Raw genomic sequence first — 113,932 nt, forward strand, 5'->3', positions numbered from 1 at the left:
CTTTCTGGCAGGCGCTCAATCGGCTCGATCATTTGCGCTACCTGATCATCGAGTGCGCTTTCTCCAATCAGGAGCAGGGCCTGGCCGAGATGTCCAAGCACTATTGCCCTGACTTGCTGGCCAGGGAACTCCGCAAGCTGAATCATCGTTGCGAGATTCACATCACCCACCTGAAGCCAGGGCAGGTTGAGACGACCATGGCGGAAATCGAAACCTGTCTGGGTGAATTTTCCCCGGTCATGTTGCAGAACAATCAGGTTTTCGACTTCTGACATGCTGCTCACCGCCAAGCTCATCGCTTGCTAGAACCGACCATGGAAACCCTGGACGATCTCTTTCGTCGCCTGGATCAGCTTAACGACATCGGCACCTCGCTCTCCAACGAGCGTGATCTCAACTTGCTGCTTGAGAAAATAGTCCTTGCCGCCAAGCAGATCACCCGGGCCGATGGCGGGACGCTCTATCTGCTCTCCGAAGACCGGTGCTCGCTTCATTTCGAGATTGTCCGGACTGATTCGCTGAATATCGCTTTTGGTGGCTCAAGCGAACAGGCGATACCGGGCAATTTCCCCGATCTGCCGCTCTATCGCGCCAATGGCCAGCCGAATGACTGCATGGTGGCGGCCTACGCGGCCATTACCGGGAAAACGGTCAATATCGCCGACGCCTACGCCGCAGAAGGCTTCGATTTCTCCGGGACGCGTGGCTTCGATCAGCGCACCGGCTACCGCTCACAGTCCTTCCTGACTGTGCCGATGAAGAACCACGAAGGCGAAGTGATCGGGGTGCTGCAACTGATCAATGCCATCGACGAGGCAGGCAAGGTCGTTGAATTCTCGCCGGGGGATCAGCGCCTGGCTGAGTCGCTGGCCTCGCAGGCCGCGGTGGCGCTGAGCAATCGCCAACTGGTGCAGCAGCTCGAAGCGCTGTTCGAGTCCTTCATCAAGCTGATCAACACGGCCATCGACGAAAAGTCACCCTATACCGGCGGCCACTGCCAGCGGGTGCCGGAACTGACCATGATGCTGGCCGAGGCCGCGGACCGCTGCACGGAAGGCGCCTTGGCCGATTTCAGGCTGACCGACAAGGATCGCTACGAACTGCGCATCGCCGCGCTGCTGCACGATTGCGGCAAAGTCACGACGCCGGTGCATGTCGTCGACAAGGCTACCAAGCTGCAAACACTCTACGATCGCATCCATTTGCTCGACACCCGTTTTGAAGTTGTCCGCCGTGATGCCGAAGTGCGTAAATGGCAAGCCATCGCTGCCGGCGGCGACCCGGTCGAGGCTGAGCGGAGCTATGCTGCCGATTGCCAGCGCATCGAACTCGACCGCGCCTTTTTGCGTCAGGCCAACATTGGCTGCGAAAAAATGTCGGACGACGACATCGCGCGCGTCAGGCAGATTGCCGGGCGTTACCGCTGGCGCAACGTGAATGGCGAAGAAGCACCGTTCCTCAGTGACGATGAGCTGGAAAACCTGAGCATCCGTTCCGGCACCCTGACGCACGCCGAGCGAGAGGTCATCAATCACCACATCGTTACCACCATCCGCATGCTCGAACAACTGCCGTGGCCCAAGCACCTGAAGAACGTGCCGGAATACGCCGGTGGCCACCACGAGCGCATGGATGGCAAAGGCTACCCGAAAGGCCTGAAGCGCGAAGCAATGAGCTGGCAGGCCCGGATGATGGGTATCGCCGATATCTTCGAAGCACTGACCGCCAAAGACCGACCCTACAAGGACGGCATGACGCTATCCCAGGCCCTGGCCATCCTCGAAAACTTCAGCCGGAATGGTCACATTGACGCCGATCTGCATGAGCTTTTCGTCAAGAGCGCGGTTTTCCGCCGCTATGCCAAGGCTTTCCTGAAACCGCAGCAGGTGGATTGCTGATTTCTCGTCCGGCCTGAAGTTGGTGGTGATGAATTTGCCATATTTATAGCGGCAAAATGATATGTCTGCCGCAATGTGTCAAACGATAGTGACGTAAATTGTCATCTTGTTGGATCTGTTTGGCGGCTACGTTTATTTACATTGAACTACAAAACTGGCCAAGCCCATGAATGACATGGGTTTACGTGATTGTTGCCGATTTTGACGGTGGTTTCCAAAAAGCTGGCACGGAAACTGTTATAAGTAGCTCAGTAGTTTCCCGTATTCATTTCTCAAGGAGATTCAAATGAAGAATATGCAAAAAGGTTTTACCCTGATCGAACTGATGATTGTTGTCGCCATTATCGGTATTCTGGCTGCAGTTGCGTTGCCGGCGTATCAGGACTACACGGTGCGTGCAAAGGTTAGCGAACTGATTCTTGCCTCTTCAGCCCCGAAGGTTTCAATTGCCGAGTGGTTCCAAACCAAAGGCTCGATGCCTCCCTCCGCCACTTCTGCCGGCTTTGATGTTACTGGGTCAAAATACGTTTCTGGCATAACCTACGCCGTGGCTGGCAATGTCGCTACCATTACGGTAGCTGCGCAAGCTATTGGCGGTAGCACGCCGACTGGTACGATTCTGATGACGGGAACCGGTGACACGACAACAGGAAAGGTCGCTTGGGCATGTACCGTAGGCACGATGGCTGCCAAGTACGTACCTTCAAGCTGCAAGTAATTCGGCTGAGATTCAAAAGAGAGGCGCCTCATGAAAATGAGGCGCCTCTCTTGATTTATGGCTTCTCTTCTAAAAAGGATTGCGTTGGTCGTCTACCTGATGCGTTTTTCCATCGCGGCGTTGCTGACTATCCTGCTTGTGGTCATGGTCTATTGGGCTGGACTCAATGGCGGATTTTTCTTCGATGATGAAGCAAGCATTCTTCATGTCGAAGGCGTGCGTCTAAGCACTCTGTCGCTTGATGCTATCCATCTGGCTTGGGTGAGTGGTAGTTCTGGCCCATCGGGGCGACCTGTTGCCCAGTTAAGTTTCGCACTCAACCACTATTTCAGCGGCTTTGACCCCTTTGCATTCAAGGCGACCAATCTCGCGATTCACCTGGCCTGTGGTTTCCTTGTGTTTGGCTTGGCATCCCGCTTGTTGAGTGCGGTAAAACCGCCTGCCATGCAGCGCAACATCCTTTTTGTAACGGGTGTGCTGACTACCATCTGGCTACTGCACCCTATCCAGCTTCTCCCGGTTTTGCACGTCGTTCAGCGTATGACCAGCCTGGCGGCTCTTTTTCTTCTTGCCGCTTTGTTGCTTCATATCATCGGACGAGAACGAGGCGGACGCTCAGGTTGGGTATTGATGATATTGGCGTGGACGGTGGGCTGGCCACTGTCTTTTTTCAGTAAAGAGAGTGGCGTGCTGTTCCCCGTCTTCGCGCTAGCCTGGGAGTTGCTCGTACGGCGAAGTTCATGTGGCAGGCTTGACTGCTTTGCCCGCCTGTTTGCCGCCTTGGCTATTGGCGTCATACTAGCCGGGGGGGCTTACGCAATTTCCTCGCGAGCCCAATGGTTGTGGTCCGGCTATGATTTTCGCCCATTCTCTCTCGGCGAACGCTTGCTGACCGAGGGGAGAGTGCTCTGGTTCTATCTCGGCCTGATTGTTGCTCCGAGTATGGAGGAGTTTGGTCTCTATCATGACGATATTGCTATTTCTACCAGCTTGTTCTCGCCATGGGTGACGCTGCCCGCCGTGATCGGGTTGGTCAGCCTTGCCTGGTTGGCTTGGCGGGTTCGCTCTCGCGCGCCCCTCGTATCGTTCGGGATTGCGTGGTTCCTGATCGGGCACGCCCTGGAGTCCACTGTTCTGCCTCTGGAAATTGCTCATGAACATCGGAATTATCTTCCGATCTTTGGGGTGCTGCTCGTTGGCGCCTGGGCTTTGCTCCAGCTTCTGGAGAGCAAACGAGGACTTGGAACGATTGGCGTTGCGCTGACCGCTGCTGCCTTGTCCTATTTCACCTTTATTACGGCATTGCGCGCCCACCAATTCGGGGAAGAGGGACGACGCACCCAAATCGAATCCCAGCATCATCGGACTTCCCCTCGTACCCAGTACCAAGCGGGGCTTGCATTGGCAGGCTTGCCGGACGCGAATTTGCCGACCACGCCAATCCACGTCTTCGCCCGGAGACACTATGAATTGGCCGGCGAACTCGATCCGAATTTCAAATTGGGTCTGCTCGGCCTGATCCACTTGAACTGTAGGGCTGGGATGCAGGCAGACAAGGTCGAGATTGACGAACTGTCACGCCGCCTTCGGGAGACACCTTTTGCGCCTGGGGACAGAAACCTGCTTTATAGCCTGAAGGGAATGTCCATTGCTGGCTCGTTATGCTTACCGCGAACCGATGTCGATGGGTTGTTTGCAGCTGCGCTCGCAAATCCAGACGTATCGCCGGGTGTTCAGGCAATGCTCCACTCGTGGCATGCAGACTATCTGTGGTTGAGAGAACACGATCTGGTAGCTGCACGTGCTGCCTTGGGGGCGGCAATGGCCTTGGTGCCAACAAATGCGAGTAATCGCTTGAAATGGGCTCAACTTCTGTATCTTGCTGGAGAGCATCAACAGGCTCAAAAACTGTTGTTTGTGCTGCGTGAGGAGCGTTTTTCCATAGATGAGCGAAAGACGCTAGATGAATTATTGGGGCAATTAAGTATGCTTGATAGTCAAGCCCATCCAAGATGAGTAGAGCAGTGATGCCTAGCAACAGTGTTTCCATTGTCATTCCTGCCAGAAATGAAGCCAGCGGTTTGCGTGAGTTGCTACCAAGGCTTGTCGGAACGATCAGCGACGCCGAGATACTGGTTGTCGACGACGGTTCTACTGATGACACTGCTGAAGTTTGTGCCGAGTTTCAGGTCAGACGGTTGCGCCATCATTACTCTTTAGGGAATGGGGCGTCCATAAAGTCAGGCTCCCGGGCTGCCAAAGGAGATGTCTTGATCTTCATGGATGCGGATGGACAGCATCAGCCGGAGGATATTTCTGCGTTGCTAGAAAAGTTTGCTCAGGGTTATGACATGGTGGTTGGGTCGCGTCAATCAGGTTCGCATGCTGGGGCGCATCGCGCGGTAGCCAACGATCTGTTTAGTCGATTGGCCAGTTGGATGGTCATGCAAACTGTAGAGGATCTTACTTCCGGGTTTCGTATTGTTCGCGCTGATAAGTTCCGCAAATTTCTGTACCTACTGCCCAATGGCTTTTCCTACCCGACGACCATTACGATGAGTTTCTTTCGAGCAGGGTTCAGCGTTGGCTATGTGCCGATCCATACGCCACGGCGTATCGGAAAGAGCCATATTCGTCCATTAAGGGATGGGGTCCGGTTTTTACTGATCATCATTAAAATTGGCACCCTCTACTCTCCGCAGAAGCTCTTCCTGCCGATTAGCGCAGGTTTTTTCCTGACCGGGGTGTCTTACTACATCTATACCTTTCTCGGAACTGGCCGTTTTACGAACATGAGTGCGCTCCTGTTCATATCGGCAATCCTGACCTTTCTGATCGGTATTGTTTCAGAGCAGATTTCGGCCTTGCATTACAAGGGTATGGACGACTCAGTTGAGGGCAGGGAGCACAAGCCTTAACAGGTACTGCGGTATGCTCTTCAATACTTTTTCGTTTGTCGTCTTCTTGGTTGTGGTGCTGGCAGCCTATTGGCTGACGCCGGGATGGAATAGACGAAAACTTGTGTTGCTGGTGGCGAGTTACCTGTTTTATGCCGCCTGGAGCCCTCCATTCGTATTTTTGCTTTTCTTTGTTTCGTGGCTCAACTGGGTGCTGGCGCGACACATGGCGGCCACTCAGGAGGCATATCTGCGCCATGGCTTCCTGCTTGCAAGTTTGCTGTCCAGCCTCGGATTGCTCAGCTATTTCAAGTATGGCACCTTCCTCTTCGCTTCATTTTCCGATCTGGTGAATGCGCTCGGCGGTAGCTTCTCGCCACCGGAATTGGATATCGTTCTGCCGATTGGCATTTCTTTTTATACATTTCATGCCCTCTCCTACACGATCGATTGCTACCGTGGCCGATTGGTGCCGAATCAGTCGTTTTCAGATTTCGCGTTGTATGTCGGTTTTTTCCCCCAGTTGGTGGCCGGACCGATCGTCCGTGCCAGCAATTTCATGCCCCAGTTGTTGAGGCAGCCGCTGGTCAGCCGCGATCATTGGGGGTGGGGGGGCGTTTTGCTGTTGCTCGGTTTGTTTCACAAGGTCGTACTTGCCGATGCGATATTTGCTCCAGTCGCCGATCAACTTTATTCAGCACCGGGAGACGCTTCTTTCGGGGATGCCTGGTTAGGTGTATTGGCTTTCTCTTGCCAGATTTACTGCGACTTTGCCGGTTACTCGACCTGTGCAATCGGTCTCTCCATGCTGTTTGGCTTCGCTCTCCCCGAGAACTTCCAGGCGCCTTTCGCCGCCGTTGGGTTTTCCGATTTCTGGCAGCGCTGGCATATTTCGCTCTCTTCCTGGCTACGTGATTATCTTTATATCTCAATGGGTGGGAGTCACGCCGGTCACTGGTCGACTGCCCGCAACCTGATGCTGACAATGGCGATTGGCGGGCTATGGCATGGTGCTTCATGGATGTTTGTCATCTGGGGTGTGCTCCATGGTTTCTATCTCGTCGTCGAACGTTTTGTGGTGTCCCAACTGGCTTTCGCGGGGCGATATTTCTCGACTGTAGGCCTGGCATTGGGGACGTTTACGATTGTCACGCTGACCTGGATTCCATTTCGTTCATCAGACCTTGCACAAGCGACCGCTGTGATCGAAGCCCTGTTCCGCCCTGGCAACCTGCAAATTCTGCCTGATCAGTTGCTGCTATTGATATCGGCAGTTGGGGCATTGGTTTTTTTCCAGATACGTAACCGGGAGCGCTCCTTTTCGCAGGTCTTTCAGGCTTGGCCTCTTGCAGCACAGTCAATCTGGCTGAGTGGCGCGGCACTTGGTCTATTCTTGTTTTCTGGCGGGGATAGTCGTGGCTTCATCTATTTCCAGTTCTAGGCTGGCACCTCCACGCTTGCGCTGGGGAGTTTTGCTGCTTTCGGTGTTATTGCCGATGCTTGCTTATGTCACTGCGAGTGAATATATCTTGAAGTCCAAGGGCTTCCCGGCGACATGGCGAGATTCGATGGAAAACTGGGTGTTTCATCGTGCCCGGGCGAGCGCACTCGGGGAGCGGGCATTGATCCTCGTCGGTGCCTCTCGTATTCAACTCGGAATGGATTTGCCAAGCTTGCGGCGGATGACAGGCCTGGAACCGGTCATGCTGGCAATCGATGGCAGTTCTGTCGGGCCAATTTTGGCCGGCCTGGCCAAGGATCCGGATATTCGTGGAACTGTGATCATCGATGTCATGCCGGCTCCCATCGTTTCACTTGGGGCAGAGGGGGGGGTAAGCCAGCAATATCAGTCAGCCTATGAACGGCGAGAGTCGGACGCTGGTCTCGCCTCGCCATCTGAAGCGCTTGAAGCACGCTTGACGCAGGCGTTCAGAAGTCAATTGGCGAACTATTCCGACGCAGCTCGCCCGTGGGATGCACTACGCACGCGGTTGCTTGATTCCGATGCTACCCCCCAATATCTGCAGACCCTGCCGGATCGTTCCAGGGTTGCCGATTATGGCGTTGTCGAGATGCCGAAGTTTTATCTGCGTCGGGTGATGCGTCATCTCGGTGAGCCTTTAATGTTCGACGAGCGATTGTCCGATCTTGAACTGGAACGTTTACTTACCGGGTATATCCGCCAGTTGGGCCCGGTTGATGATGATGGGCTGTCGTTAAAGGGGCTGCGTGATTTTGAGGCGGCGGTTACAGCAATACAATCGCGTGGTGGAAAAGTATTGTTGCTTACGATGCCGACCAGTGGATTGGTGTCTGAAATTGACGAAAGGCGCTATCCCCGCCACTTGTACTGGGATCGTCTGGTTGCAGCCACGTCAGCTCAAACATTGCATTGGCTGGATCACCCGGAACTCTCCGGTTTTGATTGTCCGGACGGCTCTCACCTTGATCGACGGGATCGCGTGCGATTTACCGAAGCTGTCCTCAGAGTTGCTAGACTGGAGCGTCGATGAGACAAGTGTTGTTGACTGCTACATCTTATCCGGCGGATTCAGACGATTGGCGCGGTCGTTTTATCTATGACATGGCGCAGTCGGTAGCCAGGCAGGACGGGGTTAATCTCGCCCTGTGGGCGCCTCCCGGCGAAATGCCAGAAGGCGTGCGGGCAGTTCTCCAGGATGGCGATGCGAATTGGCTGTCGGGGTTGCTCGAGCGAGGAGGGATTGCTCACTTGCTGCGTAATAAACCCCTGCATGGGATGCGTGATGCATTCACACTCTGTTTGCGGCTACGTCATGCCTATCAGCAGTTTGGTAGATTGCCTGGAGAGCGCGTGGCCCACGTGAACTGGTTGCAAAATGCCCTGCCGCTCAAGGGGCTCGATATTCCCGCCCTGATCACCGTGCTTGGCAGTGACCTGGCCCTCCTTCGCCTTCCGGGCATGGTGCCGATGTTGCGCTCGGTTCTGCGTGACAGACCCGCGATCCTGGCACCCAATGCGGGGTGGATGCAGTCTCCGCTAAAGGCGCATTTTGGTGACCTAGCCGAAATTCGCCCAATTCCATTCGGTGTGCATTCTCGCTGGTTCGACATTACACGTGCCGGGCCGGCAACGTGCAGCGGTGACTGGCTGGTTGTTTCTCGGGTGACTCGGGCAAAACTGGGGCATCTGCTCGACTGGGGGAAGGGTCTCTTCGGGACACATCGAAACCTTCATCTGCTTGGGCCTATGCAGGAGGCCATTGAATTGCCGTCATGGATCCGCTATCACGGTGCGACCAACCCTGGTGCGTTGGCAACCGACTGGTTTCCCAGAGTGCAAGGGCTATTGACTTTAAGTACTCACGACGAGGGGCGGCCGCAGGTGATGATCGAGGCGATGGCCGCAGGCATGCCGGTAATTGCCTCCGATCTGCCTGCCCACAGAGATCTGGTGCAGCATGGTGAAAATGGACTTTTGGTGGCTGACCGGGAGAGCTTCCGTTTGGCCTTGGAGCATCTGGACAATCCCGAGACGAGCGGCGCCATGGGGCGGGCTGGTCGGAACTGGGTGGCCGCATGCATCGGGACATGGGATGATTGTGCCCGGCGCTATATTGGTGCCTATGACGATTTGTTGGGGCGCGCGTGAAATCAACAGGGGCGATTCTACTGGTCGGTGGGACTGGGTTTATCGGGCGCTCATTAGCTGCCCGCTTGGTCAAGCACGGGAAAGAGGTTCATGTGCTGTCGCGGAGTCTGGTTGGCGAATTACCTGCAGGCGTAGTTGCCCACCAGGGAGATCAGGGTGACCTTGATGTCGTGCTACCACTACTAGCTCGCTGCAAGGAAGTCTTTCATCTGGCGACGGCGACTACGCCAGCCGATACAGTTTGGCAACCCGTCATGGAGGCAGAAGCCAGCCTGCTGCCGGCTCTGCGCTTCCTTGAGTATGCCCAACAGTTTCCGGAAAACCGGTACGTGTATGTTTCGACTGGAGGGGCACTCTATGGCGATGCCGAATTTGCTGCCGAGCAAATTCCGTTGGCCCCTATTTCCTACCATGGTGCTGGAAAACTTGCACTGGAAAGCTTTTTTGGAGTCTTCGGCCAGCGCTATCCGGGGCGTTTGAGCATCCTGCGGCCATCCAACGTCTATGGCCCGGGACAGGGGCTGCGTCCTGGCTTTGGAGCGGTTCGAACCTTGTTGGAGCGGGCGAGGGATGATGATGCCGTTGTTGTGTATGGCGATGGTGCAGCGGTGCGCGATTACTTGTATATCGACGATCTGGTGTCGGCCTGCCTATGCGCGTTGTCGGGGCCGGCTGGCACCTACAACATTGGGGCGGGGCGGGGAACTTCGCTGAGCAGCTTGTTGGCAGTGGTTGAGCGGGTGACTGGACGACATCTGAAAATTGAGCGTCAGCCCGCCCGTGCTTCGGATGTAAAGCGTATTGTCCTCGACATCAGATGTGCTGGCGAGCGCCTTGGCTGGGCGCCGGAGGTTGGTCTTGAAGGGGGCGTGCAACGGACTTGGGAGAGTCTCAGGTGACTGATGCTCCGCTGATTTCGGTCTGCATTGCGAACTACAACGGTGCAGAAATAATTTCTGCTTGTATCGAGTCGGTCTTGGTGCAGGAGGGCAATTTCCCGGTCGAGATTCTGGTCCACGACGATGCCTCGACGGACGACTCAGCTGATATCGTTGCGCGCGACTATCCTGGCGTGCGTCTGATACGCAGCAAGACCAATGTCGGATTTTGCATCGCTAATAACCGGATGGTGGCCGAGGCACAAGGCGAGTTCATCCTTTTGCTCAACAATGATGCCGAACTTTTCCCCGACGCTTTGCGGATGCTATTGAGCGAGGCGAGATCGCAGGGTAAGCCGGCGATCCTGAGCCTACCTCAATATGATTACCACGGCGGCGAATTGATTGACCGCGGTTGTCTGCTTGACCCATTCTTCAACCCAGTGCCGAATCTCGACCCGAAGCGGCAAGACGTGGCCATGGTCATAGGTGCGTGCCTCTGGATACCCAAAAAACTTTGGGATGAATTGGACGGCTTTCCAGAGTGGTTCGGTTCGATTGCTGAGGATATGTATTTGTGTTGCAGGGCAAGACTGGCTAATTATGCAGTATGTGCGTTGAACGAGTCAGGATACAGGCATCGAGTAGGGCAGAGTTTTGGAGGAGGGAAAGCTTGTGGTTCTAAACTCTCAACTACGTTCAGGCGACGGGCTTTGTCGGAACGCAATAAGACCTTCGTGTTGGCAATGACTTATCCTGCACCATTCATGCAGATCATATTGCCTGTGCATTTGTTCCTGTTATGCTTGGAAGGTGTTTGCCTATCCATGCTTAAATTCCGTATGGATTTCTTGAGAAAGATATATCTACCAGTATTTGCTGATGTTTGGTCAAAACGAAAGACTCTACTGGTGACTCGTGCCGAAATGATTAATGAGCGTCGTGCGGTCCCCGATGACTTTTTTGAATGCTTCGATCTGATTCCATACAAATTAACCATGCTCATGCGCCATGGATTTCCTGAAGTAAAGTGAATTAAACCAGTTTTCAGTAATTGCTACGCTTTATATCCAGAAGAGAATTTTCTTCAGAAAGCGTTTCAATCTGGGGGCTCGTTTGAGTGCGCTAGCTGTTTTTTCAATAATACGTTGCTGCAGCAGAAGAAGATGCCGTAAGGTAAGTGCGTGTAATTCGTTAAAAAACGGCATGTGATCTCGTTTTGCGGTTTCTGGGATAGAGGTATCCACAAATCCATTCTGCGTTGTCAGGCCATTTTTTGCCCTTAACGTAGCTTCTAGAAATTGTCGCCCGTATTTACGATCGGGCTCCAGATGACAACCCTCTGCCCATTCGTTCCAAGCGTTGATGAAAATCAATCGCTCACCTTCTGGGTGGTCTTCTTGCGTGCGCTTTATGGCAGATGCAAGCCAGTATTCGTAATTGGAAGGTGTGCCATTTAAAACCATGGTGGCTCTGTTTGAAGTGCGAGCCGTATTATCCCAAGAGGGAAAGACACCCCGAAAGACGTTTGGTGCTTCGTATTTACGTTCCAGATAAGTTTTTGCTACTTCATGATAATGAAAAATGCGCCCGCTAAATGGCTTATGAAGTCTTATCTGTTCATGCACGCTTTTTACCGGCACATTATGAGGAGGAAATTCGACCCCACTGTCGAAACCCAGATCACGGTAGTTTTGATTGCCGTGAGTTAGTGCCGCGCAGAGATGTATTTTACCTATTCCTGATTTTTCGCAGTATTCGCGCCATCTGCGGGTGGTTTCTGTAGGCCTTGGCAATTGCTGCGGAAAATAGACAATGAGCAGGGGGGCGCCATCGACCCGAATATATCTATGGTCGGCAAGGTAAGGAGAAATCTCGTGGATGAAGTTAATGTCGTCATCTGGAAGATAGCGCTGGGACATCAGGATTTGATGTTCAGCACCATCCCAACGACGAGTCCAGTTTTCGTTAGCCCAGCAGAGGCAAAATGGAAAATCGCTTTCAGGGTCGGCTAACATATCGTCTAGTGGCTGGCTCAACAGGCGGGTGCCAGAGAACCAATAATAATGATAGCAAAAGCCATCAATTCCATATTCTTTGGCTAGACGAATCTGTTCACTGCGGGTCTCTCGCACCCGCAGATCGTAGAAACCTAGATCGGTTGGAAGATGCGGTTGATAGTGACCGTCAAAGAGAGGGGAGGCTTTAGTGACATTCGTCCATTCAGTAAAACCTTTACCCCACCATAGATCATTTTCGGCTATTGGATGGAATTGGGGTAAGAAGAATGCAACTAGGCGTGGTGGAGCACCCATTAAAAGGCAACCTCAATAATAGTACTCATGTATTGGATGTGTCTGCTGAGTAATTTCAACTTGGAACGCAAAACCCTTGGCGGCGGGTGGCTTCATGCGGAATAAATCGCTCTTCTCTGATAACGAAAAACTCTCGCTTCAGTCTAATTTTTGCATACAAACGCAACATGCCGTGTATCTGGCCACGGGTTGAATTGCTCAGGGTAATGAATGATCTTGACATCACTGAAAACTCTATTCAGTCGTTGGCCTTGTTGCTCCAACCCAGGGTATCTCCCGCAGTAATCCTGCTTTAGGCTGGGCGAATAGCCGCTAACTGTTTTTTCTTCTCCGCTGGATACTTGGTTCTTAACTATTAATGTGCCATTGCGACTGAGAAGTTTCACAGCTTTTTGGTAAGTCTGGGTTTCCTCTTTTTCGGTCAGGTGAGTTACGACACCGAATATGAGAATAAGGTCATACCGCTCAGTATCATCAAATTCAAGCACGTCGCAGCATAATTTCCGGATATTCGGAGCAATAGGCGCGAGCTTCAGAAAATCCGGATATTTGTCGACGAGAGTCAACTTGCCATTGGTAGGTAGCAGGCTGCAGGAAAGTTCACCGGGGCCACTGCCTAGATCCAATATTTGGGCGTTAGGGGGGGCGTGCTCAGAAATCCAGCTGAGTTCGTAGCCTAGCAAATTTTCGTCGGTCCAACGGCCTTTGCCCTCAGCGGAGCGTTTTTTCCAGAAAATATCTATGATGTTCTTATCCATGCAAGTCTCCTTCCTTTATAAGAGTGGCGATCCATTTCTCCATTTGAGGTAATTCGTCCGGAAAGTCGATTTCGCTACAGCGTACGTGGAGAGTTTGACACGGCAATAGAGGGGTAATCATTTGGAATACATGCCCTTCGGAATCAAGGGCTAGTGCCGCCGGATCGAAGAGGACAAGCCCCGTCCACTCGTAGCATCGTGTTGGATCAGTTGCCTGTTTTTGGTAAAGAAATTGAATGGCGTTTTCTTTTCCACTGCTTGGGTCACGTTCGACCTCAACCAACACAGGGGCATTGCTTTGGATAGGACTGAGTCCGATGCAGGGGCGTGGAGCCGACAAGAGGCATGCGAGGTCATCGGGATGTACCAGCATGTCGCCATCGAGAGATAGCACTGGTCCGGTAGAACTTCGGGCGGCAAGGCACAGGCTTGAGGCGGTTCCTGTAGATGCGTATTTTTCGTTGAAGATAAACTTTGCATCGGGGCGGCGGGATACTACTGCCCGCTTAACCTCTTCGGCTTGAAAGCCGATGACGACCACGAGGTTGTCAACCTGTTCCAATGTTTGCAATTGCCAATGGATTAGCGGTTGACCAAGGAAATGTACTAGGCATTTTGGGCAAGAATGCCCAAGGCGGGTTCCGCGCCCTGCTGCGTTAATGACGACGGTAGGTTTTGACTTCATGGTCGGTTAGAACGATCAAGATGGCTTCGAATGGCTTGGATCAATAGTTTGATATCGAAAGGCTTCTTTCGCCTGCCTCTGGGAGGTCGAGGAGGAAGGGTCGAGGCGTACGGTGCAACGATGTGTGCGGGTATGCCAAGATAGGCGGCTTCTGAGAGTACTGACCCGGGGGCATTCGAAAATACTTGCGCCGCATGGTCAATAACCTGTGTTGATGGGGTGTTTGCAGGTATTACCTTTGCCCCAGCCTGCTCAAGAGTTATTTCGATATCGCTAACACCGGGCCAGCTAGGCAGTTTGAATGGCACTTCGTGCTTGAGTGCCACTGCATATTTTTCTAGCAAATAAGGCACTCCTCCGCGATGCATCAGGTCGATCACTTGATTTACGAAAAATACGCCATTTGCAGCGACGGTATTTTTGTGGACGAATTCATCTGAGTTGCCGTCGATATACTTGGCCCAGCCGGTATATAGAGGCTGACACAAAAGAGAAAGGCCAGGATTGAACTCATATGGAGAGCAATAGAAATCGAAAAGCTGCAAATAACCGATCTCGTCCGCAATAATAGGCTGTTCGAGGTCGTGTGGAACAAAGACGGAGCAGCAGACATTCAACAAACGCAGGCACTCCATAGGGGATAGATAGCTGTTGCCTGAGGGGCTTTGCCCAAGGCCTTGTCTGAATATCCTGCCAGTTCGTGCTGGATGCTGAGAAGTGATCAAGACAATCTTCGTGTCACCCAGGTTTGGCATCGCTGTAACACTAAAGTCGACTTCGACGACGTTCTCCCCCGCATCACGCAAAAATCGAGCAATACCGCCTAGAGAATATTCACTGGCGAAGCCGAGCAATAGGAATACAGGGCGTGACATATTCATTGCTGTGTTGGGTAGCGGTTGGCAACTAGCCATCGGGTAGCCATATCCGGTTCCACCACTGGATTGAGCATTATGGGAAGCGAACTTACAGGCATCGGGTTAGATACGCCGCTTATGGAAGCACTCTCTGACAGTCTTTCATAGGTCAACATCAATACTTCCGGAAAACCAAGTTGATGCAAGATCTGGCGAATGCGCCCTTCGGGCAAATAATCTCCCCGGAACGGGAGGACGACGGAGCTGTGCACAGGAACCAATAGCGTAGGTAGTTCTCGTATCAATCTGATGAAGTGGTATTCATCGAGAAAGGTAAGGCAGTTGCTGGCCAATTCGGATTCACTTTTGATTGGAGGGAGGAGGCAGCGAGATCCATCAATAATTCCCGATAATTCGCTGCTGCAATAACCAACGAAAACAAGTTGTTTCTGTTCTCGGAGAAAAGCCAGCGGCAGTTGCTGCATATGTTCGATTTCGTTCTTCAGCACCAATGGCAGGATGGCGGATTCTGAAGCGCGCCTCATCTCGGCTAACTCTTGCCTGATATGTGGGAGTAATTCGGCACCGATACGGCGCACTAAAGGCCGGCATAGCGTATTCATCAGCTTGCTGATCCAAAGAGCCATGGCTACATTTTCTCGAAAGAGCAGGGAAGGTAGGTTTCAGTATTCGAGCAGCGGATGCCGGAAAAGTTGGCATCCTGATGCCCGACCTTTTTTTCGTCATATATCTCGATCGCAAGTGCGGCGTCAAAGCGATCATCTGAGGGAACCCCTTTTGAGTGCTGTACCCAGGCTCCTATGTGATATCGGCCAGGATAGGCCATGATGGGGCTGGTAGTAATGCGAAAGCGGTTGCGCCCGATGGGTAGTCCGACGATTCCCGAAAAGCCAGATGCAAAATCATGCAGAACTACACCCGACAAGTTTCTGAGGGTCACGCCAAATCGACCGGCAGGCAAGTTTTCTCTGCATTCGAATGCAAGGTCAATGACAATCCTCTCTCCCATTGCAACGCGTGTTGTTGGTTCGAGTTGTGCGTTCATGACAGAAATGTTCTGCAATGTTGCAAAGCGTTGAGGTCCTTGCCGCAGAGGGTGGCCAAGAGGAAAGGTTGCCTTGGAGGGCTGGGTAGGCTCTGTAAGGTAGCGGTCGATAGAATGCCCAGGTTCCGCATCACTCAGAAGATGGCTATCACCCAAGGTCAGCACGCGGGTGCATAGGTTCTGGACGGCTATCAGGTCATGGCTGACAAACAGTATGACCGAGTTGCCTTTTTCCTGAAGGGATTTGAGATAAATCATGCACTTGGCCTGGAAGGCGCTGTCCCCTACAGCAAGAGCTTCATCGATTACCATGATGTCTGGAGATACATGCACCCCTACTGCGAACGCAAGTCGTACGAACATACCGCTTGAGTAAGTTCGAACCGGCTGCTCTATGAACTCGCCGATGTCGGCAAAGGCTGCAATGTCCTCGAACCTTTCGTCCATCTGCTCCTTACTGAAGCCCATTAGCGTGCCATGGAAGTAAACATTCTCTCGTCCCGTAAACTCTGGGTTGAAGCCTGCACCAAGCTCAAGTAGGGCAGAGGTGCGGCCGTTGACCCTTACAGATCCGCTGGTCGGTTTGAGAATCCCGCAGATCAGCTGCAACAGTGTGCTTTTGCCGGAGCCATTGCGGCCGATAATGCCAACGGTTTCTCCTTTCCTGATGTCGAACGAAACCTCTTCAATCGCCGTGAATTTCCGGTGGTATTGCTTGAATCCCAGCAACAGGAACTGTTTGACTCGGTCGCCAGGATGATTGAAAAGGCGATAGGTTTTCGTTAGATTTCGAACCGAAATTGCGATGTCGTCGGCCATCGGGTGCTGCAGATCAGAGGACATCGGCGAATTCCTCTTGACTGTGGCGGAAGAAGGTATTACCAAGCCATGCGGTAGCCAGCCCTAGTGTCAAGGCAATACCCCAGCCTTCCCAGGCTACCGGATGGCCGAGCGCTACGTTGCGACAGGTTTCGATGACGATACCCAGCGGATTGTATTGATAGAAGGGGTGCAGGATCTCCGGCACTGCGCTGGCAGGATAAAGAACAGGCGAGAGGAACATCAGCATCTGTACGAAGGGTGGGACGATCTGGCTCATGTCTTTGATGAATACTCCCCAGGCCGCAAGAAACCAGGCGAAACCTAGAGTTATCAGGAGCAGCGGGGCGAGGGCCAACGGATAGAGTGCGGCCATCGGTGTTAGGTAGCCGGTCCAGGCGAGTGCAGCCAGCAGAATCAGGTAGTTGAATAAGCAGTGCACCAAGGCGGCCCCCAAGGGAACGAGGGGAAGGATCTCAACTGGGAAGATGATTTTCTTCACATAGCTCGGGTAGCTGCGCACGGCAGTGGGCGCGCGAGATATGGCTTCGGCAAAGATATTGAAAGCAATCAGTCCGCTGTAGAGAACGAGCCAGAACGGTGCGCCACCTTCCTGCTGCGGCCAGCGTGCCTGGAAAATATGGCCGAAGACGAAGGCAAAGATGGCTAGCATGATCAACGGATTGAGAAATATCCAGGCGACGCCGAACATTGCACCACGGTAGCGGAGTAACACATCGCGTTTGATGAGTTGTCCAAGTAAGTAGCGATGGGAAGTCAGGAGTTTCATGATCGGCATTTATGGGCATTGCTACGCTTGTATGGTTTTGAAGCTATCACCACGGTGTTTGTTGTGCTAGCCATATTTCAAGGTTGTCCGGCAAATTAGTGAGCAGAAGTTGGTGTCTTCCTTTAACCCAGCCGTGAATTGGCCCGGTGGGGTGCCCGGCAAGTTCCTCGGCAACTAGTGTTTCGGCCGTGACATAGTCATTGACCAAGCCGAGTTCTTCTTGTAGCTGAGAAAGGACGCTTAGATAGAGTTTGAGGCGTCTTTGCGGCAGCAGGGGCGCGAAAAATTCCAGGGTGTAGCGCAGCTTCTTGAAGGCGATGCGCATTTTGTGGCGCTCGGCGGGGCTGAGGTCGGCGTGCCGGGTGGCTAGTTTTCTGGCTTTTCTGGCTCGGCTGGCGATCTGTTGCCGGGCGAAATCCTTGAGCGGTGTGTCCAGCGTATCGCTCAGCGTGTAGACGGCCGCGGTGAATTCAAGCAACAGGCGCGGGTATTCGCTGACGGCGAGCAGGCCGATGACTGATTTGCGGGCGCTGCTGGCTCGCAACTGGGCGGCCTTGCGCAGGCGCTTGATGTCCTTGTGCTCAGGAAAGGCGGCGGCAATGGGGGGCAGGGTTTCTTCCAGGAAGACGTCCCAGTTGCGGGTGTCGCCTAGGGCGCCGGCCAGGGTTTGCCAGGTTTGGCCGTAGGCGGTGACGAATTCAGGCGGCAGCGCCGGGGCGAACAGTTTGATCGCGGAGCGCAGGCGGCGCAGGGCAACGCGGGCTTGATGAATGAATTCGGCGTCGCTGCCGGCCTGCAGCCCTTTTTCATTGCGCTGGAAATGTTCCAGGCAACAGAGGGCGATGCTGCGGAAGGCTTCGACCGGTGTCTGCGCTTCATTGATCGGGGTCGGCCTGGCCTTGAAAGGGCGGAGCGGTGTGTCGAGGAAGAGGTTGTAGCCGCGCTCGGCCTTGCTGGCGATGGCCGGGTGCAGGTCGAGGTCGGTCTGCAGTTCGCGGGTTAGCCCGAAAATGTCATCGACTTTGCCGGAGAGCAGTTCCAGTTCGATTTCGCAAATGGGCGTCGATCGGCCTTGGCTTTCGATGTGGCCGCGATCGATGGCCAGTTCGATCTGTGAATCGCCAAAGGGCACATGCCAGATCTGGCGATGGAAATCGGTGGTGAAAATAGCCTCGAACTGGTCGCTGCGCTGTTCGAGAAATTTACGGAAGTCGGCGGCATCGACATGGCTGAAATCGAAGATGCCCGGTGTGGCCGGGGTTTCCCATTCGCTGCGCATGGCCAGCCCGCCACTGGCTGGTTCGGCCGATTTGACCGTGCATAGCCACTGCCAGCCCTTCTTGCGGAAGCGGACGGCAATGCGCCGGGCGTGCAGTTCCAGTTTTGGCGTGTCGTAATAAGTGTTGAGCAGATGTTGGCGTTGTGTCGGAATGCCTTCGAGCAGCGGGTGGCTGGCCAGCTTGCGGGCGGCTTTCGGGCTGAGTTGCAGCTTCAGTTCGATTTCGGTGCTCATCTTGATCAGTTCCTTGGTACGGCCGGGCCGGTGGCACCGTCGAAGCCGAGTTCGGGCAGGATGGCCAGTTCTTCGGCGGTCTGGACGCCTTCGGCAATAACGGTCAGGCCGATGTTGTGCGCGATGCTGCACAGGCCCTTGAGGAAGGCCTGGTTGCCCGGCTGGCTGTCGATGGCGCGAATGAAGCTGCCGTCGACCTTCAGGTAGTCGAGGCCGATGCGGTGCAGGCGGCCGATTTCGCTGAACTGGCGGCCGAAGTGCTCGATGCCGAGGCGGCAGCCGAGCGGCCGCAAGGCGTCGCAGAAGGCGTGGAATTCCTCGAAGTGCTGGAAGGCGCCGATTTCCGAGACCTCCATCCACAGGCGCGGGGCCAGGTCGCGGCGGGCGGCGATCTGGGCGTAGAGGCGGGCGCGGAACGAGGCGTCGAGAATCGATTCGCCGGACAGGTTGACCGCGACGGCGGGAAGGCCGGCGGCAATGCGGTCCAGGGCGAGACGCACAACGCTTAGATCGAGTTCGGTGGTCATCGACAGGCGCGAGGCCATCGGCATGAAAGCGCCGGCGGTCAGCCATTCGCCGTCTTCGGTAGCCTGCAGGCGGAGCGGACATTCGAGGTGGAGCAATTGGCCGCCACTGCCGGCCACCGGGAACTCGATCAGGCGCAGGCGCTGGGTGTCGATCGCCCCGTCGAGCAGCTTCTTCCAGTCGGCATTCGAGGTGGCTTGCTGATCTGAGCTGCTTTCGGCCCGGCACCAGGCGAGGCCGCTTTGCGTTTCGGCCGAGGCCAGCGCCGCATCGACGCGAGAGAGCAGGCTGCCGATGGCCTGGCCGTGCAGGTAGGTACCGCTGGCCACGTAGCCGATGCGTTCGCCTTCGATCAGGCCGGCGGCGGCGAGGTCGCTCAGCGCGTGCAGCAGTTTCTCGGCCTGCAGCGCGGGGTCCTGGACGCCGGGCAGCAGTAGCGCGAAGTCGGCACCGTTCAGGCGGGCGGCAGCGGCATTTGGCTTGTTGGCGGCCAGCGCTTTGAGCGTGGCGCCGATCCGGCGCAGCACTTCGTCGGCGGTTTCGCGGCCGGCCCGGCGGTTGATGCCGGCCAGGTCGCCCAGGCGCAGCATGAGCAGGGTGCCGGAGGCGCTGGCGTCATCGTCGCTGAGCGCGGCGGCCAGCTCATTCATGAAGAAGTCGCGGTTGGCCAGGCCGGTCAGGCTGTCCAGCGTGGCTTCGCGGCGCACCTGTTCAAGGCGGGCCGCTTCTTCGGCAAACATCGCCTTCAGGCGGTCGACCATGGCGTTCATCGCGCTGGCCAGACTTTTCAGTTCCGGGGTTTTCGGTTCGGGGATGCTGATGAAACGGCGTTCGCTGATCGCCTGGGCCTGGCCGACCACGGCGTCGAGCGGGCGGCGGATGCGGCGCAGCACCTGCATGCCGAGCAGGCCCATGATGCCGCCGCCGACGGCAAACCAGGCGAGCAGCTTGAGCGCGCCATCCCACAGTTCCTTGTAGGCGAACTGGCTGTGGCTGATCAGTTCGATGGTGCCGAACTGGTTCCAGCCGGCCGAAACCTGGGCGTGGCCGGGCTGCGAGGCGATCGGAAAGACGCGCACGAACCACTCGGGTTGATTGCCGGTGGCAGGCGGGCTGGTCTTTTCGATCATCGTCTTGCCGTTCGGGTCGATCAGGCGGACGGCGGCGTACTGGCCACTGTCGAAGACGGCGGCGACCTGCAGTTCGACAGTGACCGGGTCCTTGTCCAGTTGCGACATCGACAGCGCCAGCGAGGCGGCGTTGTCGTTGTTCTTGATGGCCAGTTGCTGTTCCAGATAGTGGCGAGCCGTCAGCATGCTGGCGACGAAGCTGCCGGCAAAGGCGATCAGGGTGCTTGCGATTACCGCAAGCCAGAGTTGTCGGAATAGGGACATGTCGATTACCTCACTGGAAGCCTTCGGCGCGCGCTCGGGCCAGCAGATCCTGCCAGCGGGAGAGATTGCTCTGGCTGGACTGGTTGCCGGTGCCCTGCCAAAGGCCTGCACTGTTGAAACTGAAAATCGGAGAAAGGTCGCTGCGTCGCGAGGCAGGCAGGATCTGGGGATTCAGGTTGTCGAGGACCAGCGGGTCGGCGTTGGGGGTCGCATAGTAGGCGAGCACCATGTGGGCGACCAGGAAGGTGCCGGATGGGCCGGTCTGCGCCGCTTTGACATAGACCAGACGCAGTTTGTTGATCGGTATGCCGAGCTCGATCAGCGAGTAGTACTTGGCAATCGAGAAGTCTTCGCAGTCGCCCCGCCCCTGGCCGATGATCTCGGTCGGCGTCGCCCAGTAGTCGTTCTGGCTCCAGACCGACATGTCGTCGTCGAAGGCGATACGGCGATTGAAAAAGTCGTTGATCCGCTTCAGCTTGTCGGTTTCCGGGGTGCTGCGCCCATCGGCCAGTGTGCGCTGCCAGTCGAGTAGCAAGGGCACCTGGCTGGCGCCGAAACGGCTGCTGACCAATTGCTGCAGGCGCTCGAAATCCCAACCCAGGGCCAGCGGCAGGCCGTTCAGGCACAGCACGACGAGTGTGGCCACGATGGTCAGCAGGCGAAGCGGGGAGGCTCGGTTACTCAAGTCGTTGAATGTTGGCTCAAAAGGGACGGAGAACGACAGCGGGACGGCGAGACTTCGCGATTATCCCCCATGAAAATGAAAAAGCATCGTTGTCGGGCGGGGATGGGCGATTTCTCTGCCATTGCCGGGACGAACAAAAGCCACGCTCGCGAGCGTGGCCCTGGCCTGGCAGGCCGCGCCGATCAGTTCGAGGCTTCGACCTGGGCGATGAAGACGTAACCCTGCGAGCGCAAGGTCTTGATAAAGCTGCTGCCATCGGCCTGCTTGCCGAGAATGCGCCGGATCTGGCTGACGTGGACATCGATGATCCGGTCGTAGGGCACGTATTCGCGTTTCAGCATGCGCGACAGGTGTTCGCGGGACAGCGGCTCGAACGGCTGCTCAAGAAAAGCGACAAGTAGCGCATAACCAGACACCCCGAGCGGCGTTGCCGGACTGCCGGCGCGCGAGAGTTCGCGCGAGGCGGTGTCCAGCGTCCAGTCGCCGAAGTGCAGGCGGCGCATTTCGCCGCGGGGTGCGCTGCTGCGCTGGCAGCGACGGAGCAGGCCGCGGGTGCGGGCCAGCAGTTCGCGCATGTTGCAGGGCTTGGGCAGGAAGTCGTCGGCGCCGATCTCGATACCGATGATGCGCTCGATCTCGTCGGAACGAGTCGAGTGGATGAGGACCGGAATTTCGGAGGTTTGGCGTAGCTGGCGAAGCAGCTCCAGGCCGTCGACATCCGGCAGGCTGAGATCAAGGATGATGACATCCGGTTTTTCGTTGAGTTGCTGCCACATGGCCGCCCCGTTTTCGGCGTAGATGCTGTCGATCCCGGCGGTAGCCAGGGTCGTGCTCAATACGTGGCGGGTGCCCGGGTCGTCTTCAACTATCAGCGCAGTCTGGCGCATGCTGTTTTCATTTCTGGTGCGTGGTAAAGAAGCGATTGTAATGCAATGTAATTCAAAGGAAATGCTTTACGATTCTTTAACAATGAGACAGCTTATCGGGGCAAAATTGGCCCCTTGATGATCGATTTGAATTTGCCCAACAAATGTCTGTTCCTCACTCCCTGGATGGCTTTGATGTGATGGCTGCGGTCGAGCGCATGCTCGGCCAGCCTTTGCTATGGTGGCAGGCCGTCGGCCTGTTCGTTGAGCATTATGCCGATTGGGAACAGGCGTGGCGCGGCGCGATTGGCGACGATGCCGAGGAACGCAAGCGGGTGCATGCCATTCGCAGTGCGGCGGCCAATGTCGGGGCGGGGCGCCTGGCGGAGACGGCCGGCGCACTCGAAGACCTGCTGCTGGCGCGCCTCGCGGGTAGCCAGTCGGCGGTGCCGGACGATTTGCGACAGCGACTCGGCGATGATTTTCGCGAGTCGTGGCTGGCTGCCGCCAATGCCTGGAAGGAAAATCGTCCGGGGCCGGGAGGCTCGGCATGAGTTTGCCGCTGTCGACGACCCCGCTGCCTTCCCGGCTGGCGCGCATCAATTTTTATGTGCTGGCTTCTGCCATCATTTTTGCCACTGTCTTCATTGTCTTTACCTTTGCCTGGATGACGATGCAGGCGCATGTCGAGGCGGGCGACCGGCACCTTGATCGGCTCAGGGATAAGGCGCAGCCGGTGTTGACGATCAATGACCGGGCGGCGGCCGAGAGCAAGTTTGCAGCCCTGCAGACCATGCCTTATCTGCACTCGGTCGCCGTGTTTCGCGAAGATCTTTCACCGTTCGTCGCCTTTGACCGCGATGGCGCCGAGTTGGCTGCGCCGGCCCCGCTAAGCAGTGCCGTGGCCGGGCATGCTTATTCCTGGCAGCGCATCGACTTCCTGGTCCCCGCCCAGGTGGCTGGGCAACCCGCCGGCTGGCTGCGCCTGAGCACCGACCTGGGCGAGGCGTTTCAGCATCTGCTTGGTTATCTCGGTCTGATTCTGATCGAAATGGCCGCGGCGCTGGCCATTGCCCTGCATTTGCAGTCCCGGCAGGTGGGGCGGCTGATCGAACCCTTGCAGGACTTGACCCGGCATATGGCCGATGTGTCGGTCGGACGACTTGATATCCGCGCGGCCGACAGTCGGGTCACCGAAATCGACCAGCTGGTCAGCGGCTTCAACCAGATGGTCGAGCAAATTCGCGAGCGCGATCACTGGTTGTCGACGCATCTGGGCAATCTGGAGCAGATCGTCGAGCAGCGGACGCGCGAATTGCGCCAGGCCAAGGAGGCGGCGGAGGCCGGCAGTCGGGCCAAGAGCGAGTTTCTGGCGACGATGAGCCATGAAATCCGAACGCCGATGAACGGGGTGCTCGGCATGACGGAGTTGCTGCTGGGGACAACGCTGGAGCCGACTCAGCGCCAGTTTGTCGAAGCAGTCGAGCGTTCCGGCAAGCACTTGCTGCACATCATCAACGACATTCTCGATTTCTCGAAAATCGAAGCCGGCAAGCTGGAACTCGATGTGGTCGATTTCGACCTGCGCAACCTGCTGGAAGAGTCGCTGGAACTGTTCTCGCAAGCGGCGCGGCGCAAGGGGCTGGAACTGGTGGCGGACTTGCCGCCGGACGCAAAGCTGGTCGTGCGCGGCGACCCGTTGCGCCTGCGCCAGATCGTGACCAACCTGCTGGGCAATGCGATCAAATTCACCGAGACCGGGGAAATTCTGCTGCGCCTGCTCGTTGTCGAGCCAGGTCAAAATGACCTGAAGCTGGCCCTGGTCGTCAGCGATACGGGGATAGGCATCCCGCTCGATGCTCAGGAAAAGATATTCGAACATTTCCTGCAGGCCGATGGTTCGACCACCCGGAAATATGGCGGCACCGGCCTCGGGCTGGCCATTTGCCGGCATCTGGTCGAGATGATGGGGGGGCGGATTGGCGTTGAGAGCACGCCCGGAAAAGGGGCTGCTTTTACCGTTGAACTAGCGCTGCCGCTCGGCCAGTTGCCGGTGACCTTGCCGGAAAAGCAGGCCCTGGCTGCGACCGGGGCGCGTGTGCTGGTGGTCGATGACAGCACGACCCAGCGCGAGGTGCTGCTTGGCCTGCTGCGTGGCCGGGGGTACGTCGCCGAAGGCGCGGCCTCAAGCCTGGCCGGGCTTTCCATGCTCAAAACAGCGGTTGAGGCAGGCGAGCCCTACGCCTTGCTGCTGATCGACCTGCAGATGCCGGATCTGCCGGGCCGCGATGTGGTGCGAGCCTTGCGCGCCGACCAGCGTCTGGCGCCGACACGGGTGATCATCCTTTCGCTGCAGGCGGATGCGCTGAGCCAGGCGGAGAGGGCGAGTCTGCAGATTGCCGCCTGCCTGCCCAAGCCCGTCCGTCAGGCCGATTTGCTGCGGGCCATCGATTCGACCCTGCAGCGGCGTGGTACGACCGAGGCAGCGGTGGCCGACAGCCCGGTCAAGAAATTGCGCGGCCGTGTCCTGGTCGTCGAAGACAATGAAAGCAACCTTGTGGTGGCGCGCGCCCAGCTTGAACGCATGGGGCTGGAGGTCATCGCGGCCGGCGATGGTCAGCAGGCGCTCGATTTGCTGGCAGAAGAAACGGTCGATCTGGTCCTGATGGATTGCCAGATGCCGGTGCTCGATGGTTTTGCGGCGACCATGGCGTTGCGCCAGCGCGAGGCCGCATCCGGCCTGCATTTGCCGGTCATCGCGCTGACGGCCAATGCCATGAAGGGTGACCGCGAGCGTTGCAAGGAGGCCGGGATGGACGAGTATCTGGCCAAGCCCTACAGCGGCGAAGAGTTGCTGACGCTGCTGGCCCGCTGGTTGCCGGCCGAGCGGCGCAAGTCGGCGGCCCCGGCCGCCCCTGCCGTTGCTAACGCCGCGCCGGTGCTCGGTGCGAGCTTGCCGGCGCCCGTCGCGCCGCTGGAGCTGAAGGCTTTTGACAAGATTCGCGCGTTGTCGCCCGAGGGGGGCGATGCCTTGGTGCGCCAGGTGGTCGTCGCCTACCTGAAAGGCGCCGAGCGGGAATGGGGGCGTTTCGATCAGGGGCTGGCCGATGCCGATGCGCCGGCGATGGCGGGCGCTGTCCATGCGCTCAAGTCGAGCAGTTTCAATGTCGGTGCCACTGTTTTTGCAGAGCGCTGCCGGGAAGTCGAGCAACTGGCGCGGGAGGTCAGGATGCGCGAATTGCTGGCCCGGGTCGATGGTTTGCGCAGCGAATGGCAGCGGGTCGATGCGGCCCTCAAGGCTGTGTTGGCGGAGCTGGCAGCATGAACCGGGGGGCCTGGCGGGTTCTGGTTGCCGACGATGATCCGACGGTTGGTCTGTTGTCGCGGGCGGCACTGGCCGGCGGGGATTTCGCGCCGACCATCGTCGACAATGGCAACGATGCGCTGGCCGAATTCCGGCGGCAGCCTTTTGACATCGTGCTGCTCGATGTCGAGATGCCGGGGCTGGACGGTTTCGAGGTCGCGGCGGCGATCCGGGCCAGCCATGGCGCGGGCTTTCCGGTCGTGCTGGTCACCGGGCGCAGCGATCCGGCTTTCATCGCCCAGGCGCAGGCACTTTCGGCCGACTACATCGCCAAGCCGGTCAACTGGCCGTCGCTGGCCGGCCTGTTGCGAGCCATGCTCGGCGCCGTGCACTGCTAGGGCGTCTTCACACCCTAGGCCCCGTCGCTCGGCTTTTCCCTCGTTGCCCCGGCTGGTGATGCTTGTGGCAGAATCGGATCAAACGGTCTGGGGCGACGTACTGAAGGTACGAACAAGGGGGAGGATATGGGACAGCGGGGACATCGAGGACATCGGAAATTTTCCTGGGCATTTTTGGGCGCCCTGATTTTGGCCATTTTCGGGGCATCGAGCGTGGCGCTGGCGCAGGAGGCTCGGCCGCTGGTCAAGGGGCAGACGCTGTACCTACCGATTTATTCCCACATGCTGTACGGCAATCTGGGCAAGAGCGGCAAGGCATCAAATGTGCTGCTCTCGGCCCTGGTCAGTATTCGTAATACCGACGGCAAACGGCCGCTGCGGATTGTCTCGGCCAGGTATTTCGATACGCATGGCAAGCTGCTGGGCGAACGGGTGCCGGCGCCTGTGCTCCTGGCACCCTATGGCACCCTCGAATTGTTCGTCGAACTGAATGATGCTTCCGGCGGCTCGGGCGCCAATTTCATCATCAAGTGGGATGCTGATCAGCCGATCAATCCGCCGCTGGTCGAATCGCTGCATGCCAACATGGATGGTGGCAAGGCCGTCATCTTCATGACGCAATCGGTGCCGCTGGTCGAATGAGCGTCGATTCCGGCGTCTCCCCGATCAAGACCCTGCAGACCGGCTATATCGTCCGGCTGCTCTATGTTGCGGTCGGCATGCTGATTGCCGTGCATGTGTTCGGCACGGTTGGCTACATGGTGCTGACCGAGAGCAAGTATTCGTGGTTTGACGCGTTCTACATGACCTTCATCACCGTTGCCACCATCGGCTTCGGTGAAATCATCGACATGTCGAGCAACCAGCCGGCCCGGATTCTCACCGTGGTCATCGGCATTCTCGGCGCCGGCAACCTGTCGCTGCTGTTTTCGGTCGTTACCGTGGCGCTGCTCGAAACCGACCTCAATGGAACCCTGCGGAGAAAACGCATGGAAAAAGCAATCAAGAAACTCAAAGGTCATTACATCCTCTGCGGCTTCGGCCGCGTCGGACGCAACATTGCGCACGAGCTGGAGGCGACCAACCGCCATTTCGTCGGTATCGATGAAGAGCTTCACCGGCTGGAGGATTACAAGGAGCGGAATCCCGGCTTCCTTTACCTGCATGGCGATGCCAGCGATGACGATATTCTGGTGGCAGCCGATCTTGAGGATGCCAAGGGCTTGTTCGCGGTGACCGGTGACGATTCGCGCAACCTGATGATCGTCATTACCGCCAAGCAGTTGAAGCCTGAATTGCGCGTCGTGGCGCGCTGCACCGAGCAGCGCAATATCGAGAAAATGCGCAAGGCGGGGGCGGATGCCATCGTTTCGCCGGATTTTACCGGCGGCATGCGCATCGCTTCGGCCATGATCCGCCCGCACGTGGTTTCCTTCCTCGACGAAATGTTGAAGTCGGAAAAAAACCTGCGGGTCGAGGAGGTGCCGGTGCCGGCCGGATTCATTCCCAAGCCGCTGGGGATGCTGAAGCTGCGTAGTGCCAATTACGTTTTTCTCGCCGTGCGCGAGCGCAATGGCAGCTGGCAGTTCAATCCGGACCAGGATTTCCTGCTCAAACCGGGTTACATGCTGATCGCCATGGCCAGCCCGGTCGGACGGACGGAAATCGAAACCCTGTTGATCGATATGGCGGCCTGATTCTGCCGCCAGGGTTCTCCCACCTTGGCGGGCGGCTTCCTATTCCCGCCTGACTGAAAAGCCGCTCTCGAGACAAGCCATGAAATCCCTGACCCCGGAACAGATGCGCCGTCGCTGGTTTGCCCTCGGCATCGTGGCGCTGGCTTACATCCTGTCCTTCTTCCTGCGTTTCGCGCCGGCCGGGATCGCTCAGGATCTGGCGGCCTCTTTCGAGACTTCAGCGGCCTCGCTCGGCATCCTGGCCGCGACCTATTTTTACGTTTATACGCTGATGCAGGTGCCGACCGGCATCCTGGTCGACACCCTCGGGCCGCGGCGTATCCTGGCCTTGGGCGGATTGATCGGCGGTGCCGGCAGCTTCCTGTTCGGATTCGCGCCCAGCCTTGAGCTGGCGCTGGTCGGCCGCACGCTGATCGGGCTGGGCGTGTCGGTCACCTTCATTGCCATGCTCAAGCTGGTGGCCGTCTGGTTCGAGGAAAGCCGCTTCGCCACCATGGTTGGCATTTGCATGCTGATCGGCAATCTCGGTTCAGTGCTGGCCGGTGCACCGCTCTCGGCGCTGGCCCAGGCGACCGGCTGGCGCGGGGTATTCATCGGTGTCGGTTTTGCTTCGCTGGTTCTGGGCGCCTTGTGCTGGCTGATTGTCCGTGACGCGCCGGAAGCCGGGACGGCAGCCCCCAAGCCGCGCTTCGACCGGACGGTGGTGCTCTCCGGCTTGTGGTCCGTGATCAAGAACCGGAATACCTGGCCGGCCGTGGCAGTCAATACCGGCATGTCCGGCGCCTTTTTTACCTTCGCCGGCTTGTGGGCGATGCCTTACCTGATGCAGGTGCATGGCCTGGCGCGTTCTGTCGCGGCAACGCATTTGTCGCTGTGGTTTGGCGGCTTTGCCATCGGCTGCCTGTTCATCGGCGGTTTGTCCGATCGTCTGGGCCGGCGCAAACCGGTGCTGATCGTCGCCTCGCACCTCTATGGCGCAATCTGGCTGATCTGGCTGTCCTGCGCGACGATGCCGCTCATGCTGTCGTATGTGCTTTTTGCCCTGATGGGGCTGACGACCGCAGGATTCAGTCTGACCTGGGCCTGCTCCAAGGAAGTGAATCCGCCCATGCTGTCCGGCATGTCGACCAGCGTCGCCAACATGGGGGGCTTTTTGGCCAGCGCGCTGTTGCAACCCCTGGTCGGCTGGATCATGGATCTTGGCTGGAAGGGGGAGATGGTCAGCGGCGCCCGTTTCTACGATGTGGAAACCTGGCGTTACGGCGTCCTGGTGGTCACCGTCTGCGCAATTCTTGGCGCCGCATCCTGCTGGTGGATCAGGGAAACGCGCTGCCGGAATATCTGGCAGGCCAGCCCGGGTGGCTGATCGTTGCTAATAAAGTCTAATTAAATCAATGGGTGAGCCGCAAACGACTTGTCTTTTTCAGGTAAATTAGCTTATTCTTATATTTATGAGTGCAAACATTCTTCGTCCTTTGGTTCTCGGCCTGTTTTTCGCGTCGACCGCAGCTTTTGCCGTCGATCCGCTGCCGGTCGTCGTTGTCCAGCCGCATGCGGTCGATCTGACCTTTCCTGCCGAGTCCTTGGTTGAAGCTGTCCAGCAGGCGACGGTGGGCGCCCAGGTAGCTGGTCGGGTGCTGGAAGTGAAGGCCGACGCTGGAAAATCCGTGAAGAAAGGCGATGTGCTGATGCGCATCGATGCCCGCGAAGCGGCCGAGGCAGCGCGGGCGGCCGAGGCGCAGTATGCCAACGCCAAAGTCAATTACGAGCGGACGAAAAGCCTGGTTGCCCAGAAATTCATGAGTGGCTCCGCCCTCGACAAGGCCAGGGCGGATTTCGATGCCGCTGCGGCCAATCGTTCGGCCGCCGGTGCCAGCCAGAGCCACGCCACCATCGTCGCGCCGATCACCGGCATCGTCGCCCGCCGCCATGCCGAACTGGGCGATATGGCGATGCCTGGCGTGCCGCTGTTCACCATCTACCAACCGGGCAGTCTGCGGGTGACGGCGAGCATTCCACAGCATCGCCTGAAGGAAATGCGCGGGGTGAAAACGGCGCGGGTCGAATTCCCAGAGCTGGGTAAATGGGTCGATTCGAACACCGTTCAGTTGCTGCCGACCGCCGATGCGGCCACTCATGTTTCGCAGGTGCGCGTCAGCCTGCCGGAGATGCCGGATGCGATGCCGGGCATGTTCGCACGCGTCCATTTTGTGACCGGACAAGCTGAAAAGCTGACCGTGCCGGTAACGGCCGTTTTGCGGCGTGGTGAAGTGGCGGCCGTCTATGTGCAGATGGCCGATAATCGCCTGAGCCTGCGTCAGTTGCGTCTGGGCGATGCCGTCGGGCGCGGCGAGGTCGAGGTGCTGGCCGGGCTGGCCAATGGCGACAAGGTGGTCACCGATCCGGTCAAGGCCGCCATTCAGCTCAAGTCGGGCAAGTAGGCGATGAGCCACGATAACGCTCGCCTCGGTATTTCCGGGCGCATTGCTGCCGTATTCCAGTCGTCGCGGATGACGCCCTTGCTGGCGCTGGTCGCCTTCCTGATGGGGCTGTTTGCGACGCTGGTCACGCCGCGCGAGGAAGAACCGCAGATCGACGTGACGATGGCCGATGTGCTGGTCGCCTTTCCGGGTGCTTCGGCCAAGGATGTCGAGAACCTGGTGGCGCGGCCGGGTGAGCAGGTCTTGTCGCGCCTGCATGGTGTCGAGCACGTCTATTCGATGTCGCGTCCCGGCATGGCCGTGATCACCGTGCAGTTCGAGGTGGGCGTCAAATACAACGATGCCGTGCTGCGGCTTTACGACACCGTCCATTCGCATCGCGACTGGCTGGCGCCCAATCTCGGCGTGCAGGAGCCGGTGATCAAGCCGCGCGGCATCGATGACGTGCCGATTGTTTCGCTGACTTTCTGGACCCCGGACCCGACTCGTTCGGCCTTCGACCTGCAACAGGTGGCGCGGGCGGTCGAAATCGAGTTGAAGCGCATCAAGGGGACGCGTGATGTTTCAACCCTCGGTGGTCCCGATCACGCCATCCGCGTCCTGATGGACGCCGAGCGGATGAACGCCTTTGGCGTCACGCCGCAGGATATTGCCGGTGCGCTGAAAGTTTCGAATGCGCTCCAATCTTCGGGCAGCCTGACTGCCGGCAATCGTGAAGTGCTGGTGCAGACCGGAACTTACCTCGAATCCGCGGCCGATGTGAAACGGCTGGTGGTGGCCGTTCGCGAGCGCAAACCAATCTACCTGAGCGATGTGGCGACCGTCGAAGATGGCCCCGACCAGCCGAAACGCTACGCCTGGTTCGGCAACAAGGATGGCGAATTCCCGGCGGTGACCATCCAGCTTTCCAAACAGCCCGGCGTCAATGCGGCCGATGTGGCCAGTTCGGCGATCGAGCGGATCAACAGCCTGAAGAACACGGTCATCCCGGAGGGCGTTGAAGTGACCGTGACTCGCAATTACGGTGAGACGGCCACTGAAAAGGCACAGAAGCTGATCGGCAAGCTGATCTTCGCCACCGCTTTCGTCGTGGCGCTGGTCTTCTTCGCCCTCGGCCGGCGCGAGGCGGTGATCGTCGGCGTGGCCGTGACATTAACCCTCGCCGCGACGCTGTTCGCCTCATGGGCCTGGGGCTTCACGCTGAACCGCGTCTCGCTGTTCGCGCTGATTTTTTCGATCGGCATTCTGGTCGACGACGCCATCGTGGTTGTGGAAAATATTCACCGCTGGCAAGGGCTGCATCCTGACAAAACCCTGCTCGAAATCATACCCGGCGCGGTCGACGAAGTCGGCGGCCCGACCATCCTGGCGACCCTGACCGTCATTGCGGCGCTGTTGCCGATGGCCTTCGTCAGCGGCCTGATGGGGCCGTACATGAGCCCGATTCCGATCAACTCATCGATGGGCATGGCGATTTCGCTGGCCGTCGCCTTCGTGGTGACGCCCTGGCTGGCCGCCAGACTGATGAAGTCGCACTCCTCCTCCTTCAAGGGGGAGGTTGGGAGGGGGATGGGGGCGAGTGGTGGGCTAGTTGCAGGCCAACCCATCCCCACCCCAGCCCTCCCCTTGAAAGGGAGGGAGCAACATGCATCGAAGCTCGATGCCCGACTGGACAGCACTTTCCGCAAGCTGTTGACCCCCTTCCTCGATCCGCTGAAAGGCGGCGCCGCCCGCGTCAAGCTGGCCATCGCCGTCGTGCTGCTGATCCTCGGTTCGGTCTCGCTGGCTTATTTCCAGCTCGTCGTGCTGAAGATGCTGCCCTTCGACAACAAGAGCGAATTCCAGATCATCGTCGATATGCCGGTCGGCACGCCGCTGGAGGAGACGGCGCGGGTGCTGCATGAAATTGGTGCCGAATTGGCCAGCGTGCCGGATGTCGTCAATTATCAGGCCTATGCCGGCACCGCCAGTCCGATCAACTTCAACGGTCTGGTCCGCCAGTACTACCTGCGGGCCGTGCCGGAAAAGGGTGACCTGCAGGTCAATCTGGCTGACAAGCATCATCGGTCGCGGCAGAGTCACGAAATCGCCGTTTCGGTGCGCGAGCGCATCGAGGCCATCGGCAAGCGCAATGGTGGCGTTGCCAAGCTGGTCGAAGTGCCGCCGGGGCCGCCGGTGATGTCGCCCATCGTGGCCGAGGTCTATGGTCCGGATTACGCCGGCCAGATGGCCGTCGGCAAGCAGGTGCGTGCCGCCTTTGAAAAGACGGCCGACATCGTTGCGGTCGACGACTATATCGAGGCGGATTCCCGCAAGTTCGTGCTGCATGTGCTGCAGAGCAAGGCCGCACAGATGGGCGTTGCGCAGAGCGACATCGTCGAGGTGGTCGGTATGGGGCTGGCCGGGCAGGATGTGACGCCGGCGCGCAATACCGAATCGAAGTTCGAAATTCCGGTCCGGGTAACCCTGCCGGCCGAGAAGCAGTCCACGCTCGATGCCTTGCTCAAGCTGCGTGTCCGTTCGCGCGATGGCCAGCTGGTGCCAGTTTCGGAGCTGGTCGAGGTGCGTGATGTGGCGCGTGAGAAAGCGATCTATCACAAGGATCTGCTGCCGGTCGTCTACGTCGTTGGCGACATGGGCGGCAAGCTGGATTCACCGCTCTACGGCATGTTCGACATTCGTTCCAAGATCAATGGCGTGGCGCTCAAGGAAGGTGGAACGCTGGGCGAATGGTTCATCCGCCAGCCGGGTGATCCCTATGCCGGCTACAGCGTCAAGTGGGATGGCGAGTGGCAGGTCACCTACGAAACCTTCCGTGACATGGGTATCGCCTACGCGGTCGGCCTGATCTTGATCTATCTGCTAGTGGTCGCTCACTTCGGCAGCTATCTGGTGCCGCTGATCATCATGGCGCCGATTCCGCTGACCATCATCGGCGTCATGCCCGGCCATGCGCTGTTCGGCTCGCAATTCACGGCGACCTCGATGATCGGCATGATTGCCCTGGCCGGCATCATCGTTCGCAACTCCATCCTGCTGGTTGATTTCATTAAGCAGCAGGTCGCGGCAGGCATGGACTTTCACGATGCCGTGATCCAGTCGGCGGCAGTACGGGCCAAGCCCATCGCGCTGACCGCGCTGGCTGCCATGCTCGGCGCCCTGTTCATTCTCGATGACCCGATCTTCAACGGTCTGGCCCTGAGCATGATCTTCGGCATTCTGGTGTCCACCCTGCTGACGCTGGTGGTTATCCCGGTTCTTTATTTCTCGGCTTTTCGCAAGGAGCATCAATAATGACTATCGAACGCATCATCCGCATCATGGCGGGCGCTTTCATCCTTTTGTCGCTGGCGCTGGGTATCGAGGGTAGCCCGATCTTCGTCTCGAAGTGGTTCCTCGCCTTTACCGCCTTCGTCGGCTTCAATCTGCTGCAGAGCGGCTTCACCGGCTTCTGCCCGCCGGAAAAACTGCTCGCCAAGATGGGCGTCAAGCGCAGTGAGGGCGGTTCCTGTTGCGGATAAGTGACAGCCACGAAAAGCGCTTTAAGATCAAGGATTAATAAAGTCTCATAAGCGCTTGTTGTATATGCATATTGTCTTTTTTTGTGGTGCGTCAAAAATTCCGCTGAAACATTGATTCGTCTCGGCTAAACTCCGGGCAACGCGTGTATCCGGAAAGTAATACTTTGACGCAAAGTCCGGCCGTAGCCGGCCGAAAATTCGTGTTGTTCGCCATGGGGGCGGTCGTTCTGGCCTGGGGCCTGATCGGCCTTGACCTGTGGATCGCCAGCCGCCATGCGGACGCCGGAATTGCCCTTTTGCCGGGCCTCCCGAATCCGCAGGGCTTGCCGACGTGGACGCTTCTGCTCCTCGTTCTGGGCGTGTTTCTCACTTTCCTTGTTGCCCAGGCTTATCGGCAGTTGCTCTCGGCAAAGCGCCAGACGGAAGCCAAGTTGGCCCTGCAGTGCCTGATCGTCGATCACGTCTCCGAAGCGATGATCGTCACCGACAGCGCCCAGCGAATTCTCTCGGTCAACGCCGCGTTCGAACAGATTACCGGCTATGCCGGCAACGATGTCCTGGGCAAGACGCCGACCATGCTCAGTGCCGGACATCACGGCCTGGGTTCTCATCGCAATATCTGGGATTTCGTTGCCGAGAACGGTTACTGGGAAGGCGAGCTCTGGGATCGCCGCAAGGATGGCGCGATCTATCCCAAGCAGATGCGGATTACGGCCATCTGCGAAGATGGCGTGCACGTCTCGCATTTCGTCAGCGTATTTACCGATACCAGCGAAAACAAGGCACAGGCGGAGCGTCTTGAATTTCTGGCTCGCCATGATCCGCTGACCAATCTGCCGAATCGGCTGGCGCTCGATGCCCATCTCGACGCCATCCTCGATGGTGCCGTGCCCGGCATCAACCGCATGGCGCTGCTGATCATCGACCTGGATAATTTCAAGACCATCAACGACTCGCTCGGCCATCATGCCGGCGACCGCCTGCTGAGCGAATTGGCGCGCCGACTGGGCGGCCAGATGGACAAGACGAAGCGTCTTTTCCGCTTGGGGGGGGACGAATTCGTGGTTGTCATCGATCGCCTGTTCAGTGAAGAGACGGTCATCGAACTGGTCAATCGGCTGGTCGGGGTGATCGGTGAGTCATGCAATATCGACGGCCATGTGCTGCACAGCACGCCATCAATCGGCATCAGTCTCTATCCGGAAGATGGTCGGGATGCCCAGGCCTTGATCCGCAATGCCGATACGGCCATGTATTACGCCAAGGCCAACGGTCGCAACAACTATAAATTCTTCACCGAGCCGATGAATGCGGCCGCCAACAAGCGCCTGCATCTCGAAAGCGAACTGTGGTCTGCCCTGGCTGAGAACCAGCTGATCCTGCATTACCAGCCGCAGATCGATCTGCTCAGTGGCAAGATCGTCGGCGTCGAGGCACTGGTGCGCTGGCGGCATCCACAGCGCGGCCTGATTCCGCCGGTCGAATTCATTCCGGTGGCCGAAGAGTGCGGCCTGATCCTGCCGCTTGGTCATTGGGTGCTGCTCACCGCCTGCCGGCAGGTCAAGTCCTGGCTCGATGCCGGGATCGACATGGGGGAAATGGCCGTCAACATCTCGGCGCACCAGTTCCGGCAGCCTGAGTTCATCGCATCGGTGCAGGCGATTCTGGCTGAAACCGGCTTGCCCGCCGGGCGCCTGGAACTGGAAATCACCGAAAGCACGATCATGCACGGTGTCGATGAGGCGATCCAGACCTTCGCCCAGCTCAAGGCCATGGGCGTCAAACTGGCCATCGATGACTTTGGCACCGGCTATTCGTCGCTGGCTTACCTGCGTCGCTTCCCGCTGGATCGCCTGAAGATCGATCGCTCCTTCCTGGCCGATGTCGAAACCGATCCGGATGCTGCCTCGCTGGTCACCTCCATCGTCCTGCTCGGCCGCTCGCTGGGGCTGCAACTGGTGGCCGAGGGCGTCGAAAACTTCGCCCAGGCCGAATTCCTCCGCACGCTCGAATGCGAACGCGTGCAGGGCTTCCACTTTTATCAGCCGGTTTGTGCGGAAGAAGTGGTCGGCGTCGGCCGCTTTCAGGAATTTGCTGCCCTGCAGGCCTGATGGGCTTTGCGCTGGGGGCGTTGGCGCCTAAAATTCCGGTCTTGTCGACACGGAGTTCAGCATGAAAATCGGATTTATCGGTTTGGGCATCATGGGGCGTCCGATGGCGCTCAACCTGATCAAGGGCGGCCATCAGGTGACCGTCTGGGCGCGCCGCGCCGAATCCATGCAAGCCTTGCTCGACGCCGGTGCCAAAGGTGCAGCCAACCCGACCGAAGCCGCCCGTGGCAACGAACTGGTAATTTCCATGGTGGCCGATGCCCCCGATGTCGCCGAAGTCATGCGCGGTGTTGCCGCGGCGGGGGAATCCGGCCTGGTGGCGGTCGACATGAGCACCATCGCGCCGGCGGCTGCCCGCCAGATTGGTGCCGACCTGGCGGCGGCCGGCATCGATTTTGTCGATGCGCCAGTCTCCGGTGGTGAAGTCGGGGCCATTGCCGGTACCTTGTCGATCATGGCCGGCGGTGCCGAAGCCGCCTTTGCCCGGGCGAAACCGGCCTTTGAGTGCATGGGCAAGAACATTGTCCACGTCGGTGCCTCCGGTGCCGGGCAGGTGGCCAAGGCCGCCAACCAGATTGTCACCGGCATGGGTGTGCTTGCCGTCGCCGAGGCCTTCGCCTTCGCCGCCAAGAATGGCGTCGACGCCGGCAAGGTGCGCGAGGCGCTGCTCGGCGGTTTTGCCTATTCGAAGATTCTCGAAAACCACGGCCAGCGCATGCTCGACCGTAATTTCAAGCCGGGCTTCAAGAGCTGGATGCATGAGAAGGATTTGAATATCGTCATGCAGACCGCGCATGAGCTTGGCCTCTGTCTGCCGGGTTCGGCCGCCACGGCGCAGATGTTCAATGCCATGGTTGGCAGCGGTCTGGGTGAGGAAGATTCCATCGCCGTGCTGAAATTGCTGGAAAGGCTGTCAGGACAGGCATGAGAGTCGGTTTCATCGGCCTGGGGGTCATGGGGCGCCCGATGGCGCTGCATTTGCAGCGCGCCGGTCACGAACTGGCGGTCTGGGCTCGCCGGCCGGAAAGTATCGGCGAACTGCCGGCCAAGGTCTGCGCGACCCCGGCTGAACTCGGACGCTGCTGTGAGGTGGTGTTCACGGTCATTACCTCCAGTGCCGATGTCGAAGGCGTGGCGCTCGGCAAGGATGGCCTGCGCGAGGGGATGGCCGCCGGTTCGGTGCTGATCGACTGCTCGACCATTGCGCCCGATACGGCACGCCATGTTGCGGCACGGCTGGCCGAAAAAGGTATCCACATGCTCGATGCGCCGGTCTCCGGCGGTGTTCAAGGCGCCATCGATGCCTCGCTGGCGATCATGGCCGGCGGCGACGCCGAAGTGCTGGAACGCGTGCGGCCGCTGCTGGCCTGTCTGGGCAAGCTGATTGTTCATGTCGGGCCGAATGGGGCCGGGCAGGTGGCCAAGGCCTGCAACCAGATGATCATGGTCGCCGCCATCGAGGCAGCGGCCGAGGCGATGCGCCTTGCTACGGCTTCCGGTGTCGATTGCGCCAAGGTGCGGCAGGCGCTGGCCGGCGGTTCGGCCGCTTCGCGTGTGCTTGATGTGATGGGGGAGCGCATGGTGCGCCGTGATTTTTCGGCCGGCATCGAAGCGCGCCTGCATCACAAGGATTTCGGTCTGGTGCTCGAAGCGGCCCGCTGTAGCGGTGTGCCGGTGCCGCTCACCGCGGTCGTCGATCAACAATTGAATGCGCTGATGGCGCAAGGCTGGGGGCGTGACGATACGTCCTCGCTGTTACGCGTGTTGGAATTGTCATGACCCAGATTGCCCAGTTGTCCGAAGCCGAAATCGAAGCGCGTTTCCGCGTTACCGGAGTAAAGCCGGTTGCCTTCCTGCTCGGGGGCTATGCCAAGGAACGTGAGCCGTTTTCCGTCCAGTTCGGAGGGGCTGCCGAGATGTTCCTGACCACTCCGCTGGCCGCGCAGGTGGAGAAGGGGCAGCTGATTTTCGATTGCAGCGGCAGCGTCGAGACCAATCAGCGCCTGCTGCGCAGCGAGCGCAATATTTTCATCGGGCGGCCGGGCGGGGTTCATGTTCAATTCACCACCGGTGCGGCCCGCGAAGTGGTTTACGAGGGCAGCAAGGCGTTTGCGGTTACCTTGCCGCAGTACGTTGTGCGGCTGCAGCGCCGGGAATATTTCCGTATCGAAACGCCGCGGATCAATCCGCTGGAGTTTTTCGGCCGCCTGGCGGACGGTACGCTGCTCAAACTACCGGTGCACGATATTTCGGTATCCGGTATCGGGGTCAATGCGGCTGTCGTGCCTGAAGGCATTGTGCCCGGTGTAGTGCTCGCCAACTGCCATTTTTCCCTGCCCGGTGATGGCAAGGACCTGTTCTTCAGCGCCACGATCCGCAATGTGCTGGAGCAGGAAAGCCGCGGCGGCAACCGTCACTGGCGCATCGGGATGCAGTTCAACGACTTGTCGAGTGGCGACGAGGTGCGTATCCAGCGCTACATCGCCAAGATCGAGCGCGAGCGGCACGAGCTTTCCTGAGCGTCGGCTGATTGACCCCGCGTTGCCGTAGCAGCGGGGATTCAGCGTCTTGATTTACCGGCGCGTGGGCGCGCCGAAACCGCTTTAATCGGCGGTTCCCTGACAGACATCGCAGCGGTGGATTTCCACCGTGGCGTGCACGATTTCCTCATGGATCCCCAATGCGCTGCGGACTTGCAGCGGCGTCAGCGCCTGATCGTGGGTGAGCAGGCTGAGCGCGCAGGCATAGGCGCCGTTGCCGACGCGCCAGACGTGCAGGTCAGTCAGTTGCGTGTTGCCGGCTTGCGGCAATTGTCCGATGACTTCGCGGATTTCGGCGACCACCGGGTGGTCCATTTCGCGGTCGAGCAGCACATGGCTACTTTGCACGATCAGGTTCTTGGCCCAGAGGGCGACCAGCACGGCGCCGACCAGCCCCGTCGCGGGATCCAGCCAGGCCCAGCCATAGAACCAGCCACCAGCCAGCGCGGCGATCGCAAGTACCGAGGTCATCGCATCGGTGATGACATGGATGTAGGCCGCCTTGAGATTCAGGTCGTGGTGATGGTGGTGGGCGTGGTCATCGCCGTGATGATGGTGGTGATGCCCGTGATCGTGGGCTTTGCCGAGGATCAGCGCGCAGACCAGATTGACCGCCAGGCCGAGGATGGCAACGCCCATCGCTTCCGGATAATGGATGGTCTGCGGCGACCACAGGCGTTCGAGCGAACCGAAGACCATGGCCGCGGCAACACCGAGCAGGAAGATGGCGCTGGTGTAGCTGGCCAGCACCTCGATTTTCCAGGTGCCGAAGGCGAAGCTGGGGTCGGCCGCGTACTTGCGGGCGGCGGCATAGGCAAAGGCCGAGAGGCCGATGGCCAGCGCGTGCGAACTCATGTGCCAGCCATCGGCCAGCACGGCCATCGAGTTGAACCACCAGCCGGCAAGGATTTCGACCAGCATCGTGGCGATGGTGATCCACATGACCAGCCGGGTGCCGCGTTCGGCGGCTGCGTTGCCTGTGCTGTACTGGTGTTGGTGGGCCCAGCGCGAGATGTCGTGTTGAGGCTGGCTCATTGCTGTCCGTAGCCCTTGAACTTGTTGAGCACCTCGGCCATTTCGTCGGTCGAAAGCAAAACCGGGCTGCCGAGCTGGCTGGCCCGCCAGTATTGTTCGCACAATTCTTCCAGCTCGATGGCCAAGGCCAGTGCCTCGGCGAGGTCGCGGCCGGCGACCAGCATGCCGTGGTTGGCCAGCAGGCAGCCCTTGCGGCCATCCATCGCGGCCATGGCGGCAGTCGAAAGCGCTTCCGATCCGAAAATGGCGTAGCGGGCGCAACGAATGCTGTCGCCGCCAAAGCGGGCGATCATGTAATGGAAGGCCGGAATGCCCTGGCGCAGGCAGGCCAGGCTGACGGCGAAGGGCGAATGGGCGTGCAGTACGGCGCCGATTTCCGGGCGGCTGGCGTAGAGGTCGCGGTGGAAGCGCCACTCGGATGAGGGCTTGCGGCTACCGACATGCGAACCGTCGAGCCCCATCAGCGGAATATCGTCGTCGCGCAGGGCCTCGTAGGCCATGCCGGTCGGTGTGATGTAGAAGCCCTCGCCACTGCGCACGCTGACGTTGCCGGCGGTGCTGCGGTTGAGGCCGGCCGGCTGCATGGCGCGGGCGGTGCTGATCAGTTGGGTGCGCAGGTCAGCCATGGGCTTCCTCCGGATAGAGGGCCAGCAGGCCTTCGCGGCTGGCCGGGCAGATGCCGCGTTCGGTGATGATGGCCTTGACCAGCCAGTTCGGTGTCACGTCGAAGGCCGGGTTGGCAACATCCTCGCCAGCCGGCAACTGGCGCAGCGCGGATGGCACGCCGCGGCTGTCGAGGCCGTGCACCAGGCGGAATTCGTCGCCGTCACGTTCCTCGATCGGGATGCTGGCCCCCTCGGGACAGGCGAAATCAAGGGTCGAGCGCGGCGCGGCGACGTAGAAGGGAATGCCGTTGTCGGCGCAGGCCAGCGCCTTCAGGTAGGTACCGACCTTGTTGGCGACGTCGCCGTTGGCGGCAATGCGGTCGGCGCCGACGATCACCGCGTCGACCTTGCCGTTGCGCATCAGCAGGCCGGCAGCGTTGTCGGCGATCAGGGTGTGCGGCACGCCGTGCTGTTCCAGTTCCCAGGCGGTGAGCAGCCCCTGGTTGCGGGGGCGGGTTTCCGAAACCCAGACATGCACCGGCACGCCGGCATCGTGCGCCGCATAGATCGGCGACAGTGCCGTGCCCCAGTCAACCGTGGCCAGCCAGCCGGCGTTGCAGTGGGTCATGATGTTCAGGGTCTGGCCGTCGGCGACGATCAGGTCATTCCAGAGCTTGAGTCCGTGCTGGCCGATGGCGGCGTTCTGCGCCACGTCTTCCTCGGCGATGGCGGCAGCCTCGGTCCAGGCAGCTTCGCAGCGTGCTTCCGGCGCCAGCGGGCGGAGGACTTTTTCCATCCGGGCCAGCGCCCAGTGCAGATTGACGGCCGTCGGGCGCGTTGAGCCGAGCACGGCCAGAGCTTCATCCAGCCGGTGGTCGGAAGCCTCGAAATCGAGCGCAATGGCCAGGCCGTAAGCGGCGGTGGCGCCGATCAGCGGCGCGCCCCGGACCTGCATGGCGCGGATGGCGTGGGCCGCCTCTTCCAGCGTGGCGACGCGCACCCAGTGCAGCGCATGCGGCAGCCGGGTCTGGTCGATGATGTCGATGGCGCGCCGCTCAGGATGGGCGCGCAGGGTGCGAGTGGGGATACCGTCGATGTTCATGGGTCAGAGTGGTGCTGTGTGGGTGCGCAGCCAAGCGGCGTAATCGCTCTCGCCAATTTCTCCGGCGGCGAGGGCGAGCATGGTTAGCGTAGCGTCCTGTTGGGTGGCGGTCAGGCGGTAGCCATTCAGACGCAGGAACATACCGGCGCCAAGAAAGCCGGCTCGCTTGTTACCGTCAATGAAGGGATGGTTTTTGGCCAGTCCGAAGGCATAGGCGGCAGCGCAGTCAAAAAGGTCTGGGTTGCCATAGTGGAGGAGGTTTTCCGGTCGTGCCAGCGCCGAGTCGAGCAAGCCTTCATCGCGGATGCCCTGGGCGCCGCCGTGCAGCACCAGACTCTCACCGTGCAGGAGCAATAAAGCCCGCCGGTTGATCCAGATGAACATGCTACTTGGCGAGTTCGTGGAAAGTGTCGCGGAATTCGCGCATGAACTCGCGGCCGGCTTCAACCTGTCGCGCAACTTCGGGGTCGTAAGGCGTCATCGAAAAGCCTTCGGGTGATTCGACGAGATAAACCGTGTCGCCCTTGTCGACATGCAGCATGGCCAGGGCTTCCTTGGGCAGCACAACGCCCACCGAATTGCCGATCTGGGTCAGTTTGAGTGCGAACATGGACGTCTCCGAATCTTGTTATAACGGATGTAATACTAAACCTTTTTTGAAGCCGATGCTTGTTCGTGCGCCAGCCTTGCCGCATGATTTCAGCCACTTTTTGCCGTTGAGCGCAGGAACCATGCAAACCAGTATTCAGATCGACTCCCGCTTCCCGAACATGGGAACGACCATCTTCACCGTGATGAGCCGGCTAGCCGCCGAGTGCGGGGCGGTGAACCTGTCGCAGGGCTTTCCCGATTTTCAGGCCGAGCCGGCGCTGTTCGACGCCGTGCACCGCCACATGCTGGCCGGGCGCAATCAGTACGCGCCGATGGCCGGCTTGCCTGAGTTGCGCCAGGCCATCGTGGACAAGGTGGCGGCCTTGTACGGCCCGCGTTTCGATGTCGAGTCCGAAGTGACGGTCACGGCCGGGGCGACGCAGGCGATCTTTACCGCCATCGCCGCCTTCGTCCGGCCGGGCGACGAGGTGATCGTCTTCGAGCCGGTGTACGACAGCTACGTGCCAGCCATCGAGACGGTCGGCGGCACGGCGGTCTACGCCCAGCTCAAATTCCCGGATTACGCCCCGGACTGGGCGCAGGTCGCCGGGCTGATCTCGCCGAAGACGCGGATGATCATCGTCAACTCGCCGCACAACCCGACTGGCAGCCTGCTGACGGCGGCCGATCTCGACAAGCTGGCGGAGTTGGTCCGTGGCACGGATATCGTGATTCTGTCCGATGAGGTGTACGAACATATCCTGTTCGACGGCGAGCAGCACGCCAGCCTGTGCGGTCATGCCGAGCTGGCAGCGCGCAGCATCGTTGTTTCCAGCTTCGGCAAGACCTATCACATCACCGGCTGGAAGATCGGCTACGTGGTCGGGCCGGCCGCCCTGATGGCCGAGTTCCGCAAGGTGCATCAGTTCAACGTCTTTACCGTGCATGCCCCGTCGCAACTGGCGATTGCCGAATACATGCAGGATGCCTCGCGCCATCTCGGGCTGGCGGCCTTCTATCAGGAAAAGCGGGACTTTTTCCGTGGCTTGATGGCGGGGACGCCCTTTGAACTGCTGCCTTGCCGCGGCACCTATTTCCAGCTGGCGCGCTACGACCGGATTTCCGATTTGCCCGACCGCTCCTTTGCCGAATGGATGGCGCGGGAAGTGGGTGTCGCGGTCATTCCGGTTTCGGTTTTCAATGCGGATGGGCGCGATGACAAGGTTGTCCGCTTCTGCTTTGCCAAGCGCGAGGAAACTTTGCGGGCTGCCGCCGATCGGCTGTGTAAAGCACTGTAATGAAACCTGAAAATATGAAAAATGCTTGACCTTGTTCCTTGCTGAAGAGAATAATCAAACGGTCAATAAACCAATATCCACGGAGAAAACAGTATGGGAATGATTCAGGAATTCAAGGAATTTGCGGTCAAGGGCAATGCCATGGATCTGGCCGTTGGCGTGATCATCGGCGGCGCTTTCGGCAAGATCGTCGACTCCATCGTCGGCGACCTGATCATGCCGCTGGTCAGCCGTATCGTTGGCAAGCTCGATTTTTCCAACCTGTTTGTCGTGCTCGGTGACAACCCGAACAACCTGGCAACGCTGGCCGATCTGAAGAAAGCCGGTATCGCCGTCTTTGCCTACGGCTCTTTCCTGACCATTCTGGTCAATTTCGTCATCCTCGCCTTCATCATCTTCATGATGGTCAAGCAGATGAACCGCCTGCGCAAGGAAGAACCGGCGGCGCCGGCCGAAGCCCCGCCGCCCCCGGAAGATGTGCTGCTGCTGCGCCAGATTCGCGATTCGCTGCAGAAGTAAGCTGCTCCAATCCCCGAAAGCCGCCGTCAGGCGGCTTTTTTGTTTGTGGCCTGGCTGCTCAGATGCAACACTTCGTAACACCGGCTGTGAGCGGTCTGTCCAAAGCCAGGCGGCAGCGTTAATCTGATAACGACACTAAACCCCGAGGGGAAAAGCCATGAAAAAAAGACTGCTTATCGCCGCATTGACTGCCGCCATGCTGCTCGGCGGCTGCGTGGTGGCCCCGTACGACACTTACCCGGTCTATGGCGACCCTGTTTATGTCGAGCCGCCGCCGCAGCGTATCGAGCATCCCGGCTATGCGCCGGCCGTTGGTTACCTGTGGATAGGGGGCTACTGGAACTGGAGCGGCCATCAGCACGTCTGGATTCCCGGGCGATGGGAGGCGCCGCGCCCGGGGTATCGCTGGATTGAGCCGCGCTGGGAGCGGGATGGCCGCAACTGGCGCCAGCAGCGCGGTGGTTGGCAGCCTGAGCACCACCCGCAGGCGGCGCCACGCTACGAGCGTCGCGAGGCGCCGCGTCCGGAGCCGGTGCCGCAGTACCGTCAGGAGCGTGGCCATCAGGCGCCCGTGCAGCAGGCGCCGGCGCCTATGCCGCCCTCGGTCCAGTCGCCAGCGCCGCGTCGTGAAATGGAAAGCCGCCAGCCGCCCGCCCAGGAGATGGGCCGGCGAGGCCAGCCCGAAATACGGACCGCCCCGGAACAGCGTGGGCCTGGCGCCCAACGTGATGAGCGCGGTCGTGGCGAGCAGCGCGATGAGCGTCGTTCAAAACGCCGGGATGAGGATGACCGCCGCTGATTTAGCGGGTGCCGAAGACGCCCATCCAGAGGGCTTCTACGGCCGCAATGTGGTTCTCGATGGCGTCGCGCGGAATCGGTGCCTTGGGCGTGGCCGATAGTCGCTTGGCGTGCTGCAGGCGCCGGTATTCGCGATAGGCGTTGCCGGCGGCCTTGGCTTGCTGCGGATCGATCAGGCCCAGTTCGCCGGCCATGCGCAACAGGGCGATGTTGCCCAGGTTGCCGGTCAGGCTGGCGTGCTGATGGGCATAGCCAAGCACCAGATACTGGACGATGAACTCGACATCGACGATGCCGCCGATGTCGTGCTTGAGCCCGAATTCGGTTTCGCTCTTCGAGGCATGCGCGTCGAGCATCTTGCGGCGCATGGCGATGACCTCTTCCTTCAGCTTGGCGAGGTCGCGCGGCTGGCGCAGGATTTCGCAGCGGATTTCCTCGAAACGCTGGCCGACGGCCGGATCGCCGGCGCAGAAGCGGGCGCGGGTCAGGGCCTGGTGTTCCCAGACCCAGGCGTTGTTCAGCTCGTAATCGCGGAAAGCATCGACGGAGACGGCGAGCAGGCCGGAGTCGCCATTCGGGCGTAGCCGCAGGTCGGTCTCGAACAGGATGCCGGCCGAGGTCTGGCTCGATAGCCAGGAATTCAGCCGTTGGCCGAGGCGAGTGTAGTTTTCCGGGGCGTCCTGATCGTCGTCTTCGTAGAGGTAAACGAGGTCGAGGTCGGAGGCGTAGCCCAGTTCCTTGCCGCCCATCTTGCCGTAGCCGATGATGGCGAATTTCGGCGTTTCACAATGCCGCTTCTTGATCGTCTGCCAGCACAGCGGCAGGGTTTCCTGGACGATGGTGTCGGCCAGTTCGGTCAGATGGTCGGACAGATGCTCGATGGTCTGCAGGCCGGCCAGATCCTGCGCCAGCAGCCGGAAGACCTGGCCGTGGTGCATTTCACGCAGGATGTCCATCTCCCGCTCGGTATCGCCGGCATGCTGGGCCAGGTTGTCGCGCAGATTTTCACGGAAACCGGCCCAGTTGGTGGCGATCTCGTAAAGGCGAGGGTCGAGCAGCTCGTCGAGCAGCAGCGGGTGGCGGTTCAGGTACTCAGCCGCCCAGTTGGAGGCGCAGATCATGTCGGCGACACGGCGTAGCGCCATCGGGTATTGCTGCAACAGGGCCAGATACGACCCTCGGCGGGCGATGCCTTCGAGGAAGCTGATGCCGCGGGCCAGTGTCGTGTCGGGGGCGCCGGTGGCGCCGGCGGCTTCGATCAGGCGCGGGCCGACGGCGTCGAGGCGGGAGCGGTTGGTGGCCGGCAGTTGCTGGTAACGACTGGAAGCACGCAGTTCGGCCAGGCGGGCGATCGCCTCCCGGGGGTGCCGGAAGCCGAGGTTGCCGAAGGCTTCGATGGCCGTTTCTTCGTCCATCTGGCCTTGCCACAGGCCGATCAGCGGATGTTCCCCGGCTTCAGGATCGGAGAAGACGGCTTCGAAGTGCCGGCTGACCTTGGTGCGGTGGTCGTCGAGCACCGCGAGCATCGACGCCCAGTCCGGGAAGTCCATGCTGCGGGCAATCCTGGCTTTTTCGCCGTCTTCGACCGGCAGCATGTGCGTCTGCTTGTCTTCGACGTACTGCAGGCGATGCTCGAGGCGGCGCAGGAAGATGTAGGCTTCGCGCAGTTCCTGCTCGGTTTCGGCCGGGATCAGCTTCCGGTCGACCAGTAGGGCAAGCACCGACAGCGTCGGGCGGATCTGCAGCGCCATGTCGCGGCCGCCGCGAATCAGCTGGAAAACCTGGGCCATGAATTCGATTTCACGGATGCCGCCCGGGCCGAGCTTGACATGGTCGGCCATGTCCTTGCGCGCCACTTCGCGGCGGATTTGCGCGTGCAGGTCGCGCATGGCGTTGATGGCGCCGAAATCGAGATACTTGCGGAAGACGAAGGGGCGGGCAATTTTCTGCATTGCCGTCACCCAGTCCGGCTGCAGGTTGGCGCCGGCGTTCATGGTCCGACCCTTGATCCAGGCGTAGCGCTCCCACTCGCGGCCCTGGGTGATGAAGTAGTTTTCCAGCGCATCGAGCGAACAGACCAGCGGGCCGGAATCGCCGTTTGGGCGCAGGCGCATGTCGACGCGGAAGACCTGGCCGTCGGCGGTCAGGTCACCGAGGGCGCCGATGATGCGCTTGCCGAGGCGGGTGAAAAAGTCGAAATTCTCGATGCTCTTCGGGCCGGCGGTGTCGCCGTCTTCCGGGTAGATGAAGATGTAATCGACGTCGGAGGAGACATTCAGCTCACGCCCGCCGAGCTTGCCCATGCCGATGATCATCAGGCGTTGCGGGCGGCCCTGCTTGTCCAGCGGCTCGCCGTAGGTGGCGACCAGTTGGCGGTGGTAATAATCGAGCGCAAAGTTGGTCGTCACATCGGCGAGCAGGGTCATGCTCTCGACAATTTCGGCCAGCGGCGCCAGGCCGCCCAGATCGCGCAGGACCAGGTGGGCCATGGCACGATGGCGCAGGCGGCGCAGCACGGAGCGGACCGTATCGTCGTCGGCGAATTCCCGCTGCAACGGCGCCAGCAGCAGTTCCTCGGAGAGGGGCTGGTGCCAGGTGGCGGCCAGTTCCGGAATCAGGTCCGGGTGGGCATTGAGCTGGTTGGCCAGGTAGCGGCTGTGGTCGACAGCGGCTTGCCAGCGGGGATCGAGGGTGGTGTCCATGATGGTCGGTCGGCGGTTTAGCCGAAAAGGATAGAATGTTGGTTTTCGCTATCTGCTGATTGTAGTGACCTATTACCTTCCATGGCAAAGCGGCTTGACGCGTGAATGACCCGCTGAGCCGGAATTCCGGCGTGATTTCGCAGGATGTTCGTATCGGGCTGTATCACCGCCTGCATTGGCTGTGGCCTATCCTGGCCAAGCCGGCCGTTGGCCGCGCCCTGCGCCTGCTGGGCTGGGGTGTTCTGGCCGCCTGGCTGGCCTTTGCCATTTTGCTGCTCGCCTTGCGCTATGCCGTGTTGCCCAAGATTTCGGACTACCGGGTGCAGATCGAGCAGGCGGCGACGAAAGCGGTCGGCCAGCCGGTCTCCATCGGCCGGATTGAGGCGCGCTGGCAGGGGCTGAACCCGGATCTGGTGCTCGACGATGTCGTGGTCGCCGATCGCCAGGGCGCGCCGGCCTTTTCGCTGGCCCGGGTCGAAGGCGTGCTGTCCTGGCAAAGCCTGTTGCGACTGCGCCCGACCCTGGCCTTGCTGGCTTTCGACGGCCCGGTGCTGCATGTGCGCCGGGAAACCAGCGGCAAGCTCACCATCGCCGGCATGGATACCGAGGGCGAGAGCGACCCGGCCTTTGCCGAATGGGTACTCGAACAAAAGCGCATCCGTATCCGCGACGCCACCATCGTCTGGGACGACCGGCTGCGCAAGGCGCCGCCGCTGGTGCTGGAAGATCTGCAGTTCGCCCTGGACAACAGTGGGCGCCGCCATCGCTTCGGGTTGTCGGCGGTGCCGCCGGAGTCTCTGGCCGCGCGCATCGACATTCGAGGCGAGGTCAAGGGCGATCTCGGCGAGGCGCTGGACAACCTGTCCGGCAAGGTTTTTGTCGAGCTCGATTACGCCGATCTCGCCGGTTGGCAGCCGTGGGTCGATTACCCCGTGCACCTGCCGCAGGGCCGAGGCGCCTTGCGCATCTGGGGCGATATCGACGATGGCGCCGGCAAGGTGACGGCCGACGTGGCACTGGAGGAATTGCGCATCCGCCTCGGACGCAAACTGCCGGAACTCGACCTGGCCAGCATGCGCGGCCGTCTGGAAGGGCGTTACAAGGCGGATGCGTGGGCGCTGGTCGGCCACAAGGTCGAACTATTGACGCAGGACGGCATTCGTATCGCACCGACCGATTTCAAGGTCGAATGGCGGCAGGACCCGAAGAGCGCCGCGCTGAGCGGCAATGCCAGCGCCAGCTTCCTCGATTTGTCGGTGCTGGCACGACTGGCGGCTTACATGCCGCTGGACGCCCATAGCCGGGATTTGCTGATCCGTCATCGTCCGCAGGGCCAGATTTCCGAATTGAAGACGAGCTGGTCGCTGGATGGCGAGACCCTCAAGCGCTACAGCCTGAAGACGAACTTCCGCCAGTTGGGCATCGAGGCCGATCGCTATTTCCCCGGGGCCTCGGGCCTCTCCGGCAATATCGACCTGACCGAAAAAGGCGGTGAATTGACGCTGAATTCCACGACTTCAGGCCTGTCGCTGCCGGCCATTTTCCCCGAGCCGGATATTGCGCTGGATACCCTGAAAGCGCGGGCCAGCTGGAAAAACTCAGCAGAGGCCGTCGATATCAAGCTGGAAAAGTTGGAGTTTGCCGGCCCGGATGCGGCCGGTTCGGCTCTCGGCTCTTACCGTTATACCGGCCAAGGTCCCGGTGAAATCGACCTGACGGCCAGTGTCGACCGGGCCGATGGACGCGCCGTCTGGCGTTACATGCCGCATGTGGTCAATGCCGAAGCGCGGAACTGGTTGAAGCGCGGCATCGTCGCCGGCCGTGGCTACGATGGCCGGCTGGTGCTCAAGGGCAATCTCAAGGATTTCCCGTTCCGCGACGGCAAGAGCGGCAAGTTCATCGTCACCGCCAAGGCGACGGAAGCCAAGATCGACTACGCCGCCGGCTGGCCGACCATCGAACATATCGATGCCGACATGAGCTTCGGCACCGGCATGAAGATCCTTGCCAGCAAGGGGCGCATCCTTGGCGCCTCGTTGTCGGATGTGACGGTGGATATTCCCGATTTCGAATCGCATGAGGAAATGCTGCTCGTGCGCGGCCTCGCCCAGGGGCCGACCACGGAATTCTTCCGTTTCATGGAGCAGAGCCCGGTCTCCGAGAAGATCGATCGCTTCACCGATGGCATGAAAGCGGTGGGCAATGGCACGCTGAATCTTGAGCTCGACATTCCGCTGCGCCATGTGATCGACACCAAGATGCGCGGCGACTACCGTTTCCAGAACAACCAGCTGCAGCCGCTGGCCGGTTTGCCGCCGCTGACCCAGGTCAATGGCCGTCTGCAGCTGACCGAAAATTCGGTGGTCGCCCAGGATATCGTTGGTCGGGTCTTCGGCGGACCGCTCAAGGTCCTGGTCAAGAGTGCCGGCGACAAGGTCGGGGTGGTGGCCAGCGGGACGGCGAATATCGGCGAGGTGAGCAAGCATTTTGGTTGGCCGCTGATCAACTACTTGACGGGTAGTGCCGGCTGGAAGGCCGATATCAACATCCGCCGCCGCAATGCCGAAGTGGTGGTCGAGTCGGATCTGCTGGGCGTCAGTTCGCCATTGCCCGAGCCGTTGAACAAGAATGCGACAACACCGTTGGCCCTGCGCATCGAGCGCTCCACGCCGGATGCCCAGCGCGAGCAATACCGGATCACGCTCGGCAAGATCGGCCAGGGGGTGATCGTTCGCCGACTGGATAACTGGGAGCGTGGTGTCTTCGCCGTCGGCGATGCTGAGCCGCGCCTGCCGGAAAAAGGGCTGGCCGTGCGGGTGGCGACGCCGCGCATCGATGCCGATGCCTGGAAGAATTTCCTGCCCGACAACGGAAACGGGGCGACCCTGGATAGCGGTGGCCTGGCCCTGAATGTGGTGACGCTGAAAACACCGCAACTGCGGGTGTTCGAGCGCGATTTCAGCCAGGTTGATCTCAGCCTGCGGCCGCGTGATGGCGGCTGGCAGATCGGCCTGAACACCCGCGAAGCGGTGGGCGATGTTTTCTGGAAGAGTGCCGGTGAAGGCTGGGTCGAAGGCAATTTCAAGCGACTGATCGTGCGGCCGGCGACCGAAATTGGCGAAGGCAGCACGACCCTGATCAATACCTTGCCCGGTATGAGCCTGGTCGTCGAGGATTTTCACATCGGTGACAAGGCGCTCGGCAAGCTGGACCTGAAAGCACGTAACGACAAGGGGGCGTGGCACCTCGATACGCTGAATTTGCAGAATCCGGACGGCGGCCTGAAAGGCAAGGGCATCTGGGTCAATAGCGGGCGACATCAGACGCGGCTCGATTTCGAGCTGACGGCCAAGGATATCGGCAAGCTGCTGGACCGCCTGGGCTATGCCGATACGGTGCGCCGGGGCAGCGCCAAACTCACCGGCGACCTGCAATGGAGCGGCCCGCTGACCGGAATTCATTACCCGTCGCTGACCGGGCAGATGGCGGTCGTCGCCGAGAAGGGGCAGTTCAACAAGCTGGAACCGGGCGTCGGCAAGCTGCTTGGCCTGATCTCGCTGCAATCCCTGCCACGCCGGCTGACGCTCGATTTTCGCGACATCTTCAGCGATGGCCTGGCTTTCGACAGCATCGATGCCAAACTGTCGGTCCGCAAGGGCGTCATGCGAACGACCGAGCCGTTGCGGATCAGCGGCCCGGCCGCGCAGGTCGAAATGCAGGGCGAAACCGACCTGAAAACGGAGACGCAGGATCTGCAGGTCGTCGTCCGTCCGGAGCTTGGCGGGCTGGCTGCGGTCGGCACGGCGGCGCTGATCAACCCGGTGGTCGGGGCTGCGGCGTTGGTTGCCAACACTGTGCTGCAAAAGCCGCTCAACCGGCTGTTCAGCTACCGCTATCATGTCACCGGCACCTGGGCTGATCCGCAAATCGACAAGGCCGGCGAGTCAGCGCAGGAAGTCAAAACCAAGCCGGAAGAAGAGGGCAAAGCCGTGGAAAATAAACCCGCCGTGGAAAGCAAGCCGTGAGCAAGCAGAATTGCCGTATCGCCGCCTTGCAGATGGTTTCCGGGCCGCGTGTCGCCGAAAACCTGGCTACTGCCGGGCGACTGGTCGACCAGGCTGTCGAGCAGGGCGCCCAGCTCGTGGTGCTGCCCGAGTATTTTCCGATCATCGGCGCCGCCGATGCCGACCGGGTGCGGGCGCGCGAGGATTTCGGGCATGGCCCGGTCCAGGAATGGCTAGCCGAGACGACGCAGCGCCATGGGGTGTGGCTCTTTGCCGGTTCGATCCCGCTGGCGGCGAGCAGCCCCGACAAAATGCGCAATTCCAGCCTGGTCTTCAACCCGGCCGGCGAGTGCGTCGGTCGCTACGACAAGGTGCACCTGTTCGGTTTCAAGAAGGGCGACGAGTCCTACGACGAGGCCAGTTTCATCGAGCCGGGCAGCCAGCTGGTGGCAGTGGACACGCCCTTTGGCCGCATCGCCCTGTCGATCTGCTATGACCTGCGCTTCCCCGAGTTGTACCGGGCCTTGGCGCCGGTCGACCTGATCCTGGTGCCGGCTGCCTTCACCGAAACGACCGGCCGGGCGCACTGGGAAATCCTGCTCCGCGCCCGGGCCATCGAGAACCAATGTTATCTTCTCGCTGTCGGACAAGGCGGCCGCCATGAAAACGGCCGGATGACCCACGGCAACAGCATGATCATCGATCCCTGGGGCGAAATCCTCGATCGCAAGCTGAAGGGGCCGGGCGTGGTCATCGCCGACCTCGATCACCAACGTATCGCCGAAATTCGCGAGAGCCTGCCGGCGCTCGCACACCGCAAACTTTAAGGAAGTATTCATGATGCAAAACAGCGCGCTGGCGCAAGCCGAATCCCTGCTGCTGGCCCCCTTCTCGCTGACCGAAGGCGATCTGACGCGGACCTTTGGCCAGATCCTGACGCATCAGGTCGATTACGCCGACCTCTACTTCCAGTATTCGCGTTCCGAGGCGTGGAGCCTCGACGAGGGCATCGTCAAATCGGGCAGCTTCAATATCGACCAAGGCGTTGGTGTCCGCGCCCTGTCTGGTGAAAAGACCGCCTTTGCCTACTCCGACGACATCAGCGCCATGGCGCTGGGCGATGCCGCCAAGGCCGTGCGGGCGATTGCCGCAGCCGGCCAGAACGGCATTCTGCCGGCGCTTTCTGCCACGACGGCAGCCCGCTCGTTGTATGTGCCGCACGATCCGATCGCTTCCTTGCCGGCTGATGCCAAGGTCAAACTGCTCGAACGCCTGGAAGGTTTTGCCCGGGCGCTCGATCCGCGCGTCATGCAGGTCATGGCTTCGCTGGCCGGTGAATACGAGGTGATCCTCGTTGCCGGTTCCGATGGCCGCCTGGCGGCCGACATCCGCCCGCTGGTCCGTTGTTCCATTTCGGTCATCGTCGAGGAAAACGGCAAGCGCGAACAGGGTTCGGCCGGTGGTGGTGGCCGTTTCGACTTCGGCTATTTTGATGACGAAGTGCTCCAGCGCTACGCCAAGGAAGCCGTACATCAGGCCATCATCAACCTGCATGCCGAGCCGGCCCCGGCTGGCCAGATGACGGTGGTACTCGGCGCCGGCTGGCCGGGCATCCTGCTTCATGAAGCGGTTGGCCACGGCCTGGAAGGCGATTTCAACCGCAAGGGCAGCTCGGCTTTCAGTGGGCGTCTCGGCCAGCGCGTCGCAGCCAAGGGCGTCACCGTGATCGACGATGGCACCATCGCCGACCGTCGTGGTTCGCTGAACATCGACGATGAAGGCAACACCACGCAACGCACCGTGCTGATTGAGGATGGCATCCTCAAGGGCTACATGCAGGACAGCCTGAATGCCCGACTGATGGGCGTTTCGCCGACCGGCAACGGCCGTCGCGAGTCTTTTGCCCATCTGCCCCTGCCGCGCATGACCAACACCATGATGCTGGCTGGCGAGCACGATCCGGCGGAAATCATCAAGTCGGTCAAGAAGGGGATTTATGCGGCCAACTTTGGTGGCGGCCAGGTCGATATCACCAGCGGCAAGTTCGTTTTCTCGATGAGCGAGGCCTACCTGATCGAAGACGGCCAGGTGACCCGCCCGATCAAGGGAGCGACGCTGATCGGCAATGGCCCGGACGCGCTGACCCGTGTTTCCATGATCGGCAACGACCTGAAACTGGACCCCGGTGTTGGTACCTGCGGCAAGGATGGCCAGAGCGTGCCGGTCGGCGTCGGCCAGCCGACCCTGCGTATTGATGGACTGACCGTGGGCGGCACGGCATAATCCCTACACATTGTGAGGGAATTGTATGATGCGTTCATTTCTTGTGCTGGCTGGTTTGCTTGTTTCGACAACACTTTTCGCGCAGCCGACCGCGCCGGAACGCCTGAAAACGCTCCAGGCCGACCCCGCTGCGCAGAAAGCAGCGGTTGAAGCCGGCAAGAAGGCCGCCTTCTTTTGTGCCAACTGCCATGGTGAAGATGGCATCAGCAAGGCGCCCGAAGTGCCGAATCTGGCCGGTCAGAATCCGGCTTACCTGCTTGAACAGATTCGCAAATTTGGCAGTGGCGAGCGCAAGGACCAGTTCATGCAAGGGCTGATCAAGGTGCTCAAGGACGAAGAACGTGTCCAGATCGCCCTGTATTACGCCAATATCGCGGTATCGCCATCAACGGCCGATGCCGCGAAAGTGCCTCACGGCAAGGCTGTTTTTGCCAAGCTGTGCGTTCGCTGCCATGGTGAGCAGGCCCGCGGGGGCGAACTTTTTCCCCGTCTGGCGGGCCAGAAATTACCTTACCTGCAAACCGCCATTACTCAATATCGCGACGCTAAGGGAATTCGCAGCAACCAGTTGATGTCTATAGCAACATCGACCTTGAAAAATGACGACGTCACGGCTGTTGCCAACTATCTGACTCAGTTGCCCTGATCGGGTTTTGACAGTTGCTTCACATTGTTGATTTTCATCATGGTTGGATATCCGCGCTGATTGCTATTGTCCGTTTTTTAGGACGATTTATCCCGGAGGCCTCGTGAAGACATTCCTTGGTGTTGTGCTTGCCGTGCTTCTCGGCATGGGGGGCGGCGATGCGCTGGCCCAGGTCAGTGATATCAATTCAGCCATCAACAAGGCTGGATCCCTGCGCTTTCAGGCACATCGGATGGCCCGCCTCTACCTCCAGGTTGGAATGGGCATCGAAGCTGATCGCTCCAAGCGCCAGTTGGAGAGCGTTTCTGGTCTTTACGATCGCCGTCTGATCGAGCTGAAAAACTATGCGCCGACCCCGGAAATCAAGGAAACCTATGTTTCTCTGGAGAAAGCGTGGATCGGTTACAAGGATTTGTTGTTCGGCGCCAAGGTGTCGCCGGAGAATGCCCGCAAGATTGTTGAAGTCAGCGACCAACTGGTTAGCATTGCCAACAAGGCGACCGGACAGTTGGCGAGCTATTCCGGTAGCACCCAAGGTGGCCTGGTGAACGTTTCCGGGCGTCAGCGCATGCTGTCCCAGCGTATGGGCAAGTATTTCCAGGCCATGGCCTGGGGCGTGGCACCGGCCAATGCGCAGAGCGAGATCAACAAAGACCGGGCCGAATTCGTTCAGAAACTGGATGAATTGGCCGCGGCACCGAACAATACGCAAGCGATCAAGGACGAACTGGCTCTCGCGCGTCAGCAGTGGTTTTTCTTCGAGAATGCCCTGACTGGCCGCGAGGTCGACAAGAAGGTCAGTCAGATCAATGTGGCGACGACTGGCGAACGCATTCTTGAGACGATGGACAATATCGTTGGCATGTACGAGAAGCTGGCAAAGTAGGGAGCGGATAGCCTGCCAGGCGAGACCGTCAGAATAAATTGAGCTGGCGGTTTTGCTCAGTCGTGGTGCACGCTTTGACTTGTGAAGGGGCGAGCGCCGTTATGGCGTTGCTCAGCCCCTGTCGCCGGCAGGCCAGTTCTTCGCGCAGCAGGTTTGGCGAAAATCTGCGTTTCGAATCCAGCCCCGGCGACAGCCCCAGATAGGCATGCGTTGGTCGGGCGAGTCATTCCGGCTGATGATGCCTTCACGTTCTCGACCAGCAGGCGGGTTTTCGGCGGCTGAGTTTCAGCCGGCGCCCAGCCATCAGCCACGCTTTGCCGGGTATCGCTGCTGAAACGATGGTCGACATTGCTCGTTGCACCTCGCCCCTTGATGGGCGTGGCCGGAATTTCCGAAGAAGGGACGAGGTCGAAATCTTCCATGCTCATCCGGTAGAATGCCGGGTTTTCAGCAATATTTGAATGGGGCTGGCCATGACGCCGCAAAGTAAACCGAATACCGACGACCTGCGCATCAAGGAAATCAAGGAGCTGGTGCCGCCGGCCCACGTCTTCCGCGAGTATCCGGTGTCCACTCGGGCGGCGCAAACCACCTATGCCGCCCGCCAGGCCATCCATCGCGTGCTGCATGGTGCTGATGACCGCCTGCTGGTCGTCATCGGCCCCTGCTCGATCCATGACTACGATCTGGCCATGGACTACGCGAAGAAGCTGGCCAAGGAAGCCGAGAAATACGCCGAAGACCTGATCGTCGTCATGCGCGTCTATTTCGAAAAGCCGCGCACCACAGTCGGCTGGAAAGGCCTGATCAACGACCCGCGCATGGACAACACCTTCCGCATCAATGAAGGCCTGCGCCTGGCCCGCCGTATCCTGCTCGAAGTCAATGAGCTGGACCTGCCTTGCGCCACCGAGTTCCTCGACACCATCACCCCGCAATACACCGCCGATCTGATCGCCTGGGGCGCCATCGGTGCCCGCACCACCGAGTCGCAGGTGCATCGCGAACTGGCCTCCGGCCTTTCCTGTCCGGTCGGCTTCAAGAACGGTACCGATGGCAACATGCGCATTGCCGTCGACGCCATCCGCTCCGCCAATTCGCCGCACCACTTCCTGTCGGTGACCAAGTCCGGCCACACCGCCATCGTCTCGACGATGGGCAACGAGGACTGCCACGTCATCCTGCGCGGCGGCAAGGAACCGAACTACGATGCAGCCAGCGTCGACGCCGCCTGCACCGAAATCGCCAAGTCCGGCCTGGCTGCCCGCCTGATGGTCGATTTCTCGCACGGCAACAGCCGCAAGCAATACAAGCTGCAAATGGAAGTCTGCGACAGCGTTGCCGAACAGATCGCCGGTGGCGAAGACCGCATCGTAGGCGTCATGGTCGAATCCCACCTCGTCGAAGGCCGCCAGGACATTGTCGCGGACAAGCCGCTGACCTACGGCCAGAGCGTCACCGACGCCTGCATCAACTGGGACGATAGCCTGAAGGTGCTGGAAAAGCTGGCAGCAGCCGTTCGCGCTCGGCGGGTAGCTGAAGCTTCGGAATAAGCAGCACGCTGCAGCAGATAAGCAAAAAGCCCGACCGGTGAACCGGTCGGGCTTTTTGCTTTTTGATGATTGGTGGCTTTCGTTAGCGACGGCTGGGCCGGGCCGTATTTCGAGAGATTGTCGTTCGTCTTGCCCCGATTTTTGTGGTCTGATGACAAATGGAAACTCAACGTCTCCAGCGTGCCCTTTGCAGACCTAGCCGCAGTCTGAAAGCGGCCAATCAAAACGGAAAACCGTGATCCCCTATTGTTCTTGCCATCGCGGGAGCGGGCAATAAATTTGGCGTCAGTATAGCTCTGCTATCAGCAGGTTGAAGGCCGCCTCGCGTTCCGCTGCGGTGGAGGCCAGCAAACCCTGCTGTTGCAGAATCGAAATCAACTGGCGCGGCGCGACTCCTTTGTAGCCGACGATCTCCACGTGGCCGGCCGCCACTTCGACGTTGGCAAGGCGCGGGTAGCTGTCGATGATCGGCTGGTACTGCTCGGCTAGGCTGAAGATATAGTCGCTCTCCACGCAAGCGCCCTTGTCGTCACGACGGCGGCAGCTGTCGCGCTCATCCGTCACCACCTTCAGGTAGCGCTGGACTGAGGCGATCAGCGGACCGGGGCGGCGGATGAAATCAGAAGATGAAGTGATTTCGTACCAGTTGTCGCCGCTGACCGCCCGGCAACTGAGCGGCACCAGACCGAAACTAGCCCAGTGCAAACCGCGATAGCCGCATGGACTCGCCGCCGCAATGCCGGAAAGTGGCGCCGAGACGGTTACCAGGTTCACGTTAAGCGCATCGCGCTCCCACTCGGATCTGTGCTCGCCTTCCATCGACTTCCTCGCTATCAGTCCGCCCATACTGTGACCAATAACCGTAATGTCGCGATTGCGCACTTTCCCCGCCAGAGCCCCGACCGCCTCAGCCAGCTGTGTGGCGCTTTGGACCAAGCTGGCCCGGTCGTCATAGCTGAAACAGACCGCCTGTTGGCCATGAAACGCATAGAGCTGAGCGAGGGAGCGGAACCGTCCCGCTGAACCATTACAACCGTGCACCAGAATGGTGACCGGCTGTGATGAGTCGAGGGACATATCCTTCTCCGGCGTATCGGTACAGGAGCCCAACTGTGGGATTCGGACGGTGATATCGGGCGCCGGGAGTTTGCCGGCTTCCAGGGGTGAGGGGTCGATAGTCGGCGGTTGGAGAAGTGCACAACCCGAAACCAGGCTCGCAAGAAACCCTGCAATAAAGATGCTGCGAACAACAGGCACGCCAAGCGCAAGACAGTTCAATTTAATGTTGATGCTCATGCGATCTAGCCTAAATCAAAATGCCCGCCGATAGGAACCAAGAAAAAATTGTCCGTGATGCAGCGAAACATACCGCATAACTTTGAAGTGAGCGGCCTACGCGGCTTTTCGCGCAGGTCCGGTGGAATGATAGGTTGGAGATGCTTACGTTTATATGAGCCAATAGCGAAATCTTTACCGCAATCAACGCATTTGTCATTTTTGAAGGAAGCTAGCGCCCCAAAGGCGGCTTTGGGTGAGCATTCTCATGTCCGCTCCTGGCCGTACAGAGACGATTGGCTAATCGCGCAGGGAAGTGTTTTGTCGCACCACCTCCCTGTCTCCGGTCTTAATCCGCAAACCTCGCCGGACGCCGTTCTTGTTGGGCGGTGATTGACTCGTTCAGGTCCGCTGACAGCAGCATGGCTGCATTCCAGGTGGCGACGTAATTCAGTCCATCGCTGACTGAATGGTCGCGGCTGTAGTTCATCACTTCCTTGAGGCCGCGCGTGGCGAGGGGGGATTTGGTGGCGATGGTTTTCGCCAGTTGGCGGACTTCTTCGGCCAAGGTGGCAGAGGCAAACGTCCGGTTTACCAGTCCCAGCTTTTCCGCTTCGGTCGCATCGACGTTGCGGCCGGTGTAGGCCAGCTCGCGGGCCATGCCGTCGCCGATCAGGCGGGGCAGGCGTTGCAGGGTGCCGACGTCGGCGACCATGCCGAGGTCGATTTCCTTGATCGAGAAAATGGCATCCGCTGCGGCGTAGCGCATGTCGCAGCAGGTGACCAGATCGAGCGCGCCACCGACGCAGGCACCCTGGATGGCGGCGAGAACCGGTTTGCGGCAGCGCTCGATGCTGCTCAGGCAATCCTGCAGGTCGAGGATCAGGCGGCGCAGGGCTTCGCGGCTGCGGGCGCCATCCGGGTTGGCGATCTGCTGCTGAATGCTGCCGAGCATGGCTAGATCGATGCCGGCACAGAAGTTCTTGCCGGCGCCGGACAGGATGGCGACGCGGGCTTCCGGTGTGCTATCGACCCACTCGAAGGCTTGGCGGATTTCCTGCCACATCGCTGCATTCATGGCATTCGATTTGTCTGGGCGGTCGAGGCAGACCTCGGCGATGTGGTCGCTGAGGGTGACGGTGAGTGTGCTGAATCCGGGGGCTTGCATCGGCTTGTCTCCTGATGGTTTATGGATTTTTGGCCGATGTTACGCGAATTTTTTGGCGCCGAGGCGCCGGGGGGCTGGTCAGGCCATGCCGGCCAGGGCGGCGGCGAGGTCGGCGTTGTCGTCCTTGCCCTCGATCTTGCCGTGTTGGGTCTCGATTTCGACGACGTAGCCGAATTCACGCAGCGTTTCTGCCCAGTATTCCGCCTCTTTGCGCGCAGGATGCCAGGGCCCGTGTTCGATGATCGGGCGGGCGGTGCCGTTGCGGTAGGTGGTCTTGACGCGGAACACGGTTTAACTGGGCTCTGGTGGGCTACCGGCCGTGGCCGGATCGCCGAAAATATCAGGCAGCGTTCTTGCCTTTCTGCCACAGTACGTCACCGCGTCCGCCGGCCCGGTTGAGGGCGCGGCCGAGGATGAAGAGCAGGTCGGAAAGGCGATTGATAAAGCGACGGGCCGCATCGGACAGCGGCTCGGCGCCATGCAGGCGGACCATCGAACGTTCGGCGCGCCGGCAAATGGTGCGGCAGACATGGGCGATGGCGGCCGGGCGGGTGCCGCCGGGCAGGATGAATTCCTTGAGCATCGGCAGGTCGTGGTTGAACTCATCAGCCAGTTCTTCCAGGCGGGCGACCTGGGCGTCCTTCATGATGTTCATGCCGGGCAGGCAGAGTTCGCCGCCCAGGTCGAACAGGTCGTGCTGGATGTCGAGCAGCGCGGCGCGCACGCGGGCGGGGATGTCCTCGCAGAGCAGCAGGCCGATGTTTGAGTTGAGTTCATCGACTTCGCCGATCGAGTCGATGCGCAGGCTGTCCTTGGTTGTCCGGCTGCCGTCGCCAAGGCCGGTGGTGCCGGCATCGCCGGTGCGGGTGACGATCTTCGAGAGGCGGTTGCCCTTGCGCTCGGTGTCGCTAGTGTTCTGGATTTCGCTCACAGTGTTTCTCCTTCAATGGGCCAGATTATACTGACTGCCCCGTGCAACAGACTGTCGCCCCCATGCCAAAGTTCGCCGCCAACCTCAGTTTTCTGTTCACCGACCTGCCGTTTCATGATCGTTTCAAACAGGCAGCGGCCGCTGGGTTTCAGGGCGTTGAATACCTGTTCCCCTACGACTGGCCGGCGCACGATGTCGCTGAGTGGCTGAAGGCGGCCGATGTCGAACAGGTGCTGTTCAATCTGCCGCCCGGCGACTGGGCGGCCGGCGAGCGCGGCCTGGCCTGTTTGCCGCACCGGCAGGGCGAGTTCGTCGAAGGCGTCGAACTGGCGCTCGATTACGCCATGCTGCTCGATTGCGAGCGCGTGCACTGCATGGCCGGCTTGCGGCCGGGGCAGGTGCCTGAAGTCGAGCTCGAAGCCACCTACATAGCCAACCTGCAGTTTGCCGCCGACCGTTTCGCCACCATCGGCGCGACAGTGATGATCGAACCGATCAACAGCCACATCGACATGCCCGGCTACTGGCTGGACGACATCGACAAGGCCCTGCGCCTGATCGAGTCGATCGACCGCAGCAACGTCAAGTTGCAACTCGACCTCTATCACGCCCAGATCATCCAGGGCGACCTGGCGCGGACGATCGAGGAAAACATCCAGCACATCGGCCACGTCCAGATTGCCGACAATCCGGGGCGCCACGAGCCCGGCACCGGCGAGATCCATTACCCCTTCATCTTTGCGCTGCTCGATCGCCTGGCTTACGCCGGTTGGGTGGGCTGCGAATACAAGCCGCTGACCACCACCGAGGCCGGCCTGGGCTGGATGACGAAGTGACGGCGCGCGAAAAGCTGCGCCGCCTGTTCGATGCCGCCATTGCGGCGGCCGATCCGGCGCTGTGCGTGCCGCTGCATTTGCCGCCGGATGATGGCGGCCGGCTGATCGTGATTGGTACCGGCAAGGCGTCGGCTGCCATGGCGCGGGCCGTCGAGCAACATTGGTCCGGGCCGCTCGATGGTCTGGTTGTCACGCGCTATGGGCATGGCGTGCCGTGCGAACGGATTGAGATCGTCGAGGCGGCGCATCCGGTGCCTGATACCGCGGGCGAAGCGGCCGCAGCGAGAATTCTGGCGAAGGTTTCCGGGTTGGGATCGACGGATCGTGTACTGGCGCTGATCTCAGGCGGTGGCTCGGCCCTGCTGGCGGCACCGGCCGCTGGCGTGACGCTGGCCGAGAAGCGGGCGCTCACCTCGGCGCTGCTCAAGTCGGGCGCCAGCATTGGCGAGATCAACTGCGTGCGCAAACACCTGTCGGCGATCAAGGGCGGGCGGCTGGCCGCCGCAGCCTGGCCGGCCAGCGTCCTGACCCTGGCGATTTCTGACGTGCCGGGCGATGACCCGGCGGTGATCGCTTCCGGGCCAACGGTGGCTGATCCGACAACTTGTGCCGAGGCGCTGCAGGTGCTCGATTTCTACGGCATCGAAATTTCCCCGTCGCTCCGCCAGCGATTGATGGCTGGCGAACTGGAAACGCCCAAGGCCGGCGACGCCCGACTGGCGCGCAGCGAATTCCGGCTGGTCGCCAGCCCGCGCCAGATGCTCGAAGCCGCGGCCGCCGAAGCACGGCGGCTCGGCATCACACCCTTGATCCTCGGCGACGCCATCGAAGGCGAAGCGCGGGAAGTCGGCAAGGCCATGGCCGGCATGGCTCGCGCTTCAGCGCAGCATGGTTTTCCCGCCCAGCGGCCGTGCGTTCTGCTCTCCGGCGGCGAAACCACCGTGACCGTCAAGGCACCTGGGCGGGGTGGGCGCAACACGGAATTCCTGCTCGGCCTGGCGCTGGGTCTTGATGGTGCCCCGGGTATCCACGCGCTGGCAGCCGACACCGATGGCATCGACGGCAGCGAGGACAATGCCGGCGCCTTCATCAGCCCGGAGACACTGGCCCGGGCGCGGGCCGCCGGCCTCGATCCGCGCGCCCATCTGGCGGCCAACGACGCCTGGGGATTCTTTGCCGGGCTGGGCGACCTGCTGGTCACCGGCCCGACCCGGACCAACGTCAACGACTTTCGCGCCATCCTCGTAGAATGACCGCCATGAGCTCAACCGAACCCGTTTTCCAGACCGACCGCAGCGCGCTGGCCCGCCGTCTGAAGACGATTCTGCCGCCCCATTGCCTGCTGATCGATGAAGAGGATCTGCGCCCCTACGAGTGCGACGGCCTGACCGCCTACCGTGAGTTGCCAATGGCCGTCTGCCTGCCGGAAACCGAGGGCCAGGTCATCGACGTGCTGCGCAACTGTCACCAGCTCGGCGTGCCGGTCGTGGCGCGTGGCGCGGGGACGGGCCTTTCCGGCGGCGCGATGCCGCATGCGCAGGGCGTCGTGCTGTCGCTGGCCCGTTTCAACAAGATTCTGCGTGTTGATCGCGAAGCGCGGCTGGCGGTGGTCCAGCCCGGTGTGCGCAATCTGGCTGTCTCGGAGGCGGCGGCGCCCTTCGGCCTCTACTACGCACCCGATCCGTCGTCGCAGATCGCCTGTACGCTGGGCGGCAACGTGGCTGAAAACTCGGGTGGCGTGCATTGCCTGAAATACGGCCTGACCGTGCACAACGTGCTGCGCATCCGCGTCATTAGCATCGAAGGCGAGGTGTTCGAGATCGGCTCGGAAGCGCCGGATGCCGCGGGCTATGACCTGCTGGCCCTGCTGATTGGCTCCGAAGGCATGCTCGGCGTGGTGACCGAAGTCACCGTCAAGCTGGTGCCCAAGCCGGAACTGGCGCAGGTGGTGATGGCCTCGTTCGACGATGTCGCCAAGGCGGGCGATGCGGTGGCGGCCATCATCGCCGCCGGCATCATCCCGGCCGGGCTGGAGATGATGGACAAGCCGGCGACGGCCGCCGTCGAGCCCTTCGTCAAGGCGGGCTACGACCTGAATGCCGAGGCCATCCTGCTTTGCGAGTCGGACGGCACGCCGGAGGAAGTGGCCGAGGAAATCGCCCGGGTGACCGAGGTGTTGAATGCGGCCGGAGCCAGCGAAATTCGCGTGTCGCAAAGCGAGGCCGAGCGCCTGCGCTTCTGGGCCGGGCGCAAGGCGGCCTTTCCGGCCGTCGGCCGCATCACGCCGGATTACTACTGCATGGACGGCACCATCCCCCGCAAGCGGCTGGCTGAAATGCTCTCCGCCATCGCCGGAATGGAAATCAAGTACGGCCTGCGCTGTGCCAACGTTTTTCACGCCGGCGACGGCAACCTGCACCCGCTGATCATGTACGACGCCTCGCAGCCGGGCAACTGGGAGCGCGCCGAAGCCTTCGGGGCGGAAATCCTCGAACTGTCGGTTGCCCTGGGCGGTTCGATCACCGGCGAACACGGCGTCGGCATCGAAAAGATCAACCAGATGTGCTCGCAGTACGCGACGCCGGAACTGGAAGCCTTCCATCGCATCAAGGCGGCTTTCGATGAAAGCGGCCTGCTCAACCCCGGCAAGGCGGTGCCCAGCCTGCACCGCTGCGCCGAATACGGCCGCATGCACGTGCATCATGGCGACGTGAAGTTTCCCGAGCTGGAGCGCTTCTGATGACGCTCGACAAGATTGTCTTGGCGGTCCGGTCGGCGCATGCAAGTCATACCCCGCTGCGCATCCGCGGGGCCGGTAGCAAGGATTTCTACGGCGGCCTGCTGGCTGGCGACCTGCTCGATGTGTCGGGCTATCGCGGCATCACTGCCTACGAGCCGACCGAGCTGTACATGACCGCCCGCTGTGGCACGCCGCTCAGCGAGATCGAGGCAGTCCTGGCGGAAAAGGGCCAGATGCTGGCCTTCGAGCCGCCGCAGTTTTCCGGGGCGACCGCTGGCGGCTGCGTTGCTGCCGGGTTGTCCGGCCCGCGCCGGCAACAGGCCGGGGCGGTGCGTGACTTCGTGCTCGGCGTGAAACTGGTCGATGGCAGCGGGCAGGTGCTGAAATTCGGCGGCCAGGTCATGAAAAATGTGGCCGGCTACGATGTTTCCCGCCTGATCGCCGGCAGCCTCGGCACGCTGGGTGTCATCGCCGAAGTGACGCTGAAGGTGTTGCCGAAACCGGTTGCCGAGCAGACGCTGGTTTTCGCGTTGGACCAGACTGAGGCGCTGAAGAAGCTCAATCATTGGGGCGGTCAGCCGCTGCCGATTTCTGCCTCCTTCTGGCATCAGGGACAGTTATGGTTGCGCCTGTCCGGGGCCGGGGCTGCCGTCGAGGCGGCCTGTCGCAAGCTGGGCGGTACGTCGGCGGTCAATTCAGATCAGCACTGGCATTCGGTGCGCGAGCAGGCGCATCCGGCTTTCGCCAGTGATGTCCTGTGGCGCCTGGCCTTGCCGTCGACAGCGCCGTGTCCGGGGCTGGATGGCCTGCGGGCCATCGAGTGGGGCGGTGCGCTGCGTTGGTATGCCGGCGAGCAGGCGGCAATTCGGGGCGCCGCGGCCCGCCTCGGTGGCCACGCCGTACTGTATCGGGCGCCGGAATCGCTGCGTTGCCTGGAAGGGGCCTTCGCGCCGCTGTCGCCGGCCCTGCTGGCGCTGCACAGGCGCCTGAAGAAAGCCTTCGATCCGAAGGGCATCCTCAATCCCGGTCGCCTTTACGCGGAGTTCTGATGGACACCAAGATCACCGACGAACTGCGCGCCACCCATGCCGGCCAGGTCGCCGAGGAAATCCTGCGCAAGTGCGTGCATTGCGGCTTCTGCACGGCAACCTGCCCGACCTACCAGCTGCTGGGCGACGAGCTGGATGGCCCGCGCGGCCGTATCTACCTGATCAAGCAGGTGCTCGAAGGCAAGGCGGTGACCGAGAAGACGCGCACCCATCTCGACCGTTGCCTGACCTGCCGTTCTTGCGAAACGACCTGCCCATCCGGGGTGAAATACAGTCATCTGCTCGATGTCGGGCGGGCGGTGGTCGAGCAAAAACTGCCTCGACGTCTCAGCGATCGAGTGACCCGTGTCCTGCTCAAGACGGTTCTGCCCAACCCGGCGCTGTTTTCGCCAGCCGTCGCTCTGGGCCGCCTGATGAAACCTTTGTTGCCCTCATCGCTGGCTGACAAGTTGCCGCCGGCACCGGCCGCCGGACGGCCGTGGCCAACGGCGAGCCGCCACCCGCGCCGCATGCTGGCGCTGGCCGGCTGCGTCCAGCCTGCGCTGGCGCCGAATATCAATGCAGCGATGGCTCGCGTGTTGGATCGGCTGGGTATCAGCTTGTTCGAGGAAGCCAAAGCCGGCTGCTGCGGTGCCGTGCGTTTTCACCTGAACGATCAGGACGCCGGCAAGGCCGACATGCGTCGCAACATCGACGCCTGGTGGCCACATGTCGAGGCGGGTGTCGAAGCCATCGTCGTCACCGCCTCCGGTTGCGGCGTACAGGTCCGGGATTACGGCCATATCCTCGCGGATGATGTTGAATATGCCGAAAAGGCGGCAAGAGTCAGCGCCCTGTGCCGCGATCCCTCGGAGATCCTGACCGAAGAAAAAAGCGGCTTGTTGCCCTTGCTGTCAGCCAGGCCGCAAGCGCGCGGCAAGCTGGCTTTCCATTCGCCTTGCACCTTGCAGCACGGGCTGAAGATACGCGGGGTGATCGAAAAGGTATTATCGGCGGCTGGCTATGAATTGACGCCGGTGGCCGATGGCCATTTGTGCTGCGGTTCGGCCGGTACTTATGCCGTGCTGCAACCGGAATTGGCCGGCCGCTTGCGGGAAAACAAGCTGGCTGCCCTGAATGGCGGTGGCCCGGCACTGGTAGCGACAGCCAATATTGGCTGCCTGATCCATTTGCAGGCGGGTAGTGTCTTGCCGGTTCGGCACTGGATAGAACTGATTGACGAGGTTGTTGAATGAGCAGTGCCGGAACATCCGTTTTTGAAATCACGCAGTCCTTGGGCGAAGTCGATGCGGCTCGAATCAAGCGCCTGCTCGAAGGCGGGGTAAAAATTCCGCCCCAGCCGCGGGTGCTGGAAGAGCTGCGCAAGCACATGAAACGCAGCGAAATGGATGTGCGTCTGCTGGCCAGGGTCATCAATCAGGACCCGGGGCTGACTGCCATGTTGTTCAAGGTGGTTGGCAATTCGGCTTATCGGCAGCACCAGCCCTTTGGGACGGTTGAGGAAATCCTGCACGCCGTCGGTGTGCGCCAGACCTTCAATCTTGTCCAGGCGATCGCCCTGTCGGGGGCTGGCGAGATCAAGAAAAATCGTCTGGTCTACGAGACTTTCTGGGCGCGCTCGCATGCCATCGGCCAACTGGCCATGCTGATTGCCGATGAACGCATCGCGGTTTGTAAGGTTTTTCCGGATCAGGCCTACCTGGCTGGCATCTTTCACGATTGCGGCGTGCCGCTGCTGATGCAGCGCTTTCCCACCTACTGCGCCGAAATGCGCCTTGGTACGCCGGGGTGCTGGGTCGACCTGGCCGAGGAAGACCGGAAATTCAATGCCGACCATTGCGTGGTGGGCTATCTGGTCGCTCGCCACTGGCATCTGCCGGAATTCATTTGTGACGCGATTCGTTATCACCATGCCATCGGCGAACTTGGCCTGCACGAGGCGCGCAGCATGGTGGCCATCATCCAGCTGGCGGAAGACATCCATTGCCTCGATCATCGGGTTCCAAATCCGGAATGGGACAGGATCAAGGCTGATGTCCTGCCCGAACTCGGGCTTAACGAAGAGGCGCTTCCCGAATTCGTGGATGTCATTCTTGAGCGCTTCAACGGCTGTGTCGAGGCCTGAATGACGCATGCCCATACCCGTTATGCAACAGTGTTAAACGGAGTGTATGGCTTTCGTGATAATCTTTCCGGCCACAAGGAGGGAAGATGGCGATAGCAGTAGATGCCTGTGCCGCACAGCATCAGGGAGACCGCAAGGAACAGCAGGACCGCGTTGCAATATTGCCGCATGCCCGCGCCAGAGGGGTGGCGCTGGCGGTGGTTGCCGACGGCATGGGCGGCCATACCGGTGGCGCCCTGGCGGCTGAGCAGGTAGTGCACACTGCAAAAACCAATCTGGATCAGTTTGCGACGGCCGAAGAGAGTTCGCAGCGCATGCTTGAAAACAGCATGCGGGAGGCGCACACCATGATCAAGGCCTCGCGCTTCATGAACGAAAAAGACCCACACAGCACGGCCGTGATGTTGCTGTTGCAGCCGGGGCGCGTCACCTGGGGGCACTGCGGCGATAGCCGGCTCTATCATTTTCGCGGCAAACAACTCGTTGGACGGACCATCGATCACTCCTATGTCGAGCATCTGCTGGCGGCCGGGAAAATCACGCCGGAACAGGCCTTGAACCATCCCAACCGCAATGTCCTGCTCGCTTCGCTGGGCGGCCAGGATGATCCAAAAATAACGCTGGCCGAAGTGACCGAGCCGGCGGCAGGCGATGCCTTCGTTCTTTGCTCGGATGGCCTGTGGGCCTACTTTGACGATGAAGAGCTGGGCACACTGGTTGCCGACAACTCGGCGCGTCAGGCCTGCGAAATCCTGATCGACAAGGCGCGGCAACGGGCCAAGGGCGGTGGCGACAATCTCTCGCTGGCCATCATCAAGCTGAATGAGGCTTTGCCGAAGAAACCGACCCCGCCGGCCGGTTTCGTGCCGCGCTTGCCTTCCTGATTTTTCCGGGGCAAACAAAAATGGCGCCATCGAGGCGCCATTTTTTTGGGGTGCAGGGTCAGGCCTACTTGCGGCCCAGTCCGCCCAGCAAGGCGGCAACGACCCGCTTGGGTTTGTGAGGATCAGCTTTGGCTGGCGCCTGCGGTGAATCCGGTACTTCGCCGCGCGGCGAATTGTCCTCGTAAGGCTTGCTGAAGTCGAAACCATCGGCTGCAATCATCGGATTGCGACGCGGCGGGCGGCGGTCCTGACGCTCACTCCGCTCTCGCTCGGGGCGAGCTGAGCGTTCACCGCGCTCCGGGCGTTCGCCACGTTCCTGCCGCTGGGCGACGGGCGCGACGACGGGGCCGCTGCGTTTTTTCTTGTTGCCCGGGGGGTATTCGTATTCCGGCTCCGGCTCGAAACCGGCGACTTCGATCTGTTCGATCGGCCGCTTGATCAGCTTTTCAATATCGACCAGGTAGACGACTTCGCGGGCGCTGACCAGCGAAATGGCATTGCCCATCTTGCCGGCCCGGCCGGTGCGGCCGATACGGTGCACGTAGTCTTCCGGCGTGTGCGGCAGTTCGTAGTTGATGACGTAGGGCAGGTCATCAACGTCCAGGCCACGGGCCGCGACGTCGGTGGCGATCAGGGCATCGGTTTCGCCGCCCTTGAAGGCTTCGAGTGCCTTGATGCGTTCCAGCTGGCTCTTGTCGCCGTGAATGGCGTCAGCCTTGATGCCGGCGCGCTGCAGTTCGCGGGTCAGGCGTGAGCAACCCTGCTTGGTGCGACAGAAGACGATGCACTGGCGGATTTCGCCGGATTTCAGCAGCTTGGTCAGCAGGCCGCGCTTGCCGTATTCGGAGACCGGATGGACGCGGTGGGTGATGGTGTCGGAGACCTGGTTGCGGCGCGCAACTTCGATGAGGATCGGCGACTTGAGCATGGTGTCGGCCAGCTTCTTGATTTCTTCCGAGAAGGTGGCGGAGAACAGCAGGCTTTGGCGCTGGGCCGGCAGCATGTTGAGGATGCGCGTGACGTCCGGGACGAAGCCCATGTCGAGCATGCGATCGGCTTCGTCGAGGACCAGGGCCTGGACGGAATTGAAGCTGACGCTCTTGTTTTCGACGTGATCGAGCAGGCGGCCGGGGGTGGCGACGAGGATTTCGACGCCTTTCTTGAGTTCGGCGATCTGCGGCCGGATATCGACGCCGCCGAAGGCGCACATGGCGCGGATCGGCGTGTGCTTGCTGTAGGTTTTGACCGACTCGTAGACCTGCATGGCCAGTTCGCGGGTCGGGGCAAGGATCAGGGCACGTACCGGGTGCTTGGCCGGCGACGGGCTGCTGCTGGCGAAGGGCAGGATGCGCTGCAGGATAGGCAGCGTGAAGGCGGCCGTCTTGCCGGTGCCGGTCTGGGCACCGCCCATGATGTCCTTGCCGGAGATGACGAGCGGGATGGCCTGGGCCTGGATCGGCGTCGGCTTGGTGTAGCCCTCGTCGAGCACTGCGCGCAGGAGTTCGGGCGCCAGGCCGAGGTCGGCAAAGGTGATTTCGGGCACTGCGTCGGCAGCGATGATGATGGCGTTATCGCCAGCTAAGGTATTGATTTCAGACATGGGTCGAGATTATACGCTTACCGGCTCCCGATCACCCGGATATGTCCTTGGTGCTACGCGCAAGTTTTGCCCGCCGGGCTGCTGTAACTGCGCCAGGCCTTGCCTACAAATTACTGCTGATCGTTTCAAGGGCCTGGATGCTGATCGGCTTGACGAGGACATCGTCGAAACCACTGGCCAGCAGGCGTTCCCTGTCTTCCGGGAAGGCGTGTGCCGTGTAGGCGACGATTTTCAATGCGTTGCCGGAGGGTGTGGCGCGGAGTCTGGCGCAGGTTTCCTCGCCAGACAGCCCCGGCATGCTGATATCGAGCAGCACCAGCCGAAAATGGGTTTGAGCCGCCAGGTCGAGCGCCATGCTGCCGTTTTCGGCATTCGAGACAATCCAGCCGAGTCGCTTGAGCAAGGCGGTGGCCAGCAGGCGATTGGTTGGGTGGTCGTCAACGACCAGTGCATGGCGTTCTTCAGTCATCCTCGGTGTCCAGGGGAAGATAGGCAGTGAAGGTCGAGCCCGTGCCGACTTTCGAGTCCAGCGTAACACGTCCGCCCATATGCGTGGCCAGTTGCCTGACCAGCGCCAGACCCAAACCGGTACCGCCGTGTTCGCGCGTCAGAAAGTTTTCAAGTTGCTTGAATTTTTCGAAAATCTGCTCGTGGCTTTCGAGCGGGATGCCGGCTCCAGTGTCGCTGACGGCAAAGGCGATTTCCCGGCCAGCCGGGCTGACAGAAAGAGTGATCTTGCCCCGCTCGGTAAATTTCACGGCATTGCTCAGCAGGTTGCCGAGAATCTGGCGCAGGCGGACCGGGTCGGTGATCAGTTTGTCCGGCAAGCCATCCGCTATTTGCAGATCAAATCCCAGGCCCTTGCCGGTCGCCGTGACCTGATGCGTTGCAGCACACTCGGTGACCAGGCTGGCGAGCGGTATGGCTTCCCGCTTGAACAGCATTTCTCCCGCTTCGATTTTGGCCAGATCGAGGATTTCATTGACCAGATTGAGCAGGTGTTCCCCGCTCTGCTGGATTACCTTGGCGTATTCCTGGTGACTCGAATTGTCGAGTTCGTGTTCCAGCAGTTCGGCAAAACCGAGGATGCCGTTGAGCGGGGTGCGCAGTTCGTGCGACATGGTGGCGAGGAAGGCTGATTTTTGCCGACTGGCTTCTTCAGCCTTTTCCCGGGCTTCTTCCAGTCGCTTGAAGGATTCCTCGACCGAGTCGGCCATGCGGTTGAAGGAGGTGGCCAGTTCCCCCATTTCGTCCGCGGAGCCGGCGTCCAGTCGTCGTTTCAGGTCGCCTTCCTGGAAGGCGCGAATGCCGGAAATCATGGCGGTGATCCGCCGGGTCAGCAGACCGGCCATCCAGACCGCGATGGCAATGACGACGCCGATCATCAGCAGCGTCGAGCCCCACAGGCCAAAGGCCGTCGATTTCAGGCTCTGGGCGACCTGGTCAAGCAGTTCGCTGCGCTGGGCCTTGAAGCTGGCGTCTTTTTCCTCCAGCAAGGTGTTGATTTGAGCGGCGGTGGCGGTGGCCGCCTTGTGGAATTCGTCGACGTTGGCGCCGATGGTCACAAAGCCGAAACCCTGTGGCGTCTTGCCGTATTGGCCGGTGTAATAGGGGATGGCGGCGGCGGTGGTCAGTTTCCAGAGTCCTGAGAAAAAGATCACGAAAGAGCCGGAGCCACCATGTTCGGTGACGGCGTTCCAGCCGTCGCATTGCGGCGAGAAATTCAGATAACGACAGTCAAGGCCGATGGTGCCGGCCTTGATCAGCGCCTTGGCCGGCTTGCGCTTCAGGTTCTGGTCGCGGAAGGGCTGGACGCTGGCCAGAAACTCGTCGGAGGGCTGGCCGCTGGCCTGCCATTCCGCGTAAAGATCCTCGTCCATCCAGGGCGTGGCCGGCCGGCCGGTCTGCGGATCGTAGCCGACGATCATGTAGTCGCGCGGGTGCGAAATCGAGCGGCTCTTGTAGTCCCAGATGAAGGCGTAGTTGCCCTTGATGGCGTCGGCGATCGGCGTGTAACGCTCCTCGGTGGGCATCAGGCGGTCAGAGAACTGGCGGATGTGATCATGATCCAGCGCCAGCGTGACATAGCCGACTGTCCGGCCGCCCTTGGTCACCGGCATCGCCCAGCGGACGATGCCGCGGAAGTGCTTGCCGACCGGGTTTTCGGTGCCGGCATAGGCTGACTCTTCCGGCTTGAAGGGCTTGCCGGCTTTTTCCAGCGCGGCAGGCAGGTAGGGGCCGATCGCATGCGTCGGCACATAGGCGCCGATGACGTCGGAGACGTAAATCTGGCCGGGCTGCAGCTTCTTCAGTTCGGCAAAATAGCTTTCGGCCCTGGTGAAGGTATTGCTGGGCTCGCCGATGTTTTTCAGGCCCTTGTCGGTGAGCGTCCCGTTGGTGACCTTGATCGTTTCATTGCCGTTGAGGTCGACATAAGTCATTTCGACGAATAGCGAGCGCTGTTCGGCTTCGCCAAAATACTCGGGCGGCCGGGCATGGAAGTCCTTGGCGTTGTCCGGCAGGACCGGCCGGGTGACCTTGGCCTCGCGCAGCACAGGCTTTTCCGGAACCCATGCACTGCCGTCTTCGGCCAGCCGCCAGTTGCCGTGCTTGTAGATCGGGCGGCGGCGCTCGTTCAGGAAGCGGCGGAACGCGGCTTCGGATGGCTCAAGATCGGCAGCCTGCCGGATATCGTTGTCGCGGTCGTAAAGGAAGCTGGCAATTTCCTTGGCCGTATCGGTGGTCAGTGCCTCGATGGCTTCGCGGGAACGCAGGTCGAGGGCGCGGATCGAGTCGTCGGTGACCGTCTTGCCGACGGACTTGATGGTGCCCAGCATGGCATCTGCCATGCCGCCGGCCTTGCTTGAAACTTCTTCGCCGAGCTGGCTGATGGCGTACCAGGCAAACCAGGCCAGCAAAACCAGCGGTACCACCTTGATCAGGACGAAGATCGCTATCAGCTTGCCGCGTATTCCGCTGAGAAAAGCTGGCAGTTTCATGTCTCTCCCTGCAAGTCCTGACTAGTCAGGCTACCCGGTTGGCTCAGTGTTTCTCGACTTTTTTCTCAGTATCTGCCTTGGCTTCCGTTTCTGCGGCTGGGGCCTGGGCGACTTTCTTTTTCTTGCTCCCCGGCGCTTCTGGCGGGGGGAGTTGCGGCACGATGGTTTCCAGCTTGTTTTCCCGCATGTATTCGTCCATCTCGCGCCAGCCGGCATAAATGCCGGCCTTGGGCAGCCAGCCATAGATCGAATAGCAATCCTCGATGGCGCGGCCGGATTGCCGGCAGGCGCTACCGACGGCCTTGGCCTCCGGTTCCATGCGGGCTTCCTTCCTGGCCGGGTCTTCCAGGCCGAGCTTCTGGCCGATCTGGTCGCAAGCACTCAGGCTCAGGGCGAAAAGAATGAGAAAGATGGGCTTGTTCATGCGGGGATTTTCGCATATTTGGAAGAAATGTGGGGCGCGCTTCGGATTGGGCGGAAGTTATAATTTCGCCTTTCGAGATTTTCTGGAGTATCCATGTCGCATCGTCTTTCTCCTTCTGTCGTCGCTGTTACGCTGGCTCTGGCGTGTTCCTCCGTGCTGGCCGCCAAGGCGGCAAAACCTGCTGCCAAGGCAGCGCCGGCCCCGGTTGCCGCAGCCGACTTTGAGCTGGCCCATAATCTGAGTCCGGCTGGCGAGGAGCAGCTCCAGGCTGTTGTTGAGCGTTTCAACAAGGAGAATGGCGGCAACCTGAAGCTCTCGCGTCTGGAAAAGGGCGAGAAACCGGCCGGTCTCAACCTGATCCGTCGCTATGACATGAGCGATGTCCTGGCCCAGCCGAAGGCCTTCGTGCCGCTCCACGAGATGATGACCAAGGCGGGGCAGCCGCTCAAGGTCGGTGAATTGACGGCCGATCTCAAGGCCGGCGCAGTCGATGGCAAGGGGCGTCTGGTCGCATTGCCGCTGATCTATTCGACGCCGGTTTTGTTCTACAACAAGAATGCTTTCCGCAAGGCCGGCCTGAACCCCGACCAGCCGCCGAAGACCTGGTTCGAAATGCAGGGCGTGCTCGACAAGCTTCAGGATGCCGGTTATGCCTGCCCTTACACGTCGTCGTGGCCGGTCTGGGTGCATATCGACAACGTCAGCGCTGTATCCGGCGTGCCGGCGGTCAGTGACAAGGGCACGCTGGCTTTCAACGGCTTGCCGCAGGTCAAGCACATCGCGATGATGGCGACCTGGACCAAGGCCAATTATTTCAAGCTGTTCGGTCGTCGCAACGAAGCCAGCGCCAAGTTCAATGATGGCGAATGCGCGATGATCACGACCGATTCCCGCGAACACATCGATTTCCGTGCCGCCAAGGGGGTCGAATTGGGCGTCGCACCGCTGCCCTATCATGACGATGTCTATGGCGGTCGCCAGAACTCGTTGGCTGACGGAGCGTCGCTGTGGGTCGGCGCCGGCAAGTCGGCTGCCGAATACAAGCAGGCGGCGAAATTTGTTTCCTTCCTGTTGTCGCCGGAAATGCAGATCGAGATGGTGCGTGTCTATGGCGGTTTGCCGCTGACTGCCGCCGCCCGTGCCGCAGCACGCAGCAAGCTGCTGCAGGATGGTGACCAGACGCTGGAAATTGCCTATGCCTCGATGAAGGGCAAGGGGGCGTCACACGTTCCTCATGTTGCGGATGCCGATCCGGTGCGCATTCTCACCAACGAAGAGTTGGAAGCGGTGTGGGCCGACAAGAAGCCGGCCAAGGCCGCGCTCGATACCGCGGTTTCCCGTGGAAACGCCATTCTCGGCGCCAAGCCGGCCCTGAAGAAGGCGCAGCCCTTCTAAATGAAGTTGCTGCTGCCGCGCTGGTTTGCCCATCGCGGCGGCGGCTCGCTGGCGCCGGAAAATACGCTGTCCGGTATCCGGCTCGCCGCCCGGCTGGGTTATCGGGCTGTCGAATTCGACGTCATGCTGTCGGCAGACGGCACTCCTTTCCTGATCCACGATGAAACGCTGACGCGGACGACCAACGGCCAGGGGCGCGTCTGCGATACGCCGGACCGCATCCTGCTGACGCTCGATGCCGGGCAGGGCGAGCCGCTGCCGACCTTGGCCCAGGCTGCGGCGCTGTGTCGCGAACTGGGGCTGCTGGCCAATGTCGAGATCAAGCCGGCGACCGGCTTCGAACGGCAGACAGCGGAGATCGTGGCGCGCCAATGCGCCGAATTATGGCAGGGGGCGGAAATCCCGCCCTTGATTTCCTCATTCTCCATGACAGCGCTGGCCATTGCCCGCGATCTGGCCCCCGCCATGCCGCGCGGCCTGCTCTTCGACCGGGTGCCGGCCGACTGGCGGCAGCGGATGAGCGATCTGCAAGGTGTGACCCTGCATTGCAACGCCGCGCATGTCGCCGACGAGGTCGTGCTCGAGGCCAATGCGCACGGCATTCCGGTGCTCTGCTATACGGTCAATCGTCCGGCGCAGGCCGAAATGCTGTTGGCAAGCGGCGTCAGCGCTTTTTTTACCGATCGGCTCGATCTTTTCGTGGAAACAAGTGCTTACAAAGCCTTGCAATTAGGCGGCTGATTTTTAACCCGCTTTAACTTCTAATGCGCCTCAGGGAGTTCGCCCTACATCTCAGGAGGAAAATCATGAAGACCATCAAAGCACTTGCCGCCATCGCCATCGTCCTGCCCACCCTCGCGTTCGCCCAGGCCAATACGCCACGAGTCGATCAGCGCCAGGCCAACCAGGAGCAGCGCATTGATCAGGGTGTGGCCTCGGGTAGCCTGACCCAGCGCGAAGCCAATCGCATGGAGCGCGGCCAGCAGCACGTCGATAACATGGAAAACCGCGCCAAGTCGGATGGTGTCGTGACCCGTCAGGAGCGGGCCCGTCTGCATCAGGCCCAGGATGTGCAGAGCAAGCGAATTTATCGCCAGAAGCACGACCGTCAGCACGATTACAACCACAACGGCCGGGTCGATCGTCCGCGTCATCGCTGATTCTTCGCCAGCACCGCCAAGCAGACCCGCCACCCGGCGGGTTTTTGCTTTTGGCGGGCACTGAAAATTCCCGCTTTCATTTAAAATCCATGGTTTCGCATCCAACGCCGCAAGGGCCGCCAGCTTATGAAAAGCTCCGAAATCCGCCAGCAATTCCTCGACTTCTTCGCCTCCAAGGGCCACCAGATCGTGTCGTCCAGTTCGCTGGTGCCGCACGAGGACCCGACCCTGCTGTTCACCAACGCCGGGATGAACCAGTTCAAGGACGTCTTCCTCGGTTTCGACAAGCGGCCTTATTCCCGCGCGACGACCTCGCAGAAATGCGTCCGGGCCGGCGGCAAGCACAACGACCTCGAGAACGTCGGCTACACCGCCCGTCACCACACCTTCTTCGAGATGCTCGGGAATTTCAGCTTCGGCGATTACTTCAAGCGCGACGCCATCAAATACGCCTGGGAGCTGCTGACTGAAGTCTACAAACTGCCCAAGGACAAGCTGACCGTCACGGTCTATGCCGAGGACGACGAAGCCTACGACATCTGGACCAAGGAAATCGGCGTCCCGGTCGAGCGCGTTATCCGCATCGGCGACAACAAGGGCGCCCGCTACGCCTCCGACAATTTCTGGATGATGGGCGACACCGGTCCCTGCGGCCCGTGCACCGAGATTTTCTACGACCACGGCGAAAAGCACTGGGGCGGCCCCCCGGGATCGCCGGACGAAGACGGCGACCGTTTCATCGAAATCTGGAACAACGTCTTCATGCAGTTCAACCGCGACGAAGCCGGCGTCATGCATCCGCTGCCCAAGCCGTCCGTCGATACCGGCATGGGCCTCGAACGCGTTTCCGCCGTGCTGCAGGGCGTGCACGCCAACTACGAAATCGATCTGTTCCAGGCGCTGCTCAAGGCTGCCGCCCGCGAAACCAGCGATGCCGACATGGATTCACCGTCGCTCAAGGTGCTCGCCGACCATATCCGCGCCTGCTCCTTCCTGCTCGCCGACGGCGTCATTCCCGGCAATGAAGGCCGCGGCTACGTGCTGCGCCGGATCATTCGCCGCGCCATCCGCCACGGCTACAAGCTCGGCGCCCGCGCAGCCTTCTTCCACAAGATGGTGCCGGATCTCGTTGCTGAAATGGGCATGGCTTATCCGGAACTGGGGCAGAACCAGTTCAAGATCATCGCCACGCTCAAGCAGGAAGAAGACCGCTTCTTCGAAACCATCGAACACGGTATGGCCATCCTCGAGGCAACGATTGCGGATTTGCTTGGTGATTCAGTTGAAGGTGCTAAGTCATTGGGTGGTGGTCGTCCTCTCTTTAAGCCGGAGGGGCTGTATCCAATTTTTCCAGGCGATATTGCCTTCAAGCTGCACGACACCTACGGCTTCCCGCTCGACCTGACGCAGGACATTTGCCGCGAGCGAGGGCTAACAGTCGACGCCGCTGCCTTCGATGCCGCCATGGCTCGCCAGAAAGAGCAAGCGCGTGCCGCCGGCAAGTTCAAGATGGCGACCAACCTTGAATACGATGGCCCGGCCACGACTTTCCATGGCTACGCCGCGCTCGAACACAAGGCCAACGTGCTCGCCCTGTACAAGGACGGTGCTGCGGTCAACCAGCTCAATGAAGGCGAAATGGGCGTTGTGGTCCTCGACGACACGCCGTTCTACGCCGAGTCCGGCGGCCAGGTCGGCGACTGCGGCGCGCTGCAGTCGGTGCATGGCATCTTCGCCGTCGAAGACACGCAGAAAATCCAGGCCACGGTCTTCGGCCACCACGGCGTCGTCAAGACCGGCACCATCTCGGTCGGCAACGGTGTTGCCGCCAAGGTCGACGTGCTGGCCCGTCAGCGCATCATGCGCAACCATTCGGCGACCCACCTGCTGCACAAGGCGCTACGCGAAGTGCTCGGTGATCACGTCCAGCAAAAGGGCTCGCAGGTCGATCCGGACAAGACCCGTTTTGACTTCGTGCATAACCAGCCGATGACCGACGAGGAAATCCGCCGCGTCGAGAACATCGTCAATGCCGAGATTCTCGCCAACGTCGCCACCGAAACCCGTGTCCTGCCCATCGCCGAAGCCCAGAAGCTCGGCGCCATGATGCTCTTCGGCGAAAAGTATGGCGACGACGTGCGCGTCCTCGACATCGGCTCGTCGCGCGAACTGTGCGGCGGCACCCACGTTTCGCGCACCGGCGACATCGGCCTGTTCAGCATCACGGCCGAAGGTGGCGTCGCCGCGGGCGTGCGCCGTGTCGAAGCCGTTACTGGCGATAATGCGCTGACCTACATGCAGGATATGGAAACTGCCCTCGGCGGCGTCGCCGGCACACTCAAGGTGTTGCCGAAGGACGTGCCTGGCCGCGTGCTGGCCGTGCTTGATCAGGTCAAGAAACTCGAACGCGAACTGGCTGCCCTCAAGGGCAAGCTGGCCTCGGCGCAGGGCGACGACATGCTGGCCAGCGCGGTCGACGTCAAGGGCGCCAAGGTTCTGGCCGCAACGCTCGAAGGCGCCGACGTCAATGCGCTGCGCGATACCATGGACAAGCTGCGCGACAAGCTCAAGTCGGCTGCCATCGTGCTGGCCTCGGTGATCGACGGCAAGGTCACGCTGATCGCTGGCGTGACGGCGGACCTGACCGGCAAGGTCAAGGCCGGCGAGCTGGTCAACATGGTTGCCCAGCAGGTCGGCGGCAAGGGCGGCGGTCGTCCGGACATGGCGCAGGCTGGCGGTACGCAGCCGGAAAACCTGCCGGCGGCGCTGGCCTCCGTCTCGGCTTGGGTTGAAGGCAAGCTGTGAAAGCAGCGTTTGCGCTGATGCTGGTTTTGGCGGCGGGGCAGGGCTTCGCCGCCGAACTGGACCGGATGCCGCTCGAGGCGGCGACGGCGGATGGGCAAAAGGTCCGTCTTTTTCCGAACGGTCGCTGGGAGTTTGTCGATGCGGCCAAGGCGGCCGAGGCACAGAAGGCGGCGGCTGAATATCCGGAAAACAAGACCCAGCCAATCGGCGCTCAGGGTGGGGTGTTCGGTGTCGGGCGGACGATCATGCCCGGCGACAAGGACTACAACCGGGGCTCCCTCAACCCGAAGCTGCGCTGATCAGCGCAGCAGCCGGTCGCTACTGCCGGTTTCGCGGAAAAACTCGCCCTCGATGACCTGATCATTGCGCGCCGATTGAGCGGCGCGCATTTGTTGCATCTGCTTGCGCAGAGCACGGGTTTTCCACCACAGCCAGCCGCCGAGCACGAGGCCGCCAACGGCGACCACGGCCAGTGCGACCAGCGAAAACATGAAGGCGAGCGTCAGAAAGGCGGCGCTCAGGATGAAGGCCAGCACCTTGGCGAGCGGACCTTGCGGTGGCTGGCCAAACGGGGGGCGTTGCCGGGATTGCTGAGTTTGCTCGCTGTCCATTGCCGATCGATGGAGGGTGGAAAATGAGAGCGATTGTAGTCGACGGAAGGCGACGGTTTGTTGCGCGGCTGTCGTCTTCTTGTAACAGTCGCCGCTAGGTTTCCTGTTTTTCCTGACCGATATCGTTGGCCCACTGCAGGGCCTGGGTCTGTGCCCGGTTGATGGCTTTGGGGCTGAGCCCGGAAAGCTCGGCCAGTGCCTGGGTCAGTTGGCCCAGATCACCGTTTTCGCTGCTTTCGGCAATATGGAGCAGTGCCCCCAAGACGCCGCTGCCGTCGCACAGGGCATCGCGGACATTGCCGGTCAGGCCGAGCGGCGCGACGATCTCGGCGATCGGCAGGCTGACCAGCGCCGGCATCAGCGACATGATGCCGGCCATGAAAGCCTGGTCGGCCAGGGCGGTGTCACCCGGCTGCAATTCGCCGGCCAGCAACTCCATCAAACGGCCACGGGTGGCTGCCAACAGAAGCAAGGGATTGCTGGTGCCGCTCGGTTTGCCACCGGCAAAAACCAGTAGTTGCAGCCAGCGTTGCAACTGGCGGCGGCCGAGGACGGTGATGGCATGGCCCAGCGAGGTGATTTTTTCAGTGCAGCCGGCGCCGACCGAATTGGTCATGCGCAGCAAGCTGATCGTCAGGCCGGGTTCCGGCTTGAGGGCGGCTTCGAGTTCGGCTGTGGCAGCATCGCCGAGCAACAGGCCCATCAGCTTCATCAGCGACAGTTGCGAATGGTCGAGCTTCTTGCCGGCGATGATGGTCGGTTTGGCGAAGTAGTAGCCCTGGAACAGGGTAAAGCCCAGCTTCAGGCATTGTTCCATCTGCTCGCGAGAATCGACCTTTTCGGCCAGGAGCTGCTTGCCCATTGGCTTCAGTTTCATGACCAGTTGCATCAGCTGGACACGGGACAGCGGCTGGATGTCGACCTTGACGATTTCGACCAGGGACAGCAGTTCGGCAAACTCGGGTTCGAGCTGGATGACGTCGTCGAGGGCCAGCGTAAAACCGACAGCTTTCAGTGCCTTGCAGCGCTCGATGACGGCTTCAGTCGGCGGCACGGTTTCAAGGATTTCGAGAACGACGGCGTGGCGCGGCAGCAATTCAAGCATGTCGCTGAATAGAAACTGTTCGTCGACATTGATGAAGCCGCGGTGGCTACCGAGCGCCGCTTCGACGCCAAGTTCGGTGAAGGCGTTGGCGATGACCGTCGCCGTAGCCTGCACACCGTCGGTGACCTCGGCAAAGTTGCGGCTGCCGTTGCGGAAAAGCAGTTCGTAAGCGACCAGCCGCTGTTCGCGGTCCAGGATGGGCTGGCGCCCAAGAAAAAGCTGGTCAGCGGCTGCTTCGCTCACGAAATCTCCTTAAAACGGTAGCTGAATGCCCGGCCAGGCGGCGTTCAGCGCTTGCCGGAAGTCGGCCTGGATGCGCTCCAGCGCGGCGGAATTGTCGGCCTCGAAACGCAGCACGACAACCGGCGTGGTGTTCGACGGGCGGGCCAGGCCGAAACCGTCTTCATATTCTACGCGGACGCCGTCAATGGTGATGATCTCCTCGGCACCGTCGAACTTGCCTTCGGCTTTCAGCTTGTCGATCAGCGCGAACGGCTCGCCTTCGGCCATCTTGATGTTCAACTCCGGGGTCGACGGCGAATTCGGCAGGTTTTTCAGGACCGGGTTGGCATTGGCTGAGCGCGACAGAATCTCCAGCAGGCGGGCGCCGGTGTACAGGCCGTCATCGAAGCCGTACCAGCGCTCCTTGAAGAAGGTGTGGCCAGACATTTCGCCGGCCAGGGGCGCGCCGGTTTCCTTCAGCTTGGCCTTGACCAGTGCGTGGCCAGTGTTCCACATCAGCGGCACGCCGCCGTGTTGTTTGATCCACGGGGCGAGCCGGCGGGTGCATTTGACGTCATAAATGATCATGCCACCCGGCACCCGGGAGAGCACATCGGCGGCAAACAGCATTAACTGGCGGTCGGGGTAGATGATTTCACCATCCTTGGTCACCACGCCGAGCCGGTCGCCGTCGCCGTCGAAGGCGATGCCGATTTCGGCGTCGGTTTCCTTGAGGGCCTTGATGACGTCGGCCAGGTTTTCGGGCTTCGACGGATCCGGGTGATGGTTCGGGAAGTTGCCGTCCACTTCACAGAACAGCGGGACGATTTCGCAGCCAAGGCGCTTGAACAGTTCCGGGGCGATTACACCGGCGACGCCGTTGCCGCAATCCATGACGATCTTCATCGGGCGGGCCAGCTTGACGTCGCTGACGATCTTCTCGACGTAGGCTGGCAAAACATTGGCGCTGCGGCGCTCGCCCTTGCCATGCTTCAGGTTGCCCGATTCGGCGCGTTTCTTCAGGTCCTGAATGGCATCAAGGGCTAGCGTCGTGCCGCCGATGACCATCTTCAATCCGTTGTAGTCTGGTGGGTTGTGGCTGCCGGTGACCGAAACGCAGGAGTTGCAGCCGAGTTCGTAGGCGGCGAAGTAGGTGACCGGGGTCGGTACGCAGCCAACGTCAATCGCATCCACACCCGCGGCGCAAATGCCATCCATCAGCGCACCCGCCAGTTCGGGGCCGGAGAGTCGGCCATCACGGCCGACGGCGATGGCCGTCTGGCCCTGTTCTGCAGCCAGTGAGCCAAGCGCATGACCAATCTGGCGGACGACATCGGCGGTCAGCGATTTGTTGACGATGCCACGAATATCGTAGGCCTTGAAAATTTCAGCGGGGAGTTGGCTCATGGTGGTCCAGTCGAGAGGTAATTTGCGGAGAGTCGCCCAGAGTGCACGCGTTTCGTTGCATTCTGTTTGCATCGGTGGCGACTGTCCCCGATTGCACTGTTTTATGACGTTTCGAAAAGAAAGAAGTGTAAGAGTCTTTGCGGCAGCCAGTCCAGATTTCCCGGAAAACTGCCGCTGACGAAGCCGACGTGGCCACCGGTTGCCGGCTGTTCCAGCCTGACGCTTGGGCTGACATCGGCAGGGCTGGGCAAGTGGCTGGCCGGCAGAAAGGGATCATTTTTCGGGTTGACCACCAATGTCGGGATGGCGATCGATTTCAGCCATGGCTTGGCCGAGGCGCGTTCCCAATAGTCGGCAGCGCCGGCAAAACCATGGATCGGGGCAGTTACGGCATCATCAAACTGAAAAAGGTTGCTTGCCCCGTGCATTAGGACAGCATCAAAGAGGCCTGGAAACAGCCGCAGTCGGGCGGCCGAACGGGCTTTCAGGGTGTTCAGGAAATGCTGCGTGTAGATGCGGTTGAAACCGCGAGCCAGGTGATGGCCGCAGGCAGCGAGGTCGAGCGGCGGGCAGAAGGCGGCGACGCCATTAACCAGTTCGGCGGCCGAAATGCCACGTTCGCCGGCCCATTTGAGCAGTGCGTTGCCGCCCAGCGAAACGCTGGCTGCATTGATGCGGCGGTGGTCATTGCTGGCATGAAGGCGGTGGAGAATCCAGTTGATTTCCTCCGAATCGCCCGAATGGTAAGCACGTGGCCGGCGGTTCAGTTCGCCGGAACAGCCTCGGAAGTGCGGCAGGGCGAGGCGCCAGCCGGCTTGCCGGCAGGCATGGGCGGTCGAAATGGCGTAATGGCTGCGGGCACTGCCTTCCAGGCCGTGGAACAGCACCAGCTGTGGTGCATCGGCCGGGCCGTCGAGATGATCGACGTCGATGAAATCGCCATCCGGCGTCTCCCAGCGTTCTCGGCGTAGCTCGATCGGCTGCGGCTTGATCAGCAAAGGCCACAGGGTTTGCGCCTGGCCGCCGGGCAGCCAGCTCGGCGCTTTGTAGGGGTTCAATGCAGGGTGTGCGGCACGGCTTCAGCCATCGCCTGATGGCCATCGTCTGCCGCCGAAGCGTGCCGGCTGACCATCCGCCAGCCGTGGGCGCCGCGCACATAAACGTGGGTGACGTGGAGCGGGCCGTGCGGGCTGGGGTCGTCGCCGACGAACAGGACTTCGGTCAGGTGGTGGATGGCCATTACCGTGCCTTGCCAGTGGGTGACCGCTTCCGGCTGAACGCGCAGGCGCGCGTTGGCAAAGATGCTGCGCCAGCTTTCCCGGATCGGCGCTTCGCCCTGCAGGCGAACGCCGGTGGGGTGTACGCAGAGGGTTTCCTCATCCTCGGCCCAGACCAGCATCAACAGATCGGCATCGCCGTGGGTGATGGCTTCGTAAAAGGCATGCTCGACGTCGTCAGGAGAGGCGAAGTTGGCGGGTTTGCTCATCGCGAGATCCATTTCTGGCAGGCGGCGAAAACCTGTTCGGGGAACAGTTTGTTCAGGCAGTCGAGGTGGCCAAGCGGACATTCACGCTTGAAGCAGGGGCTGCAGTCTAGTTGCAGGCTGAGGATGTCAGCCTTGTCGGAGAGCGGTGGCGTGAAGCCTGGTGACGATGAGCCGTAGAGCGCGACGATCGGCCGGTCGAGCGCGGCGGCGACGTGCATCAGGCCGGAGTCATTGCAGACGACCAGCTCGGCTAGGGCGAGCAAATCGACCGCTTGGGCCAGCGAGGTGGCGCCGCACAGGTTGCGGCACAGGCCGGGGGCGAGTTGCGAGATTTCCTCGGCGACGGCATGGTCCTTCGGCGAACCGAAGAGCCAGATGGCGCAGCCCTGTTCGGCCAGTTGTCTGGCCAGCGTGGCGAAATGGGTGGCTGGCCAGCGCTTGGCCGGGCCATATTCGGCGCCGGGGCAGAAGGCGACGACGCGCGCCGGGCGCTCAAGGCCGAGTTCGGCCTGTGTTTTTGCCTGATCGGCTGCAGTCGAGCGAATCCTGGGATAGGGAATCGGTTTGGGCTGTGACGCACCCGGTCGTTCAGCCAGTTGCGTAAAGCGCTCAAGCATCAGCGGCAGCGCCTGCTTGTCTAGCGTGTGGCGAACGTTGATCAGGCCATAGCGCGATTCACCGGTGAAGCCGATGCGCTGTGGAATGCCGGCCATCCAGGGCACTAGCGCCGATTTCAGCGAATTGGGCAGGACATAAACGGCGTCGTAATGCCGGGCGGCCAGTTCGCGGGCCAGTCGCCAGCGAGCTTTCAGGGATAGCTGGCCGTGGCCGAACGGGCTGTCGACGACATCGCTGATTTCATCCATCCGTTGCAGGACGGGGGCTACCCAGCGCGGGGCAAGGGCGTCGAGTTGCAAGCCGGGATGTTTGGCCTGCAACCGCGCGAACAGCGGTTGCGCCATGATGGTGTCGCCGATCCAGGAAGGGGCGACGATGAGGGCTTTCATGAGAGCAGTTATTAGTCGCTAGCCACTAGTTGTCAGCAGATCCTGCTAGCGACTAACGACCAGCAACTACTGACTAGTGATGCCCCTTGGGCGCTTCGCCCTTGAAGACGTACTTGGTGGAGCAGTACGGGCAGGTGACTTCGCCGGTCTTCAGGACATCGAGGAAGACTCGCGGGTGCTGGCTCCACAGCGCGACGTTCGGCGTCGGGCAGTGCAGCGGCAGGTCGTGGGCGGTGATTTCAACAGCTTTGTTGTCGGACATCGTTATCTCCCTGATTAGACGGTGGCCAGCCAGTCGGCGTGCGCAGCGGAGCGGCCATAAACCACGTCGAAATACTTTTCCTGCAGCGCCTTGGTGATCGGGCCACGACGGCCGACACCGATCTGGCGGTTGTCGAGTTCGCGGATCGGCGTCACTTCGGCGGCGGTGCCGGTGAAGAAGGCTTCGTCGGCGCAATAGACTTCGTCGCGGGTGATGCGCTTTTCGATGACTTCGATGCCCATTTCGCCGGCCAACTGGATGACGGTGGCGCGGGTGATGCCTTCGAGGCAGGCGGTCAGGTCCGGCGTGTACAGCTTGCCGTTGCGGACGATGAAGATATTTTCGCCGGCGCCTTCGCAGACGTAACCTTCCGGATCGAGGAGCAGGGCTTCGTCGTAGCCGTCACCGGTGGCCTCGTTGTTGGCGAGGATGGAGTTCATGTAGTTGCCCGACGCCTTGGCGCGTACCATGGTGATATTCACGTGGTGACGGGTGTAGGACGAGGTCTTGATGCGGATGCCGCGTTCCATGCCTTCTTCACCGAGGTAAGCACCCCACGGCCAGGCGGCGATGATGACGTGCACCTTGGCACCCTTCGGCGAAACGCCCATCTTTTCCGAGCCGTAGAAGGCCAGCGGACGTAGGTAGCCGGATTCGAGCTTGTTGGCGCGGATCACTTCCTTCTGGGCTTCGTTCAGTTCTTCGGCCGAGAAAGGCATTTGCATCTGGAAGATGTGAGCCGAGCGGAACAGGCGCTCGGTGTGCTCCTTCAGGCGGAAAATCGCTGTGCCGCGTTCGGTCTTGTAGGCACGGACACCCTCGAAGACACCCATGCCGTAGTGCAGGGAGTGCGTCAGGACGTGGGTGGTGGCTTCGCGCCAGGGCACCAGTTTTCCGTCTTGCCAAATAAAGCCGTCGCGATCCGACATGGACATGTTCGATTCTCCGTGTTGCGCCTGTAAAAGCCCATAATTCTAGCCGAAATCAGCGGGTAAAATAGCGCTTTTGCCGTTTGAACATGAGCATGATCTGGAAACCACATGTCACCGTTGCCGCTGTCGTGCAGCGCGACGGAAAATTCCTGCTGGTCGAGGAAGAAACCGATGCCGGGCTGGCCTTCAACCAGCCAGCCGGGCATCTTGAAGAGGGTGAGTCGCTGCTTGATGCCGTGGTCCGCGAGGCGCTCGAAGAAACGGCCTACCACTTCAAGCCGACCCATCTGATCGGGGTCTATAACTGGACCCATCCGACCAAGGAAGATACGACCTACCTGCGCTTCGCTTTTGGCGGGGAACTGCGCGGCTACGAGGCCGGTCGCCCGCTGGATGATGGCATCGTCGCCGCCCGCTGGCTGACGCTGGACGAGGTCAGGGCTACGCAGGCGCGTCACCGCAGCCCGTTGATCCTGCGTTGCATCGAAGATCTGATAGCCGGCAAGCGTTGTCCGCTCGACCTGTTGGTTCATTACGACTGATGCGTCATTGGTGGGCCGCGTTGCTGCTCGGGCTGGCCGGCTTCGCCATTGCCGATGAAAGCGTGCGCGTCTGCCATGGCTATGGCTGCCTGGTACAAACGCGGATTCGGTACACCGAAGGCCAGCTCGGGCAGGTTCGCCGCATGCTGTTTGCGGCAGTCGATGCGGCTTCGGAACGGAAGATTCTGGGCGAGGCGGTCGGTCGTTTGTACGGCTGGGCGGGCGAGCAGTCGGAAATTCATGGTGACCGGGGCGGCAACTACGCGGATGACAACGCGTCGGGCAAAATGGATTGCATTGATCATTCGACCTCGACAACGCGCCTGCTGCGCCTGCTGACGGCGCGTGGCTATTTGCGCTGGCATCGCGTGCTGGAGCCGGAGGCCCGGAATTTTGCCGGTTTGATCCCGGTGCATTGGTCGGCGGTGATCGAGGAAAAAACAAATGGCGAGCCGGCGCTCTTCGTCGTCGATAGCTGGTTCGTTGATAATGGACAGCCAGCGGTGATTTTGCCGCTGGATGAATGGAAGAAAGGGGCTGGGCCCGATGTCTAAGAAAACCGTGGTGGTCGGCTTGTCCGGCGGCGTTGATTCCTCAGTCGCGGCGCTGTTGCTGAAGCAGCAGGGCTGGAACGTGATCGGCCTGTTCATGAAGAACTGGGAGGATGACGACACCGAGGAGTACTGCTCGTCACGCCAGGATCTGATTGATGTGATGAGTGTGGCCGACCGGATCGGCATCGATGTCGAGGTGGTCAATTTCGCGGCCGAATACCGCGAGCGGGTCTTTGCCGAATTCCTCAGCGAATACCAGGCCGGTCGGACGCCGAATCCCGACATCCTGTGCAATTCGGAAATCAAGTTCAAGGCTTTCCTCGATCACGCCATGCAGCTAGGGGCCGAGAAAATCGCCACCGGGCACTACGCCGGCGTCCGCGAATTCGATGGCAAATTCCAGTTGTTGAAGGCCGAGGACGGCACCAAGGACCAGAGCTATTTTCTCTATCGCCTGAATCAGGCGCAGTTGTCGAAGACGCTGTTTCCGCTGGCCGATATTTACAAGCGTGACGTGCGCAAGATCGCCGAGGCGGAAGGCCTGCACGTGGCGGCCAAGAAGGATTCGACCGGCATCTGCTTCATCGGCGAGCGGCCGTTCAAGGATTTTCTGTCACGTTACCTGCCGCCCAAGAAAGGCGAAATCCGCCGTCTTGACGATGGCAAGGTGCTCGGCGAGCACGATGGTCTGATGTATCACACGCTGGGCCAGCGCAAGGGCTTGCATATTGGCGGCCTGAAGGAAAAGGGCCAGCAGGGCGGCGGTGACCACGATGCCTGGTTTGTCGCCGGCAAGGATATGGACAAGAACGTGCTCTATGTTGTGCAGGGGCACGATCACCCGGCCTTGCTCAGGGAGGCTTTGATTGCCGAACAATTGAGCTGGGTGTCCGGCCAGATGCCGCATACGCACTGGGTTTATACGGCCAAACCGCGCTACCGGACTTCTGATCAGCCCTGCGAAGTCGAGCGGGTCGATGCCGAGAGTTGCGAAATTCGTTTTGCCGAGCCGCAATGGGCGCTGACACCGGGGCAGTCGGTCGTGCTCTACGAGAGCCGCGTCTGCCTGGGCGGCGGCATTATTCGCTGAGCCGCTCAGTCATCGCTGGCCCGCATCGTTGATTTCTCGATGATTGCGCCGAAAGCATGCACCAGATCCGGGTCGTGCTTGCGGCCTGATTCGCTGTTCAGGATGTCCATCACAGCCAGATGGCGGCGCGGGTTTTGGTAGGGGCGGCGGGCTGTCATCGCGTCGTAGCTGTCAACGACAGAGATAATGCGGGCATCGAGCGGGATGTCGCCGCCCTGTAGCCTGTCCGGGTAGCCCGAACCGTCGAAGTGCTCATGGTGATGCCGCACGGTGCGGGCGATGCCGCTGGCCCGGCCGCCATTGATGGCGAGGACAATCTGCTCGCCGATAACCACGTGCTGCTGCATGCATTCCCATTCCCGGGCGTCGAAGCTGTCCGGTTTGCGCAGGACGGTGTCGGGAATGCCGATCTTGCCGAGATCGTGGAAGCGGGCGCCGAGCGACAGTTTGTCGAGTTCGCCGGCCGTCAGGCCAATGTGCCGCCCGAGTTCGGTCGAGAGCTGGACGACGCGATCGCAATGGACGCGGGTGTAGTGATCGCGCGCACCGAGGGCGACGGTCAGGGCGTGGGCGATCATGTCGATCGGTGTGGCGTCGTCGGGCGGAGTGATCATGCGGGAAATTCCGTGAGGAGTTAAGGAAGACCATCCTGGCGAACCAAGGTTCATTCCCCAAAAAACGAAAAGGGCGCCCAAGGCGCCCTTCGTGAGCCGGAACGCGGTTCAGTCGTGCGGGATGGTATCCGCGAAAGCCGGGCGCTGCATCAGCTTGTCGTACAGTTTGCCCAGGTTCGGATGGGCTTCCTGCCAGTGGATGTCCGGAAAGCGGAAGCAAAGATAGCCGAGGGCTGTACCGACGGCGAGGTCGCCCATAGAAATATGGGTGCCCATGCAGAAACTCTTTTCGCCGAGTTCCTTGCCCATGAAGTCCAGGCTGCGCATAACCTTGCCGCGCTGACGCTCTATCCAGTCGCCGCTCTGTTCCTTCTTCGGGCGCTTGCCTTCGAGCAGGGCAGCAACGGCCGCGTCGCAAAGGCCGTCGGCCAGGGCTTCCCAGCGCTTGACTTCGGTTCGTTCGCGATTCGGGGCGGGGAACAGCTTGTTGTTCGGCGTGACGTTGTCGATGTATTCGACGATGACGCGCGAGTCGAACAGCGGGGTGTCGTCGTCGAGCACCAGCACGGGAATCTTGCCCAGTGGGTTGATGTCCGGCACCGTGCTGTCGGCTAGCCAGGGCGAGTCGATGACGAATTCGTAGTCAATTTTCTTTTCGGCCAGCACGATCCGCACTTTTCGTACGAAGGGGCTGGTATGGGAGCCGATAAGCTTCATCGCGAGCTCTCTGATTTGGGGACTTCGATTATAGCGTATGGGCAGCGCTTCGTCGGACGGGTAAAATCATGGGCTTACCGAAAAGGATGATCTTATGACCTTCAATCCCTTGACTGCCCTTTCCCCGCTCGACGGCCGCTACGCCGGCAAAGTTGACGCCCTGCGCGAGCATTTTTCCGAGTTTGGCCTGATCCGCGCCCGCCTCAAGGTGGAGATCGAATGGCTGAAGGCGCTCGCTGCCGAATCGCACTTCGCGGAAATCGCCGCTTTCTCCCCGGCCACCATCGCCGAACTGGATGCGCTGGTCGCCAATTTCGGCCCGGCCGAGGCTGCCGAGGTGAAGGCCATTGAAGCCACCACCAACCACGACGTCAAGGCGCTGGAATACTGGATCAAGGACAAGACCAAGAGCAATGTCGAGGTCGTCAAAGTCAGCGAATTCATCCATTTCGCCTGCACCTCCGAAGACATCAACAACCTGTCGCACGCCTTGATGTGCAAGGGTGCCCGCGAGCAGGCTATGCTGCCGATGCTCGACAAGGTCATCGCCAAGCTGACCGAAATGGCCCATGCCCACGCCGAAGTGCCGATGATGAGCCGTACCCACGGCCAGCCGGCGACGCCGTCGACGATGGGCAAGGAAATGGCCAATACGGCCTACCGCCTGCAGCGCGCCCGTGCCCGTATCGCCGCTGTCGAACTGCTCGGCAAGATCAACGGCGCCGTCGGCAACTACAACGCCCACCTCGCTGCCTACCCCGGCTACGACTGGGAAGGTTTCGCCAAGCGTTTCGTCGAATCACTCGGCCTGACCTTCAATCCCTACACCATCCAGATCGAGCCGCACGATGCGCTGGCCGAGCTGTTCGACGCCTTCGCTCGCGCCAATAGCATTCTGGTCGACCTTGATCGTGACGTCTGGGGCTACATCTCCCTCGGCTTCTTCAAGCAGAAGGTCAAGGCCGGTGAAATCGGTTCGTCTACCATGCCGCACAAGGTCAATCCGATCGACTTCGAAAACTCCGAAGGCAACCTCGGCCTGGCCAACGCCATGCTCAAGCATCTGGCCGAAAAGCTGCCGATTTCCCGCTGGCAGCGTGATCTGACCGATTCCACCGTGCTCCGCAACATGGGTGTCGGCCTCGGTTATGCGCTGCTCGGTTACGACTCGCTGCTGAAGGGCCTGGGCAAGCTCGAAATCAACGCCGACCTGATGAAGGCCGACCTCGACGCCAACTGGGAACTGCTGGCTGAGCCGATCCAGACCGTGATGCGCCGCTATGCCGTGCCGAACGCCTACGAAAAGCTGAAGGAGCTGACCCGCGGTACCCGTGTTTCCCGCGAAGGCATGCAGGCTTTCGTGTCGACGCTGGAAATTCCGGAAGCCGCCAAGGCTGAACTCCTCAAGCTGACGCCCTGGGATTACACCGGCAAGGCCGCCGAGCTGGCCAAGCGCATCTAAGAGGCCGCCACAAAATGGCCCTGACTTTGTTGCGCCTCCTTGTCGTACTTGTTTGTACTGCCTTCGTCGGCGCGTCGCGTCAGGAGCGCTGCGCTCCATTTAATGGCAGCCTCTTATGAAGTGCAGCAAATGCGGCCAGGAAGTGCCGGCGGACGCGATCTACTGTCCGCATTGCACCGGCGATCGCAAGACCACGGATCAGGAAGTGATCCGTGGCGGTATTCGCGGCGGGGCGATTGGCCTGTTTCTTGGCCTCTTGCCAACGGTCTGGCTACTTTTTCATTTTGGCGCCGAGCGCGGTATCAAGGCGATTGCCTTCATCGTGCCGGCGATCACCTTCACTACCGGGCTGATCATCGGCCTGGTCAAAGCCAAACGGGAATGGAAGTGAGGCTGGTTGTCAGTGCTTAGTTGCTGCTTGCTAGCAAAACCGATCGCCAACGATGCACCGCCGAGCCAGTTCCCTTAACCAACAGCTAATAACTAACGACCAGGTACTGCCAACCATCATGTCTTTTGCTGAAAACCTGAAGAAACTGCCGGGCATCTCTCACCTGGCGGCCATCAATCTGCTCGATGCCGACGGCAATCTCGTTGCCGCCATCGAGAACAAGGCCGGCAGCCAGGGCTCGCTGGCTGTCTACAACCATCTGGCCCAGACCTACGGTTCGATCAACGTCGAGGCGGCCAGGAAGGGGCTGGAAATCTTCGCCGAGCATACCGACGACGAACGCGCTAATCCGGGCAAGCATCCGAACATCGCCCGCTTGCTGGCGATCGAAAGCGGCCAGCCGGCACTGCGCGTCAAACACATTTTCGCCGTTTGAGAAGCATTTTCAACGCGGCGCAACAGGGCGTTGAAAATGCTTCATCAAGATAGCCACCCGTTGTCATATCAGGTGGCTATAATTTTGTCCGGAATAAACGTGGTGCTCGCAACGTACACGCTGGCCAGCGCCTCATTCCCAACCAACAACGGAGATCAACAATGAAGACCAAACTCGTGCTTGCCCTGCTCGCTACCGTCCTGGCCGGAAGCGCTACCGCCCAGGTCAAACCGGAAGATGCCATCAAATGGCGTCAGTCCGGCTATGGCTTCATGGCCTGGAACATGGCCCGTATCAAGATGAACGTCGAAGGCGGCAACTACAACAAGGAAGAGGTCATCAAGGCGGCCAACGCCATTCAGGCCATTGCCAATTCCGGCATGGGTGCCCTGTATCTGCCGGGTACCGACAAAGGCAAGGGCTGGGAAGAAACCCGTGCGAAATCCAACATGTGGACCGAGAAGGAAAAGCTGGGCAAGGCAGCGATGGCCTTCGGCAAGGAGGCCAACGAACTGGCCAAGGTGGCGGCGAATGGCAATGCCGATGCGGTCGAGGAACAGCTCGGCAAGCTGGGCGGCACCTGCAAGGGCTGCCATGACGACTTCAAAGCCAAGCGCTAAACTGGCTGCACCCCAACGACAGGCACCTGCGGGTGCCTGTTTTTTTAACGATAAAAAGATATGGTTATGAACAGCAAACGTTTTCGCCTGTGGGATCTGCCGACGCGCCTTTTTCACTGGCTGCTTGTCCTTTGTGTTGGTGCCGCCGTGGTCAGCGGCCAGTTGGGCGGCAAGCTGATCGACTGGCATGGCAAGATCGGCCTGCTGGTCGTTGGCTTGATCACCTTTCGCCTGGTCTGGGGGCTGCTCGGTTCGACCTATGCACGCTTTGCCAGCTTCCTGCCGACGCCGGGGGCGATCAAGGACTATCTGCGTGGCGAATGGCGTGGGCATGGCCACAATCCGCTCGGTGCGTTGTCGGTGCTCGGTCTGCTTGCGCTGCTGGCCGGGCAGGTGATCACCGGCTTGTTCAGCAATGATGACATCGCCTTCAGTGGGCCACTGGCCGCGCTGGTCGGCAATGACCTGAGCAATCGCCTGACCGGCACTCACCACCTGCTATCCAACCTGCTGATCGGGCTGGTCGTGTTGCATGTCGCGGCCATCGTTTACTACGGCCACGTCAAGAAGCAGAAACTGCTCAAGCCGATGGTCACCGGCTGGAGCGATGGCGATGGCCAATCGGCGACTGGTGGCGGACTGCTTGCCTTCGTCGTGGCGCTGCTTGTCGCGCTTGGCGCGGTCTATGCGGCGAGCGGCATCTGGGTACCCAAGCCCCCGCCGCCCTCGGCTGTTGAAACGCCGAACTGGTAAGTCGAAAAAGAAAAAGCCCGCCGATTGCTCAGCGGGCTTTTTGCCATTGGGGGGCGAGGGTTTTCAGACCACCGCGCCGTCCTCGTTGGCGCCTTCGATGACCTTCTTCTGCTTGATGAACTGCTCGCGCGAAACGCCCAGCCACATGACCAGCGGACTGGCAACCAGCACTGAAGAGTAGATGCCGAAGCAGATACCGATGGTCAGCGCCATGGCGAAGTAGTGCAGGGTTTCGCCGCCGAAGATCAGCATCGACAGCACCATCAGCTGGGTACAGCCGTGGGTGATGATGGTCCGGCTGATCGTGCTGGTGATGGCGTGGTCGAGCACTTCCGGCGTGCTCAGGCCGCGCACCTTCTTGAAGGTTTCGCGGACCCGGTCGAAGACGACGACCGACTCGTTGACCGAGTAGCCGAGCACGGCCAGCACGGCAGCCAGCACCGACAGCGAGAACTCCCACTGGAAGAAGGCGAAGAAGCCGAGAATGATCACCACGTCGTGCAGGTTGGCGATGATGGCCGAGACCGAGAAGCGCCATTCGAAGCGGAAAGCCAGGTAGATGACGATGCCGATGACGACCAGCAGCAAGGCCATGGCGCCGTTTTCGGCCAGTTCCTTGCCGACCTGCGGGCCGACGAACTCGACGCGGCGCAGCTGCGAACCCGGCGCTTCGGCTTCCAGCGCCTTCATGACCGATTCACCGATCTGGTTGGTGTTCTGCTCGCTCTTCAGCGGCAGGCGAATCATCACGTCCTGTGACGAACCGAAGTTCTGCACCGAGTAGTCGCTGAAGCCCGACTTGCCGAGCGCACCGCGGATCTTTTCGAGATCAGCGGCTTGCTCGTAGTGGGTTTCGATCAGCGTGCCGCCGGTGAATTCAACCGACAGGTGCAGGCCCTTGGAGAACAGGAAGACCACGGCCAGGACGAAGGTGAGCAGCGAAATGACATTGAACTTCAGCGCATGGCGCATGAAGGGAATGTCTTTGTGGATGCGGAAAAATTCCATGTTCGTCTTTCCTTATTGCTGGCCGGTGGGCGTCGTGGTGCCCGGTTTCCAGAGCTGGCCGATGGCGACCTTGGTCAGTTTCTTCTGGCGACCGTAGATCAGGTTGACCAGGCCGCGCGAGACGACGACGGACGAGAAGATCGAGGTCAGGATGCCCAGGCAGTGCACCACGGCAAAGCCGCGGACCGGGCCGGAACCGAAGATCAACAGGGCGAGACCGGCGATCAGCGTGGTGATGTTGGAGTCGAGAATGGTCCCGAAAGCGCGCTCGTAACCTTCCGAAATGGCGGCTTGCGGTGGCATGCCGGCCCGGAGTTCTTCGCGGACGCGTTCGTTGATCAGCACGTTGGCGTCGATGGCCATGCCCAGGGTCAGCGCGATAGCCGCGATGCCGGGCAGGGTCAGCGTGGCCTGGAGCAACGAGAGGATGGCGACCAGGAACAGCAGGTTGGAGGCCAGCGCCAGTACCGAGACGACACCGAACATCTGGTAGTAGAGAATCATGAAGACGGCGATGGCGGCAAAGCCCCACATCGTCGAATGGAAACCCTTCTGGATGTTCTCGGCGCCGAGCGACGGGCCGATGGTGCGTTCCTCGATGATGTCCATCGGTGCGGCCAGCGAGCCGGCGCGCAGCAGCAGGGCGGTGTCGTTGGCTTCCATGGTCGTCATGCGGCCGGAAATCTGGACGCGGCCGCCACCGATTTCGGTGCGGATGACCGGCGCAGTAACGACTTCGCCCTTGCCCTTTTCGATGAGCAGGATGGCCATGCGCTTGTTGACGTTCTCGCGGGTCACATCCTTGAAGATGCGGGCGCCGGCGGCGTCCAGCGTCAGATGGACAGCGGCTTCCTGGGTCTGGTTGTCGAAGCCGGGCTGGGCATCAGTCAGGCGGTCGCCGGTCAGCACGACCTGCTTCTTGACCAGCAGCGGCTGGCCGCCACGCTCGTTATAGACTTCGGTGCCGAAGGGCGGATTGCCGGCCAGCGCCGCATCGAGCGCGCCCGGAGAGTCATCGACCATGCGGATTTCCAGGGTCGCGGTGCGGCCCAGAATGTCCTTGGCCTTGGCCGTGTCCTGCACGCCGGGCAACTGGACGACGATGCGGTCGGCGCCTTGCTGCTGGATCACCGGTTCGGCAACGCCGAGTTCGTTGATCCGGTTGTGCAGCGTGGTGATGTTCTGCTTCAGCGCGAATTCGCCGATCTTCTGCTGGGCCTGCGGCTTCAGCGTGGCGATCAGGCGCGGTTCGGCCGCATCGCCGGCATCGGTGAGCAGCAGGTCGGGCTGGCTGTCGGAAATGGCGATGCGGGCCTTGTTTTGCGTTTCGGCATCGCGGAACTTGATGACAATGCGCTCGCCCTCGCGGTTCACGCCGCCGTGGCGCAGGTTCTTGTCGCGCATCACGGTGCGCAGGTCGGCCGAGGTCGAATCGAGTCGCTTGGTCAGCGCACCCTTCATGTCGACTTGCAGCAGGAAGTGCACGCCGCCGCGCAGGTCAAGGCCGAGGTACATCGGTAGCGCGCCCAGCGAGGTCAGCCATTGCGGCGAGGCGGCCAGCAGGTTCAGGGCGACGACGTATTGCGGGTCGGCGGCGTCCGGATTGAACGCCTTTTCCAGCGCATCCTTGGCTTTCAGCTGGGTGTCGGTGTCCTTGAAGCGGGTCTTGACGCCGTTGAAGTCGAGCTGCATGCCGTCGTGCGTGATGCCGGCGGCTTTCAGCGAGTCTTCGACACGAGCCTTGGCCTTGTCATCGACCTTGATCGTGGCCTTGGCGCTGGAAACCTGAACGGCTGGCGATTCGCCGAAGAAATTGGGCAGGGTATAGACGAAGCCCATGACCAGCGCGATGGCGATGGTGATGTACTTCCAGAGAGGGTAGCGATTCATAGCGGCTCTAAAGCGAAAAAGGCGGCTTCTCGCCGCCTTTTGGGGTGATTACAGCGACTTCAGCGTGCCCTTCGGCAGAACCAGGCCGATCGAAGGCTTTTGCACGACGACTTCGGTGCCTTCGGCGATTTCGACGGTCACGTAGTTGTCGCCGACCTTGACGATCTTGCCGACGATGCCGCCCTGGGTGACGACTTCATCGCCCTTGGCCAGTGCGCCGAGCAGGGCCTTGTGTTCCTTGGCCTTCTTCATCTGCGGACGGATCATCAGGAACCACAGCACGACGAACATCAGGATCATCGGCAGCAGACCCATCAGGCCACCCGTCGGGTCGGAGGAAGCGGCTGCGGTTTGGGCGTGGGCGAGACTAATCATTGTTAAAACTCCGGATTGCTTGAAAACGAAACGAGGGATTCTATCACTGGCCTGAGGAACGGTCGCGGGCAAAGCCGGCGGCCCATTCGGTGAAGCGTTCAGCCTCGATGGCGGCGCGCATTTCGGCCATGATGGTCTGGTAGAAATGCAGGTTGTGGATGGTGTTCAGCATGCCGCCGAGAATCTCGCCATTGCGGAACAGGTGGTGCAGATAGGCCCGGGTGAACTGCGTGCAGGTGTAGCACGAGCACGACGGATCGAGCGCTCCGGTATCCATCTTGTAACGGGCATTCTTGATCTTGACGTCGCCGAAGCGGGTGAACAGGTGGCCGTTGCGGGCGTTGCGCGTCGGCATCACGCAGTCGAACATGTCGATGCCGGCCTTGACCGAGTACACCAGGTCTTCCGGCGTGCCGACGCCCATCAGGTAGCGCGGCTTGTGGGTTGGCAGCTTAGGCGCGGTATGGGCCAGGATGCGCGCCATGTCTTCCTTGGGTTCGCCGACCGACAGACCACCGATGGCCATGCCGTCAAAGCCGATGTCACAAAGGCCGGCCACCGATTCGTCGCGCAGCTCTTCGTACATGCCGCCCTGGACGATGCCGAACAGCGCGTTGCCGTTTTCGAGCTTGTTGTGCTCGTCACGCGAACGTTGAGCCCAGCGCATGCTCATTCGCATCGACTTGGCCGCTTCTTCGTGTGTCGCCGGGTAGGGCGTGCATTCGTCGAAGATCATCACGATGTCGGAATTCAGCACCTTCTGAATCTGCATCGAAATTTCCGGCGTCAGGAAGAGCTTGGCGCCATCGTGCGGCGACGAGAATTTGACGCCTTCCTCGGTGATCTTGCGCATGGCGCCGAGGGAGAAAACCTGGAAGCCGCCGGAATCGGTCAGGATGGGCTTCTGCCAGTTCATGAAGTCATGCAGGCCCTTGTGGGCGGCAATGACTTCGAGCCCGGGGCGCAGCCAGAGGTGGAAGGTGTTGCCGAGGCAGATCTGGGCGCCGATGTCGTTCAGCGACTGCGGCGTCATCGCCTTGACCGTGCCGTAGGTGCCGACCGGCATGAAGACGGGGGTCTGGATGACGCCGTGGGTCAGGGTCAGCGTACCGCGCCGGGCGGCGCCGTCGGTTTTCAGGAGTTCAAATTGCATGATTGATGTGGCGTTTGTGTAACAGCTGTTTTCTCGTGGGGTGCGAGATTGTATAGTTTGAGGCATTCGTCTCGTTGAAAATCCTTTCAATGCGTATCGCGCTTCGCTTCCTGGTGGTGGTCATGCTGCTGACCGTGCTCTCGCCGAAATTCGGCTGGGAGTCGGTGTCGGCTGCGGAGGCGCACGTTCTCGCGGCCGGCCTGGTGCACGACGAGGCGCCGGGACATGAGGCTCAGGGCGATTGCCATGAACACGACGCCCCTATGAACGACGACACGGGCGACCATCATTGCTGCCCCGGGCATGTGCTCGGCCATTTGTTCGGCGGCGTTGGTGCTACCCCCGACTTGCCACCGGCAAGCAAGGATTCCGCGCTGCCCAGCAGTCGATCCGCCCATTTTTCCTCGCGCATTCCGGACGGGCTTGAACGTCCTCCCCGAGTCGCCGCCTGAGCGCGGCGGCCTGCCTGTCCCATCCCTGATTCTCTAGCGGCCTGATCGGTCGCTGCGGCACGCCGCCGGTTGTCCATGGACTGCAACCGGAGGAAATCCCATGCGAAGCATTTTCAGCATCGCACCCCTTGTCATCGGCAGCCTGCTCGGCTGCCTGGCCGTGCCGTTGGCGCAGGCTGCAACGCCCTTGGCTGCGGCTTTTGCCCAGGCCTGGCAGCGCCAGCCGGCTGCCCTGGCGGAAGGCGAGCGGACGCGTGCCGTCAACGCCCAGGCCGAGGCCGCCAATCGGTGGACGCCAGCCCCCGCCAATCTGGAATTGGGCCTGCGCAGCGATCGCTTCAACCGTAACCAGGGGGCCAGCGAGGTTGATATCGGCCTGGCCGTTCCGCTCTGGTTGCCTGGCGAACGTAGCGGTGCGCAGGCCTTGGCGGCGGCGGCCGAAGGCGCGCTGGCCGGGCGACAAGCCGCCTTGCGCCTGCAACTGGCGCAGGCGCTGCGCGAAGCCTGGTGGCAGTGGCAACTGAGCCAGAACGAGGCCGTCCTGGCCAAAGGCCGTGAGGCGGCGGCACGGCGTTTGCGCGACGACGTTGCCCGCCGTTTTCAAGCCGGCGACCTGGCGCGCGCCGATCTCAACCAGGCCGAAGGCGCCCTGGCCCTGGCCCAGGCAGCGCAGGCCGAAGCCCACTCCGGCGCGGCGCTGGCCCGTTACCGGCTGGAAAGCCTGACTGGCGCGCCGGCAACGGAGGATGCGCCGGTCGCCGAACCGGAACCGTTGGCGCCGGCTGTTGAACACCCCGAACTGCGCGATCTGCAAGGGCGTGGCGAGTTGGCGCGGCGCAACGCCGAACTGGCGCGGGTGCAGAGCCGGGCCAATCCTGAATTGACCGTCGCCACCCGGCGCGATCGGCCGGCCAGCGGCGAGTTGGCTGAGCAGACCTGGGCCGTTGGCGTGCGCATCCCCTTCGGTGGCGGGCCGCGTCACGATGCACGTGTCGCCCTGGCCAATGCCGAGGCCATCGAAGCGGCGGCGATGCTGGAGCGCGAACGCGAGCGCCTGGTGCGTGCGGCGGCGCTGGCGCAGGTGCAGGTCGATGCAGCGCGGGCGCAACTGGCGGCGGCCGAACAACGGGCCCGGGTGGCGGGTGAAAACCGCGGGTTCTACGACAAATCCTTCCGCCTGGGCGAGAGCGACCTGCCGACCCGTTTGCGTATCGAAACCGAGGCGGTCGAGGCCGAGCGTGCGTTGATGCGCGCCCGCATTGCACTGGCGCAGGGTATTTCGCAGTGGCGGCAAAGCCTGGGGCTGTTACCGGAATGAGGAGCAAGAATATGAATGGTGCAAAGCGTTTCCGTTTGCCCGTGGCCAGCCTGCTGCTGGCGGTCTGGGTGGCAGTGGTGGGGGCGAAGGAGGAACTGGCGCCAATGCCGGTTGCCGTGGCCGAAAGCGAGGCCTTCGAGGCGGTTGGGCGTTTGTCCGACGAAGGGCTGGTCTGGTTTGTCGACCGGGCCGAGACCAATGCGCCGGTGCTGGACGCCAAGTTGGAGGTCGAGGCCAATGGCCAGATGCAGGTGGCGCAGTTTCGCCCGGAGCGGGGCGATTACCTGATTGCCGATGCCGCCTGGCTGAAGCCCTTGCGCCAACCCGGTGAACACGCCCTGGCGCTGACCTTGCTGGCCGGCGATGACAGCGATCTGCTGACGGCAACGCTGGATGTGCATGCCGACGCGGCTGATCCTCCGCTGGCTAGCGCGCAACCCTTTAGGTGGCTGCTCATCGCGAGCGGCCTGCTGGTCGGTGTGCTGTGGTGGCGACGCAGCAAGCAGAAAGGAGACCGCTCATGAAACGACAGCTATGCGTACTTGGCCTGTTGGCCACGCTCGTTACAGCAACTTTTGCACACGAGGGGCACGATCATGACGAGGCCGGCAAAAAGCCGCTGGCCGTCGGCAACCAGGCGCAGCGCCTGGCGGACGGGACGCTGTTCATTCCCAAGTCGGCGCAGCGCGGCATGGGCGTGTTGACCCTCAAGGCGGCCAGCGAGACGGTTGCCCGCTCTCTGGAACTGCCCGGCCGCGTGATCATGGACCCGCACCTTGGCGGCCGGGTTCAGGCCATGCAGCCCGGGCGCATCGAACCGGCCGGGCCGCACGGTTTGCCGGCGGCCGGCAGCCGGGTGAAGAAGGGCGAGGTGCTGGCCTGGGTGGTGCCGGCGTCCGGCGCCATCGAACGGGCCAACCAGGCGGCCACGCTGGCTGAGCTGAAAGCCGGGCTGGGTTTGGCCGAGAAGCGCCTGGCCCGCCTGCGCGACCTGGCCGATACGGTGCCGAAGAAAGATATCGACACGGCTGAAACCGAGGTGCTCAGCCTGAAAGGGCGGATCGCCGCAGTCGGTGGCGGTCTGTCCGGACGCGAGGCGCTGGTGGCGCCGGTCGGCGGTGTGCTGGCGGCGAGCAATGCGGTCGTTGGTCAGGTGGTCGAGCCCAAGGAGCTGATTTTCGAGGTTATCGATCCGGATGGCCTGCATGTCGAAGCGACCGCCTTCGATCCCATCCCGCTCGACCAGATTGCCGCAGCGACGGTGGCGGTCGGCGACCAGGTCGTGCCGCTGAGCTACGTCGGGGCGCCGCGCCGCTTGCGGGAACAGGCTTTGCCGCTGATTTTCGAGAACCACGCCGCCGGGGCAGGCCTGGCCTTGCCCTTGGGCCAGCCGGTCAAGGTGCAGGTCAAGCTGAAGTCCACCGTGCAGGGCCTGCCGCTGCCGGCCAGTGCGCTGGTGCGCAATACCGCCAATCAGGTCGTGGTCTGGGTCAAGACGGCGCCGGAAAATTTTGCGGCGCGGGCGATCCGCAGCGAGCCGCTGGACGGCAGGCGCGTGCTGGTTACCGGTGGTTTGCAGGCCGGCGAGCGGGTGGTGGTGCAGGGCGCCAGCCTGGTCGCGCAGATTCGTTAGGAGGCCGGCCATGTTCCAGTGGTTGCTTGAAAAAAGCCTGGGCAGCCGGCTCTTCGTGCTGGTCGCCGCGGCGGTGCTGATGGTCTGGGGCGGCTTGCAGGCGACGCGCCTGCCGGTTGATGTCTTTCCCGACCTGAACAAGCCGACGGTGACGGTGATGACCGAGGCCGGCGGCATGGCGCCGGAGGAAGTCGAGCAGTTGCTCAGCTTCCCGCTCGAAACGGCGATGAGCGGTTTGCCCGGCATTGCCAACGTGCGCTCCATTTCCAGCGCCGGGCTGTCCTTCGTCTACCTGACCTTCGACTGGCAGGTCGATGTCTATCGTGCCCGGCAGATGGTCAGCGAGCGGCTGACGGCGCTGGAGGCTACCCTGCCGCCCGGCGCGGTGCCGCGCATGGGGCCGGTTTCGTCGATCATGGGCGAGATTATGCTGGTCGCCATTCCGATACGCGGTGACGGAGCCGACCCCAAGGCAGCACGCGAATACGCCGACTGGGTGCTGCGCCCGCGCCTGATGGCGATTGCCGGCGTCTCGCAGGTTATCCCGATCGGCGGCGAGGTGCGCCAGTTCCAGGTGCGGCCGGATACCCGGCGGATGGCCGAACTGGGCATCGGCCTGGAGCAGATCGAGAGCGCCGTGCGCGGTTTCGCCGCCAATACCTCGGGCGGCTTTCTCGAACTCAATGGCCGCGAGTACCTGATACGCCACCTCGGCCGCAGTGCGCGGCTGGAGGATCTGAAGAACGTCGCGCTGACCGCACGCGCCGGGCAACCCATCCTGTTGCGCCAGGTGGCCGAGGTCGGTTTCTCGGCCGCGATCAAGCGCGGCGATGGCGGCTTCGACGATGGGGAGGTAGCCAGCCCGGCCGTCATCCTCAGTATCCAGAAGCAGCCGACGGCCGATACCGTTGATTTGACCCGGCGCCTGGAAGCGGCGCTGGCCGACATGAAGGGCAGCCTGCCGGCCGGCATGAGCGCGCCGCAGGTGTTTTTCCGCCAGGCCGACTTCATCGAAGCCTCGCTCGGCAACCTGCAGATGAAGCTGCTGATGGCCTCGTTCTTCGTCGCCGGGGTGCTGTTCTTCTTCCTCGGCAACTTCCGCACCATGCTCATTTCGCTGACCGCCATTCCCTTGTCCATCCTGACGGCGATCCTCGTCTTCAAGTGGCTGGGGCTGTCGATCAACACGATGACCCTGGGCGGCCTGGCCATCGCCATCGGCGAACTGGTCGATGACGCGGTGGTCGATGTCGAGAACATCCTGCGCCGCCTGAAGGAGAAGGCGGCGCGCGGCGAGGCGTATTCGGTGCGCCAGACGGTGATCGCCGCCTCACTCGAAGTCCGCACCGCCATCGTCTATGCGACGCTGATCATCGCCCTGGTCTTTGTACCGCTGTTTGCCCTCCCGGGCATCGAAGGCCGCCTGTTCGTGCCGCTCGGCATCGCTTATATCGTGGCTATCCTCGCCTCGCTGGCGGTGTCGGTGCTGGTCACGCCGGTGCTTTCATCGCTGCTGCTGCCGGCCTTGGTCAAGGAGGCGCATGGCGAGACGCGCCTGGTGATCTGGTTGAAAGGGCATTACCGGCGGACGCTGGAAGCCGTACTCGCCTCGCCGAAAGGGCTGGTCGCCGGGGCCGCCATCGCCGTCGTGCTGGCGGTGCTGGCCGTGCCCCTGTTCCCGACCACTTTCCTGCCACCCTTCAACGAAGGCTCGATCACCCTTGGCCTGCGCCTCAATCCGGGCGTGACCTTGTCCGAATCGATCCGCGTTGCCGGGGCGGCCGAGCAGGCGCTGCGCGGCTTGCCGGAGATCGCCCAGATGGGGCGGCGCACCGGGCGGGCCGAACTCGACGAGCACGCCGAGGGTGTGCACGTCACCGAGTTCGAAATCAGGCTGAAGGCGCAGGGGCGCCCAAAGGAAGCGGTCTATGCCGACATCCGGCAACGGCTGAAGGACCTGCCGGCCAGCATCAGCCTTGGCCAGCCCATCGCCCACCGTATCGACCACATGTTGTCCGGCGTGCGGGCGCAGATTGCCATCAAGGTGTTTGGCGAAGACCTCGATACCCTGCGTTCGCAGGCCGGCCTGCTGCGCGAGCGGCTGGTGAAGATTCCCGGCATGGCCGATCTGGACATCGAGAAACAGGTGCAGGCACCGCAGATCAAGGTGCGCGTCGATTTCGACGCCGCCGCCCGCTACGGCATCTCGACGGCGCAACTGACACGCAGCCTGCAGACACTGGTCGATGGCCAGGTGGTGACGCAGATTGTCGAAGGCAACCGCCGCTTCGATCTCGTCGTCCGCCTGCCCGAGGCGGCGCGGTCGCTCGACGGTCTGGCCAACCTGCTGATCGAGACGCCGAGCGGCCGTGTCCCGCTGTCCCGGCTGGCCAGCATCGAGGACGCCGACGGCCCGAACCAGATCACCCGCGACGAAGGGCGGCGGCGCATCGTCATCTCGGCCAACGTGCAGGGGCGCGCGCTGTCCGCCGTCGTCGCCGACCTGCGCCAGGCGGTGGCCGAATTCCCGCTGCCCGAGGGCTATTTCATCACTCTCGGCGGCCAGTTCCAGGCGCAGGAAGAAGCGGCCCGGCTGATCGCCGTGCTGGCGCTAGGCTCGACGGCGCTGATTTTCATCGTCCTCTACAGCCGCTACCGCTCGGCGCTGCTGGCCGGCCTGATCATGGCCAACGTGCCGCTCGCGCTGGTCGGCAGCGTGCTCGGCCTGTGGCTGTCCGGCCAGCCGCTGTCGGTCGCCGCGCTGATCGGCTTCATCACGCTGGCCGGCATCGCCACCCGCAACGGCATCCTGAAGATCAGCCACTACCTCAACCTGATGCGCTTCGAGGGCGAGGTATTCGGCGTGCCGATGATCGTCCGCGGCTCGCTGGAACGGCTGACGCCGGTGCTGATGACCGCGCTGGTCGCGGCCTTCGCGCTGGCGCCGCTGCTCTTCGAGGCCGAGCAACCGGGTACCGAGATCCTGCATCCGGTCGCCGTGGTGATTTTCTCCGGGCTGGTCAGTTCGACCCTGCTCGATACCTTCGTAACCCCTGCCCTGTTCTGGCTGTTCGGCCGGAAACCGGCGGAGCGCCTGCTCGCCGAAGGCGGCGACGAGGCACTTTGATTTTTTAGGAGATTGACCATGCAAACCAAACATCTACTGCCAATTACCGCTCTCCTACTCGCCCTGAGCTTGCCGACCGCCGCCATGGCCCATGCCGAACACGGCCAGCCGCAGTTCGGCGGTGTCGTTGCCGAAGCTGGCGAGGCGCAATTCGAGGTCGTCGGCAAGGATGGCAGGCTCTTCGTCCATGTCACCAACCACGGCTCCCCGCTCGATACGACCGGGGCGAGCGGCAAGCTGACGGTGCTGGCCGGCTCGGCCAAGCAGGAATATGCCTTGAAGCCGGCCGGCGGCAATCGCCTGGAGGGTTCCGGTAGCTACGGTGCTGGCGCCAAGCTGCTGCTGCAGGTGCAGTTGCCGGGCAAGAAGCTGTTGCAAGCCCGTGCGCTTGCTCGTTGAAAGGAAGAGCGATGAACGTGCCAATGATTTCCCGCCGTCGCCTGCTGCTTTCCCTGCTGGCGACAACTGCCCTGCCGACCTGGGCGGCACCCGCCCAACCCCGAGTCGATGTCTGGAAAGACCCGAATTGCGGCTGTTGTGGCGATTGGGTCAAGCACCTCGAGGCGGAAGGCTTTACCGTCCGCGTCTTCGCCACCGGCGCCGATGCGGCCCGTCGCCGGCTCGGCTTGCCCGATGCCTACGCCTCCTGCCACACCGCGCTGGTCGATGGCTATGTGCTGGAAGGCCACGTCCCGGCAACGGACATTCGCCGTCTGTTGGCTGAAAGGCCCAAGGCCTTGGGGCTGGCCGTGCCGGGTATGCCGGTCGGCTCGCCGGGCATGGATGGCCCGGTCTACCAGGGCCGGCGCGATCCCTACGATGTCCTGCTGGTCAGCCGTGAAGGGCGTTCGACAGTCTTTGCCCGCTACCGTTAGGCAGCATCGGCGGAGCGTTCGAGCAGCATCGCGTCGCCGTAGCTGAAGAAGCGATAACGCTCGGCGACCGCGTGGGCGTAGGCGGCTCTGATGTTGTCATAGCCGGCAAAGGCCGACACGAGCATGAGCAGTGTCGATTTCGGCAGGTGAAAGTTGGTGATCAGGCGGTCGACGACCTGGAAGCGGTAGCCGGGCGTGATGAAGATGCTCGTTTCGGCCCCGCCGACACGCACGGTACCGTCAGGATTGCCAGCTGACTCCAGGGCGCGCAGGCTGGTCGTGCCGACGGCGATGACGCGGCCGCCGTTGGCCCGGGTGCGGGCGATGGCGTCGGTCGTTGTTTGCGGAATCTCGAAGCGCTCGCTGTGCATGCGGTGGTCGGCGATCTTTTCGACCCGCATCGGCCGATAGGTGCCGGCGCCGACGTGCAGGGTCAGGAAAGCCGTGTTGATGCCTTGCTGGCGAAGCGTATCCAGCATCGCCTCATCGAAATGCAGCCCGGCCGTCGGTGCAGCAACGGCGCCCGGCTCTCGGGCATAAACCGTCTGATAGCGCGTTTCGTCAGCGCCTTCGGCCGGATGCTCAATGTAGGGCGGCAATGGCAATTTGCCAAAGCGCTCCGATAGCTCCCAGAAATCGCCCGGTTCCAGCAGTTCCAGCGCGAAAAAGTCGCCGTCGGCACCGGCCCGGCCAGTCATTTTTACCGTGAAGGCATCGGCCAGCCGCATCGTGCTCCCGGCCTTCGGCGCCTTGCTGGCGCGCACCTGGCAGATGGCGTGCGTGGCATCGACGATGCGCTCGAGCATGATCTCCACCTGGCCGCCGGTGTCCTTCTGGCCGAAGAAGCGGGCCTTGATCACCTTGGTGTCGTTGAAGACCAGCAGGTCGCCGGCCTTCAGCAGGCCTGGCAAGTCGGCAAATTGGCGATCGACCAACTGCTCGCCGCAGACGTGCAGCAGGCGGCTGCCGCGGCGCTCGGCGGCCGGGTGCTGGGCAATCAGTTCGGGAGGGAGGGGAAAGTCGAAGTCGTCGACGGTCAGCGACATGGGCTGGAATCCGCGTGTGAGAAACAAAAACGGCCTTCCGTCAGGAAAGCCGATATGTCGTTACTGGTGCCCGGGCCTTGATCTAACTGATGGTGAGGTCGTTTGTGGCAAAACGGGTTTCGTTTCCTGAAATCCGAGCGATCGCCAAAATTACCCCTCATTCAAACCGCGTTGTACCAAAACAACAAAACGGCCATCGAGTTGAAGCGCGTTTTTGTTCAATTTAAGGAAGCGCGGATTCTACCATCGCCGATCCGTTCGTTTTGTCATGGCATCGTAACCAGCGCGCCTTAAGTTGGCAGGACTCAACTATCAGACATTTTCCATGAACGCACCGGCGCCAACCAATCTTGCCATCCCTGCCAGCAGCCTTACTTTGAAAGACCGGATTGACCAGAAGATTTTCGATACGCTGTATTCGCGTTCGCTGGTTTACAACACCTGCTGGGAAGACCCCGCGGTAGACCGGAAGGCCCTGCACCTCAGTAGCGAGGATCGTGTCCTGGTCATTAGCAGCGCTGGCTGCAATGCGTTGGACTATGCGCTTCAGGGGCCAGCCAAGGTCTATGCGATCGACGCCAACCCCCGCCAGAATGCCTTGCTGGAGTTAAAGATCGCCGCAATCCGCCAGCTTGGGTTCGACGATTTCTTCGCCTTTTTCGGCAGCGGTTTTCATCCGCATGCTCGCAGTATCTATCGCCAGCATTTGCGCAATGAGTTGTCGGCATTTGCCCGCAGCTATTGGGATCGTCGCATCAACTGGTTCTGCAGCCGCCACGGCAGTTTCTATTTTCACGGCTTGGCCGGCTTCGTCGCCCGCGGTTTCCGGACCTATTTCCGGATACGTCCCGAACTGGCGCAACAGGTTGGCGCGTTGTTCGCCTCGAAAACACTGGATGAGCAGCGTCGAATCTACGACGAGAAGATCACCAAGGAACTGTGGACGCCGGTTATCAACTGGGTGCTGAACCGGCAGCTCACCATGAGCTTGCTCGGCGTACCGCATCCGCAGCGCCGCCTGATCCAGGGGCAACATCCGGGGGGCGTTTCCGGCTTCATCCGCGATGCCATCGAGTACGTCTTTCGTCATCTGCCGGTCAGCGACAACTATTTTTGGCGTGTGTATCTGACCGGCAGCTACACGCTGGATTGTTGCCCGTCTTACCTCAAGGAGACGAACTTCCTTGCCCTCAAAGCTGGCTTTGTGGATTGCATCGAGACGCATACCTGCACGGTGACCGAGTTTCTGCAGGCCACGAGCGAGCCGATCAGCCGCTTCGTGCTGCTCGATCACATGGACTGGATGAGCTGTTATTACCCGGAGGCCTTGCTCGAAGAATGGCAGGCTATCGTCAACCGGGCTGCACCAGGCGCCCGTATCCTGTTGCGCAGCGCCCACGCCAAGCCCCCCTTTCTCGACTGGATTCAGGCCAGGGTCGGGGGCGAGCCAAAGCCGCTGCATGAGATCGTCGATTTTGAACCGGCGCTGGCTGAACGCCTGCAGCTCGAAGATCGCGTACATACCTACGCCGGTTTTGTCATTGCCCAACTGAAGGATCATGGCAGTCTCTGATCTGGGCGCCGACGCGCGCGTCCTGTGGCGCCTGTTGCGGGGCCAGCCGAATCGCGGCTGCCATGCCGAGCGCCTTCAGGCTTTTTATGCGCCCCAGGCCGATCGCTATGATGCCTTCCGTGCCAGCCTTCTTCACGGTCGGCAGGAATTGATCGACAGTCTCGAAATCTCGGCCGGCGACCGTGTCGTCGAACTGGGTTGCGGTACCGGCAGCAGTCTGGAGCGGATCGGCGAGAAGATCGGAAGTCTGGCCAGCCTGCAGATGGTCGATCTCTGCCCGGCATTGCTCGACTTGGCCCGCCAACGGGCGGCCCGCTACGCCAACGTTCAGGTCGTCGAGGCCGACGCAACGTTCTGGCAACCGGAAAAGCCGGTCGACATCGTCTTTCTTTCATATGCTTTGACCATGATTCCGGACTGGTCGGCGGTCATTGCCAACGCCCATGCAATGTTGCGACCCGGTGGACGCATCGGGCTGGTCGACTTCCATCTGCCGACGCCGGGTGGCGCTTTGAGCAATTTTTTTTGGCGAAGCTGGTTTGGCCATGACGGGGTTCATCTGTCGTCCGAACATCTGCCCGCCTTGCGCAGCCGTTTTGTCGAACGCCGCTGCCACGAACTGCGGGCCGGTGTGCCATATCTGCCGGGATTTCGGGCGCCTTATTACCTTTTCGTCGGCGAACGCACCGCCGGATAATGTACGCGAGCCGAGATCGCCTGGTTATCTTCGATGCCGATGGCACGCTGATCGACGCTTTTCGTGCGGTCGAGATGGCTTTCTCCCATCACGGCATGGACATCGGGGACTACCAGCGCTTCCAGCGGCGACGCAAGTTGCTGAAGTACCTGGGCGGTCTGCGCGAGTTTCCCAAAAACCTGCGACACCAGCTGAACAAAGAAAATCGCAAGCAGTTGAAGCACACGCTGACCGAAATCTACCGGGGAGAAGCCATGCTTTTTCCGGGCATCGACGTGTTGCTGAAGCGGCTGATTGAACAAAGCGACGTCCGGGTTGGCGTTGTCTCGCGCAATGTCACCATCGAGCCTGAAACGACGCTGCGAATGGTCTTTCAGCGCCACGGCATAGATGCCTCACAACTCGACTTTTTGCGCTGTATTCCGCTCGGCGAGGAGAAGAGCGATCAGTTTCGCGCACTGCGTCAGGAATTCGGAATCAACCCGACCCGCGCCTATGCCTGCGGCGATGAGTATCGCGACTATGTATCAGCATTGGCCGCCGGCCTGCATCCAATGGTCGTTTCCTACGGTTTTGAGGACCACGCCCGGCTAATCGACGACTTCGCCATACCTCATGAAATCATCTCGCGCACGCCGACGGAACTGTCCGCCCGGCTGAGTCACGCACTCGATCTGGATGAGGCAAATCCCGGCACTGCGGCCTCGTAGGGCCCGGCTGCTTTACCACTCCGCGACGAGGTCGGCTACGCCACTGAATCAGATGCCCTGATTCAGTGAGGCTGCCTCTCAGGGCTGCGTGGTCAGCAAGCGCAGGATTTCGCTGTAATTGTTATCAGTCACCGGGACGAATCCGGTGATATTGAGCTCCTGGAACATGCCAGCCAATGCAGCAGGTTCATTCAGGAATGTCTGTTTGATTTTTTCCGCAATCGATGGGCAGAGTTTCGTCCGCAAGACGACCGGATCGTAAGGAATCAAAGGTGATTGCCAAAGAATCCTTAACTGATTCGCCTGGAGCGTTTTCCGGCGTAGCGCTTCGTCCAGCATGCTGCTTGAGGCGAAAGCAGCATCTACCAGGCCCTTATCGACAGCGGCAATAGCTCGGTCATGAGATCCGGCAAATGTCACACGTTGAAAATAAGATTCCAAAGGGGTGTCGGTTAATTGCCGAATGGCCTGGCGAGGCAGAATGGCGCCTGAGGTGCTGGCGGGGTCGGTCAGGCTTAATGTTTTGCCTCGCAACTGTTCAATTTTCTCAATGCCCTTGTCCCGACGTACAAGCAGAAGCGATCGGTAAGCCGACTCGGAGTCGGTATGCGGCCCCTTACGCAGGCCAAAGGAGGCAAATGCTGAAATCCCCGCTCCGCGATTAAGCGCAATGGCATACGAGGCAGGGCCGAGTTCCGCCAGATCAATCGTGCCGGCAAGTAAGCCCTCAATAATCGTACTGTAGGAGGGTGATGGGACGACCTCGATCCTTCGCGCCAATTTCTTTTCCAGCTGTTGAATCAGTGGCTGATATTTTGCGAGCTGCTGTTCCGGGTTGGTTTTAGGGATTAATGCAAAACGCAATGGCTTTGGGTCTTCGCAGGAATTCGCCGAAACCTCATCTGACGCAATCAGCATAAACGAGAAGAAAACGAGTAAAGCCGAGAAATAGTTCATGCTGGCGCCATGGTAGAAGAGATCAATAGTTCGCGTGCAGCAACAGCTGGAACCGGGCGACTTAAATAATAGCCCTGGGCCTCGTCGCAACCTGCTGTTTTCAGATGAATCAACTGATCGGACATTTCCACCCCCTCTGCAACTACGCGCATGTTCAAGTTATGCGCCAAGGTGATGATTGACGAGACGATAACGGCGTCGTCGTGGCGGTTCCGAATATTGTTGATGAATTCCCGGTCTATTTTCAGGCAGTGAATTGGCAAGGTACGAATATAGGCAAGGTTGGAAAATCCATTGCCAAAATCATCCAGGGAAATACCGACACCAAGCGCTTCAAGTCTTTCAAGAATCTGGCGAGCAACTTCAATCGAGTCGACGAGGCTATTCTCGGTGATTTCTATTTCAATATTTCCTGGGGCGACTCCGTGAATCGCAAGATATTCAGCGATACGTTGGGGTAATTCGATGTCCAGCAATTGCTTGGCAGATACATTAAAAGCAATCGGAACAACCGCCACGCCTTCTGCTTGCCATTGGGCTAATTGAATACAGCAAGCCTGTGCGACCCAGTCACCCAGTTTGTCGATCAATCCGATGCGTTCGGCCATCGGAATAAAATCATTCGGATAGATAAGACCATGGTCAGGGTGTTGCCAGCGCACCAAGGCCTCGAGGCCAACAATACGATAATCCGATAGCCTTACCTTGGGCTGAAAGTGGAGGACCAATTCATTTTCTGCAATGGCTTTTGACAAGCGCTGCTCCAGGTTAAACAGTCTCTCGCCCCCCTGATTCAACGCTGGATCATAGAAAGTGAACCTGCCACGCCCAGCGCGTTTTGACTGATACATTGCTGTATCGGCGTGACGAGTAAGTGAATTCAGGTCTTGACCATCCCTGGGAAAGATCGCAATCCCGATACTTGGCGTAATCTGAATGTCGTGGCCATCCAGGTTTGTACACGGGAGGCCGATGCTTTCGATTATTTTTGAGGCAACCAAAGCTGCATCATCGATAGTTTCAATCCCGGTCAACATCAAGCCAAATTCATCACCGCCCAAGCGAGCGATTACATCCGATTCGCGCAAGGCCTCACGTAGTCTGATTGAGATGGTTTGTAACAACAGGTCGCCAACATGATGCCCCAAGTTGTCATTGATGGCTTTGAAGCGATCCAGGTCAAGATACATCAGCGCACATAGTTTTCGGCTACGCTTGAAACTTGCGATATGACTTACCACTAACTCATGAAATATTCGTCGGTTGGGCAAGCCGGTCAAATGATCATGGGCAGCTAAATCAAACGCTCGTCGCTTTTCCTCTTGCAACTCGGCGATCAACTCCTGTTTTTCCTGATCGGATTTTGACAGGGCTGACAACAAGAGCCCCTGATGCTTCAGATTTCTGGCAAACCAGAAAGTGGCTAATACGATAATCGCTGTAAGAAATCCAAGTATGGCTAACAGACGAGTATGAGCGCTAATGCGATCATTCAGCGTTTCGTCTACATCACGGCTAACCGTAACGATTAATGGATGGTTGTCCTGATTTCGGAAACTTGTACGGTAAGTGTGTCCTGCATCAAAGAACTGGCCTATCCAGGTTCCTTTTTGAGCCTCCGTTTTCGGGAGATTCATGACGCTGCGATTAATATCCAGGACCAATCCAGCCTGGCGTGCCTCAGCCAGCTTTTCGCCATCGAATTTTAGAACCTGTATGACGCCGGAGCGTCCAATATCGATATGCTGATACAAGCCGAGGAAATAACCCAAATCCAGAACAACAACCAATATTCCATTCAACCTGCCACTGTGGTTTCCAACCGGGAATAGCAGTGGCAGTTCCCATGCCTGTTCGTAAGACATCGAACGGGGGCCTACTGCCAGCTTGGTCGAGGTTCCGTTTTGAACTTCTTTTAAAAACGCTTGAAGGCTGTCGATGAGTTCTAGTGATTCAGTCGTCGGCGAAGATGAATATATTTGCTTTAAATCGTGATCATATAAAGTGATGCGTAGAAGAGCACGGTCAGTTGCTCGCATTGACGACAAACGACTGGCCGCATCAAGCTGCTTTCCATCAAACCATTCGTTAGCCGCAATCGAGATCAATCTGCCGCGATCCAGAACCTGTGTAAGGTTTTCGGAAATGACTTCGGCCAACGTCTCTTGTTGCACCCGCGCATTTTCACCAATTAAGGTTTTTTCCGCTTCGAGGCGTTGTAGTGCAAGCCACCATGCCAGGAGAAGCAGCGACGCAATCAGAATCAGCCCTGTAAAAAGAGCCATACGCCAAGAAATTCTGCTCTGACGAATGAGCCAATGACAGAGTAGTTTAGGCGTGAAAGACTGCATTGAAGCCTAGCGTCAATATTTCGGATGGCGTGATTGTTTTACAACAAGGTTACCGGGTTGTGACAAAGTTCAATTGCAGACAAGCACGCTCTTCTGGCCGTGACCTATTGGTTACGTTTCGCGGTCAAAGTCCGATGGGCAACCCGTTTTACTGCGCTCAAGGTTTTGAGGCCGACAGTCGGCTCTACGGCTAAAAGGGATTGCTTGAAAGTGGCGGCGTAGTAGGTAAGCCGTAACCCTAGAAAGCAAAAAGGCCAACTCCGAAGAATTGGCCTAGCCGCTTGAGTCTAAAACTGGTGCCCGGGCCTTAATCGAACTAACTGCGGAAACATTTGCGGCACAATGGTTTTCGTTTTTCGAAAATCAGAGTTACCCCCAAAGTTACCCCCATTAAAACGGCGTTGCACCAAAACAACAAAACGTCCATTCGGCTGGATAGTGTTTTGTTTAGGTTTAGGAGGCGCGCATTCTACCATTGCTCAGGCAGCAGATTCTCCGGGATGGAGGGGGCGGCAGTAGATCAAATGCGCGCTCAAATCATGCCCGGATTGGGGCAGCAGTGCGCCCAGGTTCGCCCGTTTTTGCTCTGTCTTGGTGGTTGGTCGGCGTGGTGGTTGTTTGCCGGCTGGATCATCTGGCGGAAGCGGCGAAAAAAGCCGGAACTCATTGCGGCTCATGGATATGCAGTGATTTGTGGCCTCGATCAGGCGCCAAAGTTGGGCACAGTGGGCACATTGGACTTACCCCGGTTTTTGATGAAGTGTGCCCACGTGAATCATTGCAGCACAAGGTATTTGACGGATTGGGCACACTGGGCACACTGGGCACATTAGATATTCAATGGGGTGGCACTAAAAAGAGCGAAGCGGGGAACGTCTAAATATTGGCTCTATTATCAATCCAGGCCGGAACTCTAGTCCTTTTAGCAGAAAGTAGCGCTCAAGACACACACCAAATTTGTTATGCACTCCTGCATATTCAAGGCAAGTTCTGAATGCCCTTATTGAAGATCCAGAAGGTGGCCTGGGTGCCCACGGGTCAGTGCCAATGAATACAGCCAAGGCATACGAATCAAGAATGGCATTTTCAGTAGCGTCATCAGATAACTCCCAAATCTGTCTGACCACTTCAACCCGAATCATCATTTTCAGGCTATAGCCTTTGCGGCCTATCTTGGTTTGATCCGCTGAATAGTGAGGACGACAAATAGTCTCGAGTTCTGACCATTCAACAACCTGATTTATTACATCCAAAGCAACCGCCCTAGATGGCTGTCTGGCCTTTGGCCAGCGAACCGAACCAAATAAACTCAGATTGCATAAGGGCGCAGAAACGTACTTTTTTCTTCTTGTCATCACTTTAACCATTTCACTATGTTGAGATTTCGCTGCCTAGGGCTAGAGCGCCCCTCGCATTACCCTCATGAGAATTGCTCGCGGAGGACCCGTTACCACCAAGGCCAGGCTTCCATCTATCGAAGCTCTGGCATTCAGGAGGAGCTATCCAGATGCGTTCAGTGGCCCGGCCTGTTTCCAATATCAGATAGCCATGAGCACAAGCCCAGTGAAACTGGCGGCGCCCACCATTTCCGACAAGCTGTCTTGTGGTCAGGTGCTTGCACATGGTGCAGTCAAGACCAGAGGTGGGGGCTTGGATCATCAATACTTCCCATGGCTTAAGGCCAGCCTCGATACAAGCCGAGCTCCAATATCTCACTTGCTCACCAGGTTGAACTGTTTGGAGACCGAGCAGAATCGACGCCCTCTCTTCATTACTTCCCTTCACCTTTCTGCTGTACGCCAAAGCCAGAATTACAGCCGCTGGGTGCAGCGCAAATTCATTTCTGACCGCACCCCCACCCGGTGCCCCGTCGCCCGTCTGACCTTCCCCCCCTTGAAAATCTACTGTGCCCACTGTGCCCATTGTGCCCAATCCATCAAACGCCTTGTGCTGCAATGATTCACGTGGGCACACTTCATCAAAAACCGGGGTAAGTCCAATGTGCCCACTGTGCCCAACTTCGCCCCCGGCCGCTTGGGATGAATCGGGCTTGAAGCTTGATGGCTCGAGGCGTTCCGCTGTTTTTGTGGCGTTGGAAGCACCGAGCACGGGCGTGGGCTGAGTGGCTGCAAACAGGATATCAAGATCAAGCATCGCCATCCCCTTTGAACAGGTCAGGGGTTATCCGATAGACCAGCATTTGCCCGCGCCCGGGAACGCGCTGTTTTGATTGATAGCGGCCGGTGTTATGCCAGAGGATTCCTTTTTTGGAGAGTAGGGCGCACACAGCCTTGTAATCCAAACCCTTGCAAATTCGATTGCGGAACGGCTGCTCGAAAACAAAATATTCAGTTTGGAAGTCCGCCCCCTCGCTGCCTTCCTCAATCTGGCTGGCCTTGGTTATCGGCGTGCCGTCCGGTTGAATCCAGCGGCGCAGGCCGGCTGCATCTGCTGTGCGGGGGCTGCGATCATCGCCAATGCGGTGCCACAGGTCGAAGGCGCCATCACCATGACGTTCGAAGAATTCACGCACCTGGTTGAGCATGTTGGTTTCTTCCTGGTTGCCTTCGCCACCACGGCCGGCCAGCCATGCCCGGTAGCAAAATCCGGCAGCGGCCAGCGCTTCGCCAGCATCCCAGCCGGTCAAGCCCCATTTGGTAGCCAGCTCGCCCCCCATTGCTACCAGGGCAAAGCGATCAGCCACACGGCGGGCCTGCCCGCTGGCATCATCAGTCAGGTGCTGCGCCTCGAATAGCTTTTGAGCCTTGCGCAGCTCTTCTGCGAGGTCGGCGGGGCTACGGGTCAACTTGTCCAGGAACGCGGCCAGCGGGGCGCC

107 protein-coding genes (2 of these 107 cut by a window edge) are annotated in these 113,932 nt (G+C 60.5%); 62 read left to right on the top strand and 45 right to left on the bottom strand.

The window, feature by feature from the left end; genetic code table 11:
* The 10 genes from KI617_RS04040 to KI617_RS04090 form a co-directional block, all read left to right on the top strand.
* A protein-coding gene (locus KI617_RS04040; protein ID WP_226450741.1) for a 3',5'-cyclic-nucleotide phosphodiesterase crosses the window boundary here: on the top strand, positions 1–272 show its final stretch. The gene continues 496 nt to the left of window position 1, outside the view; the window shows 272 of its 768 coding nt (coding positions 497–768); its start codon lies off the left edge, out of view; it ends in the stop codon at positions 270–272.
* A gap of 42 nt (positions 273–314) precedes the next feature.
* Positions 315–1,898: an HD family phosphohydrolase gene (locus KI617_RS04045; RefSeq protein WP_226450742.1), complete on the top strand. Its 1,584-nt coding sequence runs from the start codon at positions 315–317 to the stop codon at positions 1,896–1,898.
* 286 nt (positions 1,899–2,184) lie between these two features.
* Positions 2,185–2,616, top strand: a complete 432-nt coding sequence (locus tag KI617_RS04055) for a pilin (protein ID WP_319004137.1) — start codon at positions 2,185–2,187, stop codon at positions 2,614–2,616.
* Between the two features lie 57 nt (positions 2,617–2,673).
* A complete protein-coding gene (locus KI617_RS04060; RefSeq protein ID WP_226450743.1) occupies positions 2,674–4,632 on the top strand; it encodes a hypothetical protein in 1,959 nt (652 codons plus the stop codon).
* 11 nt (positions 4,633–4,643) lie between these two features.
* Positions 4,644–5,534, top strand: coding sequence for a glycosyltransferase family 2 protein (locus KI617_RS04065; RefSeq protein ID WP_226451835.1), 891 nt, complete (start codon positions 4,644–4,646; stop codon positions 5,532–5,534).
* 13 nt (positions 5,535–5,547) lie between these two features.
* Entirely contained in the window at positions 5,548–6,954 is a 1,407-nt protein-coding gene (locus KI617_RS04070) for an MBOAT family O-acyltransferase (protein WP_226450744.1), read from the top strand.
* A gap of 16 nt (positions 6,955–6,970) precedes the next feature.
* Entirely contained in the window at positions 6,971–8,026 is a 1,056-nt protein-coding gene (locus KI617_RS04075) for a hypothetical protein (RefSeq protein WP_226452043.1), read from the top strand.
* Complete coding sequence (locus KI617_RS04080; protein WP_226450746.1) at positions 8,023–9,144, top strand: glycosyltransferase family 4 protein; 1,122 nt, start codon at positions 8,023–8,025, stop codon at positions 9,142–9,144. The genes KI617_RS04075 and KI617_RS04080 overlap by 4 nt, the downstream gene beginning before the upstream one ends.
* Positions 9,141–10,043: an NAD-dependent epimerase/dehydratase family protein gene (locus KI617_RS04085; protein ID WP_226450747.1), complete on the top strand. Its 903-nt coding sequence runs from the start codon at positions 9,141–9,143 to the stop codon at positions 10,041–10,043. The genes KI617_RS04080 and KI617_RS04085 overlap by 4 nt, the downstream gene beginning before the upstream one ends.
* Entirely contained in the window at positions 10,040–11,056 is a 1,017-nt protein-coding gene (locus KI617_RS04090; RefSeq protein WP_226450748.1) for a glycosyltransferase family 2 protein, read from the top strand. Before KI617_RS04085 ends, KI617_RS04090 begins: the two co-directional genes overlap by 4 nt.
* A 30-nt stretch (positions 11,057–11,086) precedes the next feature.
* Here KI617_RS04090 and KI617_RS04095 read toward each other — a convergent pair whose 3' ends face one another.
* The 11 genes from KI617_RS04095 to KI617_RS04145 all read right to left on the bottom strand — a co-directional run bounded on the left by KI617_RS04095 (position 11,087) and on the right by KI617_RS04145 (position 22,316).
* Positions 11,087–12,337 (bottom strand): glycosyltransferase WbsX family protein, encoded by a 1,251-nt coding sequence (locus KI617_RS04095; protein WP_226450749.1) that lies wholly within the window; start codon positions 12,335–12,337, stop codon positions 11,087–11,089.
* 143 nt (positions 12,338–12,480) lie between these two features.
* Complete coding sequence (locus KI617_RS04100) at positions 12,481–13,095, bottom strand: class I SAM-dependent methyltransferase (protein WP_226450750.1); 615 nt, start codon at positions 13,093–13,095, stop codon at positions 12,481–12,483.
* Positions 13,088–13,780: a phosphocholine cytidylyltransferase family protein gene (locus KI617_RS04105; RefSeq protein WP_226450751.1), complete on the bottom strand. Its 693-nt coding sequence runs from the start codon at positions 13,778–13,780 to the stop codon at positions 13,088–13,090. Before KI617_RS04105 ends, KI617_RS04100 begins: the two co-directional genes overlap by 8 nt.
* Entirely contained in the window at positions 13,777–14,661 is an 885-nt protein-coding gene (locus KI617_RS04110; protein WP_226450752.1) for a hypothetical protein, read from the bottom strand. Before KI617_RS04110 ends, KI617_RS04105 begins: the two co-directional genes overlap by 4 nt.
* Positions 14,658–15,284 (bottom strand): hypothetical protein, encoded by a 627-nt coding sequence (locus KI617_RS04115; protein WP_226450753.1) that lies wholly within the window; start codon positions 15,282–15,284, stop codon positions 14,658–14,660. The genes KI617_RS04110 and KI617_RS04115 overlap by 4 nt, the downstream gene beginning before the upstream one ends.
* Positions 15,285–15,286: 2 nt before the next feature.
* Entirely contained in the window at positions 15,287–16,546 is a 1,260-nt protein-coding gene (locus tag KI617_RS04120) for an ABC transporter ATP-binding protein (RefSeq protein WP_226450754.1), read from the bottom strand.
* Positions 16,536–17,321 carry an ABC transporter permease gene (locus KI617_RS04125; RefSeq protein ID WP_226450755.1) on the bottom strand — a complete coding sequence of 262 codons (786 nt, stop codon included), beginning with the start codon at positions 17,319–17,321 and terminating at the stop codon, positions 16,536–16,538. Before KI617_RS04125 ends, KI617_RS04120 begins: the two co-directional genes overlap by 11 nt.
* A 37-nt stretch (positions 17,322–17,358) precedes the next feature.
* Positions 17,359–18,825 (bottom strand): CYTH and CHAD domain-containing protein, encoded by a 1,467-nt coding sequence (locus KI617_RS04130; protein WP_226450756.1) that lies wholly within the window; start codon positions 18,823–18,825, stop codon positions 17,359–17,361.
* 5 nt (positions 18,826–18,830) lie between these two features.
* Positions 18,831–20,744, bottom strand: a complete 1,914-nt coding sequence (locus KI617_RS04135) for a bifunctional diguanylate cyclase/phosphodiesterase (protein ID WP_226450757.1) — start codon at positions 20,742–20,744, stop codon at positions 18,831–18,833.
* Positions 20,745–20,754: 10 nt separating this feature from the next.
* On the bottom strand, positions 20,755–21,390 hold the full coding sequence (locus KI617_RS04140) for a transglutaminase-like cysteine peptidase (RefSeq protein ID WP_226450758.1): 636 nt from the start codon (positions 21,388–21,390) through the stop codon (positions 20,755–20,757).
* Between the two features lie 221 nt (positions 21,391–21,611).
* A complete protein-coding gene (locus KI617_RS04145; RefSeq protein WP_226450759.1) occupies positions 21,612–22,316 on the bottom strand; it encodes a response regulator transcription factor in 705 nt (234 codons plus the stop codon).
* 143 nt (positions 22,317–22,459) lie between these two features.
* On the opposite strand from KI617_RS04145, the gene KI617_RS04150 reads away from it, so the two are divergent.
* The 13 genes from KI617_RS04150 to KI617_RS04210 all read left to right on the top strand — a co-directional run bounded on the left by KI617_RS04150 (position 22,460) and on the right by KI617_RS04210 (position 38,286).
* Entirely contained in the window at positions 22,460–22,849 is a 390-nt protein-coding gene (locus KI617_RS04150) for an Hpt domain-containing protein (RefSeq protein ID WP_226450760.1), read from the top strand.
* Entirely contained in the window at positions 22,846–25,620 is a 2,775-nt protein-coding gene (locus KI617_RS04155; protein WP_226450761.1) for a response regulator, read from the top strand. The genes KI617_RS04150 and KI617_RS04155 overlap by 4 nt, the downstream gene beginning before the upstream one ends.
* The gene (locus KI617_RS04160; protein WP_226450762.1) at positions 25,617–25,997 is read left to right on the top strand and encodes a response regulator; all 381 of its coding nucleotides are present in this window, start codon (positions 25,617–25,619) and stop codon (positions 25,995–25,997) included. The genes KI617_RS04155 and KI617_RS04160 overlap by 4 nt, the downstream gene beginning before the upstream one ends.
* Before the next feature lie 174 nt (positions 25,998–26,171).
* Entirely contained in the window at positions 26,172–26,639 is a 468-nt protein-coding gene (locus tag KI617_RS04165) for a DUF3124 domain-containing protein (RefSeq protein WP_226450763.1), read from the top strand.
* On the top strand, positions 26,636–27,694 hold the full coding sequence (locus KI617_RS04170; protein WP_226450764.1) for a potassium channel family protein: 1,059 nt from the start codon (positions 26,636–26,638) through the stop codon (positions 27,692–27,694). The genes KI617_RS04165 and KI617_RS04170 overlap by 4 nt, the downstream gene beginning before the upstream one ends.
* 79 nt (positions 27,695–27,773) lie before the next feature.
* Positions 27,774–29,060: an MFS transporter gene (locus tag KI617_RS04175; protein ID WP_226450765.1), complete on the top strand. Its 1,287-nt coding sequence runs from the start codon at positions 27,774–27,776 to the stop codon at positions 29,058–29,060.
* 85 nt (positions 29,061–29,145) lie between these two features.
* Complete coding sequence (locus KI617_RS04180; protein WP_226450766.1) at positions 29,146–30,135, top strand: efflux RND transporter periplasmic adaptor subunit; 990 nt, start codon at positions 29,146–29,148, stop codon at positions 30,133–30,135.
* A gap of 3 nt (positions 30,136–30,138) precedes the next feature.
* Entirely contained in the window at positions 30,139–33,429 is a 3,291-nt protein-coding gene (locus tag KI617_RS04185) for an efflux RND transporter permease subunit (RefSeq protein WP_226450767.1), read from the top strand.
* On the top strand, positions 33,429–33,656 hold the full coding sequence (locus KI617_RS04190; RefSeq protein ID WP_226450768.1) for a YgaP family membrane protein: 228 nt from the start codon (positions 33,429–33,431) through the stop codon (positions 33,654–33,656). Before KI617_RS04185 ends, KI617_RS04190 begins: the two co-directional genes overlap by 1 nt.
* Positions 33,657–33,856: 200 nt before the next feature.
* Positions 33,857–35,767: a putative bifunctional diguanylate cyclase/phosphodiesterase gene (locus KI617_RS04195; RefSeq protein WP_226450769.1), complete on the top strand. Its 1,911-nt coding sequence runs from the start codon at positions 33,857–33,859 to the stop codon at positions 35,765–35,767.
* A gap of 61 nt (positions 35,768–35,828) precedes the next feature.
* On the top strand, positions 35,829–36,695 hold the full coding sequence (locus KI617_RS04200) for an NAD(P)-dependent oxidoreductase (RefSeq protein ID WP_226450770.1): 867 nt from the start codon (positions 35,829–35,831) through the stop codon (positions 36,693–36,695).
* Positions 36,692–37,546: an NAD(P)-dependent oxidoreductase gene (locus KI617_RS04205; RefSeq protein WP_226450771.1), complete on the top strand. Its 855-nt coding sequence runs from the start codon at positions 36,692–36,694 to the stop codon at positions 37,544–37,546. The genes KI617_RS04200 and KI617_RS04205 overlap by 4 nt, the downstream gene beginning before the upstream one ends.
* A complete protein-coding gene (locus KI617_RS04210; RefSeq protein WP_226450772.1) occupies positions 37,543–38,286 on the top strand; it encodes a flagellar brake protein in 744 nt (247 codons plus the stop codon). Before KI617_RS04205 ends, KI617_RS04210 begins: the two co-directional genes overlap by 4 nt.
* Before the next feature lie 84 nt (positions 38,287–38,370).
* On the opposite strand, the gene dmeF is transcribed toward KI617_RS04210, so the two are convergent.
* Genes dmeF through KI617_RS04235 form a run of 5 tightly spaced genes read right to left on the bottom strand, consistent with a single transcriptional unit; the run spans position 38,371 to position 41,659 of the window.
* Positions 38,371–39,342, bottom strand: a complete 972-nt coding sequence (dmeF, locus tag KI617_RS04215) for a CDF family Co(II)/Ni(II) efflux transporter DmeF (protein WP_226450773.1) — start codon at positions 39,340–39,342, stop codon at positions 38,371–38,373.
* Positions 39,339–39,968 carry a class II aldolase/adducin family protein gene (locus tag KI617_RS04220; RefSeq protein ID WP_226450774.1) on the bottom strand — a complete coding sequence of 210 codons (630 nt, stop codon included), beginning with the start codon at positions 39,966–39,968 and terminating at the stop codon, positions 39,339–39,341. The genes dmeF and KI617_RS04220 overlap by 4 nt, the downstream gene beginning before the upstream one ends.
* A complete protein-coding gene (mtnA, locus tag KI617_RS04225) occupies positions 39,961–41,049 on the bottom strand; it encodes an S-methyl-5-thioribose-1-phosphate isomerase (RefSeq protein ID WP_226450775.1) in 1,089 nt (362 codons plus the stop codon). The genes KI617_RS04220 and mtnA overlap by 8 nt, the downstream gene beginning before the upstream one ends.
* Positions 41,050–41,052: 3 nt before the next feature.
* A complete protein-coding gene (locus tag KI617_RS04230; RefSeq protein WP_226450776.1) occupies positions 41,053–41,433 on the bottom strand; it encodes a type II toxin-antitoxin system death-on-curing family toxin in 381 nt (126 codons plus the stop codon).
* A 1-nt stretch (position 41,434) separates the two neighbouring features.
* Positions 41,435–41,659, bottom strand: coding sequence for an AbrB/MazE/SpoVT family DNA-binding domain-containing protein (locus KI617_RS04235; protein ID WP_226450777.1), 225 nt, complete (start codon positions 41,657–41,659; stop codon positions 41,435–41,437).
* A gap of 121 nt (positions 41,660–41,780) precedes the next feature.
* Here KI617_RS04235 and KI617_RS04240 point away from each other — a divergent pair, with 121 nt between their 5' ends.
* From KI617_RS04240 to KI617_RS04250, 3 genes are all read left to right on the top strand, one after another.
* Positions 41,781–42,938, top strand: coding sequence for a pyridoxal phosphate-dependent aminotransferase (locus tag KI617_RS04240; protein ID WP_226450778.1), 1,158 nt, complete (start codon positions 41,781–41,783; stop codon positions 42,936–42,938).
* 93 nt (positions 42,939–43,031) lie between these two features.
* Positions 43,032–43,457, top strand: coding sequence for a large conductance mechanosensitive channel protein MscL (gene mscL, locus KI617_RS04245; protein WP_226450779.1), 426 nt, complete (start codon positions 43,032–43,034; stop codon positions 43,455–43,457).
* A 157-nt stretch (positions 43,458–43,614) separates the two neighbouring features.
* Entirely contained in the window at positions 43,615–44,256 is a 642-nt protein-coding gene (locus KI617_RS04250) for a hypothetical protein (RefSeq protein WP_226450780.1), read from the top strand.
* Between the two features lies 1 nt (position 44,257).
* Here KI617_RS04250 and glnE read toward each other — a convergent pair whose 3' ends face one another.
* Positions 44,258–46,957, bottom strand: coding sequence for a bifunctional [glutamate--ammonia ligase]-adenylyl-L-tyrosine phosphorylase/[glutamate--ammonia-ligase] adenylyltransferase (gene glnE, locus KI617_RS04255; protein ID WP_226450781.1), 2,700 nt, complete (start codon positions 46,955–46,957; stop codon positions 44,258–44,260).
* A gap of 101 nt (positions 46,958–47,058) precedes the next feature.
* Between glnE and KI617_RS04260 the strand changes: the two genes are divergently transcribed.
* The 5 genes from KI617_RS04260 to KI617_RS04280 all read left to right on the top strand — a co-directional run bounded on the left by KI617_RS04260 (position 47,059) and on the right by KI617_RS04280 (position 54,776).
* Positions 47,059–50,982, top strand: coding sequence for a YhdP family protein (locus tag KI617_RS04260; protein WP_226450782.1), 3,924 nt, complete (start codon positions 47,059–47,061; stop codon positions 50,980–50,982).
* Positions 50,979–51,788 carry a carbon-nitrogen hydrolase family protein gene (locus KI617_RS04265; protein ID WP_226450783.1) on the top strand — a complete coding sequence of 270 codons (810 nt, stop codon included), beginning with the start codon at positions 50,979–50,981 and terminating at the stop codon, positions 51,786–51,788. The genes KI617_RS04260 and KI617_RS04265 overlap by 4 nt, the downstream gene beginning before the upstream one ends.
* A 10-nt stretch (positions 51,789–51,798) precedes the next feature.
* Positions 51,799–53,244: a metalloprotease TldD gene (gene tldD / locus KI617_RS04270; protein ID WP_226450784.1), complete on the top strand. Its 1,446-nt coding sequence runs from the start codon at positions 51,799–51,801 to the stop codon at positions 53,242–53,244.
* Between the two features lie 25 nt (positions 53,245–53,269).
* Entirely contained in the window at positions 53,270–53,890 is a 621-nt protein-coding gene (locus KI617_RS04275) for a c-type cytochrome (RefSeq protein ID WP_226450785.1), read from the top strand.
* Between the two features lie 103 nt (positions 53,891–53,993).
* Positions 53,994–54,776, top strand: coding sequence for a type IV pili methyl-accepting chemotaxis transducer N-terminal domain-containing protein (locus tag KI617_RS04280; RefSeq protein ID WP_226450786.1), 783 nt, complete (start codon positions 53,994–53,996; stop codon positions 54,774–54,776).
* A gap of 56 nt (positions 54,777–54,832) precedes the next feature.
* Here KI617_RS04280 and KI617_RS04285 read toward each other — a convergent pair whose 3' ends face one another.
* The gene (locus KI617_RS04285; protein WP_226450787.1) at positions 54,833–55,198 is read right to left on the bottom strand and encodes a hypothetical protein; all 366 of its coding nucleotides are present in this window, start codon (positions 55,196–55,198) and stop codon (positions 54,833–54,835) included.
* 51 nt (positions 55,199–55,249) lie between these two features.
* Between KI617_RS04285 and aroG the strand changes: the two genes are divergently transcribed.
* Positions 55,250–56,329 (top strand): 3-deoxy-7-phosphoheptulonate synthase AroG, encoded by a 1,080-nt coding sequence (gene aroG / locus KI617_RS04290; RefSeq protein ID WP_226450788.1) that lies wholly within the window; start codon positions 55,250–55,252, stop codon positions 56,327–56,329.
* 285 nt (positions 56,330–56,614) lie between these two features.
* On the opposite strand, the gene KI617_RS04295 is transcribed toward aroG, so the two are convergent.
* The 4 genes from KI617_RS04295 to KI617_RS04310 all read right to left on the bottom strand — a co-directional run bounded on the left by KI617_RS04295 (position 56,615) and on the right by KI617_RS04310 (position 59,703).
* Positions 56,615–57,625, bottom strand: a complete 1,011-nt coding sequence (locus tag KI617_RS04295) for an esterase/lipase family protein (RefSeq protein ID WP_226450789.1) — start codon at positions 57,623–57,625, stop codon at positions 56,615–56,617.
* Between the two features lie 328 nt (positions 57,626–57,953).
* Entirely contained in the window at positions 57,954–58,772 is an 819-nt protein-coding gene (locus KI617_RS04300) for a crotonase/enoyl-CoA hydratase family protein (RefSeq protein ID WP_226450790.1), read from the bottom strand.
* A 78-nt stretch (positions 58,773–58,850) separates the two neighbouring features.
* Positions 58,851–59,060, bottom strand: a complete 210-nt coding sequence (locus tag KI617_RS04305; RefSeq protein WP_226450791.1) for a hypothetical protein — start codon at positions 59,058–59,060, stop codon at positions 58,851–58,853.
* 52 nt (positions 59,061–59,112) lie between these two features.
* On the bottom strand, positions 59,113–59,703 hold the full coding sequence (locus KI617_RS04310) for a cob(I)yrinic acid a,c-diamide adenosyltransferase (protein WP_226450792.1): 591 nt from the start codon (positions 59,701–59,703) through the stop codon (positions 59,113–59,115).
* Between the two features lie 62 nt (positions 59,704–59,765).
* On the opposite strand from KI617_RS04310, the gene hyi reads away from it, so the two are divergent.
* The 7 genes from hyi (at position 59,766) to KI617_RS04345 (ending at position 67,337) form a co-directional block, all read left to right on the top strand.
* Positions 59,766–60,539 (top strand): hydroxypyruvate isomerase, encoded by a 774-nt coding sequence (hyi, locus tag KI617_RS04315; RefSeq protein ID WP_226450793.1) that lies wholly within the window; start codon positions 59,766–59,768, stop codon positions 60,537–60,539.
* Positions 60,536–61,792, top strand: coding sequence for a glycerate kinase type-2 family protein (locus KI617_RS04320; RefSeq protein ID WP_226450794.1), 1,257 nt, complete (start codon positions 60,536–60,538; stop codon positions 61,790–61,792). Before hyi ends, KI617_RS04320 begins: the two co-directional genes overlap by 4 nt.
* 5 nt (positions 61,793–61,797) lie before the next feature.
* A complete protein-coding gene (locus tag KI617_RS04325) occupies positions 61,798–63,279 on the top strand; it encodes an FAD-linked oxidase C-terminal domain-containing protein (RefSeq protein WP_226450795.1) in 1,482 nt (493 codons plus the stop codon).
* Positions 63,279–64,328, top strand: coding sequence for a glycolate oxidase subunit GlcE (glcE, locus tag KI617_RS04330; protein ID WP_226450796.1), 1,050 nt, complete (start codon positions 63,279–63,281; stop codon positions 64,326–64,328). Before KI617_RS04325 ends, glcE begins: the two co-directional genes overlap by 1 nt.
* Complete coding sequence (glcF, locus tag KI617_RS04335; RefSeq protein ID WP_226450797.1) at positions 64,328–65,563, top strand: glycolate oxidase subunit GlcF; 1,236 nt, start codon at positions 64,328–64,330, stop codon at positions 65,561–65,563. Before glcE ends, glcF begins: the two co-directional genes overlap by 1 nt.
* Positions 65,560–66,453, top strand: a complete 894-nt coding sequence (locus KI617_RS04340) for an HDOD domain-containing protein (RefSeq protein WP_226450798.1) — start codon at positions 65,560–65,562, stop codon at positions 66,451–66,453. Before glcF ends, KI617_RS04340 begins: the two co-directional genes overlap by 4 nt.
* 86 nt (positions 66,454–66,539) lie before the next feature.
* On the top strand, positions 66,540–67,337 hold the full coding sequence (locus KI617_RS04345) for a PP2C family protein-serine/threonine phosphatase (RefSeq protein WP_226450799.1): 798 nt from the start codon (positions 66,540–66,542) through the stop codon (positions 67,335–67,337).
* A 64-nt stretch (positions 67,338–67,401) separates the two neighbouring features.
* Here the strand turns inward: KI617_RS04345 and KI617_RS04350 are convergent, their stop codons facing one another.
* The 4 genes from KI617_RS04350 to KI617_RS04365 all read right to left on the bottom strand — a co-directional run bounded on the left by KI617_RS04350 (position 67,402) and on the right by KI617_RS04365 (position 72,360).
* Complete coding sequence (locus tag KI617_RS04350; RefSeq protein WP_226451836.1) at positions 67,402–68,871, bottom strand: DEAD/DEAH box helicase; 1,470 nt, start codon at positions 68,869–68,871, stop codon at positions 67,402–67,404.
* 169 nt (positions 68,872–69,040) lie between these two features.
* Positions 69,041–69,406: a response regulator gene (locus KI617_RS04355; protein WP_226450800.1), complete on the bottom strand. Its 366-nt coding sequence runs from the start codon at positions 69,404–69,406 to the stop codon at positions 69,041–69,043.
* A complete protein-coding gene (locus KI617_RS04360) occupies positions 69,399–71,936 on the bottom strand; it encodes a sensor histidine kinase (protein WP_226450801.1) in 2,538 nt (845 codons plus the stop codon). The genes KI617_RS04355 and KI617_RS04360 overlap by 8 nt, the downstream gene beginning before the upstream one ends.
* 43 nt (positions 71,937–71,979) lie before the next feature.
* The gene (locus tag KI617_RS04365; protein WP_226450802.1) at positions 71,980–72,360 is read right to left on the bottom strand and encodes a hypothetical protein; all 381 of its coding nucleotides are present in this window, start codon (positions 72,358–72,360) and stop codon (positions 71,980–71,982) included.
* A 93-nt stretch (positions 72,361–72,453) separates the two neighbouring features.
* Between KI617_RS04365 and KI617_RS04370 the strand changes: the two genes are divergently transcribed.
* The 5 genes from KI617_RS04370 to KI617_RS04390 all read left to right on the top strand — a co-directional run bounded on the left by KI617_RS04370 (position 72,454) and on the right by KI617_RS04390 (position 78,019).
* On the top strand, positions 72,454–73,755 hold the full coding sequence (locus KI617_RS04370) for an extracellular solute-binding protein (RefSeq protein WP_226450803.1): 1,302 nt from the start codon (positions 72,454–72,456) through the stop codon (positions 73,753–73,755).
* Entirely contained in the window at positions 73,756–74,496 is a 741-nt protein-coding gene (gene ugpQ, locus KI617_RS04375) for a glycerophosphodiester phosphodiesterase (RefSeq protein WP_226450804.1), read from the top strand.
* A 65-nt stretch (positions 74,497–74,561) separates the two neighbouring features.
* Positions 74,562–74,915, top strand: a complete 354-nt coding sequence (locus tag KI617_RS04380) for a hypothetical protein (RefSeq protein WP_226450805.1) — start codon at positions 74,562–74,564, stop codon at positions 74,913–74,915.
* Positions 74,916–75,041: 126 nt separating this feature from the next.
* Complete coding sequence (gene alaS, locus KI617_RS04385; RefSeq protein WP_226450806.1) at positions 75,042–77,720, top strand: alanine--tRNA ligase; 2,679 nt, start codon at positions 75,042–75,044, stop codon at positions 77,718–77,720.
* Positions 77,717–78,019 (top strand): hypothetical protein, encoded by a 303-nt coding sequence (locus KI617_RS04390; RefSeq protein ID WP_226450807.1) that lies wholly within the window; start codon positions 77,717–77,719, stop codon positions 78,017–78,019. Before alaS ends, KI617_RS04390 begins: the two co-directional genes overlap by 4 nt.
* Here the strand turns inward: KI617_RS04390 and KI617_RS04395 are convergent, their stop codons facing one another.
* From KI617_RS04395 to KI617_RS04430, 8 genes are all read right to left on the bottom strand, one after another.
* A complete protein-coding gene (locus KI617_RS04395; RefSeq protein ID WP_226450808.1) occupies positions 78,020–78,331 on the bottom strand; it encodes a hypothetical protein in 312 nt (103 codons plus the stop codon). It abuts the gene before it with no gap.
* A 94-nt stretch (positions 78,332–78,425) separates the two neighbouring features.
* The gene (locus tag KI617_RS04400) at positions 78,426–79,679 is read right to left on the bottom strand and encodes an EAL and HDOD domain-containing protein (RefSeq protein ID WP_226450809.1); all 1,254 of its coding nucleotides are present in this window, start codon (positions 79,677–79,679) and stop codon (positions 78,426–78,428) included.
* A gap of 9 nt (positions 79,680–79,688) precedes the next feature.
* The gene (locus KI617_RS04405; RefSeq protein WP_226450810.1) at positions 79,689–81,065 is read right to left on the bottom strand and encodes a phosphomannomutase/phosphoglucomutase; all 1,377 of its coding nucleotides are present in this window, start codon (positions 81,063–81,065) and stop codon (positions 79,689–79,691) included.
* Between the two features lie 101 nt (positions 81,066–81,166).
* On the bottom strand, positions 81,167–82,123 hold the full coding sequence (locus KI617_RS04410) for a YheT family hydrolase (RefSeq protein WP_226450811.1): 957 nt from the start codon (positions 82,121–82,123) through the stop codon (positions 81,167–81,169).
* Entirely contained in the window at positions 82,120–82,551 is a 432-nt protein-coding gene (locus tag KI617_RS04415) for a YybH family protein (RefSeq protein ID WP_226450812.1), read from the bottom strand. The genes KI617_RS04410 and KI617_RS04415 overlap by 4 nt, the downstream gene beginning before the upstream one ends.
* On the bottom strand, positions 82,548–83,558 hold the full coding sequence (gene waaF, locus KI617_RS04420) for a lipopolysaccharide heptosyltransferase II (RefSeq protein ID WP_226450813.1): 1,011 nt from the start codon (positions 83,556–83,558) through the stop codon (positions 82,548–82,550). The genes KI617_RS04415 and waaF overlap by 4 nt, the downstream gene beginning before the upstream one ends.
* 73 nt (positions 83,559–83,631) lie before the next feature.
* Complete coding sequence (locus KI617_RS04425) at positions 83,632–83,820, bottom strand: zinc-finger domain-containing protein (protein ID WP_011289021.1); 189 nt, start codon at positions 83,818–83,820, stop codon at positions 83,632–83,634.
* 14 nt (positions 83,821–83,834) lie between these two features.
* Complete coding sequence (locus tag KI617_RS04430; protein ID WP_226450814.1) at positions 83,835–84,755, bottom strand: branched-chain amino acid transaminase; 921 nt, start codon at positions 84,753–84,755, stop codon at positions 83,835–83,837.
* 83 nt (positions 84,756–84,838) lie between these two features.
* Between KI617_RS04430 and KI617_RS04435 the strand changes: the two genes are divergently transcribed.
* Genes KI617_RS04435 through mnmA form a run of 3 tightly spaced genes read left to right on the top strand, consistent with a single transcriptional unit; the run spans position 84,839 to position 86,938 of the window.
* On the top strand, positions 84,839–85,294 hold the full coding sequence (locus KI617_RS04435) for an NUDIX hydrolase (RefSeq protein ID WP_226450815.1): 456 nt from the start codon (positions 84,839–84,841) through the stop codon (positions 85,292–85,294).
* Positions 85,294–85,848: a hypothetical protein gene (locus KI617_RS04440; protein WP_226450816.1), complete on the top strand. Its 555-nt coding sequence runs from the start codon at positions 85,294–85,296 to the stop codon at positions 85,846–85,848. Before KI617_RS04435 ends, KI617_RS04440 begins: the two co-directional genes overlap by 1 nt.
* The gene (gene mnmA, locus KI617_RS04445; protein WP_226450817.1) at positions 85,841–86,938 is read left to right on the top strand and encodes a tRNA 2-thiouridine(34) synthase MnmA; all 1,098 of its coding nucleotides are present in this window, start codon (positions 85,841–85,843) and stop codon (positions 86,936–86,938) included. Before KI617_RS04440 ends, mnmA begins: the two co-directional genes overlap by 8 nt.
* 5 nt (positions 86,939–86,943) lie before the next feature.
* Here the strand turns inward: mnmA and KI617_RS04450 are convergent, their stop codons facing one another.
* The gene (locus KI617_RS04450) at positions 86,944–87,552 is read right to left on the bottom strand and encodes an HD-GYP domain-containing protein (RefSeq protein ID WP_226450818.1); all 609 of its coding nucleotides are present in this window, start codon (positions 87,550–87,552) and stop codon (positions 86,944–86,946) included.
* Between the two features lie 108 nt (positions 87,553–87,660).
* A complete protein-coding gene (locus KI617_RS04455; protein WP_226450819.1) occupies positions 87,661–88,269 on the bottom strand; it encodes a glutathione S-transferase in 609 nt (202 codons plus the stop codon).
* Between the two features lie 94 nt (positions 88,270–88,363).
* Between KI617_RS04455 and purB the strand changes: the two genes are divergently transcribed.
* From purB to KI617_RS04480, 5 genes are all read left to right on the top strand, one after another.
* The gene (gene purB / locus KI617_RS04460) at positions 88,364–89,731 is read left to right on the top strand and encodes an adenylosuccinate lyase (protein WP_226450820.1); all 1,368 of its coding nucleotides are present in this window, start codon (positions 88,364–88,366) and stop codon (positions 89,729–89,731) included.
* A 115-nt stretch (positions 89,732–89,846) separates the two neighbouring features.
* Positions 89,847–90,122, top strand: coding sequence for a zinc ribbon domain-containing protein (locus KI617_RS04465; protein WP_226450821.1), 276 nt, complete (start codon positions 89,847–89,849; stop codon positions 90,120–90,122).
* Between the two features lie 118 nt (positions 90,123–90,240).
* Complete coding sequence (locus tag KI617_RS04470; RefSeq protein WP_226450822.1) at positions 90,241–90,558, top strand: DUF2322 family protein; 318 nt, start codon at positions 90,241–90,243, stop codon at positions 90,556–90,558.
* Between the two features lie 161 nt (positions 90,559–90,719).
* Positions 90,720–91,178: a c-type cytochrome gene (locus tag KI617_RS04475; RefSeq protein WP_226450823.1), complete on the top strand. Its 459-nt coding sequence runs from the start codon at positions 90,720–90,722 to the stop codon at positions 91,176–91,178.
* A gap of 66 nt (positions 91,179–91,244) precedes the next feature.
* Positions 91,245–91,931, top strand: coding sequence for a cytochrome b/b6 domain-containing protein (locus KI617_RS04480; protein WP_226450824.1), 687 nt, complete (start codon positions 91,245–91,247; stop codon positions 91,929–91,931).
* A 63-nt stretch (positions 91,932–91,994) separates the two neighbouring features.
* On the opposite strand, the gene secF is transcribed toward KI617_RS04480, so the two are convergent.
* From secF to tgt, 4 genes are read right to left on the bottom strand one after another with little or no spacing between them, the layout of a single operon-like run.
* Positions 91,995–92,939: a protein translocase subunit SecF gene (gene secF / locus KI617_RS04485; RefSeq protein WP_226450825.1), complete on the bottom strand. Its 945-nt coding sequence runs from the start codon at positions 92,937–92,939 to the stop codon at positions 91,995–91,997.
* Positions 92,940–92,951: 12 nt separating this feature from the next.
* On the bottom strand, positions 92,952–94,829 hold the full coding sequence (gene secD / locus KI617_RS04490; RefSeq protein WP_226450826.1) for a protein translocase subunit SecD: 1,878 nt from the start codon (positions 94,827–94,829) through the stop codon (positions 92,952–92,954).
* Between the two features lie 48 nt (positions 94,830–94,877).
* The gene (gene yajC / locus KI617_RS04495; RefSeq protein WP_226450827.1) at positions 94,878–95,204 is read right to left on the bottom strand and encodes a preprotein translocase subunit YajC; all 327 of its coding nucleotides are present in this window, start codon (positions 95,202–95,204) and stop codon (positions 94,878–94,880) included.
* Positions 95,205–95,247: 43 nt separating this feature from the next.
* Positions 95,248–96,357, bottom strand: coding sequence for a tRNA guanosine(34) transglycosylase Tgt (gene tgt / locus KI617_RS04500; RefSeq protein ID WP_226450828.1), 1,110 nt, complete (start codon positions 96,355–96,357; stop codon positions 95,248–95,250).
* Positions 96,358–96,446: 89 nt separating this feature from the next.
* Between tgt and KI617_RS04505 the strand changes: the two genes are divergently transcribed.
* The 7 genes from KI617_RS04505 (at position 96,447) to KI617_RS04535 (ending at position 103,762) form a co-directional block, all read left to right on the top strand.
* Positions 96,447–96,809, top strand: coding sequence for a hypothetical protein (locus KI617_RS04505; protein ID WP_226450829.1), 363 nt, complete (start codon positions 96,447–96,449; stop codon positions 96,807–96,809).
* Between the two features lie 100 nt (positions 96,810–96,909).
* A complete protein-coding gene (locus tag KI617_RS04510) occupies positions 96,910–98,127 on the top strand; it encodes a TolC family protein (protein ID WP_226450830.1) in 1,218 nt (405 codons plus the stop codon).
* Between the two features lie 11 nt (positions 98,128–98,138).
* Positions 98,139–98,651 carry a hypothetical protein gene (locus tag KI617_RS04515; protein ID WP_226450831.1) on the top strand — a complete coding sequence of 171 codons (513 nt, stop codon included), beginning with the start codon at positions 98,139–98,141 and terminating at the stop codon, positions 98,649–98,651.
* On the top strand, positions 98,648–99,760 hold the full coding sequence (locus KI617_RS04520; protein WP_226450832.1) for an efflux RND transporter periplasmic adaptor subunit: 1,113 nt from the start codon (positions 98,648–98,650) through the stop codon (positions 99,758–99,760). Before KI617_RS04515 ends, KI617_RS04520 begins: the two co-directional genes overlap by 4 nt.
* A gap of 10 nt (positions 99,761–99,770) precedes the next feature.
* On the top strand, positions 99,771–102,887 hold the full coding sequence (locus KI617_RS04525) for an efflux RND transporter permease subunit (protein ID WP_226450833.1): 3,117 nt from the start codon (positions 99,771–99,773) through the stop codon (positions 102,885–102,887).
* An 18-nt stretch (positions 102,888–102,905) separates the two neighbouring features.
* On the top strand, positions 102,906–103,286 hold the full coding sequence (locus KI617_RS04530) for a hypothetical protein (protein WP_226450834.1): 381 nt from the start codon (positions 102,906–102,908) through the stop codon (positions 103,284–103,286).
* An 11-nt stretch (positions 103,287–103,297) separates the two neighbouring features.
* Positions 103,298–103,762, top strand: a complete 465-nt coding sequence (locus tag KI617_RS04535; RefSeq protein WP_226450835.1) for a DUF411 domain-containing protein — start codon at positions 103,298–103,300, stop codon at positions 103,760–103,762.
* Here the strand turns inward: KI617_RS04535 and queA are convergent.
* Positions 103,759–104,808 carry a tRNA preQ1(34) S-adenosylmethionine ribosyltransferase-isomerase QueA gene (gene queA, locus KI617_RS04540; protein WP_226450836.1) on the bottom strand — a complete coding sequence of 350 codons (1,050 nt, stop codon included), beginning with the start codon at positions 104,806–104,808 and terminating at the stop codon, positions 103,759–103,761. The two genes, KI617_RS04535 and queA, sit on opposite strands and share 4 nt — an antisense overlap.
* A 325-nt stretch (positions 104,809–105,133) precedes the next feature.
* On the opposite strand from queA, the gene KI617_RS04545 reads away from it, so the two are divergent.
* Genes KI617_RS04545 through KI617_RS04555 form a run of 3 tightly spaced genes read left to right on the top strand, consistent with a single transcriptional unit; the run spans position 105,134 to position 107,788 of the window.
* Positions 105,134–106,381 carry a DUF3419 family protein gene (locus tag KI617_RS04545; RefSeq protein WP_226450837.1) on the top strand — a complete coding sequence of 416 codons (1,248 nt, stop codon included), beginning with the start codon at positions 105,134–105,136 and terminating at the stop codon, positions 106,379–106,381.
* The gene (locus KI617_RS04550; RefSeq protein WP_226450838.1) at positions 106,368–107,078 is read left to right on the top strand and encodes a class I SAM-dependent methyltransferase; all 711 of its coding nucleotides are present in this window, start codon (positions 106,368–106,370) and stop codon (positions 107,076–107,078) included. Before KI617_RS04545 ends, KI617_RS04550 begins: the two co-directional genes overlap by 14 nt.
* Positions 107,078–107,788: an HAD family hydrolase gene (locus KI617_RS04555; RefSeq protein ID WP_226450839.1), complete on the top strand. Its 711-nt coding sequence runs from the start codon at positions 107,078–107,080 to the stop codon at positions 107,786–107,788. The genes KI617_RS04550 and KI617_RS04555 overlap by 1 nt, the downstream gene beginning before the upstream one ends.
* Positions 107,789–107,866: 78 nt before the next feature.
* Here the strand turns inward: KI617_RS04555 and KI617_RS04560 are convergent, their stop codons facing one another.
* From KI617_RS04560 to KI617_RS04575, 4 genes are all read right to left on the bottom strand, one after another.
* Positions 107,867–108,745 carry a phosphate/phosphite/phosphonate ABC transporter substrate-binding protein gene (locus KI617_RS04560; protein WP_226450840.1) on the bottom strand — a complete coding sequence of 293 codons (879 nt, stop codon included), beginning with the start codon at positions 108,743–108,745 and terminating at the stop codon, positions 107,867–107,869.
* Entirely contained in the window at positions 108,742–111,030 is a 2,289-nt protein-coding gene (locus KI617_RS04565) for a bifunctional diguanylate cyclase/phosphodiesterase (RefSeq protein WP_226450841.1), read from the bottom strand. Before KI617_RS04565 ends, KI617_RS04560 begins: the two co-directional genes overlap by 4 nt.
* A gap of 917 nt (positions 111,031–111,947) precedes the next feature.
* Positions 111,948–112,463, bottom strand: coding sequence for a transposase (locus tag KI617_RS20500; protein WP_404826792.1), 516 nt, complete (start codon positions 112,461–112,463; stop codon positions 111,948–111,950).
* Positions 112,464–113,242: 779 nt separating this feature from the next.
* Positions 113,243–113,932, bottom strand: partial view of a DUF927 domain-containing protein gene (locus KI617_RS04575; RefSeq protein WP_226450842.1) — the final stretch only. The gene runs 2,202 nt beyond the window's last position; only the last 690 of its 2,892 coding nucleotides appear in the window; its start codon lies off the right edge, out of view — the gene reads right to left on this strand; the stop codon is at positions 113,243–113,245.

This window comes from Ferribacterium limneticum (assembly GCF_020510625.1).
Classification (GTDB): domain Bacteria; phylum Pseudomonadota; class Gammaproteobacteria; order Burkholderiales; family Rhodocyclaceae; genus Azonexus; species Azonexus limneticus_A.

Bases quoted from the DNA above. Each gene is read 5' to 3' on its own strand.
- KI617_RS04510 (WP_226450830.1), top strand. From the start codon at position 96,910: ATGCGAAGCATTTTCAGCATCGCACCCCTTGTCATCGGCAGCCTGCTC.
- KI617_RS04360 (WP_226450801.1), bottom strand. From the start codon at position 71,936: ATGAAACTGCCAGCTTTTCTCAGCGGAATACGCGGCAAGCTGATAGCG.
- KI617_RS04365 (WP_226450802.1), bottom strand. From the start codon at position 72,360: ATGAACAAGCCCATCTTTCTCATTCTTTTCGCCCTGAGCCTGAGTGCT.
- KI617_RS04190 (WP_226450768.1), top strand. From the start codon at position 33,429: ATGACTATCGAACGCATCATCCGCATCATGGCGGGCGCTTTCATCCTT.
- KI617_RS04465 (WP_226450821.1), top strand. From the start codon at position 89,847: ATGAAGTGCAGCAAATGCGGCCAGGAAGTGCCGGCGGACGCGATCTAC.
- KI617_RS04170 (WP_226450764.1), top strand. From the start codon at position 26,636: ATGAGCGTCGATTCCGGCGTCTCCCCGATCAAGACCCTGCAGACCGGC.
- KI617_RS04295 (WP_226450789.1), bottom strand. From the start codon at position 57,625: ATGAGCATCAACATTAAATTGAACTGTCTTGCGCTTGGCGTGCCTGTT.
- KI617_RS04205 (WP_226450771.1), top strand. From the start codon at position 36,692: ATGAGAGTCGGTTTCATCGGCCTGGGGGTCATGGGGCGCCCGATGGCG.
- glcF (WP_226450797.1), top strand. From the start codon at position 64,328: ATGGACACCAAGATCACCGACGAACTGCGCGCCACCCATGCCGGCCAG.
- KI617_RS04080 (WP_226450746.1), top strand. From the start codon at position 8,023: ATGAGACAAGTGTTGTTGACTGCTACATCTTATCCGGCGGATTCAGAC.
- KI617_RS04060 (WP_226450743.1), top strand. From the start codon at position 2,674: ATGGCTTCTCTTCTAAAAAGGATTGCGTTGGTCGTCTACCTGATGCGT.
- KI617_RS04120 (WP_226450754.1), bottom strand. From the start codon at position 16,546: ATGTCCTCTGATCTGCAGCACCCGATGGCCGACGACATCGCAATTTCG.
- KI617_RS04230 (WP_226450776.1), bottom strand. From the start codon at position 41,433: ATGTTCATCTGGATCAACCGGCGGGCTTTATTGCTCCTGCACGGTGAG.
- KI617_RS20500 (WP_404826792.1), bottom strand. From the start codon at position 112,463: ATGGTTAAAGTGATGACAAGAAGAAAAAAGTACGTTTCTGCGCCCTTA.
- tgt (WP_226450828.1), bottom strand. From the start codon at position 96,357: ATGCAATTTGAACTCCTGAAAACCGACGGCGCCGCCCGGCGCGGTACG.
- KI617_RS04565 (WP_226450841.1), bottom strand. From the start codon at position 111,030: ATGGCTCTTTTTACAGGGCTGATTCTGATTGCGTCGCTGCTTCTCCTG.
- KI617_RS04300 (WP_226450790.1), bottom strand. From the start codon at position 58,772: ATGCAAGCCCCCGGATTCAGCACACTCACCGTCACCCTCAGCGACCAC.
- KI617_RS04325 (WP_226450795.1), top strand. From the start codon at position 61,798: ATGAGCTCAACCGAACCCGTTTTCCAGACCGACCGCAGCGCGCTGGCC.
- KI617_RS04355 (WP_226450800.1), bottom strand. From the start codon at position 69,406: ATGACTGAAGAACGCCATGCACTGGTCGTTGACGACCACCCAACCAAT.
- KI617_RS04115 (WP_226450753.1), bottom strand. From the start codon at position 15,284: ATGGCTCTTTGGATCAGCAAGCTGATGAATACGCTATGCCGGCCTTTA.
- KI617_RS04515 (WP_226450831.1), top strand. From the start codon at position 98,139: ATGAATGGTGCAAAGCGTTTCCGTTTGCCCGTGGCCAGCCTGCTGCTG.
- KI617_RS04505 (WP_226450829.1), top strand. From the start codon at position 96,447: ATGCGTATCGCGCTTCGCTTCCTGGTGGTGGTCATGCTGCTGACCGTG.
- KI617_RS04470 (WP_226450822.1), top strand. From the start codon at position 90,241: ATGTCTTTTGCTGAAAACCTGAAGAAACTGCCGGGCATCTCTCACCTG.
- KI617_RS04525 (WP_226450833.1), top strand. From the start codon at position 99,771: ATGTTCCAGTGGTTGCTTGAAAAAAGCCTGGGCAGCCGGCTCTTCGTG.
- mscL (WP_226450779.1), top strand. From the start codon at position 43,032: ATGGGAATGATTCAGGAATTCAAGGAATTTGCGGTCAAGGGCAATGCC.
- KI617_RS04545 (WP_226450837.1), top strand. From the start codon at position 105,134: ATGAACGCACCGGCGCCAACCAATCTTGCCATCCCTGCCAGCAGCCTT.
- KI617_RS04535 (WP_226450835.1), top strand. From the start codon at position 103,298: ATGAACGTGCCAATGATTTCCCGCCGTCGCCTGCTGCTTTCCCTGCTG.
- KI617_RS04045 (WP_226450742.1), top strand. From the start codon at position 315: ATGGAAACCCTGGACGATCTCTTTCGTCGCCTGGATCAGCTTAACGAC.
- mtnA (WP_226450775.1), bottom strand. From the start codon at position 41,049: ATGAACATCGACGGTATCCCCACTCGCACCCTGCGCGCCCATCCTGAG.
- KI617_RS04070 (WP_226450744.1), top strand. From the start codon at position 5,548: ATGCTCTTCAATACTTTTTCGTTTGTCGTCTTCTTGGTTGTGGTGCTG.
- KI617_RS04480 (WP_226450824.1), top strand. From the start codon at position 91,245: ATGAACAGCAAACGTTTTCGCCTGTGGGATCTGCCGACGCGCCTTTTT.
- KI617_RS04135 (WP_226450757.1), bottom strand. From the start codon at position 20,744: ATGTCCCTATTCCGACAACTCTGGCTTGCGGTAATCGCAAGCACCCTG.
- KI617_RS04105 (WP_226450751.1), bottom strand. From the start codon at position 13,780: ATGAAGTCAAAACCTACCGTCGTCATTAACGCAGCAGGGCGCGGAACC.
- KI617_RS04130 (WP_226450756.1), bottom strand. From the start codon at position 18,825: ATGAGCACCGAAATCGAACTGAAGCTGCAACTCAGCCCGAAAGCCGCC.
- secD (WP_226450826.1), bottom strand. From the start codon at position 94,829: ATGAATCGCTACCCTCTCTGGAAGTACATCACCATCGCCATCGCGCTG.
- KI617_RS04065 (WP_226451835.1), top strand. From the start codon at position 4,644: ATGCCTAGCAACAGTGTTTCCATTGTCATTCCTGCCAGAAATGAAGCC.
- KI617_RS04450 (WP_226450818.1), bottom strand. From the start codon at position 87,552: ATGATCACTCCGCCCGACGACGCCACACCGATCGACATGATCGCCCAC.
- queA (WP_226450836.1), bottom strand. From the start codon at position 104,808: ATGTCGCTGACCGTCGACGACTTCGACTTTCCCCTCCCTCCCGAACTG.
- KI617_RS04340 (WP_226450798.1), top strand. From the start codon at position 65,560: ATGAGCAGTGCCGGAACATCCGTTTTTGAAATCACGCAGTCCTTGGGC.
- KI617_RS04220 (WP_226450774.1), bottom strand. From the start codon at position 39,968: ATGGCTGACCTGCGCACCCAACTGATCAGCACCGCCCGCGCCATGCAG.
- KI617_RS04150 (WP_226450760.1), top strand. From the start codon at position 22,460: ATGTCTGTTCCTCACTCCCTGGATGGCTTTGATGTGATGGCTGCGGTC.
- glnE (WP_226450781.1), bottom strand. From the start codon at position 46,957: ATGGACACCACCCTCGATCCCCGCTGGCAAGCCGCTGTCGACCACAGC.
- aroG (WP_226450788.1), top strand. From the start codon at position 55,250: ATGACGCCGCAAAGTAAACCGAATACCGACGACCTGCGCATCAAGGAA.
- KI617_RS04095 (WP_226450749.1), bottom strand. From the start codon at position 12,337: ATGGGTGCTCCACCACGCCTAGTTGCATTCTTCTTACCCCAATTCCAT.
- KI617_RS04175 (WP_226450765.1), top strand. From the start codon at position 27,774: ATGAAATCCCTGACCCCGGAACAGATGCGCCGTCGCTGGTTTGCCCTC.
- KI617_RS04275 (WP_226450785.1), top strand. From the start codon at position 53,270: ATGATGCGTTCATTTCTTGTGCTGGCTGGTTTGCTTGTTTCGACAACA.
- KI617_RS04055 (WP_319004137.1), top strand. From the start codon at position 2,185: ATGAAGAATATGCAAAAAGGTTTTACCCTGATCGAACTGATGATTGTT.
- waaF (WP_226450813.1), bottom strand. From the start codon at position 83,558: ATGAAAGCCCTCATCGTCGCCCCTTCCTGGATCGGCGACACCATCATG.
- KI617_RS04210 (WP_226450772.1), top strand. From the start codon at position 37,543: ATGACCCAGATTGCCCAGTTGTCCGAAGCCGAAATCGAAGCGCGTTTC.
- glcE (WP_226450796.1), top strand. From the start codon at position 63,279: ATGACGCTCGACAAGATTGTCTTGGCGGTCCGGTCGGCGCATGCAAGT.
- KI617_RS04395 (WP_226450808.1), bottom strand. From the start codon at position 78,331: ATGGACAGCGAGCAAACTCAGCAATCCCGGCAACGCCCCCCGTTTGGC.
- KI617_RS04100 (WP_226450750.1), bottom strand. From the start codon at position 13,095: ATGGATAAGAACATCATAGATATTTTCTGGAAAAAACGCTCCGCTGAG.
- KI617_RS04425 (WP_011289021.1), bottom strand. From the start codon at position 83,820: ATGTCCGACAACAAAGCTGTTGAAATCACCGCCCACGACCTGCCGCTG.
- KI617_RS04415 (WP_226450812.1), bottom strand. From the start codon at position 82,551: ATGAGCAAACCCGCCAACTTCGCCTCTCCTGACGACGTCGAGCATGCC.
- KI617_RS04285 (WP_226450787.1), bottom strand. From the start codon at position 55,198: ATGGAAGATTTCGACCTCGTCCCTTCTTCGGAAATTCCGGCCACGCCC.
- KI617_RS04455 (WP_226450819.1), bottom strand. From the start codon at position 88,269: ATGAAGCTTATCGGCTCCCATACCAGCCCCTTCGTACGAAAAGTGCGG.
- KI617_RS04185 (WP_226450767.1), top strand. From the start codon at position 30,139: ATGAGCCACGATAACGCTCGCCTCGGTATTTCCGGGCGCATTGCTGCC.
- KI617_RS04345 (WP_226450799.1), top strand. From the start codon at position 66,540: ATGGCGATAGCAGTAGATGCCTGTGCCGCACAGCATCAGGGAGACCGC.
- KI617_RS04550 (WP_226450838.1), top strand. From the start codon at position 106,368: ATGGCAGTCTCTGATCTGGGCGCCGACGCGCGCGTCCTGTGGCGCCTG.
- KI617_RS04405 (WP_226450810.1), bottom strand. From the start codon at position 81,065: ATGAGCCAACTCCCCGCTGAAATTTTCAAGGCCTACGATATTCGTGGC.
- alaS (WP_226450806.1), top strand. From the start codon at position 75,042: ATGAAAAGCTCCGAAATCCGCCAGCAATTCCTCGACTTCTTCGCCTCC.
- KI617_RS04180 (WP_226450766.1), top strand. From the start codon at position 29,146: ATGAGTGCAAACATTCTTCGTCCTTTGGTTCTCGGCCTGTTTTTCGCG.
- KI617_RS04560 (WP_226450840.1), bottom strand. From the start codon at position 108,745: ATGAACTATTTCTCGGCTTTACTCGTTTTCTTCTCGTTTATGCTGATT.
- dmeF (WP_226450773.1), bottom strand. From the start codon at position 39,342: ATGAGCCAGCCTCAACACGACATCTCGCGCTGGGCCCACCAACACCAG.
- KI617_RS04380 (WP_226450805.1), top strand. From the start codon at position 74,562: ATGAAGACCATCAAAGCACTTGCCGCCATCGCCATCGTCCTGCCCACC.
- yajC (WP_226450827.1), bottom strand. From the start codon at position 95,204: ATGATTAGTCTCGCCCACGCCCAAACCGCAGCCGCTTCCTCCGACCCG.
- KI617_RS04435 (WP_226450815.1), top strand. From the start codon at position 84,839: ATGAGCATGATCTGGAAACCACATGTCACCGTTGCCGCTGTCGTGCAG.
- KI617_RS04475 (WP_226450823.1), top strand. From the start codon at position 90,720: ATGAAGACCAAACTCGTGCTTGCCCTGCTCGCTACCGTCCTGGCCGGA.
- KI617_RS04200 (WP_226450770.1), top strand. From the start codon at position 35,829: ATGAAAATCGGATTTATCGGTTTGGGCATCATGGGGCGTCCGATGGCG.
- KI617_RS04440 (WP_226450816.1), top strand. From the start codon at position 85,294: ATGCGTCATTGGTGGGCCGCGTTGCTGCTCGGGCTGGCCGGCTTCGCC.
- secF (WP_226450825.1), bottom strand. From the start codon at position 92,939: ATGGAATTTTTCCGCATCCACAAAGACATTCCCTTCATGCGCCATGCG.
- KI617_RS04145 (WP_226450759.1), bottom strand. From the start codon at position 22,316: ATGCGCCAGACTGCGCTGATAGTTGAAGACGACCCGGGCACCCGCCAC.
- KI617_RS04520 (WP_226450832.1), top strand. From the start codon at position 98,648: ATGAAACGACAGCTATGCGTACTTGGCCTGTTGGCCACGCTCGTTACA.
- mnmA (WP_226450817.1), top strand. From the start codon at position 85,841: ATGTCTAAGAAAACCGTGGTGGTCGGCTTGTCCGGCGGCGTTGATTCC.
- tldD (WP_226450784.1), top strand. From the start codon at position 51,799: ATGATGCAAAACAGCGCGCTGGCGCAAGCCGAATCCCTGCTGCTGGCC.
- purB (WP_226450820.1), top strand. From the start codon at position 88,364: ATGACCTTCAATCCCTTGACTGCCCTTTCCCCGCTCGACGGCCGCTAC.
- KI617_RS04110 (WP_226450752.1), bottom strand. From the start codon at position 14,661: ATGAATATGTCACGCCCTGTATTCCTATTGCTCGGCTTCGCCAGTGAA.
- KI617_RS04155 (WP_226450761.1), top strand. From the start codon at position 22,846: ATGAGTTTGCCGCTGTCGACGACCCCGCTGCCTTCCCGGCTGGCGCGC.
- KI617_RS04530 (WP_226450834.1), top strand. From the start codon at position 102,906: ATGCAAACCAAACATCTACTGCCAATTACCGCTCTCCTACTCGCCCTG.
- KI617_RS04235 (WP_226450777.1), bottom strand. From the start codon at position 41,659: ATGTTCGCACTCAAACTGACCCAGATCGGCAATTCGGTGGGCGTTGTG.
- KI617_RS04125 (WP_226450755.1), bottom strand. From the start codon at position 17,321: ATGCCGATCATGAAACTCCTGACTTCCCATCGCTACTTACTTGGACAA.
- KI617_RS04240 (WP_226450778.1), top strand. From the start codon at position 41,781: ATGCAAACCAGTATTCAGATCGACTCCCGCTTCCCGAACATGGGAACG.
- KI617_RS04430 (WP_226450814.1), bottom strand. From the start codon at position 84,755: ATGTCCATGTCGGATCGCGACGGCTTTATTTGGCAAGACGGAAAACTG.
- KI617_RS04555 (WP_226450839.1), top strand. From the start codon at position 107,078: ATGTACGCGAGCCGAGATCGCCTGGTTATCTTCGATGCCGATGGCACG.
- KI617_RS04250 (WP_226450780.1), top strand. From the start codon at position 43,615: ATGAAAAAAAGACTGCTTATCGCCGCATTGACTGCCGCCATGCTGCTC.
- hyi (WP_226450793.1), top strand. From the start codon at position 59,766: ATGCCAAAGTTCGCCGCCAACCTCAGTTTTCTGTTCACCGACCTGCCG.
- KI617_RS04370 (WP_226450803.1), top strand. From the start codon at position 72,454: ATGTCGCATCGTCTTTCTCCTTCTGTCGTCGCTGTTACGCTGGCTCTG.
- ugpQ (WP_226450804.1), top strand. From the start codon at position 73,756: ATGAAGTTGCTGCTGCCGCGCTGGTTTGCCCATCGCGGCGGCGGCTCG.
- KI617_RS04160 (WP_226450762.1), top strand. From the start codon at position 25,617: ATGAACCGGGGGGCCTGGCGGGTTCTGGTTGCCGACGATGATCCGACG.